The sequence below is a fragment of the Glycomyces sp. NPDC048151 genome (assembly GCF_043202775.1).
Taxonomy (GTDB): Bacteria; Actinomycetota; Actinomycetes; order Mycobacteriales; family Micromonosporaceae; genus Glycomyces.
This window is the reverse complement of the sequence record NZ_JBIDBB010000003.1, coordinates 113003-224838: the sequence shown is the minus strand read 5'-3', so window position 1 is coordinate 224838 and position 111836 is coordinate 113003. Positions and strand designations below refer to the sequence as shown.

104 protein-coding genes, 1 tRNA gene and 1 pseudogene (2 of these 106 running past the window's edge) are annotated in these 111836 nt (G+C 70.5%); 51 read left to right on the top strand and 55 right to left on the bottom strand.

Annotation, left to right across the window (positions count from 1 at the left end; translation table 11 throughout):
* From ACGGCP_RS07680 to leuC, 3 genes are all read right to left on the bottom strand, one after another.
* A protein-coding gene (locus ACGGCP_RS07680) for an HU family DNA-binding protein (protein WP_392962585.1) crosses the window boundary here: on the bottom strand, positions 1 to 42 show its 5' portion. It extends 513 nt beyond the left edge of the window; the window shows 42 of its 555 coding nt (coding positions 1-42); it begins with the start codon at positions 40 to 42; its stop codon lies beyond the left edge, outside the window.
* Positions 43 to 282: 240 nt separating this feature from the next.
* Complete coding sequence (gene leuD, locus ACGGCP_RS07675) at positions 283 to 882, bottom strand: 3-isopropylmalate dehydratase small subunit (RefSeq protein ID WP_392962582.1); 600 nt, start codon at positions 880 to 882, stop codon at positions 283 to 285.
* Between the two features lie 15 nt (positions 883 to 897).
* Positions 898 to 2325, bottom strand: a complete 1428-nt coding sequence (gene leuC / locus ACGGCP_RS07670; RefSeq protein WP_392962580.1) for a 3-isopropylmalate dehydratase large subunit — start codon at positions 2323 to 2325, stop codon at positions 898 to 900.
* Positions 2326 to 2392: 67 nt separating this feature from the next.
* On the opposite strand from leuC, the gene ACGGCP_RS07665 reads away from it, so the two are divergent.
* Positions 2393 to 3079 carry an IclR family transcriptional regulator gene (locus ACGGCP_RS07665; RefSeq protein WP_344469158.1) on the top strand — a complete coding sequence of 229 codons (687 nt, stop codon included), beginning with the start codon at positions 2393 to 2395 and terminating at the stop codon, positions 3077 to 3079.
* A 65-nt stretch (positions 3080 to 3144) separates the two neighbouring features.
* Here the strand turns inward: ACGGCP_RS07665 and ACGGCP_RS07660 are convergent, their stop codons facing one another.
* From ACGGCP_RS07660 to hppD, 9 genes are all read right to left on the bottom strand, one after another.
* Entirely contained in the window at positions 3145 to 3657 is a 513-nt protein-coding gene (locus tag ACGGCP_RS07660) for a DUF6036 family nucleotidyltransferase (RefSeq protein WP_392962578.1), read from the bottom strand.
* Positions 3654 to 4268, bottom strand: a complete 615-nt coding sequence (locus ACGGCP_RS07655; protein ID WP_392962575.1) for a helix-turn-helix domain-containing protein — start codon at positions 4266 to 4268, stop codon at positions 3654 to 3656. The genes ACGGCP_RS07660 and ACGGCP_RS07655 overlap by 4 nt, the downstream gene beginning before the upstream one ends.
* A 103-nt stretch (positions 4269 to 4371) precedes the next feature.
* The gene (locus tag ACGGCP_RS07650) at positions 4372 to 5157 is read right to left on the bottom strand and encodes a CHAD domain-containing protein (RefSeq protein WP_392962573.1); all 786 of its coding nucleotides are present in this window, start codon (positions 5155 to 5157) and stop codon (positions 4372 to 4374) included.
* 66 nt (positions 5158 to 5223) lie between these two features.
* Positions 5224 to 6762 carry a histidine ammonia-lyase gene (gene hutH / locus ACGGCP_RS07645; protein WP_392962570.1) on the bottom strand — a complete coding sequence of 513 codons (1539 nt, stop codon included), beginning with the start codon at positions 6760 to 6762 and terminating at the stop codon, positions 5224 to 5226.
* 9 nt (positions 6763 to 6771) lie between these two features.
* Positions 6772 to 7917: an imidazolonepropionase gene (gene hutI / locus ACGGCP_RS07640; RefSeq protein ID WP_392962567.1), complete on the bottom strand. Its 1146-nt coding sequence runs from the start codon at positions 7915 to 7917 to the stop codon at positions 6772 to 6774.
* A gap of 250 nt (positions 7918 to 8167) precedes the next feature.
* Complete coding sequence (locus ACGGCP_RS07635; protein WP_392962565.1) at positions 8168 to 9463, bottom strand: formimidoylglutamate deiminase; 1296 nt, start codon at positions 9461 to 9463, stop codon at positions 8168 to 8170.
* Complete coding sequence (locus tag ACGGCP_RS07630; protein ID WP_392962562.1) at positions 9457 to 10692, bottom strand: allantoate amidohydrolase; 1236 nt, start codon at positions 10690 to 10692, stop codon at positions 9457 to 9459. The genes ACGGCP_RS07635 and ACGGCP_RS07630 overlap by 7 nt, the downstream gene beginning before the upstream one ends.
* 27 nt (positions 10693 to 10719) lie before the next feature.
* Positions 10720 to 12357 carry a urocanate hydratase gene (gene hutU / locus ACGGCP_RS07625; protein ID WP_392962559.1) on the bottom strand — a complete coding sequence of 546 codons (1638 nt, stop codon included), beginning with the start codon at positions 12355 to 12357 and terminating at the stop codon, positions 10720 to 10722.
* A gap of 14 nt (positions 12358 to 12371) precedes the next feature.
* Positions 12372 to 13535: a 4-hydroxyphenylpyruvate dioxygenase gene (gene hppD / locus ACGGCP_RS07620; RefSeq protein WP_392962557.1), complete on the bottom strand. Its 1164-nt coding sequence runs from the start codon at positions 13533 to 13535 to the stop codon at positions 12372 to 12374.
* A gap of 130 nt (positions 13536 to 13665) precedes the next feature.
* On the opposite strand from hppD, the gene ACGGCP_RS07615 reads away from it, so the two are divergent.
* Positions 13666 to 14151, top strand: a complete 486-nt coding sequence (locus ACGGCP_RS07615) for an Lrp/AsnC family transcriptional regulator (RefSeq protein WP_392962555.1) — start codon at positions 13666 to 13668, stop codon at positions 14149 to 14151.
* On the opposite strand, the gene fahA is transcribed toward ACGGCP_RS07615, so the two are convergent.
* Together fahA and ACGGCP_RS07605 are read right to left on the bottom strand one after the other, a co-directional pair.
* On the bottom strand, positions 14144 to 15367 hold the full coding sequence (gene fahA / locus ACGGCP_RS07610) for a fumarylacetoacetase (protein WP_392962552.1): 1224 nt from the start codon (positions 15365 to 15367) through the stop codon (positions 14144 to 14146). The genes ACGGCP_RS07615 and fahA overlap by 8 nt on opposite strands.
* On the bottom strand, positions 15364 to 16158 hold the full coding sequence (locus ACGGCP_RS07605; protein ID WP_392962550.1) for a hypothetical protein: 795 nt from the start codon (positions 16156 to 16158) through the stop codon (positions 15364 to 15366). Before ACGGCP_RS07605 ends, fahA begins: the two co-directional genes overlap by 4 nt.
* Before the next feature lie 192 nt (positions 16159 to 16350).
* Between ACGGCP_RS07605 and ACGGCP_RS07600 the strand changes: the two genes are divergently transcribed.
* Positions 16351 to 17529 (top strand): homogentisate 1,2-dioxygenase, encoded by a 1179-nt coding sequence (locus tag ACGGCP_RS07600; RefSeq protein WP_392962547.1) that lies wholly within the window; start codon positions 16351 to 16353, stop codon positions 17527 to 17529.
* A gap of 93 nt (positions 17530 to 17622) precedes the next feature.
* Here the strand turns inward: ACGGCP_RS07600 and ACGGCP_RS07595 are convergent.
* From ACGGCP_RS07595 to ACGGCP_RS07585, 3 genes and pseudogenes are all read right to left on the bottom strand, one after another.
* Positions 17623 to 17931, bottom strand: a pseudogene (locus ACGGCP_RS07595) (NUDIX hydrolase); the annotation flags it as partial.
* A 151-nt stretch (positions 17932 to 18082) separates the two neighbouring features.
* The gene (locus ACGGCP_RS07590) at positions 18083 to 19027 is read right to left on the bottom strand and encodes an NADP-dependent oxidoreductase (RefSeq protein ID WP_392962545.1); all 945 of its coding nucleotides are present in this window, start codon (positions 19025 to 19027) and stop codon (positions 18083 to 18085) included.
* Positions 19028 to 19099: 72 nt separating this feature from the next.
* On the bottom strand, positions 19100 to 20305 hold the full coding sequence (locus ACGGCP_RS07585; RefSeq protein WP_392962543.1) for a DUF418 domain-containing protein: 1206 nt from the start codon (positions 20303 to 20305) through the stop codon (positions 19100 to 19102).
* 127 nt (positions 20306 to 20432) lie between these two features.
* Here ACGGCP_RS07585 and ACGGCP_RS07580 point away from each other — a divergent pair, with 127 nt between their 5' ends.
* Complete coding sequence (locus tag ACGGCP_RS07580) at positions 20433 to 21170, top strand: TetR/AcrR family transcriptional regulator (RefSeq protein ID WP_392962540.1); 738 nt, start codon at positions 20433 to 20435, stop codon at positions 21168 to 21170.
* On the opposite strand, the gene ACGGCP_RS07575 is transcribed toward ACGGCP_RS07580, so the two are convergent.
* Entirely contained in the window at positions 21167 to 22039 is an 873-nt protein-coding gene (locus tag ACGGCP_RS07575) for a LysR family transcriptional regulator (protein ID WP_392962538.1), read from the bottom strand. The genes ACGGCP_RS07580 and ACGGCP_RS07575 overlap by 4 nt on opposite strands.
* A gap of 86 nt (positions 22040 to 22125) precedes the next feature.
* On the opposite strand from ACGGCP_RS07575, the gene ACGGCP_RS07570 reads away from it, so the two are divergent.
* The 7 genes from ACGGCP_RS07570 (at position 22126) to ACGGCP_RS07540 (ending at position 29264) form a co-directional block, all read left to right on the top strand.
* Positions 22126 to 22563: a hypothetical protein gene (locus tag ACGGCP_RS07570; protein ID WP_392962535.1), complete on the top strand. Its 438-nt coding sequence runs from the start codon at positions 22126 to 22128 to the stop codon at positions 22561 to 22563.
* A complete protein-coding gene (locus tag ACGGCP_RS07565; RefSeq protein WP_392962532.1) occupies positions 22556 to 24124 on the top strand; it encodes a multicopper oxidase family protein in 1569 nt (522 codons plus the stop codon). Before ACGGCP_RS07570 ends, ACGGCP_RS07565 begins: the two co-directional genes overlap by 8 nt.
* A gap of 88 nt (positions 24125 to 24212) precedes the next feature.
* Positions 24213 to 25199 (top strand): ABC transporter substrate-binding protein, encoded by a 987-nt coding sequence (locus ACGGCP_RS07560; RefSeq protein ID WP_392962529.1) that lies wholly within the window; start codon positions 24213 to 24215, stop codon positions 25197 to 25199.
* On the top strand, positions 25196 to 26230 hold the full coding sequence (locus ACGGCP_RS07555; protein ID WP_392962527.1) for a FecCD family ABC transporter permease: 1035 nt from the start codon (positions 25196 to 25198) through the stop codon (positions 26228 to 26230). Before ACGGCP_RS07560 ends, ACGGCP_RS07555 begins: the two co-directional genes overlap by 4 nt.
* A gap of 1 nt (position 26231) precedes the next feature.
* On the top strand, positions 26232 to 27260 hold the full coding sequence (locus ACGGCP_RS07550; RefSeq protein WP_392962524.1) for a FecCD family ABC transporter permease: 1029 nt from the start codon (positions 26232 to 26234) through the stop codon (positions 27258 to 27260).
* Between the two features lie 96 nt (positions 27261 to 27356).
* On the top strand, positions 27357 to 28208 hold the full coding sequence (locus ACGGCP_RS07545; RefSeq protein ID WP_392962522.1) for an SDR family oxidoreductase: 852 nt from the start codon (positions 27357 to 27359) through the stop codon (positions 28206 to 28208).
* A 102-nt stretch (positions 28209 to 28310) separates the two neighbouring features.
* Positions 28311 to 29264 carry an NAD(P)-dependent alcohol dehydrogenase gene (locus ACGGCP_RS07540; protein ID WP_392962520.1) on the top strand — a complete coding sequence of 318 codons (954 nt, stop codon included), beginning with the start codon at positions 28311 to 28313 and terminating at the stop codon, positions 29262 to 29264.
* Between the two features lie 145 nt (positions 29265 to 29409).
* Here the strand turns inward: ACGGCP_RS07540 and ACGGCP_RS07535 are convergent.
* Positions 29410 to 29484: transfer RNA gene (locus ACGGCP_RS07535), tRNA-Gln, on the bottom strand.
* 127 nt (positions 29485 to 29611) lie between these two features.
* Entirely contained in the window at positions 29612 to 30202 is a 591-nt protein-coding gene (locus ACGGCP_RS07530; protein ID WP_392962518.1) for a hypothetical protein, read from the bottom strand.
* Positions 30203 to 30270: 68 nt separating this feature from the next.
* Here ACGGCP_RS07530 and ACGGCP_RS07525 point away from each other — a divergent pair, with 68 nt between their 5' ends.
* The 4 genes from ACGGCP_RS07525 (at position 30271) to ACGGCP_RS07510 (ending at position 33461) form a co-directional block, all read left to right on the top strand.
* On the top strand, positions 30271 to 30588 hold the full coding sequence (locus ACGGCP_RS07525; protein ID WP_392962515.1) for a PadR family transcriptional regulator: 318 nt from the start codon (positions 30271 to 30273) through the stop codon (positions 30586 to 30588).
* On the top strand, positions 30585 to 31193 hold the full coding sequence (locus ACGGCP_RS07520; RefSeq protein WP_392962512.1) for a permease prefix domain 1-containing protein: 609 nt from the start codon (positions 30585 to 30587) through the stop codon (positions 31191 to 31193). The genes ACGGCP_RS07525 and ACGGCP_RS07520 overlap by 4 nt, the downstream gene beginning before the upstream one ends.
* A 125-nt stretch (positions 31194 to 31318) precedes the next feature.
* Complete coding sequence (locus ACGGCP_RS07515; protein ID WP_392962509.1) at positions 31319 to 31831, top strand: SigE family RNA polymerase sigma factor; 513 nt, start codon at positions 31319 to 31321, stop codon at positions 31829 to 31831.
* Between the two features lie 19 nt (positions 31832 to 31850).
* Positions 31851 to 33461, top strand: a complete 1611-nt coding sequence (locus tag ACGGCP_RS07510) for a hypothetical protein (protein WP_392962507.1) — start codon at positions 31851 to 31853, stop codon at positions 33459 to 33461.
* Positions 33462 to 33561: 100 nt separating this feature from the next.
* Here the strand turns inward: ACGGCP_RS07510 and thpD are convergent, their stop codons facing one another.
* The 6 genes from thpD to ACGGCP_RS07480 all read right to left on the bottom strand — a co-directional run bounded on the left by thpD (position 33562) and on the right by ACGGCP_RS07480 (position 38574).
* Positions 33562 to 34449, bottom strand: coding sequence for an ectoine hydroxylase (thpD, locus tag ACGGCP_RS07505; protein WP_392962504.1), 888 nt, complete (start codon positions 34447 to 34449; stop codon positions 33562 to 33564).
* 45 nt (positions 34450 to 34494) lie between these two features.
* Entirely contained in the window at positions 34495 to 34908 is a 414-nt protein-coding gene (locus ACGGCP_RS07500) for an ectoine synthase (RefSeq protein ID WP_392962502.1), read from the bottom strand.
* Positions 34905 to 36179, bottom strand: a complete 1275-nt coding sequence (gene ectB, locus ACGGCP_RS07495) for a diaminobutyrate--2-oxoglutarate transaminase (protein WP_392962499.1) — start codon at positions 36177 to 36179, stop codon at positions 34905 to 34907. The genes ACGGCP_RS07500 and ectB overlap by 4 nt, the downstream gene beginning before the upstream one ends.
* A gap of 128 nt (positions 36180 to 36307) precedes the next feature.
* A complete protein-coding gene (gene ectA, locus ACGGCP_RS07490; RefSeq protein WP_392962496.1) occupies positions 36308 to 36868 on the bottom strand; it encodes a diaminobutyrate acetyltransferase in 561 nt (186 codons plus the stop codon).
* 90 nt (positions 36869 to 36958) lie between these two features.
* A complete protein-coding gene (locus tag ACGGCP_RS07485) occupies positions 36959 to 37906 on the bottom strand; it encodes a MazG family protein (protein WP_392962493.1) in 948 nt (315 codons plus the stop codon).
* Positions 37903 to 38574 carry a hypothetical protein gene (locus tag ACGGCP_RS07480; RefSeq protein ID WP_392962491.1) on the bottom strand — a complete coding sequence of 224 codons (672 nt, stop codon included), beginning with the start codon at positions 38572 to 38574 and terminating at the stop codon, positions 37903 to 37905. Before ACGGCP_RS07480 ends, ACGGCP_RS07485 begins: the two co-directional genes overlap by 4 nt.
* Before the next feature lie 154 nt (positions 38575 to 38728).
* Between ACGGCP_RS07480 and ACGGCP_RS07475 the strand changes: the two genes are divergently transcribed.
* The 5 genes from ACGGCP_RS07475 (at position 38729) to ACGGCP_RS07455 (ending at position 43854) form a co-directional block, all read left to right on the top strand.
* Positions 38729 to 39403, top strand: coding sequence for a Crp/Fnr family transcriptional regulator (locus tag ACGGCP_RS07475; RefSeq protein ID WP_392962488.1), 675 nt, complete (start codon positions 38729 to 38731; stop codon positions 39401 to 39403).
* Between the two features lie 107 nt (positions 39404 to 39510).
* Entirely contained in the window at positions 39511 to 40536 is a 1026-nt protein-coding gene (locus ACGGCP_RS07470; RefSeq protein ID WP_392962486.1) for a hypothetical protein, read from the top strand.
* Positions 40533 to 42494, top strand: a complete 1962-nt coding sequence (locus ACGGCP_RS07465; protein ID WP_392962483.1) for a hypothetical protein — start codon at positions 40533 to 40535, stop codon at positions 42492 to 42494. Before ACGGCP_RS07470 ends, ACGGCP_RS07465 begins: the two co-directional genes overlap by 4 nt.
* Complete coding sequence (locus ACGGCP_RS07460) at positions 42494 to 43360, top strand: hypothetical protein (protein ID WP_392962481.1); 867 nt, start codon at positions 42494 to 42496, stop codon at positions 43358 to 43360. Before ACGGCP_RS07465 ends, ACGGCP_RS07460 begins: the two co-directional genes overlap by 1 nt.
* Positions 43361 to 43404: 44 nt before the next feature.
* The gene (locus ACGGCP_RS07455; protein WP_392962478.1) at positions 43405 to 43854 is read left to right on the top strand and encodes a MarR family transcriptional regulator; all 450 of its coding nucleotides are present in this window, start codon (positions 43405 to 43407) and stop codon (positions 43852 to 43854) included.
* A gap of 60 nt (positions 43855 to 43914) precedes the next feature.
* On the opposite strand, the gene ACGGCP_RS07450 is transcribed toward ACGGCP_RS07455, so the two are convergent.
* Positions 43915 to 44166 (bottom strand): hypothetical protein, encoded by a 252-nt coding sequence (locus ACGGCP_RS07450; protein WP_392962475.1) that lies wholly within the window; start codon positions 44164 to 44166, stop codon positions 43915 to 43917.
* A 182-nt stretch (positions 44167 to 44348) separates the two neighbouring features.
* Here ACGGCP_RS07450 and ACGGCP_RS07445 point away from each other — a divergent pair, with 182 nt between their 5' ends.
* Both ACGGCP_RS07445 and ACGGCP_RS07440 read left to right on the top strand, forming a co-directional pair.
* Complete coding sequence (locus ACGGCP_RS07445; protein WP_392962473.1) at positions 44349 to 45161, top strand: helix-turn-helix domain-containing protein; 813 nt, start codon at positions 44349 to 44351, stop codon at positions 45159 to 45161.
* Positions 45158 to 45337 (top strand): DUF397 domain-containing protein, encoded by a 180-nt coding sequence (locus ACGGCP_RS07440; protein WP_392962470.1) that lies wholly within the window; start codon positions 45158 to 45160, stop codon positions 45335 to 45337. The genes ACGGCP_RS07445 and ACGGCP_RS07440 overlap by 4 nt, the downstream gene beginning before the upstream one ends.
* Before the next feature lie 53 nt (positions 45338 to 45390).
* On the opposite strand, the gene ACGGCP_RS07435 is transcribed toward ACGGCP_RS07440, so the two are convergent.
* Complete coding sequence (locus tag ACGGCP_RS07435) at positions 45391 to 45843, bottom strand: hypothetical protein (RefSeq protein ID WP_392962467.1); 453 nt, start codon at positions 45841 to 45843, stop codon at positions 45391 to 45393.
* Positions 45844 to 46174: 331 nt separating this feature from the next.
* On the opposite strand from ACGGCP_RS07435, the gene ACGGCP_RS07430 reads away from it, so the two are divergent.
* A complete protein-coding gene (locus ACGGCP_RS07430; RefSeq protein WP_392962465.1) occupies positions 46175 to 48748 on the top strand; it encodes a S8 family serine peptidase in 2574 nt (857 codons plus the stop codon).
* A gap of 46 nt (positions 48749 to 48794) precedes the next feature.
* Here ACGGCP_RS07430 and ACGGCP_RS07425 read toward each other — a convergent pair whose 3' ends face one another.
* The gene (locus ACGGCP_RS07425; RefSeq protein ID WP_392962463.1) at positions 48795 to 49397 is read right to left on the bottom strand and encodes a hypothetical protein; all 603 of its coding nucleotides are present in this window, start codon (positions 49395 to 49397) and stop codon (positions 48795 to 48797) included.
* Positions 49398 to 49486: 89 nt separating this feature from the next.
* Between ACGGCP_RS07425 and ACGGCP_RS07420 the strand changes: the two genes are divergently transcribed.
* From ACGGCP_RS07420 to ACGGCP_RS07405, 4 genes are all read left to right on the top strand, one after another.
* Entirely contained in the window at positions 49487 to 50203 is a 717-nt protein-coding gene (locus ACGGCP_RS07420) for a TioE family transcriptional regulator (RefSeq protein WP_392962461.1), read from the top strand.
* Positions 50204 to 50314: 111 nt separating this feature from the next.
* Entirely contained in the window at positions 50315 to 52540 is a 2226-nt protein-coding gene (locus tag ACGGCP_RS07415; RefSeq protein ID WP_392962460.1) for an endo-1,4-beta-xylanase, read from the top strand.
* Positions 52541 to 52630: 90 nt separating this feature from the next.
* Positions 52631 to 52900 carry a DUF2277 domain-containing protein gene (locus ACGGCP_RS07410; protein WP_392962457.1) on the top strand — a complete coding sequence of 90 codons (270 nt, stop codon included), beginning with the start codon at positions 52631 to 52633 and terminating at the stop codon, positions 52898 to 52900.
* Between the two features lie 69 nt (positions 52901 to 52969).
* The gene (locus ACGGCP_RS07405) at positions 52970 to 53692 is read left to right on the top strand and encodes an SDR family oxidoreductase (RefSeq protein WP_392962456.1); all 723 of its coding nucleotides are present in this window, start codon (positions 52970 to 52972) and stop codon (positions 53690 to 53692) included.
* Here the strand turns inward: ACGGCP_RS07405 and ACGGCP_RS07400 are convergent.
* From ACGGCP_RS07400 to ACGGCP_RS07390, 3 genes are all read right to left on the bottom strand, one after another.
* Complete coding sequence (locus tag ACGGCP_RS07400; RefSeq protein ID WP_392962453.1) at positions 53664 to 54314, bottom strand: hypothetical protein; 651 nt, start codon at positions 54312 to 54314, stop codon at positions 53664 to 53666. The genes ACGGCP_RS07405 and ACGGCP_RS07400 overlap by 29 nt on opposite strands.
* Before the next feature lie 41 nt (positions 54315 to 54355).
* Positions 54356 to 57952 (bottom strand): transcription-repair coupling factor, encoded by a 3597-nt coding sequence (mfd, locus tag ACGGCP_RS07395; RefSeq protein WP_392962451.1) that lies wholly within the window; start codon positions 57950 to 57952, stop codon positions 54356 to 54358.
* A 131-nt stretch (positions 57953 to 58083) separates the two neighbouring features.
* Positions 58084 to 58914, bottom strand: a complete 831-nt coding sequence (locus ACGGCP_RS07390; RefSeq protein ID WP_392962449.1) for a metal-dependent hydrolase — start codon at positions 58912 to 58914, stop codon at positions 58084 to 58086.
* 179 nt (positions 58915 to 59093) lie between these two features.
* Here ACGGCP_RS07390 and ACGGCP_RS07385 point away from each other — a divergent pair, with 179 nt between their 5' ends.
* Complete coding sequence (locus ACGGCP_RS07385) at positions 59094 to 59951, top strand: arylamine N-acetyltransferase (protein WP_392962447.1); 858 nt, start codon at positions 59094 to 59096, stop codon at positions 59949 to 59951.
* Positions 59952 to 60006: 55 nt separating this feature from the next.
* Here ACGGCP_RS07385 and ACGGCP_RS07380 read toward each other — a convergent pair whose 3' ends face one another.
* A complete protein-coding gene (locus ACGGCP_RS07380) occupies positions 60007 to 60627 on the bottom strand; it encodes a hypothetical protein (RefSeq protein ID WP_392962444.1) in 621 nt (206 codons plus the stop codon).
* Positions 60628 to 61718: 1091 nt separating this feature from the next.
* Between ACGGCP_RS07380 and ACGGCP_RS07375 the strand changes: the two genes are divergently transcribed.
* Positions 61719 to 62141 (top strand): SRPBCC family protein, encoded by a 423-nt coding sequence (locus ACGGCP_RS07375; RefSeq protein ID WP_392962441.1) that lies wholly within the window; start codon positions 61719 to 61721, stop codon positions 62139 to 62141.
* Here ACGGCP_RS07375 and ACGGCP_RS07370 read toward each other — a convergent pair whose 3' ends face one another.
* Positions 62142 to 62957 carry a TrmH family RNA methyltransferase gene (locus ACGGCP_RS07370; protein WP_392962439.1) on the bottom strand — a complete coding sequence of 272 codons (816 nt, stop codon included), beginning with the start codon at positions 62955 to 62957 and terminating at the stop codon, positions 62142 to 62144.
* Positions 62958 to 63065: 108 nt separating this feature from the next.
* Here ACGGCP_RS07370 and ACGGCP_RS07365 point away from each other — a divergent pair, with 108 nt between their 5' ends.
* Positions 63066 to 63980 (top strand): LysR family transcriptional regulator, encoded by a 915-nt coding sequence (locus tag ACGGCP_RS07365; RefSeq protein WP_392962437.1) that lies wholly within the window; start codon positions 63066 to 63068, stop codon positions 63978 to 63980.
* Positions 63981 to 64147: 167 nt separating this feature from the next.
* Here ACGGCP_RS07365 and ppc read toward each other — a convergent pair whose 3' ends face one another.
* Positions 64148 to 66901 carry a phosphoenolpyruvate carboxylase gene (gene ppc / locus ACGGCP_RS07360; protein WP_392962435.1) on the bottom strand — a complete coding sequence of 918 codons (2754 nt, stop codon included), beginning with the start codon at positions 66899 to 66901 and terminating at the stop codon, positions 64148 to 64150.
* A 265-nt stretch (positions 66902 to 67166) separates the two neighbouring features.
* On the opposite strand from ppc, the gene cysC reads away from it, so the two are divergent.
* On the top strand, positions 67167 to 68711 hold the full coding sequence (gene cysC / locus ACGGCP_RS07355) for an adenylyl-sulfate kinase (protein ID WP_392962433.1): 1545 nt from the start codon (positions 67167 to 67169) through the stop codon (positions 68709 to 68711).
* Positions 68712 to 68747: 36 nt separating this feature from the next.
* Here the strand turns inward: cysC and ACGGCP_RS07350 are convergent, their stop codons facing one another.
* Both ACGGCP_RS07350 and ACGGCP_RS07345 read right to left on the bottom strand, forming a co-directional pair.
* Positions 68748 to 69407: a vitamin K epoxide reductase family protein gene (locus ACGGCP_RS07350; protein WP_392962431.1), complete on the bottom strand. Its 660-nt coding sequence runs from the start codon at positions 69405 to 69407 to the stop codon at positions 68748 to 68750.
* Between the two features lie 66 nt (positions 69408 to 69473).
* The gene (locus ACGGCP_RS07345; RefSeq protein WP_392962428.1) at positions 69474 to 70373 is read right to left on the bottom strand and encodes an SDR family NAD(P)-dependent oxidoreductase; all 900 of its coding nucleotides are present in this window, start codon (positions 70371 to 70373) and stop codon (positions 69474 to 69476) included.
* A gap of 73 nt (positions 70374 to 70446) precedes the next feature.
* Between ACGGCP_RS07345 and amrA the strand changes: the two genes are divergently transcribed.
* Complete coding sequence (amrA, locus tag ACGGCP_RS07340) at positions 70447 to 71058, top strand: AmmeMemoRadiSam system protein A (RefSeq protein ID WP_392962426.1); 612 nt, start codon at positions 70447 to 70449, stop codon at positions 71056 to 71058.
* Here the strand turns inward: amrA and ACGGCP_RS07335 are convergent.
* The gene (locus ACGGCP_RS07335) at positions 71055 to 71891 is read right to left on the bottom strand and encodes a PhzF family phenazine biosynthesis protein (RefSeq protein WP_392962423.1); all 837 of its coding nucleotides are present in this window, start codon (positions 71889 to 71891) and stop codon (positions 71055 to 71057) included. The two genes, amrA and ACGGCP_RS07335, sit on opposite strands and share 4 nt — an antisense overlap.
* A gap of 100 nt (positions 71892 to 71991) precedes the next feature.
* On the opposite strand from ACGGCP_RS07335, the gene ACGGCP_RS07330 reads away from it, so the two are divergent.
* Complete coding sequence (locus ACGGCP_RS07330; protein WP_392962420.1) at positions 71992 to 73128, top strand: Mrp/NBP35 family ATP-binding protein; 1137 nt, start codon at positions 71992 to 71994, stop codon at positions 73126 to 73128.
* A gap of 67 nt (positions 73129 to 73195) precedes the next feature.
* On the opposite strand, the gene ACGGCP_RS07325 is transcribed toward ACGGCP_RS07330, so the two are convergent.
* Both ACGGCP_RS07325 and ACGGCP_RS07320 read right to left on the bottom strand, forming a co-directional pair.
* Complete coding sequence (locus tag ACGGCP_RS07325) at positions 73196 to 73567, bottom strand: YbjQ family protein (RefSeq protein WP_392962417.1); 372 nt, start codon at positions 73565 to 73567, stop codon at positions 73196 to 73198.
* 138 nt (positions 73568 to 73705) lie between these two features.
* A complete protein-coding gene (locus ACGGCP_RS07320) occupies positions 73706 to 74635 on the bottom strand; it encodes a DapH/DapD/GlmU-related protein (protein WP_392962414.1) in 930 nt (309 codons plus the stop codon).
* Positions 74636 to 74674: 39 nt separating this feature from the next.
* Between ACGGCP_RS07320 and dapE the strand changes: the two genes are divergently transcribed.
* Both dapE and ACGGCP_RS07310 read left to right on the top strand, forming a co-directional pair.
* Complete coding sequence (gene dapE, locus ACGGCP_RS07315; RefSeq protein WP_392962412.1) at positions 74675 to 75745, top strand: succinyl-diaminopimelate desuccinylase; 1071 nt, start codon at positions 74675 to 74677, stop codon at positions 75743 to 75745.
* Positions 75742 to 76425: a TIGR00730 family Rossman fold protein gene (locus tag ACGGCP_RS07310; protein WP_392962410.1), complete on the top strand. Its 684-nt coding sequence runs from the start codon at positions 75742 to 75744 to the stop codon at positions 76423 to 76425. The genes dapE and ACGGCP_RS07310 overlap by 4 nt, the downstream gene beginning before the upstream one ends.
* A 50-nt stretch (positions 76426 to 76475) precedes the next feature.
* On the opposite strand, the gene folP is transcribed toward ACGGCP_RS07310, so the two are convergent.
* Positions 76476 to 77339 carry a dihydropteroate synthase gene (folP, locus tag ACGGCP_RS07305; RefSeq protein WP_392962407.1) on the bottom strand — a complete coding sequence of 288 codons (864 nt, stop codon included), beginning with the start codon at positions 77337 to 77339 and terminating at the stop codon, positions 76476 to 76478.
* Positions 77340 to 77389: 50 nt separating this feature from the next.
* Here folP and ACGGCP_RS07300 point away from each other — a divergent pair, with 50 nt between their 5' ends.
* The 9 genes from ACGGCP_RS07300 (at position 77390) to ACGGCP_RS07260 (ending at position 85831) form a co-directional block, all read left to right on the top strand.
* Complete coding sequence (locus ACGGCP_RS07300) at positions 77390 to 78646, top strand: M18 family aminopeptidase (protein WP_392962405.1); 1257 nt, start codon at positions 77390 to 77392, stop codon at positions 78644 to 78646.
* A gap of 50 nt (positions 78647 to 78696) precedes the next feature.
* On the top strand, positions 78697 to 81249 hold the full coding sequence (locus ACGGCP_RS07295; protein WP_392962403.1) for an FtsK/SpoIIIE domain-containing protein: 2553 nt from the start codon (positions 78697 to 78699) through the stop codon (positions 81247 to 81249).
* Entirely contained in the window at positions 81246 to 81905 is a 660-nt protein-coding gene (locus ACGGCP_RS07290) for a hypothetical protein (protein ID WP_392962400.1), read from the top strand. Before ACGGCP_RS07295 ends, ACGGCP_RS07290 begins: the two co-directional genes overlap by 4 nt.
* A 15-nt stretch (positions 81906 to 81920) precedes the next feature.
* Positions 81921 to 82331: a DivIVA domain-containing protein gene (locus tag ACGGCP_RS07285; RefSeq protein ID WP_392962397.1), complete on the top strand. Its 411-nt coding sequence runs from the start codon at positions 81921 to 81923 to the stop codon at positions 82329 to 82331.
* Between the two features lie 12 nt (positions 82332 to 82343).
* The gene (locus tag ACGGCP_RS07280) at positions 82344 to 82838 is read left to right on the top strand and encodes a hypothetical protein (protein WP_392962394.1); all 495 of its coding nucleotides are present in this window, start codon (positions 82344 to 82346) and stop codon (positions 82836 to 82838) included.
* A gap of 184 nt (positions 82839 to 83022) precedes the next feature.
* Positions 83023 to 83190, top strand: coding sequence for a DUF3117 domain-containing protein (locus tag ACGGCP_RS07275; protein WP_270121184.1), 168 nt, complete (start codon positions 83023 to 83025; stop codon positions 83188 to 83190).
* A gap of 460 nt (positions 83191 to 83650) precedes the next feature.
* Positions 83651 to 84877 (top strand): S1C family serine protease, encoded by a 1227-nt coding sequence (locus ACGGCP_RS07270; RefSeq protein ID WP_392963567.1) that lies wholly within the window; start codon positions 83651 to 83653, stop codon positions 84875 to 84877.
* Positions 84878 to 84944: 67 nt separating this feature from the next.
* The gene (locus tag ACGGCP_RS07265; protein WP_392962391.1) at positions 84945 to 85415 is read left to right on the top strand and encodes a twin-arginine translocase TatA/TatE family subunit; all 471 of its coding nucleotides are present in this window, start codon (positions 84945 to 84947) and stop codon (positions 85413 to 85415) included.
* Between the two features lie 59 nt (positions 85416 to 85474).
* The gene (locus tag ACGGCP_RS07260; protein ID WP_392962388.1) at positions 85475 to 85831 is read left to right on the top strand and encodes a VOC family protein; all 357 of its coding nucleotides are present in this window, start codon (positions 85475 to 85477) and stop codon (positions 85829 to 85831) included.
* A 57-nt stretch (positions 85832 to 85888) separates the two neighbouring features.
* Here the strand turns inward: ACGGCP_RS07260 and ACGGCP_RS07255 are convergent, their stop codons facing one another.
* From ACGGCP_RS07255 to ACGGCP_RS07240, 4 genes are all read right to left on the bottom strand, one after another.
* Positions 85889 to 86419: a DUF4190 domain-containing protein gene (locus tag ACGGCP_RS07255; protein WP_392962386.1), complete on the bottom strand. Its 531-nt coding sequence runs from the start codon at positions 86417 to 86419 to the stop codon at positions 85889 to 85891.
* Between the two features lie 118 nt (positions 86420 to 86537).
* Entirely contained in the window at positions 86538 to 87635 is a 1098-nt protein-coding gene (locus tag ACGGCP_RS07250) for an amidohydrolase family protein (protein ID WP_392962384.1), read from the bottom strand.
* 46 nt (positions 87636 to 87681) lie between these two features.
* Positions 87682 to 89217, bottom strand: a complete 1536-nt coding sequence (ffh, locus tag ACGGCP_RS07245) for a signal recognition particle protein (RefSeq protein WP_392962382.1) — start codon at positions 89215 to 89217, stop codon at positions 87682 to 87684.
* A gap of 193 nt (positions 89218 to 89410) precedes the next feature.
* Positions 89411 to 90748: an ammonium transporter gene (locus ACGGCP_RS07240; RefSeq protein ID WP_392962380.1), complete on the bottom strand. Its 1338-nt coding sequence runs from the start codon at positions 90746 to 90748 to the stop codon at positions 89411 to 89413.
* 492 nt (positions 90749 to 91240) lie between these two features.
* On the opposite strand from ACGGCP_RS07240, the gene ACGGCP_RS07235 reads away from it, so the two are divergent.
* Complete coding sequence (locus ACGGCP_RS07235; protein WP_392962378.1) at positions 91241 to 92287, top strand: LacI family DNA-binding transcriptional regulator; 1047 nt, start codon at positions 91241 to 91243, stop codon at positions 92285 to 92287.
* 16 nt (positions 92288 to 92303) lie between these two features.
* On the top strand, positions 92304 to 94676 hold the full coding sequence (locus ACGGCP_RS07230) for a cellulosome protein (RefSeq protein WP_392962376.1): 2373 nt from the start codon (positions 92304 to 92306) through the stop codon (positions 94674 to 94676).
* Between the two features lie 50 nt (positions 94677 to 94726).
* On the opposite strand, the gene ACGGCP_RS07225 is transcribed toward ACGGCP_RS07230, so the two are convergent.
* Positions 94727 to 95572, bottom strand: coding sequence for an aldo/keto reductase (locus ACGGCP_RS07225; protein ID WP_392962373.1), 846 nt, complete (start codon positions 95570 to 95572; stop codon positions 94727 to 94729).
* Between the two features lie 175 nt (positions 95573 to 95747).
* Between ACGGCP_RS07225 and mscL the strand changes: the two genes are divergently transcribed.
* From mscL to ACGGCP_RS07210, 3 genes are all read left to right on the top strand, one after another.
* Positions 95748 to 96137 carry a large conductance mechanosensitive channel protein MscL gene (mscL, locus tag ACGGCP_RS07220; RefSeq protein WP_392962370.1) on the top strand — a complete coding sequence of 130 codons (390 nt, stop codon included), beginning with the start codon at positions 95748 to 95750 and terminating at the stop codon, positions 96135 to 96137.
* A gap of 232 nt (positions 96138 to 96369) precedes the next feature.
* Complete coding sequence (locus ACGGCP_RS07215; protein ID WP_392962368.1) at positions 96370 to 97191, top strand: VOC family protein; 822 nt, start codon at positions 96370 to 96372, stop codon at positions 97189 to 97191.
* A 76-nt stretch (positions 97192 to 97267) separates the two neighbouring features.
* Positions 97268 to 98071 (top strand): VOC family protein, encoded by an 804-nt coding sequence (locus tag ACGGCP_RS07210; RefSeq protein ID WP_392962365.1) that lies wholly within the window; start codon positions 97268 to 97270, stop codon positions 98069 to 98071.
* A gap of 391 nt (positions 98072 to 98462) precedes the next feature.
* Here the strand turns inward: ACGGCP_RS07210 and ACGGCP_RS07205 are convergent, their stop codons facing one another.
* The gene (locus ACGGCP_RS07205; protein WP_392962363.1) at positions 98463 to 100169 is read right to left on the bottom strand and encodes an ABC transporter permease subunit; all 1707 of its coding nucleotides are present in this window, start codon (positions 100167 to 100169) and stop codon (positions 98463 to 98465) included.
* A gap of 3 nt (positions 100170 to 100172) precedes the next feature.
* Positions 100173 to 101678 (bottom strand): ABC transporter substrate-binding protein, encoded by a 1506-nt coding sequence (locus tag ACGGCP_RS07200; protein WP_392962360.1) that lies wholly within the window; start codon positions 101676 to 101678, stop codon positions 100173 to 100175.
* A 65-nt stretch (positions 101679 to 101743) separates the two neighbouring features.
* Between ACGGCP_RS07200 and ACGGCP_RS07195 the strand changes: the two genes are divergently transcribed.
* The gene (locus ACGGCP_RS07195; RefSeq protein ID WP_392962357.1) at positions 101744 to 102334 is read left to right on the top strand and encodes a GNAT family N-acetyltransferase; all 591 of its coding nucleotides are present in this window, start codon (positions 101744 to 101746) and stop codon (positions 102332 to 102334) included.
* A 249-nt stretch (positions 102335 to 102583) separates the two neighbouring features.
* On the opposite strand, the gene ACGGCP_RS07190 is transcribed toward ACGGCP_RS07195, so the two are convergent.
* The 3 genes from ACGGCP_RS07190 to ACGGCP_RS07180 all read right to left on the bottom strand — a co-directional run bounded on the left by ACGGCP_RS07190 (position 102584) and on the right by ACGGCP_RS07180 (position 104325).
* Positions 102584 to 102934, bottom strand: coding sequence for a bleomycin resistance protein (locus tag ACGGCP_RS07190; protein WP_392962354.1), 351 nt, complete (start codon positions 102932 to 102934; stop codon positions 102584 to 102586).
* A 60-nt stretch (positions 102935 to 102994) separates the two neighbouring features.
* Complete coding sequence (gene rpmF / locus ACGGCP_RS07185) at positions 102995 to 103171, bottom strand: 50S ribosomal protein L32 (RefSeq protein ID WP_392962351.1); 177 nt, start codon at positions 103169 to 103171, stop codon at positions 102995 to 102997.
* Between the two features lie 116 nt (positions 103172 to 103287).
* Positions 103288 to 104325, bottom strand: a complete 1038-nt coding sequence (locus ACGGCP_RS07180) for a glycerophosphodiester phosphodiesterase family protein (protein WP_392962349.1) — start codon at positions 104323 to 104325, stop codon at positions 103288 to 103290.
* Between the two features lie 656 nt (positions 104326 to 104981).
* On the opposite strand from ACGGCP_RS07180, the gene ACGGCP_RS07175 reads away from it, so the two are divergent.
* Positions 104982 to 105719 (top strand): DUF6270 domain-containing protein, encoded by a 738-nt coding sequence (locus ACGGCP_RS07175; protein WP_392962346.1) that lies wholly within the window; start codon positions 104982 to 104984, stop codon positions 105717 to 105719.
* A 257-nt stretch (positions 105720 to 105976) separates the two neighbouring features.
* Here ACGGCP_RS07175 and ACGGCP_RS07170 read toward each other — a convergent pair whose 3' ends face one another.
* The 4 genes from ACGGCP_RS07170 to ACGGCP_RS07155 all read right to left on the bottom strand — a co-directional run.
* On the bottom strand, positions 105977 to 107767 hold the full coding sequence (locus tag ACGGCP_RS07170; RefSeq protein ID WP_392962344.1) for an ABC transporter ATP-binding protein: 1791 nt from the start codon (positions 107765 to 107767) through the stop codon (positions 105977 to 105979).
* A gap of 163 nt (positions 107768 to 107930) precedes the next feature.
* On the bottom strand, positions 107931 to 109799 hold the full coding sequence (locus ACGGCP_RS07165) for a potassium transporter TrkA (RefSeq protein WP_392962342.1): 1869 nt from the start codon (positions 109797 to 109799) through the stop codon (positions 107931 to 107933).
* A 316-nt stretch (positions 109800 to 110115) separates the two neighbouring features.
* A complete protein-coding gene (gene fxlM / locus ACGGCP_RS07160; RefSeq protein ID WP_392962339.1) occupies positions 110116 to 111336 on the bottom strand; it encodes a methyltransferase, FxLD system in 1221 nt (406 codons plus the stop codon).
* A gap of 70 nt (positions 111337 to 111406) precedes the next feature.
* Positions 111407 to 111836 carry the 3' portion of a hypothetical protein gene (locus ACGGCP_RS07155; protein ID WP_392962336.1) on the bottom strand. It continues 428 nt past the right edge of the window, so the window shows 430 of its 858 coding nt (coding positions 429-858); its start codon lies off the right edge, out of view — the gene reads right to left on this strand; it ends in the stop codon at positions 111407 to 111409.

Here is a 111836-nt window from a genome sequence, read left to right as displayed (position 1 = left end):
AGTGCGAGCGGCGATCCGTTCGACGAACTCTGCCTTGTTCACGAGTCCTACCCTCCCGATAGTCCTTGAAGCCATACCAGCTTGTTAAGCGCACGTTATGACGTTTCGAAAGCGAACGCAACTGTTTCCGCGAAAATAGACCCGTTGTGTCGCAGGGAATTTTTATTCAGGTGCCCGAAATCGACGCTCGCAACCCCGTTGGGAGGGACCCGAACACGCCTGGAGCCGGTGGCGACGCCACCGGCTCCGTACGTAAGGGCTAACTGGATCGGGCTCCGGACACTAGACCTGAGCGGGGAGAGTCCTAGGCCGCCAAGCGTCCCGGTTCGACTCGAAGCCCGCGATCTTGTCCTCGTCGCGGAGCGTCAGGGCCACGTCGTCGAGCCCCTCCATCATGCGCCAGCGCAGGAACTCGTCGAACTCGAAGCTCCAGGTCTGGTCGCCCGCACGGACTTCGCACTCGACGAGGTCGACGGTGACCTCCGACTCCGGGTGCGTCTCGGCGCGCAGCCACAGCTCCTCGACGGCCGCCTCGGGCAGCTCCACAGTCAACAGACCGTTCTTGAGGGAGTTGCCGCGGAAGATGTCTCCGAAGCGCGGGGCGATGACCGCCTTGAACCCGTAGTCCTTCAGGGCCCAGACGGCGTGCTCGCGCGAGGAGCCGGTGCCGAACTCGGTGCCGGTGACCAGGATCGTCGAGTTCGTGTACTCCGGCTGGTTGAGGAGGAACTTCTCGTCCTCGCGCCACTCGGCGAACAGGCCGTCCTCGAAGCCGGTCTTGGTGACCCGCTTGAGGTACACGGCCGGGATGATCTGGTCGGTGTCGACGTTGGAGCGCCGCAGGGGCGCGACGTGACCGGTGTGGGTCGTGAACTTGTCCATGATTCCCTGCCCTTCCTACAGATCCGCCGGGCTGGCGAGGTGGCCGGTGACGGCCGTGGCGGCGGCGACGGCCGGGCTCACCAGGTGCGTGCGCCCGCCCTTGCCTTGGCGGCCCTCGAAGTTGCGGTTCGAGGTGGAGGCGGCGCGCTGGCCGGGCGTCAGCTGGTCCGGGTTCATGCCCAGGCACATCGAGCAGCCCGCGAAGCGCCAGTCGGCGCCCGCGTCGATGAAGACCTTGTCGAGGCCTTCGGCGATGGCCTGCTCGCGGACCTTGGCGGAGCCGGGCACGACCATCATGTTGACGCCTTCGGCGACCTTGCGGCCCTTGATGACCTCGGCGGCGGTGCGCAGGTCCTCGATGCGGCCGTTGGTGCACGAGCCGAGGAAGACGACGTCGACGTCGATCTCGCGCATCGGCGTGCCGGCGGTGAGGCCCATGTACTCCAGGGCCCCTGCGGCGGTGGTGCGCGCGATCGGGTCCTCGAAGTCCTCGGGCGCGGGCACGGTGCCGGAGAGCTCGACGCCCTGGCCGGGGTTGGTGCCCCAGGTGACGAACGGGCTCAGCGAGGCCGCGTCGATGACGATCTCCTTGTCGAAGACGGCGCCCTCGTCGGTCTTGAGGGTCTGCCAGTACTCGACGGCGGCGTCCCAGTCCTCGCCCTTGGGCGCGTGCGCGCGGCCCTGGACGTAGGCGAACGTCTTCTCGTCCGGCGCGATCATGCCGGCCTTGGCGCCCCACTCGATCGACATGTTGCACACCGTCATGCGGCCTTCCATCGAGAGCTCCTCGATGGCCTGGCCGCGGTACTCGACGATGTGGCCCTTGCCGCCGCCGGTGCCGGTGATGGAGATGATCTTGAGGATCAGGTCCTTCGCCGAGACGCCTTCGGGCAGCGAGCCGTTCACCGTGACGGCCATGTACTTCGGCTTCGCCTGCGGCAGGGTCTGCGTGGCGAGCACGTGCTCGACCTCGCTGGTGCCGATGCCGAACGCGATCGAGCCGAACGCGCCGTGGGTCGAGGTGTGGGAGTCGCCGCACACGACGGTCATGCCCGGCTGGGTGAGTCCCAGCTGGGGTCCCACGACGTGGACGACGCCCTGGTTCTCGTCACCGAGCGAGTGGATCCGGACGCCGAACTCCTCGCAGTTGGCGCGGAGCGTCTCGATCTGCTTGCGGCTGGTCGGGTCCGCGATGGTGAAGAGGTTGTCGGTGGGCGTGTTGTGGTCCTCGGTCGCGATCGTGAGATCGGTCCGGCGGACCTTGCGCCCGGCCTGCCGCAGGCCGTCGAAGGCCTGGGGGCTGGTCACCTCGTGGAGGAGGTGCAGGTCGATGTAGAGCAGGTCGGGTTGCTGGCCGCCCGTGCGTACCGTGTGGGCGTCCCAGACCTTCTGCGCGAGGGTGCGCGGTGCCGTTCCCTCGGATTCGTGTGGTGTAGGTGACATCTCTGTTCCCAGTCGTTGGACTTCTCGAAATATGGGAGGTAATGTTCAGCTCGTGAGAACGAATACTATCAGCGGAGTCGGCGTCCTTGACAAGGCGGTGCTCATCCTCACGGCTTGCACCAACGGCGCCAGCCTGGCTGAGCTCGTGCACGAGACCGGACTGCCCAGGGCCACGGCCCACCGGCTCGCACAGGCCCTCGAAGCCCACGAGATGCTGCAACGCGACCACGAGGGCCGTTGGCGCCCCGGCCCGAAACTCGGCGAGCTCGCCGGGTCGACGGCCGACGTCCTCCTCAGTGCCGCCGAACCGGTGCTCAACCTCCTCCGCGACCAGACGGGCGAATCGACCCAGCTGTACCGCAGGCGGGCCGACGAACGCGTCTGCGTGGCCGCCGCCGAGCGCGCCTCCGGGCTGCGCGACACGGTGCCCGTCGGCGCGGGACTCCCCATGACGGCCGGCTCCGGCGCGCAGGTGCTGCTCGCCTGGGAGCCGCCGGAAGGGATCCTGCCGCTGCTGCCCAAGTGCCGCTTCTCGTCGAAGACGCTCGCCGAGGTGCGCCGCCGCGGCTTCGCGCAGTCGGTCGCCGAACGCGAACCCGGTGTGGTCAGCGTCTCAGCACCGGTGCGGGACAAGACCGGCCGCGTCGTCGCCGCGATCTCGGTGTCCGGACCGATAGAGCGTCTGGGACGCCGCCCGGGCGACCGCCTCGGCATGGCCGTGATCCGCGCCGGCCAGAAGCTCTCCGGCCTCTGACCCCTTCATTGTCAACCCCTGAACGGCCCGGCGGCCCCAGACCGCCGGGCCGCTGCCATTTGCGATCAGGAAAGCAGTTCCCGGACCAGGAACTCGGTCTTCGGCGTGAGCAGGTGCGGCGGGTAGAACTCGGTGACCGTGTCGAGGGCTTCGTCGATCGAGCTGAAACCCGCGAGGCTGTAGAGCTGCCGAAGGTCGTCGGAGTCACGCCCGACCCTGGCCGCGACGGCTTTCATGGCGAACAAATACCGGGGCGAGGCTACTCGCACTGCGATACCAGGCTGCTCGAAAAGCAAGGTGGCGTTCGGGTCGTCTCCAGGAAGGAAGCCCTTGACCGCATCGTTCAGCCAGTCCTCCGCCAGACCATGACGCTCCGCAACCTTCCGCGCCGCCGAGTAGACGATCTGCTTCGGCTCGAATACCGCATCGAGATCGCGTGTCGCACGTCTGGTGTTGTACGCCAGGGCCATCGCCGCGCCGCCGACCAGGAAGAGATCGGCGCGCTCTCCTGAAGCCTCCAGCTCGGCGCCGAGTTCCGTCAGCAGCTCGATGATCTCCTCGCGTCCGAGCAGGCTCATACGCTCTCCAGGGAGGATCGGTCGAGGAAGACGCCCCGGTTCGCGAGCTCAGGGGGTGAATCGGCGAAGGACATCGCCGCGAGTCCTGGGGCCGGGCGGCCCAGCAGGTCCTCGATGACGAACCAGAAGCGCTTGAGGAACCTGCCGGGCGCGGTCGCCCATCCCGGGACGGGTATCTGCGACCGGCGACTGGCATACTCCGCGATACCCGCGATCAACGCATCCCAGCGCCTGTCCCCGGTGGTATCGGGCTCGATCCGCATCGAGCGGCGGACGGTGACCCCGTCGGCCTTTCGCGCGTCGTCGAGGAACTGGATCACATGCCGCAGCGCCTCATTCGGATCGCCGCTCGACAGCGAATGCCGCACTGCTCCTGCGGTGGCGTCGAGCGAAAGCGCACCGCCCGCCGCCGGTCCGACCGATAGCGAGGCCCCTACCGCACTTGCATAGCGTTCAAGCGTGCTCAAGCGCGGATCTGCGGCGCCTGATTCGAGTCGCGCGATCGCGGACTGCGTAGTCCCCATCCGAACGGCGAGATCCGCCTGGGAGAGCGAGAGACTCACCCGGGTCTCGCGCAGGCGGTCGACCGCCTGCGGCATGCTACGTTCCATAGACCCATTATAGCGCTTCCGCTATATCAAGCTTCTGGCCGTTCTGGTATAGCGGCATCAGGGACTTCGAACGGACCGGGGCGCGGCTGCTGAATCCGTTTTCCTAGCGCTCCGCGAGGACCGCCTCCGCTTTGGCGAGGTGCTTGGCGTGGGCGCGGTGCTCGCGTTCCAGGACGGGCGAATCGGGGGCGTGGGTCTCGAGGTAGCGGATCGCGACCACGTCGTCCTGGCAGCGGCCGAGCACGTTCTGGATCCGCTTGGCGTCGGCGGCGACCGCCGCGGCGGCCTCGCCGAGGACCAAGGCGGCTTCGGCGGTGTAGCGGGTCCGCTTGGCGGTGTTGCGGGCCGCGTGCCGGGCCCCGTCCGGGTCGGGCGAGGATGCGATGGCGGCCAGGGACTCCTCGAGGTCGAGGCGGGCGGCCTCGACGATCGGGGCGAGCACGTCTGCGGCGGGCCGCGATGCAGCCTCGGTGAACATGGGAGCCTCGGCCATGAGGCCCGCGGCGGCCAGCAGGTTCGTCGTCCGCTCGCGGGAGCAGGCCTCGATCAGGGGCTCGTAGGCGAGGCGCTCCTGCTCGGCGAGGGCCGCGAACCAGTCGGGCCGCTCGTCGCCGAGCCGCTTGGCGAAGCGGATGCGCAGCACTTCGAGGTCGCGCACGTGCCCGAGTTCGGTGGCGAGCCAGCGCAGGCGGCGGCGTCTGAGCGGCGGTTCGGCGTACAGCCCCGGGTAGGTCTGCAGGAGCGAGCGCAGCCGCCGGGTGGCGACCCGCATGCGGTGCACCGCGTCCGGTTCGCGGCGCACCACCGGTTCCCGGCTCTCGCGCAGCGTCTCGGCCTGCAGCGTGAAGTAGGCGTGCACTGCGCTTGCGGCGCTTGGTGTCTCGTTCATCGGCCCTCCCCGGTCGAGTGGCCTCACAGTACACAGCACCGCGCCCGGGAACGGAGCGCGGTGGTGCTACTGGAGTGGGCCGACGGCGGCTTCGATCTCGGCTTTGAGCGTGGGGCCCTCGACGAGGTGCTTGACCTGTTCGACGACGGGCGCGAGGAACTGGTCGGGGCCGGGCTTCCCGGCGATCGGGACGACGGCGGCCGTCGCGGCGCGGGCCGCCGGGGACGGGATGAGGGGCAGGCGCAGCTGGAGGCCCTGGGTCGCGGCGAGCATCTCGACGGCCAGGAGCGTGCCGAGGTTGTCGATGATCGTGCGGAGCTTGCAGGCGGCGGCCCAGCCCATCGACACGTGGTCCTCCTGCATGCCGGAGGTCGGGACCGAGTCGACGGACGCGGGCGCCGCGAGGCGGCGGTTCTCGGCGACGATCCCGGCGGCCGTGTACTGGGCGATCATGAGCCCGGAGTTGACGCCCGGGTCGGGGCTGAGGAACGCCGGGAGGCCGCGGTTGCGGGTGACGTCGAGGAGGCGGTCGACGCGGCGTTCGGAGATCGAGCCGACGTCGGCGGCCGCGATGCCGAGGAAGTCGGCGGCGTAGCCCAGCGGCGCGCCGTGGAAGTTCCCGGTGGACTCGACGCGGCCGTCGGGGAGGACGACCGGGTTGTCGACGACCGAGCGGAGCTCCTGGGCGGCCACCGTCTCGGCGTAGGCGAGCACGTCGCGGGCGGCCCCGGCGACCTGCGGGGCGCAGCGCATCGAGTAGGCGTCCTGGACCGCGTGCGCGAGGTCGTTGCGGTGGGAGTCCATGACCTCGGAGTCCTGCAGCAGCCGGTGGATGTTCGCGGCGCTCTTCGCCTGGCCCGGCTGCGGGCGGATCTCGTGCAGTTCGGGCTGGAACGGCCGGTCCGAGCCGAGCATGGCCTCATTGGACAGTGCGGCGCACACGTCGGCCATCGCCAGGAGGTGGCGCAGGTCCGCGACGGCGAGGACGAGCATGCCGAGCATCCCGTCCGTGCCGTTGATGAGCGCCAGGCCTTCCTTGGAGGACAAGGTGATCGGGGTGAGCCCGGCGCGTTCGAGGACGGGCCCGGCTTCGAGGCGGGAGCCGTCGGCGGTGCGGACCCAGCCTTCGCCGAGGAGGACCATCGCGCAGTGCGCGAGCGGCGCGAGGTCGCCCGAGGCGCCGAGCGAGCCGTGGCGCGGGACCCAGGGGGTGATGTCGGCGTTGAGGAGCGCGGCGAGGGCGTCGGCGACCTCGGGCCGGACCCCGGAGCGGCCCATGGCGAGCGAGCGCAGGCGCAGCAGCATCATGGCGCGCACGACCTCGTCGGGCATCGGGTCGCCGACCCCGGCGGCGTGCGAGCGGATGAGCGCGTGCTGGAGCTCGGCGCGGCGCTCGGGCTCGACGAACGTGTTCGCGAGCGCGCCGAAACCGGTCGAGACGCCGTAGACAGGGCGGCCTTCGCGCTCGATCGCGTCCACGATCGCCCGGCTGGCGGCCATGGCCTCGCGAGCCTCGGCGTCGACCACGACCTGGGCGCGGTCGCGGGCCACCGCGATCACCTCCTCAGGGGTGACCGGGACGGGCTTGATGCGGACAGTGGACATCGTTCCTCCTCAACGCACTACGTCGCCGTCGTGTACGACGGCCTTCACTAGGGGCGTCCCGGGCCGGTAGGCCAGGTGGACGTGGCTGGGCGCGTCGAGCACGGCCAGGTCGGCGCGCGCGCCGACGCTGACGCGGCCGATGTCGCTCCGGCGCAGCGCCTTCGCGCCGCCCGCGGTGGCGGCGGCGAGCGCTTCGGCGGGGGTCATGCGCATCTCTCGGACGGCGAGGGCGATGCAGAACGCCATGCTGCTGGTGAACGACGAGCCGGGGTTGCAGTCGGTCGCGAGCGCCACCGCGGCTCCGGCGTCGATGAGGCGGCGGGCGTCCGGGTAGGGCGAGCGCGTGGAGAACTCGGCGCCCGGGAGCAGGGTGGCGACGGTGGCGCTGTTCGCGAGGGCGTCCACGTCGGCGTCGGTGAGGTGGGTGCAGTGGTCGGCGGAGGCCGCGCCGAGTTCGACGGCGAGCCGGACGCCGGGACCGGCGGTGAGCTGGTTGGCGTGGACGCGCAGGGCCAGACCGGCGTCCGCGCTCGCGGTGAGCACGGCGCGGGCCTGGTCGCCGTCGAAGGCGCCGCGTTCGCAGAAGACGTCGGCCCATTTGGCGTGCGGCGCGCAGGCGTCGAGCATCGGGCCGCAGGCCAGGGCCGTGTACTCGTCGGGATCGGCGCCCGCGGGGACGGTGTGCGCGCCGAGGTACGTGGTCTCGGCGGTGAACTCCGCGGCGATGCGCAGCGACCGGGCCTCGTCGGCGACGGTGAGGCCGTAGCCGGACTTGATCTCCCAGGTGGTCGTGCCCTGGGCGAGCATCTCGCCGGTGAGGCGGGCGGCGTTGGCGCGCAGGGCATCGTCGCTCGCGGCGCGGGTCGCGGCGACGGTGGTGCGGATGCCGCCGCCGGTGTACGGCTCGCCGCTCATGCGGGCATCGAATTCAGCGCTGCGGTCGCCGGAGAACACCAGGTGCGCGTGGCTGTCGACGAAGCCGGGAACGACGGCGCGGCCGCCCGCGTCGAGGCGTTCGTCCGCTTGGGGCGCTTGAGAGTTCGGGCCGATCCAGACGATGCGGTCGTCATCTGTGACGACAGCGGCATCGTGGAGGACGCCGAGTTCGGTGTCGGCGGTGAACAGCTCGCCGATGTTCGCGATCAGGAGGCTCATCGCCGGTCCTTTCGGTGGGCGGCGGCCGGCGCTCCGGCACCTCGTCGCGGGCGCTCGACGGCGCTGCGCGCGGCCAACTTGCAGCTCAACAGCCGGAGGCGGGCTGGCGAAGCGCTCGCCGTCGCGCGATCACAGCGAGCGGTGCGGGGCAGGCGTTTCGCGGCCCACGACCGCGCAACCCCGCGGCGGCCGGTCGGCCGGAGGCTCGCCGACCGCGGATTGTCTGCCGTGCGACCGCAATCCCGCCCGATCATGTCCACAGTGCTCCGATCGTCTTCGCCAGTTCCACTCCCGCGTCGATGCGCAGGTGCCTGCCGCCCGCGACGATCCGCCGCCCGTCGGCGATCACGTCGGTGATGTCGGCGGCCGTCGCCGCGTACACGACTCCCGAAGGGTCGATCCCGGCCGTGCGCGGCGTGGTCGTCGCGACCGTGACCAGGTCGGCCCGCGCGCCGACCTCGATGCGGCCCGCGTCCGGCCAACCCAGCGTGTCGTGCCTGGTCATCGCTTCAAGGAGTTCCTCGGCCGTGAACCGGCCGCGCTCCTCGCTGACGAGCCGCTCGTGCATCTCGACCGCCCGCGCCTCCTCGAACATGTCCACAATGGCATTCGAGTCGGTGCCGAGCGAGAGCCGGACGCCCGCTTCGGCGAGCGCCCGCGCCGGGCCGAGGCCGTCCGCGAGGTCGCGTTCGGTCGTGGGGCAGAAGCTCGCGGTCGTGCCCGAGCGGCGCAGCAACTCGATGTCGTGCCCGGCCAGGTGCGTCGCGTGGACGGCCGTCAGGTCGGGGCCGAGGAGACCGCAGCGTTCGAGCAGTTCCGTTGGGCTGCATCCGTGCTCGAGGCGGCACGCCTCGTTCTCGGAGCGCTGCTCGGAGAGGTGCACGTGGACCGGGCGCCCGTCCGTGGAGCACGCGAACGCGGCGATCGCCTCGTCCGGGACCGCGCGCACCGAGTGCACCGCCCCGCCGATCACCGCGTGCTCGGGCGGGTCGAGCTTCTCGACGCGGTCGAGCCACGCCTCCAGACTGCCGTCCCCGAACCGCCGCTGTGCGGGCTCCAGCGGCAGGCCGAAACCGCCCGCCAGATACAGCGTGTCGAGCAGGGTGATCCGGATCCCCGCGTCGGCGGCCGCCTGGATCAGGGCCTCCCCCATGGCGTTCGGGTCGGCGTACGGCCGCCCGCCGGGCGAGTGGTGCAGGTAGTGGAACTCCCCCACCGTCGTGATCCCGGCCAGCGCCATCTCTGCGTAGACGCCGCGCGCGAGCCGGTAGTACGAGTCGGGGTCGAGGCGCTCGGACAGGGCGTACATGCCTTCGCGCCACGTCCAGAAAGTGCCGGTCCCGGCTTGAGTGCGCCCGCGCAGGGCCCGGTGGAACGCGTGCGAGTGGGCGTTCGCGAAGCCCGGGAGCGTCACGCCCGCAAGGACGTCGCCGCGCCGCCTGCTGCCCGGCGTCACCTTCGCGACGCGGCCGTCCGCGACCTCGATCGCGACCGCGTCGGCCGGGCCGCCGGGGAGCAGCGCGTGCTCGGCCCAGAACGTCAGCACGCGAGGTCCCGCAGCACGGCCGCGAGCGCGTCGACGCCTCCGGCGCAGTCCGCGTCGCTCGCCGCCTCGCCGGGCGCGTGCGAGACCCCGGTCGGGTTGCGCACGAACAGCATCGCGGTGGGCACGTGCGCGGAGAGCACGCCCGCGTCGTGGCCCGCCGCCGTTGGGAGGACCGGGGCGCCGCCGAGGATCGCGGCGATGCGGTCTCGCAGGGACGCGTCGAACTCGACGATCGGCGTCTCCGACTCGGCCTCGATCGCGACGCTCGTGCCGTCGCGGCCCGCGCGTTCGGACACTTTGGATTCGAAGCCGGTGAGGATCTCGCCGAGCACCGCGTCGTCGGGCGCGCGGGCGTCGAGCCACGCGGTCACCTGCGAGGCGATCGCGTTGGTGGCGTTGGGTTCGACCTCGACCCGGCCGATGGTGGCGACGCCTCCGGCGAGGCGGGCCTCCTTGCGGGCGGCGAGGACGGCGAACGCGAACGTCAGCATCGGGTCGCGCCGGTCGGGCAGGCGCGTGGTCCCGGCGTGGTCGGCCTCGCCGGTGAACGTGACCCGCCAGCGCCCGTGCGGCCAGATCGCGCTGGCGACGGCCACCGGCGATTCGCTGCCGTCGAGGGTGCGTCCCTGTTCTATGTGGAGTTCGATGAACGCGGCGAGGCGTTCGAGCCGTTCGGGATCGGGCCCGAGGAGGTCGGGCTCGGCCCCGGCGCTGCTCATGGCCTCGGCGAGCGTGACGCCGTCGGGGTCGGTGAGCATGCGGGCGCGGTCGGGGTCGATGACGCCCGCCATGAGGCGCGAGCCGAGGCAGGGGACGCCGAAGCGCCCGCCTTCCTCCTCGGTGAACGCGGCGACGCCGATGGCGCGCTTCGGGATCGCGCCGTCGGCGCGCAGCTGGTCGACGGCGAGGAACCCGGAGACGATGCCGAGCGGGCCGTCGTAGGCGCCGCCGTGCGGGACGGAGTCGAAGTGGCTGCCGGTGAGCACGGCGCCGTGCGGGTGCGGCGCGTCGGGGTCGACGACCTGCTCCTTCTCCGGGTCCCACCAGGCGTAGAGGTTGCCGTTGCGGTCCTCCTCGTAGCGCAGGCCGCGCCGCTTCGACTGGGTGTGGAACCACGTGCGCAGGTCGAGGTCGGGCTCGGTCCAGGAGTACCGCAGGTATCCCCCGGACTCGGCCCGCCCGACCGGCTCGATCTCATTCCACAGTCGACGGAACTCGTCCGCGTCCATGTCAATCCCCGTTCAAGAATGGCCGGTCTAGGACTCCCTGGTCGGCACGCGCACGCCGTGGTCCTCGGCGACCGCTTCGGCCTCCTCGTATCCGGCGTCCACGTGGCGGATGACGCCCATGGCCGGGTCGTTGGAGAGGACCCGCGCGAGCTTCTCGGCCGCGAGCGGGGTCCCGTCGGCGACGGTGACCTGCCCGGCGTGGATGGACCGGCCGATGCCGACGCCGCCGCCGTGGTGGATGGACACCCAGCTCGCGCCCGACGCGGTGTTGACGAGGGCGTTGAGCAGGGGCCAGTCCGCGATGGCGTCCGAGCCGTCCTTCATGCCCTCGGTCTCGCGGTAGGGGCTGGCGACCGAGCCGCAGTCGAGGTGGTCGCGGCCGATCACGATGGGGGCCTTCAGGGTCCCGTCGGCGACCATCTCGTTGAAGCGGACCCCGGCGAGGTCGCGTTCGCCGTGGCCGAGCCAGCAGATCCGGGCCGGGAGGCCCTGGAACGCGACGCGGTCGCGGGCGAGCGAGATCCAGCGGTGGAGGCTGCGGTTCTCGGGGAACAGGTCGAGCACGGCCTGGTCGGTCGCGGCGATGTCGGCCGGGTCGCCTGAGAGCGCCGCCCATCTGAAGGGGCCTTTGCCTTCGCAGAACAGCGGCCGGATGTACGCGGGCACGAAGCCCGGGAACGCGAAGGCGCGCTTGCAGCCGCCGAGGAAGGCCTCGCTGCGGATCGAGTTGCCGTAGTCGAAGACCTCGGCGCCCGCGTCGAGGAACCCGACCATGGCCGCCACGTGGTAGGCCATGGATTCGCGGGCCCGCTCGGTGTAGTCGTCGGCGTTGTCGCGGGCGAGCTCGGCCGCGTCGGCGTAGTCGACTCCAGCGGGCACATAGGACAATGGGTCGTGCGCGGAGGTCTGGTCGGTGACGATGTCGATCTCCACGCCCCGGCGCAGCAGTTCGGGGAAGACCTCGGCGGCGTTGCCGACGACGCCGATCGACTTCGCCTCGCCGTTCCGCTTGGCGGCCATGGCCTGTGCGATCGCATCGTCCAGATCGGACGCGACCGCGTCCAGGTAGCGCGTGCGCACGCGCCGCTCCAGGCGCTCGGGGTCGACCTCGACGATGAGGCACGCGCCGCCGTTCATCGTGACCGCGAGCGGCTGCGCGCCGCCCATGCCGCCGCATCCGGCCGTCAGCGTGAGCGTCCCTTTGAGACTCCCGCCGAAGCGTTTTTCGGCGACGGCGGCGAACGTCTCGTAGGTGCCCTGCAGGATGCCCTGCGTGCCGATGTAGATCCACGAGCCTGCCGTCATCTGCCCGTACATGGTCAGGCCGAGCGACTCGAGCCGCCGGAACTCGGGCCACGAGGCCCAGTCGGGCACGAGGTTCGAGTTCGCGATGAGCACGCGCGGCGCCCACTCGTGGGTGCGCATGACCCCGACCGCGCGGCCGGACTGGACCAGCAGCGTCTCGTCCGCCTCCAGCGTGAGCAGGGTCCGCAGGATCGCCTTCAGGTCGTCACGGCTGCGCGCGGCCTTGCCGGTCCCGCCGTAGACCACCAGGTCCTCGGGGCGCTCGGCCACCTCGGGGTCGAGGTTGTTCTGGAGCATCCGGTAGGCCGCCTCCGCCTGCCAGGTCTTGCAGTGCAGGTCAGGGCCGTGTGGTGCGTGCATGTATCCGCTCCCCGTCACAGATTGCCGCGCTTCGCCTGCTCCTTCTCCAAGGCCTCGAACAGGGCCTTGAAGTTGCCCTTGCCGAAGCTGAGCGAGCCGTGCCTCTCAATGATCTCGTAGAACATTGTCGGCCGGTCCTGTTGCGGCTTGGTGAAGATCTGGAGCATATAGCCGTCCTCGTCGCGGTCCACCAGGACGCGCCGCGCCTGCAGCTCCTCGATCGGCACGCGTACCTCGCCGATGCGTTCCCGCAGCTCAGGGTCCTCGTAGTAGGCGTCCGGGGCCTCCAGGAACTCGACGCCGCGCTCGCGCATCGCGTCGACGGCGGCGAGGATGTCGCTGGTCGCGAGCGCGATGTGCTGGACGCCCGGGCCGCCGTAGAACTCCAGGTACTCGTCGATCTGGGACTTCTTCTTGCCCTCGGCGGGCTCGTTGATCGGGAACTTGATCTTGCGGGAGCCGTTCGCGACGACCTTGCTCATGAGCGCCGAGTACTCGGTGGCGATCGCGTCGTCGACGAACTCGACGATGTTGGTGAAGCCCATGACCCGCTCGTAGTAGCGGACCCATTCGCGCATCTTGCCGAGCTCGACGTTGCCGACTACGTGGTCGATCGCCTGGAAGAACCGCTTCTGCGGCGGCGCCACCATGGGCTCGGCCGCGACGAAGCCGGGCAGGAACGGGCCGTCGTAGCGGGACCGGTCGATGAGGACGTTCCGGGTCTCGCCGTAGGTCCCGATGACCGCGCGGCGGACCGTGCCGTGCTCGTCCGTGAGGTCGTGCGGCTCCTCGATCGCGATGGCGCCCTGCTCGATCGCGTGCTTGTAGTTCGCGTCCACATCGGGCACTTCGAGGGCGACTTCGATGACGCCGTCGCCGTGCGCGGCGTAGTGCCTCGTGCCCTCGGCCTCGGCGGTGACGCCCCCGGCGAGGACGAACACGACGCCGCCGGACTTGAGCGCGAACTCGGCGTGCTCGCGGTAGCCCTGCTCGGGGCCGCGGTAGGCGAACAGGGTCATGCCGAACGCGGTGGAGTAGTAATGGGCGGCCTGGCGGGCGTTGCCGACGTAGTAGCGGACGTGGTCCCAGCCCTTGATCGGGAAGGCGTCCTCGCGGATGTCGTGCTCTACGGCGCCGACAAGATCGGCATCACTGGGGCGGTTGGCAGTGTCGACCATGGCGGCCTCCTCGTCCTTGTGGGGCGGTCGACTTGATCATTGTTCAGATCCTGGGACTGGGCAAGCAGTGAGTTCGAAGCTAAGCAACTTGCGCAAATATGGCAGCGAAGCGTCCGCTAAGCTGTGCAATATGACCAGTGCAGCGGGAATCGACGCGCTCGACGCGAGGCTCATCGAACTCCTCGAGGCCGAACCGAGGATCGGCGTCCTCGAGTGCTCGCGGCGACTCGGCGTCGCACGCGGGACCGTGCAGGCGCGGCTCGACAAGCTCCACGACCGCGCGGTCGTGCGCGACTTCGGGCCGCGGGTCGAGCCCGCGGCCCTCGGGTACCCGGTGACGGCGTTCGTCACGCTCGAACTGCGGCAGGCCGTCGGGCACGTGCACATGGCGCAGCGGCTCGCGAAGATCCCCGAAGTGCTTGAGGCGCATACGGTCACGGGCCAGGGCGACATGCTGTGCCGGATCGTGGCGCGCACGAACGCCGAGCTGCAGGACGTCATCGACCGCGTCCTGGCGAGCGAAGGGGTCCAGCGCGCCACCACTGTGATCGCCCTGGCCGAGCAGATCCCGTACCGGACCCTCCCGCTCGTCAAGCAGGCCGCCGACCTCAGCTGAGCGCGGGCAGGACCGTCCCGCTCACTTCGCCGAGCCCGATCTCGCCGCCGTCCGCGCCGCGCGCGGTCGCGGTGATGACGACCGTGTCGCCGTCCTCCAGGAACGACCGCCGCTCGCCCTCGCCGACCTCCACGGGCTCCTTCCCGCCCCAGGTCAGCTCCAGGAACGAGCCGCGCTGGCCCGGCTCGGGCCCGGAGACCGTGCCGGAGGCGAACAGGTCGCCGGTGCGCAGCGACGCGCCGTTCACGGTCATGTGCGCGAGCATCTGCGCGGGGGTCCAGTACATGCCCTTGAACGGCGGCCGCGAGACCTCGGTCCCGTTCCAGCGCACGGACATCTGGAGGTCGTACCCGAATCGCTCCGCTTCCTGGAGGTACCCGAGCGGGGCCGGGTCCTGCACGGGCGCAGCGGCTTTCGCACCGGCGAGCGCTTCGAGCGGCGTCACCCAGTGGCCGATCGAGGTCGCGAACGACTTGCCAAGGAACGGCCCGAGCGGCACGTACTCCCAGGCCTGGATGTCGCGCGCCGACCAGTCGTTGACGAGGACCGCGCCGAACACGTGCTCGGCGAAGTCGTCGGGGCTCACCGGGGTGCCGAGCTCGGTGCCGACGCCGACCACGAAGCCGACCTCGGTCTCGATGTCGAGGCGCACGCTGGGGCCGAACTCGATCGCGCCGTCCTTCGACTTGCGCTGGCCCTTCGGCCGCACGATCGGCGTCCCCGAGGGGACCACGGTCCCAGCCCGGCCGTGGTAGCCGACCGGGAGGTGCTTCCAGTTGGGCAGCAACGGTTCCGAGTCCGGCCGAAAGAGCCTGCCGAGGTTCGTCGCGTGGTCTTCGGACGCATAGAAGTCCACATAGTCCGCGACCGCGAACGGCAGGTGCATGCGGGCCTTGGCGACCGGGGTGAGCAGGGTCGCGGACTGGTCCTGGTGGCGGCGGTCGCTCAAGAGCTCGACGAGCTGGTGGCGCACGAGCCGCCACGCGGGCGGGCCCATCGCCATGAAGCCGTTCAGGTCGTGCTCGTGGAACGCGGGGCGGATCCAGGGCAGGAAGAACGTGCCGGTCGCGAGCGCGCGCAGGTCGAGGATCTGGTCGCCGATGCGGACGCCGATGCGCGCGGCGGGGTCTTTCGCGGTCGAGAAGACGCCGTACGGGAGGTGTTCGAGGCCGAACGGGCCGGTGTCGGCGCCGTCGATCCAACTGGTGGCGGTCATACGTTGCCCCCTCGGTGCAGGAGTCCGAGCCCGGTGAGGTCGGTGAGCGGTTCGTCGATGCTGCAGGAGCCGAAGCCGGTCCACAGCGCGCGGGGGCGGTCGAGGACGCGGCGGGCGCGGTCGGCGAGGTCCTCGGCGTCGGTGCTGGCGAGGGTCGCGGCGATGTCGTCGGTGATAGCGCCGTCGGAGGCATCCGCGGCCGCTACCAGGACGTTCAGGAACCCGTGGTGGTCGAAACCGGTCACGGGGTCGCGGTGGCGCACGGCGTTGTGGAGCCCGGCGGTGAGCTTGAACTGGAGCCCGCGCAGGCGGCAGCCCGCGATCGCGGCGGCGAGGGTCTCTGGGGCGGGGAAGAACTCGGCGGCGATGCCGCCGGTGCGGAACTTCGGGGTGAAGCCGGTGGCGCGCACGGCGTCGAGGGCGTCGTCGCCGAACGGGAGCTCGGCGTAGACCGGGCGGCCCCAGGCGGGCGCGAACTTCACGAGGTGGTCGAGGGCGTGCCGGGACTCGAAGTGCAGGACATCGACCTGCGGCGGGAGTGCGGCGACATCGGCCGCGACCTGTTCGAGGTCGCCGTCGACGACCACGCCGATGTGCAGTTCACCCCGTCCCGGTTCGAGCTCGGCGAGCCGCGACTGCGGTACCAGCAGCGGGCCGACCATGGCCTCGTACCAGGACTGGCGGTACCCGCGGTGGGCGGGGACGGCCGCTTCTAGGGCTGCGTTTCCTGGTGGGAAGAGCGCCGCGTCATCGATCAGGCCCCGCAGCATCGCGGGAATCGGTCCAACCATGGTGCCGAGCCTAAGCGGTCGCGGCGGCCCGGGTCCAGCGCTCCGCGCAGCTCGTGCGCGAACGGGCCCGAGCCGCGCGCGGGTGTGCGCGGACCCCTCGAAATCGAACGGCCGGAAGGTTATCCTCGGGGCATAACCGCCGCCGAGCGGGCGTCACCCTCGCCCGCCACGCGTCACGACAAAGGAGTCGACGTGCCGTTCTACCGTTCCGTCGGGCAGATCCCCGACAAGCGACACACGCAGTTCCGCCAGGACGACGGGAGCCTGTACTCCGAGGAGCTGATGGGCCAGGAGGGGTTCTCCTCGGACTCTTCGCTGCTCTACCACCGCTTCCGGCCGACCGCGATCTCCTCCAGCACCGAGCACCGGCCCGAGAAGCCAGAGCCGGTCGCGAACCACCCGCTCAAGCCCCGCCACTTCCGCACCCACAAGCTCAACGGCGGACCGGACGACGCGATCTTCGGCCGCAACCACCTTCTGTCCAATGCGGACTGCCGCATCTCGTACGCCGTCGCCACGAAGCCCTCACCGCTGTACCGCAATGCAATCGGAGACGAATGCATTTACGTAGAGTCTGGCTCCGCTACGGTCGAAACCTCATTCGGTGCCATCGACATCGCCCAGGGCGACTACCTGATCATGCCGATGTCGACGATCTACCGGGTGATCCCCAAGGAAGAACTCCGCACGCTGGTAGTCGAATCGACAGGCCACATCACCCCGCCGAAGCGCTACCTGAGCGTGAGGGGCCAATTCCTCGAACATTCCCCGTACTGCGAACGCGACCTGCGAAGCCCGAGCGAACCCCTCCTCGTGGAGGGCGAAGACGTAGACGTCTACGTCCAGCACCGAGGCCGCGGCAGCGCCACCCTCTGGACGAAGTTCACCTACGCCCACCACCCGTTCGACGTGGTCGGCTGGGACGGCTGCCTCTACCCGTGGGTGTTCTCGATCCACGACTTCGAACCGATCACCGGCCGCATCCACCAGCCCCCGCCCGCGCACCAGGTCTTCCAGGGTCCGAACTTCGTCATCTGCAACTTCGTGCCGCGCAAGGTGGACTACCACCCGGACGCGATCCCGGTGCCCTACAACCACCACAACGTCGACTCCGACGAGGTGATGTTCTACTGCGGCGGCAACTACGAGGCCCGCCGCGGATCCGGCATCGAGCAGGGCTCCATCTCCCTGCACCCCTCCGGCTTCACCCACGGCCCCCAGCCAGGGGCCCCCGAGCGCTCCATCGGCGCCGACTACTTCGACGAACTCGCCGTCATGGTCGACACCTTCCGCCCCCTCGAACTCTGCGAACCCGCCCTCGACGTAGAAGACACCAACTACGCCTGGACCTGGAACCGAGACCCCGCCTAACCGGACCGCGAGGCGCTCCGCGACGACCTCGGTGTCGAGGTCGGTTGCGGGGCGCCATTCGGCGGCGTGGACTTCTTCTGCCGCGGGGCGCAGTTCGGCGTCGGCGCAGTGGAAGAGGTAGCGGACGTCGTAGTGCCAGTGGGCGTCTTCGGCTTTGCGCGGGTTGGCCGGGATCGGGTGGACGTCGATGTGGATGGGGACCGGGTCGGCGAGGGTCAGGGCCGCGGGGTCGATGCCGGTCTCCTCGACCGCTTCGCGGAGGGCCGCGAGGGGCAGGGACTCGTCGTCGGGTTCGAGGTGGCCGCCGGGCTGGAACCAGCGGCCGATCGTCTTGTGGTGGATGAGGAGCACCTCGCCCACGGCGTTTATGAGAATCGCCGAGGCCGTGACGTGGCCGGGCATGTCCTTGCGGTCGAAGCCGTCCGGGCCGGTGAGCGCCAGGAGCGGCGCGATCGAGTCGGCGTCGTCGGGCCACCGGTCGAGGTAGGCGGCGAGCTGGTCCTTGAGGTGGGCGATCGTGATGGGCACCGCCGTATTGTGCCAGGCGCCGCCGCTAGTCGACGGTGAGCACGATCTTGCCGGTCGCGCCGCCCGACTCCATCGCCTCGTGGGCCTTCGCGAAGTCTTCGAGCGGGAACGTCTCGGCCACATGGACTTTCAGCTTGCCGTCGTCGACGAGGGCAGCGAGGCCCTGGAGGCCGATGAGGTCGGGTTCGACGAGCATGAAGTCGGTGCGGATGCCGCGCGCGACCGCCTCGGGGAACTCGGCGTCGCGCAGCGAGTAGTAGAGCTGGGCGAGCACGCCGCCGTCGCGGATCACCGAGACCGAGCGTTCGGCGTAGTCGCCGGGGAGGGTGGTGAGCGCGACGTCGACGCCCGAGACGACCTCGGCGAAGTCGACGGCGCGGTAGTCGATCACCTCGTCGGCGCCGAGGCTGCGCACGAAGTCGTGCTTACCTGCGCTGGCGGTGCCGATGACGCGGGCGCCGCGGGCCTTGGCGATCTGGACGGCGAGGTGGCCGATGCCTCCGGCGGCGGCGTGTATGAGGACGGTCTGCCCGGCGGAGAGCCCTGCATTGTCCACAAGGGCCTGCCAGGCGGTGAGGCCGCACAGCGGGAGACCCGCGGCCTCGATGTGCGAGAGGGACGCGGGCTTCGGGGCGAAGTGGCGGCTCGGGGCGGTGACGTACTCGGCGTGCGTGCCGGCCTGGTGCGGGAAGTTCGGCATGCCGAAGACCTCGTCGCCGGGTTTGAAGCGGGTGACGCCGATGCCGACCTTCTCGACGACTCCGGAGACGTCCCAGCCGAGGATGAACGGCGGCTGTCCGATGTAGAGGCCGATCTCGCGCGCGGCCGGGTCGACCGGGTTGACGCCCGCCGCGCGGACGCGGACCTGGATCTCGCCGTAGTACGGCTCGGGCCGCTCGACCTCGCGGAGCGCCAGCACTTCCGGCCCGCCGAGGGTCTGCTGGGTCACGGCGCGCATCGTCTCGGGCACGGCAGGTCCTTGTCTCTGGGAGTAGGGCTCGATTCTAGGCCGGGGCCCGCCGGCGGCGAGCCCCGGCGGCCGTCAGCGCCTACGGCCGTAAGTGAGCCGCCGCAGCAGCGTCTCCGCAGGGCCCCGGTAGCCGCGCCGCTGGGCGAGGTACGCGGCCCACACCGTCAGCGCCCAGACCGCGAGCGCGCACGCCTGCGAGACCAGCAGCGGACTGCCGACCCGCTCGTCCAGACCGAGGAAGAACGGCGTGGCCAGCACCAGCCAGGCGACCGACTGGAACAGGTACCCGCTCAGCGACCGCTGCCCCAGCGCGCTCACCGCCGTCACCCAGCGCCCGGCGGGCCTGCGGGAGAGGACGTGCGCGAGCAGCCCGAACACGGCCGCGTAGCCGACGCCGCCGAAGAACCCGGAGACCTCGTACAGCAGCTTCATCGCGGCGGCCGATCCCTCGTCGACGTGCAGGAACCCGCCGCTGACCAGCGCCATCGGCAGGCCCGCCGCGACGGCGACGGCCAGGCCGCCGAACGCGGTCCAGCGCAGCAGCGGCAGGTGCCGCTCCGGCTCCTCGAGGAAGCGGCGGCGGCCCGCCCACGCGCCGACCCAGACCATGAGGATCATCGCCAGCAGCGTGGCGGTGTGCACCGGCCATTCGGCGAGCCGTTCGCCGACTGAGGCGAGGTAGGTGCCCGCTTCGACAGACGGGAAGGGCGACACGGGGATCGCGGCGTCGCCCGCCTTGAAGCCGACGACGACCACGGCGGCGAGGACGAGCAGGTAGAGGCCGCCGACGGCGAGGTACCAGGGCGCGAAGCGGTGCACCTTGTCCGAGCGCTGCAGCAACAGGAGCGTGAACGCGACGCCGATGAGCCCGTACGCGCCCAGGAAGTCGCCCGAGTAGAGGAGCACGCCGTGCGCGATGCCGAAGACGAACAGCCATCCGTTGCGGCGCAGCAGGACCCGCCGCACTTGGGCCGGGGTCGCGCCCGCCTCTGCCTGGCGGCGGGCGAGCTGGACGAGACCGTAGCCGAACATGATCGCGAACAGCGGGAACGCCCGCGCGTGGATGAACTCGATCATGAAGAAGTTGTAGAAGCGCTCGAATCCGCGCGGGTCGGTCTCGATGCCGGGGGCGCTGGCGAGGAAGTACCCGGCGCTATTGGCGAGCGCGATGAACAGGAGCATCGCGCCGCGCGCGAGGTCGGGCGCGAGGGCCCTTTCGTTGGGGCGCACGGGGCCGCGGCGGATGCGCGGCTCGGCAGATGCGGTCTGGGGGGTCATGTCGGTCCTTCGGGGTTCGCGATCGGATTCACTTACTATCTTGAAGATACTATCCTAGGGATACTAATAGTGTGTGCGATGATGGCCCGCAACCGCGGCAGCGAGGGGACGGAGGTGGCCGCAGCGCATGGATGAGACCCGAGTGCCGGATGAGCTGGCGAGACTGTGGCGGATCACGCCGGAGTCCCGGCTCGGTCGGCCTGCGAGGCTCGACGTCGCCCGCGTCGTCGACGCCGCCGTCGAGCTGGCCGACCGCGAGGGCCTCGCGGCGGCGACGCTCCCGAAGGTCGCCGAGTCGCTCGGGGTCACGAAGATGTCCCTGTACCGGTACGTCGGCTCCAAGGACGAGCTGCTGGCCCTCATGCAGGACGCGGCGATCGGCCCTGTCCCGTCCTCATTGGACGGCACCGGTCCGTGGCGCGCGCGCCTGCGCCTGTGGGCGGTCGAGCAGCGCGACGGCCTCGCCCGCCACCCGTGGCTCGCGACCGCGCCCGTCTCGGGACCGCCCAAGGGCCCCAACATGATCGGATGGCTCGACGCGGGGCTCCGCGCGCTCCGTGAGAGCTCGCTCGACTGGGGCGCGAAGGTCGGCGTCGTGATGCTGGTGAGCGAGTACGTCCGCAGCAGCGCCCAACTGGTGCAGGGGCTCGAATCCGGACGCGAGGCGGGCCAGGACCAGGCGGCGGCCGAGCGGGACTACGGCCGCGCCATGGCGTCCCTCGTCTCGCCGGAGCGGTTCCCGGACGCGGCGGCCCTGTTCTCCTCGGCCCTTTTCGAGGACACCGGCGACGACACCGCGCAGCAGGACTTCGACTTCGGTCTCGACCTCATCCTCGACGGCGTCGCGGCCGCGGTCGAGCGCTAAGCGGCGTCCCAGTTCCAGTCCCTGACCTGGGCGCGCATGAGGCGCGCCGCGGCGGAGAGCCGGTCGTCGCGCGCCGAGTGGAGGCTGAGCGTGCGATTGCAGTGGGGGTGGTCGATCCCGACCCAGGCCGCGCCCGCCGCCGGGAAGCTGCGGCGGGCGATCTGCGGGAAGAGACTCACGCCCAGACCGGTGCCGACCAGCATGTACGTGGCGGCGGGCTCGTCGATCTCGCAGGCGATGCGAGGCTCGAGGTTGCGGTCGGCGAAGAGCCAGTCGAGGAGGCGCCGCTGCCATTGGCCGCGCCTGGTGATGACGAACGGCTCGTGCGCGAGGGCTTCGACCGTCACCTGCGGCTCGCCCGCGAGGCGGTGGCCGGGCGGGACGGCGAGCCAGACCTGTTCGACGTGGACGACTTCGGAGGCGGGCGCGCTCACCGGCTGCGAGGCGAGGCAGAGGTCGATGTCGTCGGAGCGCAGGGCCTGCTCCATCTCGTTCGGGGCCATCTGGAAGAGCCGCACGTCAATGTCCGGGTGCGCGGCCTTGAACGCGGCGATCGGGCCGGTGAGCGGCAGGAACGTCTCCGACGCGAGCCGCACGGTCCCGGCGCCGCCGTCCGCGGCCTCGGCGACGGCGCGGCGTCCCGCTTCCAGTTCGCCGAGCGCGCGTTCGACGTGGTCGCGGAAGATCCTGCCGGTCGCGTTGAGCCGCAGGCGGCCAGCGCGGTCGAACAGGGGCGTGCCGAGTTCGGCTTCGAGGCGGGCGACGGTGCGGCTGAGGGCGGGCTGGGCGACGCGGAGTTCCGCTGCGGCGCGGCTGAGGTGCTCCTCACGCGCGACGATGAGGAACTGCTGCAGGGCGTTCAGATCCATTGACGTCCTCTCATACCTCCGGAGTTATAACACCATAGCGATATTGGTCTTTGCAGTCTTAACCGCGCGGTCATATCGTCGTCGACGTGGAACGAACCCTCGAAGCAACCGCCGCCCCGCCGGGCGCGCGAACCGCCGTCAGCGGCTGGATCCTCCGGTCGGCCGCGAGCCTCTTCCTGGTCGTCGGCTTCGGCCAGCCGGTGTTCGCGGGCGTCTATCTCAGCGGCGAGTTCGACGGCCTGTCCTGGCATGTGATGGGCGCGGACCTGGTGTCGTTCATCAGCCTCGCGCAGCTCGGCGCGGCCGCCGCGGTGTGGATCCGGGTGCGCCGGGCCTGGCCGTTCTGGGCCTCGCTCGCTTTGATGAGCGGAGTGACGGCGCAGTACTTCGCCGGGATGAAAGGGGCCCTGTGGCTGCACCTGCCGCTCGGCGTCGCACTCGTCGCCGGGATCGCGATCGTGTTCGCCGCCTTGTGGATGCGGCCCCTCCCCCGCCGCGCGAAGGCGGTGCGCACCGATGGCTGAGGTCTCACGGCGCCGCCTGCTGGGCATCGGCGCGGGACTGGGCGCCGTCGCGGTCGGCGGCCTGGCGCTCTCGGCGGCGCAGGCCCGGCGCACCCCCGAGACCGGCGACCTCCTGACGAGCGATATCCCACTGCCGCGCGCGTTCTCGGTGCCGCTGCCGATCCCGGCGGTGCTCGAACCCGTCTCGTCCACCGACGAGGGGGACCGGTACGAGATGGTGCAGATGGAGACCGAGGCCGAGATCGTCCCCGGCTACTCGACTCGACTGTGGACGTACAACGGCACGTTCCCCGGCCCCACCGTCGAGTCGCGTCGCGGCCGCCATGTCACTGTGGCGCACCGCAACGAGCTCCCCGTGCCCACCGTCGTCCACCTCCACGGCGGCCGCACGCCCGCCTCCTCCGACGGGTACCCGACCGACCTCGTCCTCCCCGAGGGCTGGACTGGGACGCACCATCAGGGCCACGCCATGACCGACGACCTCGCCGTCGTCACGGACGTCCAGCGCGAGTACGGCTTCCCGCTCGACCAGCGCGCGACGATGCTCTGGTACCACGACCACCGCATGGACTTCACCGCTCCGGCGATCTGGCGCGGCCTCGCCGGGCTCCACTTCGTGCGCGACGACGTGGAAGACGCACTCGACCTGCCCCGCGGCGAGCGCGAGATCCCGCTGATGATCGCCGACCGGGCCTTCGACGCGGACGGCCAGCTGAAGTACCCGTCGCTCGACCCGTCCCTGACCGGCGAGACCGGCGTCGAAGCGCCGTTCACCGCGGGCGTCCTCGGCGACGTGGTCCTCGTGAACGGCGCTCCCTGGCCGGTGCACGAGGTCGACTCCGGGCTCTACCGCCTGCGCGTCCTCAACGGCTCCAACGCGAGGCACTACGAGCTCGAGGCCCTCGACGAGGACGGCCGGACCGTCCCGCTCGTCCAGATCGGCGCCGACCAGGGCCTCCTGGCGGCCCCGGTCCGCCACGACCGCCTCCCGATCGCCCCCGCGGAACGCTACGACCTGCTCATCGACTTCGGCGGCGTCCCGGTCGGCACCACCGTGCGCCTCGCGAACCGCCTCGGGTCGGGCAGCACGAAGGACGTCATGGCGTTCCGCGTCGTCCGCGAAGGCGAGCGCGCCGCGATCCCCGCGACCCTCGCCGACGACCTCCCCGAATGGGACCGCTCAGCGGCCGTCGCCGTCCGCGACATCGCCTTCCGCGCCGGGCGCGTGAACGGCCGCCACGGCTGGGTCGTCGACGGACTCCCTTTCGACCCCAACCGCACCGACGTCACCGTCAACTTCGGGGACGTCGAGGTCTGGCGTCTCATCGCCGACGTCCACCACCCCGTCCACCTTCACCTCGTGGGCTTCCGCATCCTCTCCCGCGGCAGCGGCGGCCCGCTGCCCCACGACGCCGGTCTCAAGGACACCGTCTCGCTGCGCCCCGGCGAGTCCGCCGAGATCATCACCCGCTTCGACGGGTACCGCGGCCGCTACCTCTTCCACTGCCACAACGCCGAACACGAGGACATGGGCATGATGGCCAACCTCGAAGTCACCTGACCCGCGATGCCCGCAGCGCGGCGACAGGCATGTGAAGCGCCTTCATATAAGGTATGCCTAAGCTAACTTCGCCGGAAGGACATCCCCCATGCGCCGCCCCCTGTTCGCAGCCACAGCCGCTGCGGCACTGCTGCTCTCCGGCTGCTCGGCATCCGATTCCGAGGCCGACGGCGACGAGGTCGCCTGGTCGTACACCTCCGGAGACGGCGAGACCTACACCGCCAGCGAGGTCCCCACCCGCATCATCGCCGAGGCCTCCTCGGCGAAAGCCCTGATGGAGTTCGGGATCAAGCCCATCGGCATCTGGGCCAGCAACCCGATCGAAGAGGACGTCTCGCTCCGCGGCGCCGACTTCTCCGGCATCGAGGTCCTCGGCGAGGAGTGGGGCAAAATCGACGTCGCCGCCGCCGCCGAACTGCAGCCCGACCTCATCGTCGGCGACTGGTGGCCCGTCGAGGAGGCCTACAGCGGCCTCGAAGACGGCGTCGAAGAGGAGAGCAAGAAGCTCGCCGAACTCGCCCCCGTCGTCGGCCCCGCCCAGAGCGACTCCGTGGTGACCCTCATCGAGGGGTACGCCGAACTCGCCGAGACCCTCGGCGCCGACCCCGGCCAGATCGCCGAATCGCGCACCGCTTTCGAAGCGGCCGTAGCGGACTTCCAGGCGGCCACCGCCGAGAAGCCCGGCCTCACCGCGCTGGCCGTCAGCCCCTACGACACCAGCTACGCGATCGCCGTGCCCGAGCACGCCCCCGAACTGCTCGACTTCCAGCAATGGGGACTCGACGTCATCGACCCCGACACCCCCGACCCGGACTTCCCGTACTGGGAGACGCTGAGCATGGAGAACGCCGACAAGTACCAGCCCGACCTGCTCCTTTTCGACGACCGCTGGCACCCCGGCAACGAGGACACCCTCGCCGCCGCGCCCATCTCGTCGAGCATCACCGCGTTCGCGGCGGGCCAGACCACGACCTGGCCGGGATACTGGCTCCACACGTACAGCGACTACACGGCCGAGCTGACCCGCCTCGCCGGGGTGATCCGCGCCGCCGACGAGAACCTCGTCCAGGAGTGACCGCCGCCGCGGTGGTCCCGCCCGCGTCGATGGCCAGGTCATCGGTGCGGGCGGGCGTCCTGCTCGCCGCGACCGGCGGGCTCGTCCTGCTCGCCCTCCTGAGCCTCACCCTCGGCTCGCGCGACATAGCGCCGTTCGAGGTCCTCCGGGTGTTCACCGACTCCGCCCCGAGCGCCGACGCCACCGTCATCCGCGAGATGCGGCTGCCCCGCACCCTGATCGGGATCGGCGTCGGCGCGGCCCTCGCGGTCAGCGGCGCGATCCTCCAGAGCCTGGCCCGCAACCCGCTCGCCGACGCGGGCGTCCTCGGCATCAACGCCGGGGCGGCCGTCGCCGTGGTGGCCTCGGCGTTCGTGTTCGGGGCCATGCCGGTGAGCGGATCGGTCTGGTTCGCGTTCCTCGGCGCGGGCGCGACCACCGTCGCCGTGTACGTCATCGCCGCCGTCGGCAGGGAAGGCGCGACACCGGTCAAGCTCGCCCTGGCCGGGGTCTGCATCACCGCGCTGTGCGGCTCGGTCACCTCGGCGCTCGTCCTCGCCGATCCCGATGCGCTGGAAGAGCTGCGCATGTGGCAGGTCGGGGCGCTCGGCGGCCGGTACTTCCCCGTGGTGACGCAGGTCGCGCCGTTCCTCCTCATAGGACTCGCCGCCGCCCTGTGCACCGGCCGGATCCTGAACCTGCTGTCCCTCGGCGAAGACCTCGCCCGCGGCCTCGGCGTCCGCACCGGAGCGGCCCGGGCGGGCCTGTTCGCCCTGGTCGCGGTCCTGTGCGGCGCGGCGACCGCCGCCTGCGGCCCGATCGTGTTCGTGGGCTTGATGGTCCCGCACGCCGCCCGGCTGATCACCGGGCCCGACTACCGGTGGATCCTCGCGTACTCCGCGGTGCTCGGGCCGGTGCTCATGCTCGGCGCCGACATCACCGGCCGCCTCGTCCTCCCCGGCGGCGAGATCCCGGTCGGGGTCGTCATCGGCGTGCTCGGCGCCCCCGCCTTCGTCCTGCTCGTCCGCTACCGCAACCTGGTGGAGCTCTGAGATGACCGCCGTCCTCACCGCGACCGGGCAGCGCGCGCTCGCCCGCCGCCGCGTCCGACTGGTCGCTGCCGGACTCGCCCTCGCCGCGGCCGGCCTGTTCGGGCTCGCCATCGCCATCGGCGGCGAACTGCTCCCGCCCGTGGAGGTCGTCACGGGACTCACCGGCACCGGCGAGCCGTCGACCGTGTTCATCGTCCGCGAACTGCGCCTGCCGCGGGCGGCGGCGGCACTCCTCATCGGACTCGCGCTGGGCGCGGCGGGCACGCTCTTCCAACGGGTGCTGGGCAACCCGCTCGCGTCGCCGGACTTCCTCGGTGTCACCGCGGGCGCCGGGACCGCGACCGTCACCGCGATCGTCTTCGGCGCCTCGGGCGCGCTGCTGCTGCCGGCCGCCGCCCTCGCCGGAGGCGCCCTGACCGCCGCGCTCGTCTACCTGCTCGCCTGGCGGCGCGGCGTCTCCGCCTACCGCTTCATCCTCGTCGGCGTCGGCGTGGCCACCTTCGCGCAGTCGATCACCTCGTACCTGGTCGCCCGCGCCGAGATGCGGGACGCGCGCGAAGCGCTCACCTGGCTCGTCGGCTCGGTCGGCATGGCGTCCCCGGAGGCACTGACCCTGCTCGCGGTCACCATGGCGCTCTTCGCTCCCGCCGCCGTGTACGCCTCCCGGGTGCTGCGGGCACTGGAGCTCGGCGACGCGACCGCCCGAGTCCTCGGCGCCCGCACCCAGCGCGACCGCGTCGCCGTGCTCGGCATCGGGGTCGCCCTCATCGCCGTGGCGACCGCGGCCGCGGGCCCGATCGCGTTCATCGCCATGCTCGCCGGTCCCCTCGCCCGCCTCCTGCTGCGGCGGGCGGGCCAGAGCATCGCGGCCGCCGCGTTCATGGGGGCGGTGCTCCTCCAGACCGCGGACCTGCTCGCACAGCACGCGCTGCCCTGGCCGGTCTCCACCGGCGTGGTCACCGGCGTCTTCGGCGCCCCCTACATCGCCTGGACCCTCATCACCGCCGCCCGCCGCTCCGACCTGCGCTGACCGCCTGCACGGCACCCGCTGCACCGGATACCGCGCGGGCGTCCGCGCTCGGCGGGGATACTGGCGGACGTCTCGCACACAGGGAAAGGCCAGCGCATGGGAATCATCGCCGTCACCGGTGCCACCGGCCAGCTGGGGTCCAGGGTCGCCCGGATGCTCGCCGAACGCGGCGCGCGGCAGCGGCTCGTCGTCCGCGATCCCTCGCGCGCGCCCGAACTCGACGGCGCCGAGGTCGCGGTTGCGTCCTATGAGGACGAAGCCGCGCTGCGCGCCGCGCTGGCGGGCGTCGACACCCTGTTCATGGTCTCCGCGCATGAGAGCCGGGACCGGATGCCCGAGCACCGCAGCGCGGTGCGCGCCGCCGCGGCCGCCGGTGTCGAGCGCGTCGTCTACACCTCGTTCATGGGCGCCTCCCCGGAGGCGACGTTCACGTTCGCGCGCGAGCACGCGCAGACCGAGCGGCTCATCGCCGAGTCCGGACTGCGGATGACGGCCCTGCGGAACTCGCTGTACGCCGACATGCTGCCGCTCTTCGTGCAGGACGGCGTGATCCGCGGTCCGGCCGGGCGGGGCCGGGTCGCCTGGGTCGCCCGCCGCGACGTGGCCCGCCTCGCGGTGGCGACGCTGCTGGACGCCGCCCATGCCGACCGGGTCTACGACGTGTCCGGCCCGGATCCGCTCGATCTGCACGAGTCGGCGCGGATTCTCGGTGCGGTCACCGGCCGCGAGATCGCCTACGTCCCCGAGACCGACGAGGAGGCCCGCCATTCCCGGGCGGGCGCCGAAGACTGGCAGATCGCCGGATGGGCGGGCTCGTACAAGGCCGTCGCGACCGGCGAGACCTCGGTGACCAGCCACACCGTCGAGCATGTCACCGGAACGCGCCCTTGGAGTCTCGAGGAGTTCCTGACCAACGAGCCGGAATCCTGGAGCCACCTGGTCGAGTGAGGCGTCCGATTGCGACGCGACGGCACCCCAGACGACGAGTCTCCGGGTCGAGCCGGTCCTGACTACAGTGGAGAGCTCCGCCGCCGTGAGACAGGAGCCCCCATGAAAGCGGTCATCCAGGATCGATACGGGTCCGCAGAGGTCGTCCGCGTCGGCGACCTCCCCGAGCCGGTTCCCGCGGACGACGAAGTGCTGATCCAGGTCCGGGCCGCGTCCCTCAACGGATCGGACCGGGAGAACCTCGCCGGAAGCCCCTTCTACGCGCGCCTGGGCGGACTCCGCCGTCCGCGCCATCCGGTGCCGGGCTCGGACGTCGCCGGAGTCGTGGCCGCCGCCGGGAGCGCCGTCACTGCGTTCGCCGTGGGCGACGAGGTCTTCGGCGAGCTGGCCGGATACCGCGGCGGCCTCGCCGAGTACGTGGCGACCTCCCCGCGGCTGCTGGCCCGCAAGCCCGCGGGTCTGTCCTTCCTCGACGCGGCGGCGATCCCGCAGGCGGGCTGCATCGCCTTCAAGTCGACCCGCGGGATCGAACCGGGCGAGCGGGTCCTGGTGAACGGCGCGGGAGGCGCGGGCGGGGCGCTCATCGTCCGACTCGCCAAACACCTCGGCGCTGTCGTTACGGCCGTCGACCGCGGGGACAAGGCCGAGTACCTGCTGCGGCTCGGCGCCGACGACACGATCGCGTTCGAGCACGAGGACTGGGCCGACGGGCGCGACCGGTACGACCGCGTCATCGACCTCGTCGGGCACCGCTCGCCCTTCCGGGTCCACCGGGCGTTGCGCCCCGGCGGGGCCTACCTCATGGTCGGCGGGCGCACCCGCGTCCTGCTCGCGGTGTTCGCCACCGGATGGGCGATCCGCAAGCAGGGCAAGCGGGTCAAGGTCCTGGCCGTGCCGCAGTCGCGCGCCGATCTCGAGGCGGTCACGGCCGCGGTGGTCGACGGCGCGGCCGCCGCGGCGGTCGACCGGGTCTACACCCTGGAGGAGGCGCCCGCGGCGTTCGCGAGACTCGCCGCCGGTGCGAACCTGGGAAAGATCCTCATCGAGATCTCCTGACCGGCGACGGAGATCAGGGGCGGTGCAGGCCATCGGCCAGCGCCGGGCTGGTCGCGCAACGCTCTTCCCGGCGAAGCGCAATTTCCGTGAGGCGGAAACCAAGAACACCAGGCCTGTGGGCCTGGTGTTCGGGTAAGAAATTTTATGGCTGGGGTACCTGGACTCGAACCAAGAACAACTGAACCAGAATCAGCCGTGTTGCCAATTACACCATACCCCAATGGTGTGTTAGCGCCTCGAATCGTGCGGCGCCGACGGGATGTAACTGTACCGGACGCGTCCGCGCCCCTACAAACGGGTTCCTGTGATGGGGACAACGCAGTGGCAGGGGCGCGGAGCGCGGCGGTTCAGGCCGCCTGGAGGGCGGGTTCGGGGCGGCGGAGGTCCGTGCGGAGGTAGAGGAGGGCCAGCGCGGCGAAGGCCCCGAGGATGAGGAGGTCGGCGCCGTGCGCGACGGCGGCGGTGCGGGTGATGCGGCTGAGCGGGAAGGCGACGCTGGCCAGGACGAGGAGCCCGCCGAGCCACAGCGGCGCGAGGCGCGACCAGGCGAGGACGATCCCGAGGGCGGCGAGGCTCACCGGGAAGGCCGGGCCGGGCAGCCACAGGACGAAGGTCGAGGCGACCGGGTGCGCGGCCGCGGCCTCGAGCGATTCGGCGCCGGGGATCGCGAAGATGCCCTCGAAGAACCCCTGGAGGCTGAAGGCCATGCCTCCGGCGAAGCCCGCGAGGGCCAGGAGGATGCCGACCGCGCCGACCCACGGCTTCCAGGCGGCGATCCGCTCCCAGACGCCGAGGACGCCGTAGATCCAGGCGACGGTGCTGAGCATGAGGACGACGCTGGCGGTGGTGCCGTAGCGGTCGCTCTCCCAGAGGAAGGTGGCGACGGCGCCGAGCAGGGGCCCGGCGAGGAGCGAGAGGAAGTGCAGGTGTCTGATCATGTAGACAGACTATATGTAGCTCGTCTACTTATCAAGCCCGTCTACCTATGAGGGCGTAAGCTGGGCGCATGGACGCTGACGGCATTCACGGCCAGCTCGACACCCTCATCCTCGCCACCCTCAAACGCGGTGAGGCCCATGGCTACGCGATCATCGCGGCCCTCAAGGAGTCGAGCGGCGAGCAGCTCGACCTGCCCAGCGGCACGGTCTACCCGGCACTGCGCCGCCTCGAACGCGCCGGCTACGCGGCCGGGAAGTGGACGCAGGCCTCCGGGCGGCGGCGGCGCGTCTACGCGATCACCGACGAGGGCCTCGCGGCGCTCGCGAAGGGCCGCGAGGACTGGCTGGCGCTGCGCGAGGTCATGACCGCGGTCCTGGGCCCGTGAACGGGTACGTCGACGAGGTCGCCGCGCCCCTGCGCGGCCCCCGGCGACTGCGCGCCGACATGCTCGCCGAGCTCGGCGGCGGGTTCGAGGAGGCTGTCGCCGAACGGATCGACGCGGGGATGGAGCGCGAACGTGCCCTCGCCGACGCGGCGGCCGAGTTCGGTGCGCCCCAGCTCATCGCGGCCGAGTTCCAGCGCGAGCTCGCGGCCGCGCAGGCGCGCCGCACGGCCTGGACCCTGCTGATCGGCCTGCCCGCGTTGACGATCATGTGGGACCTGTTCGGCGGCGAAGGCGACCCGGGCCTGGCGGTGACACTGCTCGCGCGGGCCATCGACCTCGCCACGGCGGCCGCGTTCACCGTCGCCGCACTCGTCGTCGCCCGCAGGCTCGAGCGGCGGGCCGCCGCGCTGTGCGGGACGGCCGGGCTCACGCAGATCGCCGTCGCCCTCACCGGTTCGGCCGTCATCGCGGTCCTCGGCGCGAGCGAGGCGGACACCGCCGACGCGACCGCCTGGCTGCTCCTCGTCATCGCCTCCGCGCTCGGCTCGGCGTGGATCACCGGCTCGGCGCTCCGGTCGCTCCTGGCCGGGAGAGCCGCGGCATGAAGGCAGATCACACGGCACCGACGGCAACCCGGAGCGCAGCTGCCGCGTAATAGGCGTGTCGGGCCACGCCGAATCCACCACACCGCGGCCGGCCCGGCCCCTACCCGTCACCTGAAAGAGGCCCCGTGAGTTCAGAGGAGCAGCAAGAGGCCGAGTTCCGATCCTTCGCCATCGCCCAACGCGAGAGTCTGCGCAGGTACGCGTACCTGCTGTGCGGGGACTGGTATGAGGCCGACGACATCGTGCAGAAGGCGTTGACCAAGATGTTCGCGGCATGGAGGCGTGTCGAGCCGGGCGGTGCTCCGGCGTACGTCCGCAAGATCGTCACCAACGTGTACATCTCCCATCGACGCCTGGCCTGGGTCCGCCGCGAGCGGACGAGTTCCGAACTGCCCGTTCAGGAACTCGCACGTCCACAAGAGGCAGTGGACGTGCGCATGGAACTACTGGCGGCTCTGGACCAGCTGCCGGTCAGGCAGCGCGCGACGCTCGTGCTCCGTTACTGGGAGCAACTGTCCGTCGACGAGACCGCGACCGCCATGAGCTGTTCGACCGGAACCGTGAAGAGCCAGTCCGCCAAGGGCCTGCGCAAGCTGAAAGAGCTCCTCGACGATTCCCCAGTCCTGGCCCGGGCGTAGCGGAAGGAAGCGATAAGCGATGAACCTGCAAGACGATCCAGAGGCGGTTTTCCGCACCGTCATGCCCGAATCCCCGCCACCGACAAGCGAACTCGACCTCGACCGGATCGTGCGCGACGGCTACCGCGCACGCCGTCGCCACCGCGCGGTGCTCGGGGGCGCCGCGACCACCGGCGTCGCAGCAGTGGCCGGAGTGCTCGCGATAACCGTGGTCGGTCTTCCCGGGGGGACGACCGACCCGACCGAGGACCCGACGGGGGGCGACACCGCACCGCCCGCCGCGGAGGAGACGATCGACGACCCGTCGATGGCCGGGTACCCGTACCGCGAAGACTGGGGCCTGGCCGACGGCGGGGGCGAGTACGCGGAGTACGAGCCGTCCGCAGAGGTCCTGACCGTCCAGGACGCGGCTACCGCGGCGTTCGGCCAGCTCCTCGCCGACAACGGGGTATGGAACGACCCGGAGAACACCCCCGACGAGGAGGAGTGCTCCTACCTGGCCGAAGAGGGCGCCACGCAGGAGGAGATCGACCAGTGCATGGCCGAGGCGAGCGGCATGCACGTCAGCGCGGACCAGGAACCCGGCAACTACAGCCAGACCTACCTGCGCACCATCGTCGGCGGCGAGTCCGAAGAGGATGGTTCGGCGCTGCGGAGCATCTTCGAGCTCAAGGTGCTGCTGCCCGGCGGCTGGACCGCCGAGCCCGGACCGATCACCCAGCAGCTGTTCCCGCAGCACCTCATCAGCGACGGCCCCTACTTCAGCGAGGAGGCGCCCGAGTTCACCAGCGAGGAGCTCGACGACGGCCGCACCCTGATGATCGCCGACCACGGCTGCGCCGCCGACATCGCGGTCGTCTACCCGAACGGCACCGGCCTGCGCACCTCCTGGAACAACTGCTCGGGCACCGACTACCCGCTCGACCTGGAAGGTCTCAAAACCGCCGCGCTGGCCATGCCCGAGTTCGAGTTCGACACGTCCGAGCTGACCCCGGTGGGCGACCTGATCGACGTCCCGACGGGCTGGATCGACGAGTACGACGTCTGGGCGAATTCGCCGGAGGCCGAAGAGCAGGCGCGGCAGAGTTACGACGGCGCGCGCGAGGCGCTCCAGAACCTCTACCCCGAGGCGACCCTCGGAACCGGCGACGCCCGGTCGCTGGGCATCACCGGCAGAGGCCTGGTCATCCAGCGTTCGTACGGCAACAGCGGCACCCTTCCGTTCGAGACGACGGTCGACGAGACCACCGCGGACGTCTACTTCGACCTGCGGTACTACCTGCCGGGCGGATGGATCCCGGGCTACTCGGAGACCGGCCACTGGGACCCGCACCTGCGGGTCTGCGGCGAGGAGTACGCCTGCAGCACCATGACCGACGACGACGGCACCATCTGGACGTTCGAAGAGCTCAACGTCGAGTACCAGCCGCAGGCCGGGGAGGACTGGGAGCCCTACACCGACCACGAGATCTACGCGACGCGGTACTCGCCCGAGGGCTGGGCGGTCGGCATGTGGGTCTCGTGGCAGGACGACGCTCCGATCGACGCCGACATGCTCGGCGACATCCTGCGGGACATGCCCGCCCCCGTCTACGACGAGGACGCGGTGCCGGAGGTCCCCGCCGGGTAGGACCGTAAGCCCCCCTTTGAAGAACGAGGCGCGGGCCCGACATGGTCGGGCCCGCGCCTTCCCCCGTCGCGGCGGCCGTGCGCGGCCGCCTGGTCTCGGGCTAGTTGAGGACCGCCCAGTCGCGGGAGCCGAGGTACTCGGGGCGGTGCTTCTCGGCCGCGAACGGCGCTTCCAGGGCGTTCTCGACGCTGTTGAACACGATGAACAGGTTCGAGCGCGGGAACGGCGTGATGTTCCCGTTCGAGCCGTGCATGCAGTTCGAGTCGAACCAGATCGCCGACCCGGCCGGGCCGGTGAACTGGTGGATGCCGTGCTTGTCGGCGAGCATCCGCAGCGAGTCGTGGTCGGGCGTGCCGACCTCCTGCTTCACCAGGGACGCCTTGTGGTTGTCCTCGGGGGTCGCGCCGACGCACGAGACGAACGTCTGGTGCGAGCCCGGCATGATCATCAGCGAGCCGTTGAAGTGGTAGTTCTCGGTCAGCGCCAGGGAGAGGCTGACCGCACGCATGCGCGGCATGCCGTCCTCGGCGTGCCAGGTCTCGAAGTCCGAGTGCCATTCGAACGGCGCGCCGCCGAAGCCGGGCTTGTAGTTGACGCGGCTCTGGTGCACGTACACGTCCGAGCCGAGGATCTGGCGGGCAACCCCGGCGACCCGGTCGCTGCGGATGAGCGCGTCGAAGAACGGCGAGAGCCGGTGCACGTCGAAGACCGAGCGGACCTCGTCGGTGGCGCGCTCGCGGATGACGCGCTCGTCGCCCGCGAGGGCCGGGTCCTGGAGGATCTGGTTGAGCTCGTACTGCGCGGCGGCGAGTTCGGCCGGCTCGAGCAGCTGCTCGATCGCGGTGAAGCCGTCGAGCTCGTGGCTGCCGAGGACGTCCTCGGTGAGCGGCCCGTCGCTCGGGCGGCCCCACACGGCGGGATCCTCGGTGCGGTAGACCAGGCGCGGTTCCTTGAAGCGGCGGGTCGGGTAGAAGTCGGTGGACTGCATGGTTCGCTCCTCACTGCGCCGCAAGGGAAGCGGCGCTTTGATCGGCTAGTTCTCTTCGGTGAGCAGGGGGTAGGTGCCGTCGGCGTCGTGGACTTCCCGGCCGGTGACCGGCGGGTTGAACACGCACACGCAGCGCAGGTCCGCTTCGATGTCGAGCGTGTGCCGCTCGCCGCCGTTGAGCAGGTACATCGTTCCGGGCGTGAGCGCGTGGACGTCGCCGGTCTCGTGGTCGCGGAGCTTCCCGGACCCTTCGATGACGTACACGGCCTCGACGTGGTTGGCGTACCGCATGGTCGTGGAGGTCCCGGCGTACAGGACGGTGTCGTGCAGCGAGAAGCCGACGCCGTCGCGGGCGAGCAGGAGCCGACGCGAACGCCATGTGCCCCTTGCCTGGTCGCGGTCGTGGCCTTCCACGTCCGCGTCAGTGCCGATGAGGTCTTGGAGCCTGCGGACGATCATGCGGCCTCCTTCGCGGCGGCTTCCTTCGCAACGGTGGCGACGGCTTCGCGGACGATGCCGACGCCCTCCTCGAAGTCGGCGCGGGTGGTGGTGAGCGGCGGGAGGAACTTGACGACCTCGTCCTCGGCGCCGGAGGTCTCCATCAAGAGGCCGTTCGCGAAGGCCTCCTGGCAGACCTGGCCCGCGTGGGCCGGGTCCTCGAAGACCATGCCGCGCGCCAGGCCGCGCCCGCGCGTGGTGATGCCCAGTTCCGGCTGGCTGGCGGCGATGTCGGCGAGCTCGGCGTCGAGCCAGGCGGCGTCCCGGTCGACTCCGGCGGTGAACTTGTCGTCGCGCCAGAACGTCTCCAGCGCGGCGGTGGCGGTGACGAACGCGGGCGCGAACCCGCGGAACGTCCCGTTGTGCTCCCCCGGCTCCCACACGTCCAGGTGCGGTTTCATGAGCGTGAGCGCGAACGGCAGGCCCATGCCGGACAACGACTTCGAGAGCGTGACGATGTCCGGGTAGATCCCGGACCGCTCGAACGAGAAGAACGGACCCGTTCGCCCGCAGCCCATCTGGATGTCGTCGACGATGAACAGCATGTCGTGCTCGCGGCACACGTCCTGGAGGCCGCGCAGCCACGTGTCGGAGGCGACGTTGATGCCGCCCTCGCCCTGCACGGTCTCCACGATGACCGCGGCGGGCTGGTCGAGGCCGGAGCCGGAGTCCTCCAGGAGGCTGCGCAGCCACAGGAAGTCCGGCGTCTGGCCGTCCATGTAGTTGTCGTAGGGCATGGTCGCGGCGTTGTTGAGCGGGACGCCCGCGCCGCCGCGCTTCATCGAGTTGCCGGTGACCGCGAGGGCCCCGAGGGTCATGCCGTGGAAGCCGTTCGTGAAGGACACGACGGTCTCGCGGCCGGTGTACTTGCGGGCGAGCTTGAGCGCGGCCTCGACGGCGTTGTTGCCTGCGGGCCCGGGGAACTGGACCTTGTAGTCGAGGCTCCTGGGCGCGAGTACGACGTCGCGGAAGGTCTCCAGGAAGGTGCGCTTGGCGCCCGAGTAGGCGTCGAGGGTGTGGACGACGTTGTCCTCGGCGAGGTAGCCCAGGAGGGCCTCCTTGAGGACGGGGTGGTTGTGCCCGTAGTTGAGCGAGCCCGCTCCGGCGAAGAAGTCGATGTACGACCGTCCGGCTTCGTCGTCGATGCGGCTGCCCTTCGCGGTGGTGAACACCGTGGGCCAGTTGCGGCAGTAGGAGCGGACTTCTGATTCGACCTGTTCGAAAACCTGCATGATCTCTTCTTGGTCTGCCTGGTTGGCTGTTCTCCGCTTCCCGGCGCTCGCTGCTTGGGGCGCTCGCCGGGCGCATACCCGGGCCGGCTGATGCGGCGCCGCGGCGCCGTTGCCCGGGTAGGGCTGGCTCAGTCCGGCAGCGGGCCGATGCGGTGGAGCACTTCCGGTTCGTGTCCGGAACCGAGCTCCTGCTCAGAGAACAGCACGTCGCGCGTCAGGTTCGTCCCGTTCGCTTCCGCGAACGACTCGAACAGGCGCATCGACGCTTTGTTGTCCGGAGTCACCGTCGTCTCGACGAAACGGACTCCGTCGGAGCGCATGCGGTGGACCACGTGGTCGAGCATGCGTCGTGCCAGTCCCCGGCGGCGGAAGCCGGGTGCGACCGCGACCTGCCAGACGAAGTGCACGTCCGGCGCTTCGGGCCTGCGGTAGCCGGTGATGAAGCCCGCGACGGCTCCGCGCCGATCGCGGGCGACGACGCTCGTGGCCGCGAAATCGCGGCACCACAGCAGGTAGGCGTACCTGCTGTTGACGTCGAGGTTCCCCGCCTCGCGGGCGAGGTTCCACAGTTCGGTCCCGTCGGCGGGGGTCGGCGAGCCGAAGCTCAGGTCCCCGCTGGAATCGCTTGTCTCCCTGACCTGGGTGGCCGGGCCTTTCGGGCCTCTGTCACTTGCGTCACCGGATGGCATGCGATCGACCGTAGCAGAGATGGCGGCCATTGTTAAGGCCGCGAGAACATTATTGTGAAGTTAGGCGTGAATGGTTTAGGCCCTGCTCGTCTAGTGCTCGATCGCCTCCGCGACATGCCCTTGCGGGTCGAGGCGGTCCAGCCCCGCGCGCTCGGTGATCGACTTGCGCAGCGCCAGCTCGGGGTCGACCCCGGCGGCGCGGGCGGCCGCGACGGCGGCGAGCAGGAAGTCGCCCACCTCGTCGGCCTCGAGCTTGACGCCGTCGGGCAGGTCCGGCAGCTCCAGCGCCTCGCCCTGGTCGTGGAAGCGCTCGATGACCTTGGCGGCCAAGGACAGCGACGGCAGCTGGCGCGAGACGCCGTCGGCCGGGTGGTCCCGGTGCGGCTTCTCGGCGGCCTTCGCCTCGTTCCAGTGCTCGTACAGGTCGTCGGGGTCGGCGTCACCCCACACGTGCGGGTGGCGGCGGACGATCTTCTCCACCAGGTCGCCCGCGACGTCGTCGATGTCGAAGTCCTCGGCGAGCGAGGCGTGCAGGAGCGGCTGGAACAACAGGTCGCCGAGCTCTTCGCGCAGCTCCTCGGGGTCGCCGCCGCCGATGGCGTCGAGGACCTCGTAGGCCTCCTCGAGCAGGTACGGGCCGAGCGTCTCGTGGGTCTGCCCGCGGTGCCACGGGCAGCCGTCCTCGGCGTGCAGCCGCGCCACGGCCTCGACGAGGTCGAGCAGGCGCGCGCCGGGCGGATCCCAAGAGCCGTAGACGACTTCGAGCTCGATCTCCCCGCCCGCGACGTACTCGGCGAGCGCCTCGCGCAGCTCCTCGTCGCCTTCCTCGCCGACGATCCAAACGCCGCCGGTCTCGATGAACTCGGCGGCGTCCTCGACCAGTTGCACGTCGATCCCGGCGTCCCGCACGGCCTCGACCGTGGGGCTCTCGAAGAACGCGGCGACGGCCTCGGCGTCCTGCAGGGCGTCCCAGGCCTCGACGGTGAGCAGCCCGGCGGGGATGCGCGGGGAGGTCAGGAGCCAGGTGATCTCGCTCAACGCTGCGGCACCTCGACCTCGAACACGCCCACGAGCGGACTGATGTCGAGCGCGCCGTACCGCGGGTTCACGGCGACGTCGTACTCGTCGATGTAGCCGTTCAGGTCGTCGGCGAACCCGGCCTGCTGCTCGCCCCACATGCGCACGACCTCGTTGAGGATCGAGGGGTCGGCCTGGGCGGCCGTGCTGAACTCCGCGAACTGCTCTTCGGTGAGCTGCTCGGAGGTGGCCCAGCCCTCGACCGCGCGCTGCAGGAGGTTCTGGTCGCCCGCGACGGCGGCGTTCAGCGCCTCCGCCTCGGCGTCGGTCATCGCGCGCGGCTCGGCCGCGGCGGCGATCTCGTCGTAGTACGCGGCGGCTTCGATGTACCGGGCCTCGAATTCGTCCGCGGCGCTGTTCGTGTCGGGCGCTTCGAGGCCGATGGCCTGGCCCAGCTCGGCGAAGAGCACGATGAACGCGGCCTTCTGGCGGCTGTCGGCGTAGCTGATCTCCTCGATCGTCGCGCCCTGGTCGAGGTACATGGCGACCTCGCCGTCGACATAACCGTCGAGTGTGGCCTCGGTGACGCGCTGGTCGCCGACGAACATCGCGGCCCCCTGCTCGCTTCCGCAGGCCCCCAAGGCCAAGAGCCCGACCGACGCCACCGCGACAAGCCTGAGTTTGCGCACAGCACTTCCCTTCCACTCGACTGCCCCTGTGACCTTAGCCTCACCAAAGATTCCTCCACAATCCCCCCACCCCGGACGGTCGACGCGAGCGAATCACACTTTCAGTGTCATTAACCCGACAGAACGTAACGGCCGCAATCGATATGAAGGTCCGATGGCCCCACCCCCGCAAAACCTCCATACCCGAGGATTTCAGGCCCTCATCGGCCCCGAGCGCTGGAACGCCCTCCTCTCCCACGGGAACCGGCGCACCTCCACGACCACGACCAGGCTCCTCGACCAGGGCGCTCCGAGCCGCATCGTCCACGCGATCGAGCGGGGACGGGTCAGAGTCGTCTACACCGACGAGAGCGGCAACGAAGTCCTCGTGGCGGTCCGAGGGTCGGGCGACCTCCTCGGCGAGTACGCGCAATGGGACGACGGCGAGCACAGCGCGTCGGTCTGGCCGCTCGAACCCTGCACCGTCACGACACTGGAGGCCTCCAACTTCGCTGGCTTCATCGAGCGGGAACGGCTCTCGGACACCCTGCAGCGCTACATCCTCAGCAAGGCCCGGCAGGTCGGCGAACGCGTGTGGCGGGCGGCCAACCTGCCGGCCGAGCAACGCCTGGCCCAGCTGTTCCTGGAGGTGGTCAACGCCGATCCGGGCCGACCGAGCCCGACCGTGCCGATGAGCCAGCGGCTCATCGCCGATTCCCTCGGGGCCGGCCTGCGATCGGTGAACCTGCTCGTTTCGCGGTGGAAGGACATCGGGCTCATCGAGACCCGGCCCGCCCTCATCACGATCCTCGATCCCGCTGCGCTGTCGAGACGGGCCCATATTCGCTGAACGTGCTTCACGTCACCATCCGCGGTGCGCAGTACTGCGCACCGCGTTCGCGGCCCGGATCCGACGATCGGAAGACCAGCCCGAAGCGCACGACATTGAGGAACACGATGCAACCCGAACCGATTCCGGCCCAACGCAAGACCGAGACCCGCGAAGTCGCCGTCCTCGCCCTCGACATCAGGAGGTTCAGCGCCTACACCGACACCGAACGCACCCGGATCGCGACCGACTTCCGCAACGACATCGAAGCCGCGTTCCTCGGATCCGACCTGCAGGAGGCCTGGAGCGAGCGCGAGTTCTGCCAGAACACCGGCGACGGCATCGTCGCCGGATTCCCGAAGGCCTACCTCCGCGCCATCGTCGACGGCCTGCCGCAGGCACTGCAGCTCCTGCTCCGCGAACGCCACCACCGGGGCGAGGGCCGCATCAGGATGCGTCTCGGTATCGCCGTCGGCACGGTCCAGGGGATCGCAGACGAGCGGGTCGACGTCGCGCCGAACCAGGTGATCATCGACGCCTGCCGGATCGCGGACTCCAAGGCCTGCAAGATGCTTCTGGAGAACTCCGACGAGAACGCGACCTTCCTCGCGGTCGCCGTGACCCCGGCCGTCATCAGCGGCACGATCGGCCCCGACCCCGCCTGGCTGCGCGCGACCGAGTTCGTCAACGTGTCGGTCGACATGCAGGACAAGGACTACCACGCCGAGGCGTTCCTCCACGTGCCCTCGCCCTCCGGGTACCTCCTCCGGTACGGCCTGTCGAACCTCCCGCTCTCCGCCGCTTCCGAGGACGCCTCGATCGAACCGCTCGAAGACGCCGTCGGACGCGGCGAGACCGAACTGCGGCTGCGCACGAGCGGGCAGGCATCGACCGTCGGCTCGGCCGGCCACGACCTCCACGACGAGTCCACGCGGGCCGGCGACATCGGGCGAGACGCCATCGGCGTCGGCTCCGGCAACCGCGTCCAGGTCGACAGGTCCACCCACGACGACCACAGCCGAAAGGTCCATCGCGGCAACGTCTTCCACGGCGAAGTCAGTGCGGGCGAGGGCGGCACCGTCAATGCCTTCGGCGGCGACCAGCACAACTACGAGGAGCGGCCTGCTCCGCGCCAGCGGAAGGAACGCGAATGAGCGACACCGAGGCGCCGGAGGCCTTGACCGGCAACCTCTTCCAAGGCAGCGTCAGCGCGACTGAAGGAGGCGTCGTCAACGCCTTCGGCGGCGACCAGCACAACCTCTACCTGAGCGTCAGCGCCCTGCGACGGCGCATCCGGTACGCCTCCGACCCCGACCTGCAGCACCGGGAACTGCGCATGGTCGTCCCGCCCCCGGACCTCGAACGCGACCTGACGGTCCTGGACCGGACCCGACTGCTCGTGCTCGCGGGAGGCGCCCGTACAGGACTGACGACCGCCGCCTGCCAGCGCTGGCAGGCGTTCGCCGCGACAAACCCCGGTCGACGCGTCGAAGAACTGTTCTCCGCCGACCACAGCGAACTCGTCGACGAACTCGACGACCTGAAGCAGCCGAGCGTGCTGCTGCTCGACATCTCCCACGACCACGACCTCGCGACCCGATTCGTCGAGCGTCTCGCACAGGTCCAGACCGCTCTGCGCGAAAGCGACTCCCACCTGGTCGTCGCCATCGGCGACACGAGCCGGCCCGTCGCCGAACGGGCGCTCCCCGAGTCGGTGCACCGGGTCGGCCGACCGGATCCGGCAGCGGTGATGGCCAAGCGGATGCGACATCCCGAACTGCTCCACCGGCTGCAGCGCGACCCGCGCTTCCTGGAGCTGACGGCTGATCAGTGGCCGCCTCGGGCCGTGCAGATCGCGGAGGTGATCGACAGCGCGCCCCCCGGTTCGGGAATGGACGAGCTGATCGAAACGGTGAGATCCTGTCTGGACTCGTACGCCGCGGACCTCCGCATCCTCTTCGAGGACCGGCTCCTGAGCGGCCCCTCGCGGGCCCTGGCCCTCGCGGCCTCCGCGCTCCCCGGCTCCGACCGGGCGTCGATCGCCTTCGCCGCCAACGCACTGGCCGCGATAGCGGGAGAGGAGGCCGACCCGTCGGTGCTTCGGGGACCGAGTCTGGACCAGCGCTTCGCGTCGCTCGAGACCGTGCTCGTCGAGAAGAGCGGTGCGTTCGCCAACCCGCGGCTGGGAGCGGCGGTGCTGCCGTTCGCGTGGGCGCAGTTCCCCACGTGGAGGGCTCCGATCCAAGCCTGGCTCGATCAGCTCGTGCGACCGCAGCGGCTCGGCGACGACATGCTCGCGGTCCTGCTGCCGCGACTGCTCAACTTCGCCTCGGCGACAGGGGCGGCCGAGCTGATCACCGTTCGCGCGGCGTCGATCGCGGGCCCGGGTTCGGGCACGAGACTTCGCCGGGAGCTGGCCGCCGGGCTGCTCCTCGCCGGGGCGATCGACCCGGCGATCGGCCAGCAGGTCCGCCGTCAGCTCTGGCAGTGGTCCTACCACCGCTCCGGTGTGCCGATCAGCTTGCAGCGCACCGTTGCCCAGGTGTGCGGCGACCCCGACTACGCGATCCGCTTCCCCCGCAACGCGCTCACCCGGCTGAAGCACCTGCTGAAGTCCGATTCGCCCTCGGTCGTGGACGACTCGCTCCTCTCGTTCGCCTCGGCAGCGAGGTCCCTCCCGCCGCAGACCGTCGTCGAACCGCTCGCCGAATGGACGGCGCAGGACGCCGAGTTCCAGCCGATCGCGCCTGCCGTGCTCATCGCACTGCTCGAAGATGACGGTGTTCGGAGCCGGTGGGCGGGTGACTGGCTCGCCCGCGACCCGTCCGGGTCGGTCACGTCCATGTGGCGGGCCTTGCTCGCCTCGGCGAGCCCGAGCGCCGTGCGCGACAGCGTCGCCGCTTGGCTCGCCTTCGCCGCCTCGGCCCTGCCCGAGCACCGCACGCCGCTTGTCGAGCGCGTCGCCGCCGCCGCCGGAGACTTCTGGACGCTGGGCCAGCTCTCCCAGGCCGTGAGCGGGCGGTCCTGGTCGGGCCGTGCCGCTGATCCTGACGTCCTGGTCCTGTGCGACCAGCTCGCCGACTTCCTCACTCAAGCAAAGGTCTCGATGTAATGGCCAGTTGGATCATCCCGATCGTCCTCGTCCTCGCCGTCTTGGCGTTCTTCGGCTGGAAGTTCTACCAAGGCTGGGCGGGCGGGGCCGAAGTCGTCGCTTCGGTCGAGCCGCTCCCGATGCACCAGTACCAGACCGTGCTCGAACTCCCGAGTTCCCTGCCCGCGCTCAAGTTCAAGTGCCCGGTGACGGTCGAGTACATCGTCAAGGGCGACATCCGCATCGGCGAAGACGTGCGGCGCGTCCTGGAGTGGGAGCTGCACCGCACCGCGCAGGCCGTGACGGCGCAGCACGCGCTCACTGTCAGCGAGTACCTGCACCTGCCGCTGAACGACAAGTTCAACGCGTGGCGTTGGGCGCGGGACGGCGCGATCGGCTTCAAGGCCGAGTTCGGCCCGGCCCTCGTCGAGCCCGAGGACCTGGCGCTGGCCCGTGAACTGGAGCGCGCGGAGTTCACCCTCGACATGGAGACCCGTCTGCACGACAAGCGGATGAGCAACGCCGACCGTCTTGGGCGGCTCCTCAGCGAGCCGCGCACCGCCGCACTTTGGTGGTTCGCGCAGCACCCGGAGCGCGTCGAGGAACTGCCGCGCATCACGGAGATGATGTTCGCACTCGACGCCCAGCTCAACCACCGCGGCGCCGTCCTCTCCCCCGGGATCGTGGCAGTCGGCGACTTCGCCCCGACCAGCGGCGCTGACCTCGACTCGTTCCTCACCGGTACCGGCGAAGACAATCGGACGCTCCTTCTCAACACGCTTGCCGCCGCGTACGACCGGCTCGGCAGCCCAGAGATGGCCGAACGGGCCCGCGACCTCGCTGAACCGGCCGGGCCGAACGACGAAGCCGCAAATTCAATACGGTAAGTAAATCATTCACAAAGTGAATCATTATTGCTATCGTGGAGGTCATGTCCAAGCAACGGCCTGCCGGGCTGACCTCCACCCTGGCATTTCAACTCGGCATCCTCGGTACGACCGTCACCGAGCTGTACGCAGCGAAGATCGCGGCGCTCGGTTTGAAGCCCAAGCACGCGGGCCTGCTCGCGCTGCTCGCAGACGGCGCCGCGAGTTCGCAGGCGGAGGCGGCCGAGACCATGGGCGTCGCGCCGAGCTTCATGGTCGGCCTCGCCGACCGGCTCCAGGAAATCGGAGCGGTCACCCGCCAGCGCGACCCACGGGACCGCCGCAGGCAGGTGCTCGCACCGACCGAGGAGGGCATCGCACTCCTCAAGGCCTGCAATGCGATCGCCGAGGCGATCGACGCCGATCTCACGGCAGATCTCAAGCCGGGGGACGCGGAGGCATTGCGGCGGTCGCTAGCCACGATGACCGGGTTTCCGCGCTCCGCAGACCGATAGACGGAACGGGCCGACCGATCCCCCACCAGGATCGGTCGGCCCTTGCGGAGCGCTCCGCTTTCAGCGTGGCTTCTTGGCGACCTTGCGCGTCTCGGCGACGATCCAGGGGCACCACTTGTCGTGGTTCCACGCGCCGTGCCAATAGGGCGAGTCGTCGATGCCCTCTTCGAAGGTGGCAGTGGGATTCGGGCCGCCGCCGTTGTCCTTGCAGTCGACTCGGATCACCGCTGGGTCCTTCGCTGTCTGGAAGACCGTGAAGACCGCCGGGCCCCGTTTGAACTCGCCGAGATAGACGTCCTTGGTATCAGCCATGAGTCGAGAGTAGGAAGAAGCGGGCACCGCCTCAAGGCGAAACCGCAGGTCGGACTGTTGGCAATCCGACAGTTCAGAAAGCTTGGGGCGCAACAATATGGCAGTACGGCCTGTCAGACTGCCATACGGAACGCCGCGTCGCATGAGGTTGCACTATGCGTGGTTATTGCGATACTGAGTGGATGTCGACGGTTTCTGAACTTCGCAGGCAGGTCGGACGAGAACTCAAGGCGCAGCGGGAGTTGGCGGGCAAGAAGGTCACCGATCCGGAGGCCGCCGCGATCGCGGGGTCGACGCGGACGCTCACGCGGATCGAACAAGGCATGCCCACGAGGTCGACCTTCGCGGTCGTCGGACGGCTCGCCGAGTACTACGGCGCCCCGAACAAGATCCGCTTCGAACTGGAGCGCATCTGGCGTTTCGTGAACGACAAGATCTGGGCCCAGCCCAGTCACGCGGCCGAGAACTCCGGGTGGGATGCATATCTGGAGTTCGAGCGCATGGCGGTCGGGCTCGACAAGTTCGAAGCCATGTTCGTGCCAGGCCCGCTCCAGACCGAGGCTTACATCCGGAAGGTATTCGAGCGGAGTGGCGTCGAGTCGAAGGACATCGCTCGCCGAATCGAGGATCGACTCGACCGACAAACGACGCTCATGGGGAAGCTCGAACTCGGCACGGTGAGGCTGAGATTCCTGCTATTCGAAGCAGTGCTGCACAGCAGCTGCAGTGATGAACAGCTTGCCCGGATGCTCGATCTCGATGGGCATCCGAGGGTGAATATCCAGTACCTGCCGTTCGAAGCGGGCCCATATCCGATGTTGGTGGTGCCCTTCTCCGTACTATCCTTCAGGAACACCGAGGATCCCAGCGTCGTCTATCTGGAGAGCCCGTACGAGCGCCGATTCTACGAAAACAGCGACGCCGTGGGCAAGTACCACCAGATCTTCGAGGCGGGGCTTCGACAGGCCAAGTCTCTGAAGGAGTTCAAGCGATGAGCCAGGATGGGTGGCGCAAGTCGAGCCGCAGCCAGGGCCCGAACACCGACTGCGTTGAGGCTCGCCCCGCAGTCTCCGGCTTCCAGGTTCGCGACAGCAAGCTTGGCGATGACTCCCCGATCTTCGACTTGAAGACCGTCGACTTCACCGCCTTGCTCCAGCAGGCCGACCGGTAGCCCTACCGAGGACCAGCAGCGGCCCCGCCGATTCGGCGGGGCCGTCGCTCTGCCTAGAGCATGTTGTCCGTGACGACGATGGACTTGTAGGGATCGATGTCGGCCTCGTCGATCCTCCACTCCGAGATCCGATGTCCCTCTTCGGTCTCGGTCTCTCGCTCCTCGGCGAAGCCGCTCAAGTCGTCGAGGGTCCAGCCGTCCGGGAGCTCCTCGACGAAGATCAGTCCGTCTTGGAAGTAGAGGAACCCGTCGCCGGGGTTGTAGACCGTCCAGCCCCGGAAGAAGTTCGCGGACCTCGGGTCCTGAACGTTCGTGAGGAGAACGGCGACCGGCTCGCCGCTCGCGATCTTGGCGAGCTGGGACCGCCAGCTCTCGGTGTACTGCTGGATCGTCCAGTGGTCCAGGGAAGCCTGGAAGTACTCGACATCGCCGTTCGGAAAATGCAGACCCCCCGCGAAGTACCGGTTCGCGTCAGCGGCGTGCGTCGAGGCGGTGACAGTGAACATCGGATGCCTGGCTCCCTACTTCCAGCTCGGAATCGTACGCATCGGCGCTGGCCTGTCTGCGGCGGGTGTGAGTTGCGGCACTGGTGAGGTGGTTTCCTTGGGGTTGGCTCTGGTTTTGGCTGTATGTCTATTTTGATGCTCAGCGATGGCCTGTCATGTTGGGACGCAACGGAATTGCGAGCGGTGCCGACCCCCCGGCGCCGCCATCGAGCAAGGAGCCGTCTTGTCACGTACACAACGATGGCGGCGAGTACTCGCCGCCAGTCTCGTGGGAGCGCTATCACCGGCTTTCGTCGTCGCAGCGCCCGCACTGGGGCAGACCGAGTCCGACGTGGACGCACTGATCGAGCAGAAGGTGGATCCGGCCCTGCTGGCCGAGATCGAGGCGGAAGGTGAGGCCGAGAGCTGGGTGCAGTTCGAGGGCAGCCCCGACTATTCGGCCGCTTACCGCGCCGAGACCAAGGAGGAGAAGGGCGCTGCGGCTTACGCGGCGGCGACGGCGTTTGCGGAGACCTCTCAGGCCGCGCTGACCGAGGCCCTCGATGAGGCGGGCGTCGAGTACGAGACCTATTGGGCCTCATCGTCGGTCAAGGTGACCGGCGGGACCGAGCTGCTGGAGACCGTCACCGCCTTCGACGAGGTGGCGAGGGTGGTCGACGCCCCCGAGGTGGTCGACGTGGAGCCCGTCCCGGCCGAGTCCGGGTTCGCGGCCGCCTCCGCCGGGTGGGGCGCGACCGACATCAACGCGCCCGCCGTCTGGGACCAGCTGGGCGTCACCGGTGAGGGCGTCGTCGTCGCCAGCATCGACTCCGGCGTCCAGTACGACCACCCCGCGCTCGTGAACCAGTACCGGGGCAACAACGGCGACGGCACCTTCACCCACGACTACAACTTCTACGACGTCGAGGGCTCCTGCGGTGCCGCGCCGTGCGATCTCAGCAACCACGGCACGCACACCGTGGGCACCATGGTCGGCGACGACGGCGCGGGCAACCAGATCGGCGTCGCGCCCGGCGCGGAGTGGATCGCCGCGAACTACTACGGCTCCAGCATGGAATCGGTGCTGAAGGCCGGGCAGTGGATGGTCGCGCCGACCGACTCGCAGGGGCATAACCCGGACCCGTCCAAGGCGCCCGACATCATCAACAACTCTTGGGGCCGTGAGGCATCCGATCACGACCCGTACTACGAGGACATCGTGGAGCTGTGGCACGCGGCCGGGATCATCCCGGTCTTCGCGGCGGGCAACAGCGGGCCGACCTGTCTCACCACCAACTCCCCCGGCGGGTACGCGGACGTGATCGCCGTGGGCGCCTACGAGGTCGGCGGCGGCATCGCCGAGTTCTCCTCGCGCGGTCCGACCAGCGACGGCCGCGTGAAGCCGGACGTGTCCGCGCCCGGCAGCGGCATCCTCTCCTCGGTGCCCGGCAGCGGCTACGGCTCGCAGAGCGGCACCTCGATGGCCGCGCCGCACGTCGCGGGCACGATCGCGCTCATGATGGAGGCCGAGCCCGCGCTCCGCGGCGACTACGGCCTGGTCTACGAGATGCTCACCGGTTCGGCGCGGTACACCGCGGACGACCAGTGCGGCGGGACCGCCGACGCCAACAACGTCCACGGCTACGGCCGCATCGACGCGTTCGCCGCGGTCCAGGCGCTCCCCGACGGCGACTCCGGCACGATCACGGGCACCGTCACCGCCGCCGACGGGACGCCGCTCGCAGACGCGGAGCTGGTCTTCGACGGCGCGTTCGACCGCCGCGCCACGACCGGGGCCGACGGGAAGTACGACGTGTCGTTCGCCCTCACCGGGCAGCACGCGGTCACCGTGACCAAGTTCGGCTACGCGCCCCAGACCGGGACCGTGACCGTCTCGGCGGGCCAGACGGCCGTATTCAACGCGTCGCTGACCCCGCTCGCCACCACCGTCGTCACGGGTACCGTCGTCGACGGCTCCGGCCACGGCTGGCCGCTCGCGGCCACGGTCAGTTCCGCGGGCGGCGAGGTGTCGACCATGACCGATCCGTTCACCGGGCGGTTCGAGCTGACGCTGCCGACGGGCGGGGTCGAGCTGGTCGTCGAGAGCGAGTACAGCGGCTACCAGACCGTCCGCGTCGATGCGAACGCGGCGGATCTGCGAGTCGAAGTGCCCGTCGAGACCGGATGCACCGCACCGGGTTACGCCTTCGACCCGCTCGGCACCGGCTTCACCACAGCGCCGGTGGGCTGGACCGTGGTCAACCGCGGCCCGCAGCCGTGGCTCTTCGCCTCGGACGGCGCTGGCAACCGCACCCCCGGATCGGGCGGGTTCGCCTACGCCCAGCCGCCCGGCGGCGGCGTGATGGACACCGATCTCATCTCGCCGGTGTTCGACCTGTCGAGCGCCCCGCAGCCGGTCCTGTCCTTCGCCACCGACTTCTCCATGTACGCCCCGTACTCCCGCGCCGACATCGCGATCAGCACGGACGGCGGCCAGACGTGGCAGGAGGTCTGGGCGGCCGACCAGCCGGTGTCCGACACGACGGTGACCGTGGACCTGACCGCTTGGGCCGCAGCGGAAGCGGCGCAGCTCAAGTTCCACTACTACCACGCCTACCGCTCGGGCTACTGGTGGCAGATCGACGACGTCCTCGTCGGCGGCACCGCCGAGTGCGCGCCGGTCGCGGGCGGTCTGGTCCGGGGTACGGTCACCGACCAGAGTGGAGCGCCCGTCGCGGGCGCGGTGGTCACCCACACCGCGTCAGGGCACCGCGGCGTCACGGACGCGCAGGGCCGCTTCTGGACCTTCGCGCCCGGTTCGGGCACCGCGCAGTTCGAGGCGGTGAGCCCGTCCGGCACGGACGCCGCCGATGTCAGCGTCGTCCTGAACGGCGTGACCGGCGCGGACTTCGTACTCGCGCCATGATGTGAAACGACGGGCCCGGTGACCTGGTCACCGGGCCCGTTCGCGTTCAGTCGGCGTCGGCCTGGTTGGGGTCGTGGGGGATCCGGTAGCGGCGGCGGCGCGGGGGCCGGCGGCGGCGGGCGTTGACCTTCTGGAGCTGGTCGATCTCGTAGCGGATGTACCAGGGCTCCCAGCCGCCCTGGCGGAACCACTGCCGGGCGGTGCGGGAGGCGAGCCCGCCGAGGACGCACAGGGCCACGAAGATCCACAGTGGCGAGACGATGAGAGCCCAGACCTCGCCGTAGGTGCGCACGACCGCGCCGAGTCCGAAGTAGGTGTTGACCGGGACGACCACGGCCGCCGCGGCACGGGCCCACTTGCGCCCCAGTCCGAGGGCCAGGACCACCCAGACGTACGGCGCGGTGAAGACCACCAGGACCGGCAGGACCACAGCGATCGGGTAGCTCGAGCCGATGTCGATGGCCGCCTCGACGTCCGCCAGGAGCGGCACGCCCTCGGTCTCGCCCTTGAACCAGTTGAAGAGCCGGGGGCCGATCCCGACGCTCACGCTGACCACCATGAAGTACTGGAAGACCATCATCACCTGGGCGAGGTCGACCGAGTGCGGCTTGTCGTACAGGGCGTTCGGGTCTGACGGGATGCTGTTCACAGGCGCTCCAGGGGACTCCGAGGGTCTCCTCAAGCGTACGGCCGCAACGGGCTTCAGGGGAACCTCGAATCCGCTAGGGTCTTTGACCTGTGGACACCTTCCGGCCTTCCGACCTCGCCCGCGAGCACGGCCTCTCGACCCAGGCGGTCCGCAACTACGAGCGCGACGGGTTCCTCCCGGAGGCGGCGCGCACGAGGAGCGGGTACCGGGTCTACACCGAGGCGCATGCGGCGGCGCTGCGCGCGTTCCTGGCGCTCGTCCCGGCGTACGGGTACGCGGCGGCGGGTCGGGTCATGCTGGCGCTCAACGGGAATGACACGGAGCGCGCCCTCGCCGAGATCGACCGCGGGCACGTGCAGCTCGTGCGCGACCGCGAGACCCTGGACGCGGTGCGCGCGGCGATCGGGCACCTGACGGCCGGCCCGCCGCCGGCGCGGTTCACCGGGCCGCCGCTCACCGTGGGCGAGCTCGCGAGGCGGCTCGGCGTCACGGCGGCCACGGTGCGGCACTGGGAGGACGCGGGGATCCTCGCTCCGGAGCGCGAGCCGGTCACCGGGTACCGGCTGTACCGGCACGAGGACGTGCGGGACGCGGAGCTCGCGCACCTCCTGCGGCGCGGGGACTATCCGCTGGAGCGGATCGCGGCGGTGGTGCGGCAGGTGCGCACTGCGGGCGGCACGGAAGAGCTGGCGGCGGCGCTCGACGGGTGGGGCCGCAGGCTCACCGAGCGGGGCCTGGCGATGCTGGAGGCGGCGGCGCGGGTGAGCGCGTTCCTGCACGTCGGCGACCGACCGGGCATCTCCTGATTGACAACTGTTGATATCCCACTTACCATGGCGAAGCTTGGAAGTTTCATGGAAAGTTCCGAAACTTTCAGAAAGTCTCCCTTCCCTCCTCCGCAATGGAGCCGCACAGCCATGGAACACCACCCCCCATCGCGGCGAAAGCGCCTGCGCGCCATCGCCGCCGGAACCGGAGCGCTGGTCCTCCCCGCCGCGCTCGCCTTCGGCGGCCCCGCCGTCGCCCAGGAACCCGCGGTCGTCTACGCCGCCGACTTCGCCGACGGCACGGTCGGCGACTGGGCCCCGCGCGGTCCCGTCACCCTCAGCGTCGCGGACGGCGCGCTGCTCACCACGGGCCGCACCGCCGACTGGAACGGCCCGTCCCTCGACCTCACCGGGCTCATCGTTCCCGGTGGCGTGTACGAGATCTCGCTCGACGTCCGCTTCGACGCGGCCAGCGCCGGGGAGGTCGTCTCGACCACCGTGCAGCGCGAGGCCGCCGGGACCACGTCGTACGACAGCGTCGTGTACCAGGCCGCCGTCGGGACCGAGTGGACCGAGCTGACCGGCGAGTACTCGATCGGTTCGGCCGCGGACGCGCTGACGCTGTACGTCGAGTCGCCGACGCCGGACGCGTCGTACTCGATCGACAACGTCGCGATCACCGAGGTCACACCGCCGGGCGTCGACCCGTCGATCCCCTCGCTCAAGGACGTGCTCGCCGCGGACTTCCGCTTCGGCGCGGCGGTCGACCCGCGCGACCTCGCGGCCCCCACGGGCGATCTGCTGAACAAGCACTTCAACCAGATCACGGCCGAGAACCACATGAAGCCGGACGCGATCCAGCCGGTCGAGGGCCAGTTCAACTTCACGGCGGCCGACCAGCTGGTCGAGCACGCCGAGGCGAACGGCCAGGAGATCTACGGGCACACGTTCCTGTGGCACAGCCAGGTCCCCGACTGGTGGTTCACCTACCCGGCCGGGCACGCGAACGCCGGTCAGCCCCTTGGCAGTTCGGCTGAGGACCAGCAGATCATGCTCGACCGGCTCGAGGCGCACATCGGGGCGATCGCCGCGCACTACGGCGACCGCATCCAGGCGTGGGACGTGGTCAACGAGGTCATCAGCGACAACGCGGCCGAGGTCTACCGCAACAGCCGCTGGTTCCAGATCTTCGAGGGCCCCGAGTACATCTCGCACGCGTTCCGGATCGCCCGCGAGCAGCTCGACGCGGTCGGCGCGACCGAGGTCAAGCTGTTCATCAACGACTACGGCACCGACAATCCGGCTAAGCGCGACAACCTCTACAACCTCGTCTCCGCCATGCTCGCGGACGGCGTCCCGGTGGACGGCGTGGGCCACCAGACCCACATCAGCCTGAACACGTCGCTGAGCAACATCGAGGCGAGCATCGACAAGTTCGCCGGTCTCGGTGTCCTGCAGGCGGTCACGGAGCTCGACATCGCGATCGGCGCGCCCGCAGCGGGCGTGGAGTTCCCGGAGCTGGAGGCGCGGCTCATTCAGCAGGGCCACTTCTTCCGCGACCTGTTCGCGATGCTGCGCACGAAGGACCTGGAGTCGGTGACGGTGTGGGGCCTGCACGACGGCCGCAGCTGGATCCGCACGGAGGAGCGTCCGCTTGAAGCGCCGCTGGTGTTCACCGACCAGCTGCAGGCCAAGTGGGCGTACTGGGGCATCGCCGACCCGGCGAAGCTCCCGGAGATCCCCGAGGAGCCGGACCCGGAGTACGCGCGCGTGCAGGTGCCGCTGGCCAAGGACGCGCCCGTGATCGACGGCCGCAAGGACAAGGCCTGGAAGAAGGCGTCGACCGTGGCGACGGAGGTCCGGGTCGAGGGCAGTGCCGAGGGCGCGAAGGCCGACGTCTCGCTCATGTGGGACGACGCGGCGATCTACGCCCTGTTCGAGGTGACCGACGCCCAGCTGGACGCGACCAGCGCGAACGCGTGGGAGCAGGACTCCGTCGAAGTGTTCCTCAACCCGGGCAACACCAAGTCGGGCGGTTACGGCGACGCGGACGGCCAGTACCGCGTCAACTTCGCGAACGTCGTCTCCTTGGGCGGCAACGGGCCCGAGTCGGGTGCGATCACGAGCGCCGTCAAGGTGACGAGCACCGGTTACACGGTCGAGATCGCGATCGCCCTGGGCGAGGGCGACGGCGTGGTCGGCGCGGAGCACGGTCTGGAACTGCAGGTCAACGACGCCGCTGAGGGGGCTCGAACGGCCGTGCACACCTGGTACGACCCGACGGGCCAGTCGTGGAGCACCAACAAGTACTGGGGCATCGCCGAGCTGGTCCGGAAGGTCCGGCACTGCGATGCGAACCTGCCGCAGCCGGTGTAGTCGCAGGTAGTGCTAAGGGGCGGGGCCATGCGGCCCCGCCCCTTTCTCCCGTCGTTCGCGGGTGTCGCAGGCTTGTGCGACGCTGGAGGCATGTGTCGCAGTGTGAAGACCCTGTTCAACCTCGATCCGCCCGCCACCGACGAGGAGGTCGCGGCTGCCGCGCTGCAGTACGTGCGCAAGCTCAGCGGCTCGACGCATCCGTCGCAGGCGAACCAGGAGGCGTTCGACGTGGCCGTCGCGGCGGTCGCTGCCGCCACCCGGGAGCTGCTGGACAGCCTGGTCACGGCCGCGCCGCCGAAGGACCGGGAGGTCGAGGCGGAGAAGGCGCGGGCGAGGTCCGCGAAGCGGTTCGGGTCCTAGGACGGTCTGGGCGTTCCCCGGCGCGGGTCTCGGTGAGAAGCTGGGGTTTTCGAGCGTGGGGAGGCCGGTATGCGGTTCCAGGGGTATCGGGTGGTCGTGACCGGGGCCGGGCGCGGTTTCGGGCGGAGTCTGGCGCTCTCGCTGGGGAGGGACGGCGCAGAGCTGTTCCTGTCGGCCCGCGACTTCCAGGCGGCCGAGTCGGTCGCCGAGGAGGTGCGGCACGTCGGCGGGCGGGCGCACGCGTTCGAGTGCGACCTGGCCGATCCTGTGTCGGTGCGGGAGTTCGGGGAGGCCGTGGGCGGTATCGCCGACCGGGTCGACGTGCTCGTGAACAACGGCGCGCCGTATCTGGACGCGGGCGGGTTCCTGGAGGCGGACGACGCGCAGGTGGCGGCGACGATCAGCGCGGGCGCGACCGGGACCGTGCTCGCGACGAAGGCGTTCCTGCCGCTGCTGTTGCGCAGCGACAGCCCGGACATCGTGACGCTGGTGTCGGGCTGCGGCGAGTACGGCAACCACCGGTCCGAGGCGCACGAGGCGTTCTACGCGGCGAAGTCCGCGCAGGCCGGGTTCACCGAGGTGCTGTCGAAGCGTCTGCGGCCCAAGGGGGTCCGGGTGATCTCGCTCTATCCGCCGGACTTCGACAACCTGGACCCGCTCGGCCCCGAGTGGGAGGCCGAGCGCGGCAGCGGGGACGCGCTGTCGGCGCGGTCGGTCGCCGAGTGCGTCCGGTTCGCGATCGGGCAGCCGCGCGACTGCTTCATCAAATCGTTCTACTTCGAGCAGGCTTAGGGACCGTCGCGGCGCGGCCGGGTTCGCGCTCGTCGGTGACCCGCACGTGCGGGGCGAAGCGGGCGACGGCCTCGGCGACCTGCGGGGCGCGGCGGAAGTCGAGTGCCGCGCTGTGCTTCTGGATGCCGCCGGGAAGCCAGTCGGGCACGCCGTTCGGGCGGATGTCGGCGGCCGTCCAGGTCCTGGTCGCGGCGGCGCGGGCGAAGTTCTCGCCGCGCTCGGAGCGGCGGACGATGCCGACGTGAGTGCGTCTGCGGCGGCCGATACGGCGGTCCCAGAACACGACGCGGTCGACGTCGGCCCAGTCGGCGCGGGGGCTTCCCTTGGCGCGCAGGCGGATCCCTCTCGCGTCGGTGCGCACGACCGCTTCGCGCATGAAGATGATGCGCAAGGCGGCGTAGCCGAGGATCGCGGCCGCGATGTACAGCGGCGGCGCCCACGCGTAGGTCTCGGTCTCCGGGCCCCAGGACCGGAGGTTGCGGACGGTGATCTCCTCGTTTCCGGCGGCGGCCACGACGAACGGGACCGCCGCGAGGGTCGCGAGGCCGATCGCGGCCCAGACCCAGTTCACGGGCGCGACGGTCTCGCGGACCACGGCGTGCTCGGGAGGCGTTCTCGCCATGAGGTGACCTCGCTTCCAGAGGGGCGCCGCCGAGACTACCGTCAGGCGGCCTCGGGGACGACGTCCCGGATGAGGTCGGCGCACCACTGCAGGAGCGCGAGTCCCTCGATGGGCTTGCCGCCGATCTTCGAGGTCGTCGGGCGCGGGACGCTGATGAGGCCTGCCGGGGCCTTGTAGTGCGCGTCCGGGTAGTGGCGGCCCAGGCGCAGCTGCTTCGAGTCCGGCAGCTCCACAGTAGAGAACCGGAGGTTCTTGCCCTGCAACGCGATGTCGGTGAGGCCGTGGTTGCGGGCGAGGAGCCGGAAGCGCGCCAGGTGGAACAGCGTCTGCACCTGGTCGGGCGCGGGACCGTACCGGTCCTCCATCTCCTCGCGCACGCCGTCGAGCTCGGCTTCGCTGTGGACCTCGGAGATCTTGCGGTACATCTCCAGGCGCAGCCGCTCGACCTCGACGTAGTCGAACGGGATGTTCGCGTCCAGCGGCAGCTCGACCTTGACCGGCGCGGGCGGCTCCTCGGCCCCGCCCTTGAACGACGCCACCGCCTCGCCGACCATCCTGAGGTACAGGTCGAAGCCGACGTCGGCGATGTGCCCGGACTGCTCGGCCCCCAGCAGGTTGCCCGCGCCGCGGATCTCGAGGTCCTTCATCGCCACGTACATGCCCGCGCCCAGCTCGGAGTGCTGCGCGATCGTCGCCAGCCGCTCGTGCGCGGTCTCCGACAAAGGCTGCTCCGGCGGGTACAGGAAGTACGCGTACGCGCGCTCGCGGCTGCGGCCGACGCGGCCGCGGATCTGGTGCAGCTGCGAGAGGCCGAGCAGGTCGGCGCGTTCGACGATGAGGGTGTTCGCGTTCGGGATGTCGATCCCGGACTCGATGATCGTGGTCGAGACGAGCACGTCGTACTCGCCCTCCCAGAAGCCCTGCATGATCTTCTCGAGCTCGGTCTCGCTCATCTTCCCGTGCGCCACGACGACTCTCGCCTCGGGGACGAGTTCGCGCAGGCGCGCGGCCGCCCGGTCGATCGACTCGACCCGGTTGTGCAGGTAGAACGCCTGCCCGTCGCGCAGCAGCTCGCGGCGCAGCGCCGCCGCGACCTGCTTGCCCTCCCAGGCGCCCACATAGGTCAGGACCGGGTGGCGCTCCTCGGGCGGGGTCTGGATCTGCGACATCTCGCGGATGCCCGTCACCGCCATCTCCAGGGTGCGCGGGATCGGCGTCGCCGACATGGTGAGCACGTCGACGGCGGTGCGCAGGGCCTTCAGCTTCTCCTTGTGCTCCACGCCGAACCGCTGCTCTTCGTCCACGATGATGAGACCGAGGTCCTTGAAGCGCGTCTCGGCCTGGAGGAGCCGGTGCGTGCCGACGAGGATGTCGATCTCCCCCGCCGCGATGCCCTTCTGGATGTCGGCGGCCTCGCGCGCGGACTGGAACCGCGACAGCTGCTTGACCTTCACGGGGAACTGGCCCATGCGCTCGACGAACGTGCTGTAGTGCTGGCTCGCCAGCAGTGTCGTCGGCACGAGGACCGCGACCTGCTTGCCGTCCTGCACGGCTTTGAACGCGGCCCGCACCGCGACCTCGGTCTTGCCGTAGCCGACGTCGCCCATGACGAGGCGGTCCATCGGGACGCGCGCCTCCATGTCCGCCTTGGTGTCCATGATCGCCGACATCTGGTCGGGGGTCTCGATGTACGGGAACGCGTCCTCCAGCTCACGCTGCCACGGCGTGTCCGGGCTGAACGCGTATCCTTGCGCCGCTTGGCGGGCCGCATAGAGCTGGATCAGCTCGGCCGCGATCTCGCGCACCGCCTTGCGGGCGCGCTTCTTCGTCTTCTGCCAGTCCGCGCCGCCGAGCTTGTGCACCGTCGGCTGCTCGCCGCCCACATAGCGGGTGAGCTGGTCGAGCGAGTCGGTCGGCACGAACAGTCGGTCGCCCGGCTGGCCCTTCTTCGACGCCGCGTACTCGATCACCAGGTACTCGCGCTCGGCCCCGCCGATCGCGCGGCGCACCAGCTCCACGTACTTGCCGACGCCGTGCGCGTCGTGCACCACGAAGTCCCCTGGGGACAGTTCGAGGGGGTTGACGACGCCGCGCCGCTTGGCGGCCTTGCCCTTCCGCGGCTTCTGGGCCGCGAGCGCCTTGCCGCCCGCGATGTCGGCGGCCGTGACGACCACCAGACCCGAAGCGGCGTCGACGAACCCGAGCGCGAGCGTCCCGGTGCACGCCACGACCTCGCCCGCCCGGAACACCTCCGGCGCGGCCTCCAGGTGCGCGCCGATCCCTTCGGCCTTCAGCTGCTCGGCGGCCCGCTCGGCCCCGCCGAGGGCCGGGTAGACGACGGCCACGGCGCGGCCCTCGCGGGTCCAGGCCTGCATGTCGGCCACGAGCTGCGGCGTGTTGCCGTGGTAGCGCGGGGTCTCGGTGATGCCGAGGTCCACCGTGACGGCGTCGTCGGGCGAGACCTCTCCATAGTGGAGCGGTTCGCCGGTGATCGCCGCCAGCTCGGCGGCCATCGCGTCCTCTTCCGGGGCGACGGCGAACGGCGAGATCGTCCACCAGCGCTGCCCCTTCGCCAGCGCGGCCGTGCGCGCCTCGGCGAGGTCGTGGAACGTGCCCGCGCCGAGGTCGACGGGCGCTTCGGCCCCGGCCGCCGCTGCCGCCCAGGACGCCTCGAGGAACTCGTTCGAGGTCGCCACGAGGTCGAGCGCGCGCGTGCGGATCCGCTCGGGCTCGATCGCGACGACGAGCGCGTCCCGGGGCAGGACTTCCTGGAACAGTTGCAGCTCTTCGGGTCCGGCGAGCGCGGGCAGCAGGGACTCCATGCCTTCGACCGGGATGCCCTGGGCGAGTTTGGCGCACATCTCGGCGAGCCCGGGGTAGGCGTCGCCGAGGGCGGCGGCCTTCTCGCGCACGTCGTCGGTGAGGAGCAGTTCGCGGCAGGCGACGGCGCGCAGTTCGGGGGCCTCGTCGAGGGAGCGCTGGTCGGCGACGGAGAACTCGCGGATGGAGTCGACCTCGTCGCCGAAGAACTCCAGGCGCAGCGGGTGCTGGGCGGTGGGCGGGAACACGTCGAGGATGCCGCCGCGCAAGGCGAACTCGCCGCGCTTCTCGACGAGGTCGACGCGTTCGTACGCGAGGTCGACGAGGTGCGCGGCGAGGTCGAACAGGTCGGTCTCGTCGCCGCGCCGCAGCTGCACGGGCTCGCGTTCGCCCAGGCCCTTGAGCTGGGGTTGGAGGGCGCCGCGGACGGGGGTGACGATGACGCGCGGCACGTCCCCGGCGTGGATGCGGTGGAGGAGTTCGAGGCGGGCGCCGACGGTGTCGGAGCGCGGGGAGAGGCGCTCGTGGGGCAGCGTCTCCCACGCGGGGTAGAGCGCGATGTCCTCTTCGCTGATGTAGGAGGCGAGGGATTCGGCCAGCTCCTCGGCCTCGCGGGAGGTCGCGGTGATCGCGAGCACGGGGCCGCTCGCGTTCGCGGCGGCCTGGGCGAGCGCGAGGGGGCGCGCGCCGGGCACGGCGACGACGTCGACCGGGCGGTCGGAGGAGGACGCGAGCTCGGCGATGCGGGCGAGCTTCGGCGCTTTGGATGCGGCCGTGAGCAGGCTCGCGAGTTTCGGAGCGGATCGTTCTGCGGCCATGCGGACTCCTGCGAGGTTCCGGGTTTCACTGTGCTCGGGGCACGACGATTGGCCGGAATCCAGGCCCCGCTGGGGCCTGATTCCGGCAACCGGTCGAGTCTACCTCGCGCGGGCCCGCGGGCCGCCCGAGATTATTCGTTCGCGCCCTGGCCGGTGCTCTGGTCGAAGATCAGCTGCTGCACCTCGGGCACGTTGTAGAACATGCCGATGACGACGAGCACGGTGAGGACGGGCAGGAGGATGCGGTTCTCCTCCTTGCCGCCCGCGCGGAGGGCGACGCTGTTCGGCAGGCCGATGTCGCGCCAGCGGCGGCCCTGGATCGGGATCGGGAAGAACAGGGGCGAGCCCATCTTGGTGATCATGTCGCCGAGGATGTGGATGAAGCAGCCGATGCCCATCGCGAGGCCGAGCACCCAGTAGTCGCGGCCCTCGGGCAGGAACCGGTACATGCCGTAGGAGGCGACGAGGGCGACGCCGGTGGTGACGAGCCAGCCCTTCTTCTCCACGGTCTCGGCGAGCAGGCCGCGCACGGCGAGACCGGTGAGCACGAACAGGATCGCGATCACCGCCGGTTTCCCGAACTGGTAGGCGAGGAACCCGGTGCCGGTGCCCACGAGGGCGGCGTGGACGGCGGTGTGGGTGAAGGTGCGGTGGCCGTTCTTCCGCTTCTTGTCCTTCTTCGATTTGGTGAGGAGGTAGAACCAGTAGCAGAGGCGTTCGACGATCTCGGCGACGAACAGCGACGCGACGCCGAACGAACGGGCCACAGTGGAGCCGCCCTTGTTCTCGGTCACCTTGCCGGCGCAGTCGATGTCGGGGTAGAGGGCGGCGCCGGAGGCGACGATCGTGCCGACGACGAGTTCGGCGGAGGACTGGTCGATGCCGAACGCGAGGTCGGCGACCGCCGAGCCCGCGAGCCACAGGGCGGCGCCGGACATGGCGTGGGTCGGGCCCATGACCATAGTGGGGACTCCTTCAAGGGCAGTTTTGGGAGCAGGGACTGCAAGCTGAGGAGACTATCCCACACGCGCACGACAACCACGGTTCCAGGCGTCACAAACCTCCAGCCCCGCAACATCATTCCCGTATCGGTACGATCACGACGCCTACCTGCGGCGGCGTCTCGCGCTATGGTCGAGGGGTGTTCGACTCCTCGCAGCTCGCGGCCTATCTCAAGCGCGTCGGCATCAGGGCCCCGCGCCGCCCGACGCTCCACGCGCTGCGCCGGATCCACCGCGCCCACATCGACGCGATGCCGTACGAGAACCTCGACATCCAACTGGGCAGGCCGATCCGCCTCGACAGGGACGCCCTGTTCGCGAAGCTCGTCGAAGGCGGGCGCGGCGGCTACTGCTACGAGCACAACGGGATCCTCGCGCACGCCTTGGAGGCCATGGGCTTCGACGTCCGCCGCGTCCTCGGCGGCGTCGCCCGCGAGACCGAGGGCGACGGCAACTGGTGGAACCACATGCCGCTGGTGGTGCGCTTCCCGAACGGCGACAAGTACCTCGCCGACGCCGGGATCGGCACCGGATTCCGCGACCCGCTGCCGATCCGCAGCGGCAGCTACCGGGTGGGGCCGTTCAACTTCGGCATCTGGAGCATCGGCGACGGCGAATGGCGCTGCTCGATCGACCCGAGGGTCACGAACCTGACCTTCGACTTCACCCTGGACCGGCGCGAGGTCGCCGAGTTCGACGCGAAGTGCACCGAGCTCTCGACCTCCCCCGAGTCGCCCTTCGTGAAGACCCTGACGGTACAGAACCCCGGCGAGACCGACATCTGGGTCCTGCGGGCCCGCACGCTCACCGTGTACGACCCGAAGCTCCCCGACGGCAAGTCGGTGAGCACGGTCGAGGACTCCGCCGCATTCGCCGCCCTGCTGCGAGGCCGCTTCAACCTCACCCTCGAAGACCCCGAGATCCAGACACTGTGGACCAAGGCCCTCGAGCAGCACGAACGCAAGCTCGCCGAGGACGCGAAGGCCAAGGCCGCCTAGCGTTCAGCGCCGGGCGCTCAAGCAAAGCCTCGCTGCGAAGACCGCCGCAGCCGCCTCAGTGACTGCGACAGAGGCCGAGGCCGATCAGCAGCCAGGCCACCCCGGCCTGCCCCTCGGTCGCCGCCCAGGTGACATACCCGGACGCCGATTCGTTCAAGGTCAAACCGGCAGCGACACCAAGTACCAGGACCGGCAGGCTCGCAAGCAAGAGGGCCGCTGTGGGACGCGGGCCGCTCCGCCTCCGCAGGCACGCCGCTCCGAGGACCGTCGCGCCTACATAGACCAGGTGGGAGAGGATCCAGGCGGGCACGCCCGCCAGCGCCACGCCCCCTTCGGCCCCGGCCGGAACCAGCGCCCCGACCGCATTGGCCAGAAACCCGACCGCAGTCGCCGAGAGCCCGAACAACACCAGCCCGACCCCCCAGGCCCCGGCCCGCCCCAGATCCGCCCGACGGCGAACCCTGAACGCCCAGAACCCGGCGAGCACCAGCACCACCGCCGCCAGCCCCGCCCAGTTGGCCAACCAGGGCACTGCCTCGCTGACCCCGGGGAAACCCGTGGCAGCGAAGACGACCGCGCCACCGCACATCGCAGCACCGACCACCGGTGCCCGGCGATGCGTCGAACCAGTCGCCGACAAGCCATTGCCGGTCGCAGGATCGATGAGCGCAGTCATAAGTCCTCCCAAGTAGCATTTGGCGTGCCCGCCGATCAGCGGTACCCATCCATGTTGGCCGCCAACGGAACTCAGCGGCTCCCCTGCAAAGGTGAGCGTGATCCCCCGTCAGAGTGAGGCCTGCTCGACGGGCGTCGACTCCGAAGCCCGGCCGAGGTTGCGGCCGCTCCTTCGCGGCCGGACCTACCTCCTCTCCTTCCCCTCCTCCCGTTTCGCTTGCCCGGGACTCGGTTTCCTATCCCGCTCGGTGAAGACCGGGCGGGTATCGCCTCCCTCGCACGCCACAGCATGAGGTGTGCGGGATTGGTTGGCGCCCTCCTGCGCGCACCGATCTGCGGTGCGGCGAGGGCTGGAGTTCCCGACGGGCCGGGCACCGTTGTCCTCAGCTGGTCGGTATGGCGTGGTGCCGTGCATGGCGGCAGTGGGTTGACCGGGTCCTGAATGCCCGGCCGGCACTGCCCTGGGGCTGCTGCGGCCTTGCTTTTGTCGCGTGTGCCTCCGAGTGAGGCAACGCCTACTGGCGGGGTGATCCCTTCCAGGAAACCGTCCACCCAATCACGGCCCATCGGGGGCCGGACAGCTGCGGTCCGATAGCACAGAGGTGAGATCTGGAACCCCGAAGCGGGGCTGAGTGTCTCGGAACAAGTCGGTTTGTCGGATCGGCCAGAGGCTTGGCTTAGTCTGCTTACACCTACCCCGTCACCTGTACAAATTCCCTGTCCCTGTACGTACCTCAATTATCCCCGATACAGCCCCCGACTGTCATCACCCACACGCGTAATAAGCACTCACGTTTCCACCCACTCCGCATGCGCTGCAACGAAAACCGAAGCCTCCGCCTCACGCGGTCGGGAGTGTCGCGCCCCGCCCCGAAACCGACCGGCAAGCCGCCGGAGAGCCCCACCGCCAACCCGCCTCTTCGTCGCCGCCCGCCTGAACCGCGAGCGGATACCGGCCGCAGCGAAAACCGAACACGCTCCAGGTGCGATGCCCGCGTTCACAGGGCGCGCGGCCGCCACTGCCCGCATAATCCCCAGGGGCGGCCAGCGCCTCAGCAGGACCGCCCAGCTTCGGCAACAGACGGAGGAACCATGTCGGTCAGCATCGAAGTCTCCGAGGTCATCGAACGGCCGGTCAGCGCGGTCTTCACGTTCTACGCGGACAACCACGTCCTGAACCATCCGCGTTGGGATCCGGACATCGAGCTGTGGTCGGACGCAAGCGAACCGCTCGGCGTCGGGAGCGTCATCCAGCGGCGCAACAGCCGGTCCGGCACTCCGGTCGAAGGGACCATGGAAGTCGTCGAGTTCGAGCGTGACCGGCGGTTCGGCGTCTTGATCAGCGACGGAGCGATGCGGATCCCCGGCCGCGCCGTCTTCGAGGCTCTGGATCAGGACACCACCAGGCTCACGGTCAGCGCGGACTTCCCGGTCGACGCCTCGATGGAGGAGCAGCTCTCGACCGCGATGCAGCGCAGCCTCACCAACATCAAGCGCATGGTGGAGGAGAGCTGACTAAGCGCGCTGGCGAGCGGCCTCGTAGAGAGCGACAGAGCCTGCGTTCGCGGCGTTCAGCGATGAGGCGGCCTTGGGGGACATGGGGATCCGGGCCGTCGCGTCGGCGAGTTCGAACCAGGACTTCGACATGCCCGTCGTCTCGTTGCCGATGACCAGCAGCGTGGGCCCGCGCAGGTCGTGCTCGGAGAGCATCTGCTCTCCGCGCTCGTCGGTCCCGACGATCACGGGTGCGTGCGGCTGCTTCCGGGCCCACTCCACGACCTCGTGCGCCGAGGCGGCGCTCACCACCGGCATCGCGAACAGGCTGCCCGTCGAGGCCCGGACCGCCTTGGGGTCGTAGGGGTCTGCCGCGTTCCGGCCGGTGATGACCACGGCGTCGGCGCCGAACGCGTCGGCGGACCGGATCAGCGAACCGACGTTCCCCGGGCTGGTCGGCCGGTCGATCACGATGCCGAGCCAGTCGTCGCGCATCGAGAGGTCGGCGAGTCTGCGCTGCGGGATCCTGACCTGGGCGATGAGCTCGGGCGCCTGCTCGTCCTTCTCCCCCAGTTCCGCCATGAGCTCGCTCGAGACGGCCGCCTGCTCGATGTGTGGGCGTTCGAGAAGGCCACGGGCCCAGTCGGAGAGCTGCCTGCGATCCGCGTCGTAGAGCAGGGCCTCGACCGACCAGCCGTGCTCGACCGCGAGCGAGATCGGGCGTACGCCCTGCACGAGGAACGACCCGGCCCGGTGGCGCTTGGTGCGGTTGCGCAGCAACGTCTCCCACTGCTGGAACTTGGCGTTGCGCACGCTCACCCGCAGGGTTCTCGACATGGCCGTGCTCCTCATCCGACGTGGCGACAAGCGCAGAACCTACCACGCCCCCGATTACTGAACAGGGCTCAATTATTCTTCAGTGACACTGAAGAACGGAGGCCCGCGTTGGAGCGACAGGAGATCGAAGTCTTCTTGACGCTGTGCGAGGAGCTGCACTTCGGGCGCACGGCCGTGAAACTGCGGCTGTCCCCCGCCCGCGTCACGCAGGTCGTGCAGAAGATCGAACGGCAGATCGGCGCGCCCCTGTTCGACCGGACCACGCGCGGCGCCCACCTCACCGAACTGGGCCGGCGCTTCCGCGACAACCTCGCCCCCGCGCACGAGGCCGTCGAGGCCGCGATCCGCGGAGCGGTCGCCGAGGGCCGCGGGATCGGCGGTGAGCTGCGGCTCGGGTTCTTCGGGCCCTTCACGGGCAGGCAGATGACGGCGCTGGCGGACGCGTTCGCGGCGCAGCACCCCGGCGCGACCGCTCAGGTCGTCCTGGAGGTGGAGGTCGGCAAACCGCTCCGGCCGCTGCTGGAGGGACGCGTGGACGTGCTCGCGACGCTCCTGCCGGTCGACCAGCCGGGCCTGGTCGTCGGCCCGACCGTGGTGCGCGACCCGATCGTGATGGGCATGCCCGCCGACCATCCGCTGGCCGAGAAGGCCACGTCGTCCATGGAGGACCTCGGCGACTACCCGGTCGTGAACGCCCCGCGGGGCGAGGCGTGGTCCGACCTGTTCGCCCCTGAGAAGACGCCTTCGGGACGCCCGATCAACCTCGCCTATCCGATCGAGACGGTCCAGGCGGGCATGTCGCTCGGCTCCGCGGGCAAGGGGATCGGCGCGCTCATCTCGCAGCTCGCGAAGTACCACCAGTACCCGGAGGTGACCTACCGGCCGCTGGAGAACGCCCCGGTCTGCGAGATCGGGCTGGTCTGGCAGGCCGCGAAGGAGACTGAGCTGGTTCGGGCGTTCGCGCGGTTCGCGGCCGAGCGCGGGCCGGTGGACGTGCCCTGGAGGCCCGAGGACCTGCGCTGACGGCCGCGCATACGGGCGGCCCCGGGTACCCACCCGTTCCCACCTTCACCACTACCAGTGAAAAGGACACCCTCCCACACGGGTCCGACAAAAGCCTGTGAGCTGCGGAAACGAGACAGCGCGAAGGGCCGCGGCGGTTTCGCTGCGGCCCTTCTCACGTTGCTCGGTCAGCCGGTGTTGCGCAGGCCCGCCGCGATGCCGTTCACGGTGATCAGCAGGGCGCGCTTGAGCTGCGGGTCGACGTCGCCGTCCGCGCCGCCTTCGGAGCGGTAGCGCTTGAGCAGCGAGATCTGCAGGTGGTGCAGCGGCGCGAGGTAGCGGTCGCGGACCTCGAGGGTCCGGGCCAGCTGCGGGTTCGCGTCGAGCAGTTTCTCACCGCCGGTGAGGGCCAGGACCTCGGCGACGGTGCGTTCGTGCTCGACCTTGATCGTCTCGAAGATCGGCTGCAGCGCAGCGGGAACGAGCGTGGAGACGTACTGGCCCGCGATCGACAGGTCGGTCTTCGCGAGGGTCATCTCCACATTGGAGACGAAGTTGCGGAAGAAGTGCCACTTCTCGTACATCTCGGCGATGTCGTCGCCCAGGCCTGCCTCGCGGGCGGCCGCGAGGCCCGAGCCCACGCCGTACCAGCCCGGGACGATCTGGCGCGACTGCGTCCAGCCGAACACCCACGGGATGGCGCGGAGGCCCCCAAGCCCCGCGTCGGTGTTCGGGCGCTTGGACGGGCGCGAGCCGATGTTCAACGCGCCCAACAGCTCCGTGGGGCTCACGGCCCAGAAGTACTCGGCGAGGCCCTGGCTGCCGGTCAGCTCCCGGTACGTGGCCTTGGAGGCCTCCGAGGTCTGGTCCATGACGCCGAACCAGCGGCCGAGCACGTCGGGCTGGTGGCGCGGCTCGGTGTGCAGCAGGGTCGCCTTCAGCGACGCGGCCACGGTGAGCTCGAGGTTCTCGCGGGCCAGCGCGGGCAGCGTGTACTTGTCCGAGAGGACCTCGCCCTGCTCGGTGATCTTGATGGCGCCGTCGAGCGTGCCGGAGGGCTGGGCGAGGATCGCCTCGTGGGTGGGGCCGCCGCCGCGGCCGATGGTGCCGCCGCGGCCGTGGAAGAGGCGCAGGCGGACGCCGTGCTTGTGGGCGACGTCGCGCAGCTGCCGCTGTGCGGACTGGATGTTCCACTGGCTGGCGGTGATGCCGGCGTCCTTGTTGGAGTCGGAGTAGCCGAGCATGACCTCCTGGACGTCGCCGCGGGCGGCGACGATCGCGCGGTAGGCGGGGAGGCTGAGGAGGCGGTCGAGGAGGGTGTCGGCCCCGGCGAGGTCCTCGACCTCTTCCATGAGGGGGACGAAGCCGATGTCGGCGCGGCCGCGGGCGACGTCGATGAGGCCGGCGTCGCGGGCGAGGATGGCGGGGGCGAGGACGTCGGCGGGGTCGTGGGTCATCGAGATGATGTACGACTCCACGATCGATTGTCCGAACTGGACCTGGGCGTCGCGGATGGCGTGGAAGACGTCGAAGGTCTTGCGGTTGCGTTCGGCGAGTTCGACGTTGGCGGGCGCGAGGGGCCGCTGGCCGGAGAGCTCCTTCTCCAGGAGCGCGTCGCGCGCTTCGGAGGTGAGGTCGGCGTAGGGCCGGTCGAGTTCGCCGGTGGCGTCGTACAGCTCGGCGAGGACGGCGTGGTGGGCCTCGGAGTGCTCGCGCACGTCCATGGTGGCGAGCTGGAGGCCGAACGCGGCGACGGTGCGGATGACGCGGTCGAGGACGCCCTTGGCGGGCAGCTGGCCGCGCTGGCGGGCGAGGGAGTCGCGCATGACCTGGAGGTCGGCGAGGAGTTCGCGGCCGTCGGCGTAGTCGAACCCGGCGCGATGCGGGAGGCCTTCGGCGTGGCGGGTGCGGGTGTTGGCGAGCTTCGCCTCGATGGCGCGGGCCTTGAGCCGGTAGGGCTCTTCGGCGTAGATCCGCTTGTACCGCTCGGGGATGTCGAGGACCTTGAAGTCGGCGGCGACGGAGTCGAGGAGCTCCTGCGCGGCGGGGCGCACGGTCTGGGAGACCGAGAGCTCGTTGATGAGGGCGGCGACGGCGCCTTCGGCGGCGGCGATGCCGTGCTCGTGCTGCATGAGCAGCACCTGCTTGGTGACTTCGGGGGTGACGAACGGGTTGCCGTCGCGGTCGCCGCCGATCCAGGTGCCGAACTTCAGGGGCGCGGAGCCGGGGCGGGGGGAGCCGCCGAGGTCGGTGAGGGTGGCGTTGAGGTCGGTGAGGACCCGCGCGGCCGCGTCCCGGTAGAGGTCGGTGAGGTAGTAGATGGCGTTGCGGGCCTCGTCGGTCGGCTCGGGCTTCTCGACGCGAAGCTCGTCGGTCTGCCAGAGCAGGTCGATGATCTCGGCGAGGCGGGAGTTGACGGCGTCGACGTCGGCGGAGCCGAGGACGGCACGTTCGGCGGTCTCGGCGTCGAGGAGGTCGGCGATGCCGCGGAGCTTGACGAGGATGGAGCGGCGCGCGGCCTCGGTGGGGTGGGCGGTGAAGACGGGGCGCACTTCGAGGCGTTCGGCGGCGGCCGCGATCTGCGCGGCGGGGACGTCCTCGGCGGTGATCTCGGCGCGGGCCTGGGCGAGCCAGCCGCCGTGCTCGGCGCGGGAGCGGCGCATGTCGCGGGCGCGGTGGACCTGCTCGGTGATGTTCGCGAGGTGGAAGTAGGTGGCGAACGCGCGGGCGAGGTCGACCTCTTCGTTCACGTCGAGCTTCGCGAGGCGGGAGGCGACGGCCTCGGGCTGGTGGCGCACCAGGCCGCGGACCTCTTCGACGAGTTCGAGCAGCTGGGGGCCCTCCTGGCGGACGAGCGCCTGGCCGAGGAGGTTGCCGAGCCGGCGGATGTCGCGGCGGAGCTGCTTGTCGTCGGTTCCGCTGGAGGAGTCGAAGTAGTCCATGGAGGTCTCCACTGGTGGTCTGGGCAAACCCATGATGAGGGGCCGCTCGCGCCGACGTCCTTGTCCGCGGTGAACTGCTGTGAGAGCGATGTCAGCGTAACTTACCGGTAATGGCCGCGCCACTTTCTCAGTCCGCCATGCGGGACGATCCGGTTCATAAGCGCCTGGCGCGGGTGAGGTGAGTGACGGACCCGTGGCTTACGCTGGTGCGACCGAATCCGATGCCGCCCCTGCCCGAAGCACTGCGAAGGGATCCCGACCGCCGATGTCTGACTGGGTACTGCCCGACGAGATCCTCGCCGAGGCGCCGAGCCACACCCCCCTGCCGCACGAACTCGCCGACCTTGAACTGCTGCTGTACGGCGCGTACGCGCCGCTGCGCGGGTTCATGGGCGAGGCGGAGGCGCGGGCGGTGACGCGGACCGGGGTGCTGCCGGACGGCACGGCGTGGCCGGTCCCGGTGACGCTCGACGTGCCGATCGCGACCGCGAGGCTGCTCGACAACCCCGACCCGAAGCGGCGTGTGCTTCGTATCACGGACCCTGAGGGGGCGCCGGTCGCGGCCGTCGAGTGCCACAGCCTGGACGCGCTCGGGCCCGACATGGTCCGCGTCGGCGGGCCGGTGCGGCGCATCGCCGACGCCGCGCACGGCGTGTTCACGGGCCTGCGCGCGACCCCGGAGCAGGCGAAGACGACGTACACGAAGCCGCGGGTCCTGGCGCTCGTCGCCGACCGGCCGCTGCACCGCCCGCAGTTGGCGCAGCTCGCGCGGGCGGCGCACAACCTGGCCGCGCACGTCCTCGTCATGATCCCCACCGGGGACGAGACGAACGGCGACCGCGAGCTGCGGCTGCCGACGGCGGCGCTGGTGCGCTCGGTGCTGGCCGCGAAGGACCGGCTGCCGACCGCGACGGTGCTCACGGTGCCTTTGTCGAAGCGCGGCGACAAGCTCCGCGACGGGCTGCTGACCGCGAAGGTCGCGGCGGCGTACGGCGCGACCCACATCATGACCGGCCGCGACGGGCTCGGCGGCGGCGACGGCGTCCGCTCGATGGTCCCCCGCGAGCTGGCCTACGACACGCGCGACGGCCAGTGGCGGCCCATCGAGGACATCGAGCCGCCGTTCCGGCGCATCGCGTTGAGCGACGCCGAGATCGCCGACATGCTCGACCGCGGCTTCGGGCTCCCCGAATGGCACACGCCGCCGAGCGTGGCCTCCGAGCTGCGCAAGGCCCGGCCGCCGCGGCGCCAGCGCGGCCTCGTCCTGTTCTTCACGGGTCTGTCGGGCTCGGGCAAGTCCACGATCTCGCGCGGCGTCTACGAGGCGCTGCTGGAGGACGGGACCCGCACGGTGTCGCTGTTCGACGGCGACGTGGTGCGCAGGCTCCTGTCGAGCGGGCTCGGGTTCTCGCGCGCCGACCGGTCGGTGAACATCCGCCGGATCGGGTTCGTCGCCGCGGAGGTCGCGCGGCACGGCGGCATCGGCATGGCCGCCCCGATCGCGCCGTACGAGGCGGACCGGGCCGAGGCCCGGCGCATGGCCGAGGCGGCGGGCGCCGACTTCGTGCTCGTCCACGTCGCCACCCCGCTCGAAGTGTGCGAGGCGCGGGACCGCAAGGGGCTGTACGCGAAAGCGCGCGCAGGCGTCATCCCCGAGTTCACCGGGATCTCCGACCCGTACGAGGAGCCGCCCGCGCCGGAGCTGGCCATCGACACGAGCGAGATCACCGTCGGCGAAGGCGTCGAGCAGGTCCTCGAGTACCTCTCCGAAGGCGGCTGGCTGGAGCCCACCGGGCTCCGGCTGGGATAGCGAGGAGGCCCCGGGCACCAGCCCGGGGCCTTATTTCTAGAAGAGCGTGGACCAGTAGTCCCAGAAGCCGGTGCCGACGATCATGAGCACCGCCGCGTACAGCAGCGTCAGGCCGATCCAGTGGTACCGGAGCAGGTCGTCGACCGCGTCGCGCCAGTCCTCGCCCACCGGGATCGCGCCGGTCTTCAGGTTGCGGACCGTGGTGAACCAGAAGATGGGGAGCACGACGGCCCACACCGCCATGCACCACGGGCAGAGCACGCCGATCTTGTACACCGACTGGTAGATCAGCCACGACACGAACGCGAGCCCACCGAGCGTCCCCAGGTTGAAGGCCAGCGCGACCCAGCGCGGCAGCGACACCTTCGACAGCCACAGGACGCCCGTGAAGACCACGAGCGGGAACGCGACGAGGCCGATCATCGGGTTCGGGAACCCGAACACCGAGGCCTGCCACGTGTTCATGACGGTGCCGCACGACAGCACCGGGTTGAAGTCGCAGGAGATGACGTGCTCGGGGTCCATGAGCGACGCGATGCGCTCATAGGTGAGGTCGAACGCGGCGGCCAGCCCGACCAGGCCGCCGAGGAGCAGCACGAGACCGGTGACGGTGCGCCCCCGCGCTTCCCGCCCGCTCTCGCCGAAGGCCTCGTCCATACGCGTCTCCAGGGTCTCGCCGGTGTCCGTCGCTGTCATGGTCATGCCAAGGTAACGACCGGGCTGATGCGGAAGTTGCGGACCTTTGTCCGGACTTGCCCGGCGTCACGCCCGCAGGGACTTGCCGCCGTCGACGACGAGAGTCTGCCCGGTGATGTACGAAGCCGAAGGCGCGCAGAAGAACACGGCGGCGGCCGCGACCTCTTCGGGGCTGCCCGGGCGGCCCATCGGGCCGTCCAGGCCCTTCTGGAGTTCGGGCACCGTGGACGAGCCGGTGCGGATGAGGCCCGGCGCGATCGCGTTCACCGTGACGCCGTCGGCGACCACTTCGGTCGCGAGCGCCTTCGTGAGCCCGGTGACCCCGGCTTTCGCTGCGGCGTAAGCGGCCTCGGCGGGGACGGCGTTCACGACGCCGGTGGTCGCGGCGATGTTCACGATGCGGCCCCAGCCGCGCTCGGCCATGGACTGCACGAACGCCCGCGAGGCCAGGAACGCCGTGTCGAGGTTGCGGGTCAGCTCCGTCTGCCAGTCCTGATAGGACAGCTGGGCGACGGGCTTGACGACGGCCGGGTCGGTCTTCGACGTCAGACCCGCGTTGTTGACGAGGATGTCCACCTCCCCGAGCGCCTCGCCGACCGCGTCGGCGAGCCCGCCCACCTCGGCCTCGTCGGCCAGGTCGGCGACGAACCCGATCGCGCCGATCTCCTCGGCGCGCTCGTGGATCCGCTTGGTGGTCGAGACGATCGCGACCGCCGCGCCCGCCAGGCGCAGCCGGGTGGCGATCGCGAACCCGATCCCGTCGGGCGCGCCCGCGCCGGTGACCAGCGCGATCTTCCCTGCGAGCGAGTCGAGTTCCTGCAACCGCCCGCGAGAGGACTGCGTCACCTGCGACCCGCCGCCCTGCGGCAGGTCGATGACTTCAGCGAGACCCTGGTCGACAGTGGCGTAGACGTCGGCGTCGAAATTCGAGTCGAAGGCGTCGGCGCTCGTGCGCGGTTCACTCATCCCCGCAGTCTCTCACGCGACCGTTATCAAACAGATGACCGGCATGCGGCCTGACACGTGGCACCATCGGAGGATGGACACGCACCACGGGTCCGGCCTCGGACCGGTGCTGACCGCGCTGGCGCGCAGCGCGGTCGCGACCTCGTTCGCGCCCCGGCCGCCCGGCGCGGCCGCACTCGTCAGCGCACTTCCAGAAGCGGCCGGGCACGCCGCCGCCCTCGGCGCACGCGAGGCGACCTTCGTGACCCTCACCCGCGACGGGGCCCTGCGCGGCTGCATCGGCACGCTGACCGCGTTGCGGCCCTTGGGGGTCGACGTCGTCCGCAACGCCCGCCTCGCCGCCCGCGACCCGCGCCTGCCCCCGGTCGAGGCGACCGAGGTCGACGCACTGCGGATCACCGTCACCGTCCTCACCGCACCGGAACCGATCAGGGTGCGGGCCTTCACATCCCTCATCGACCGCTTGCGCCCCGGCCAGGACGGCCTGACGCTCAAGGACACCGGCCGCCGCGCCACGTTCCTGCCCTCGGTGTGGGCGAGCCTGCCCGAACCCGAACGGTTCGTGGCCGCGCTGCTGCGCAAGGGCCGCTGGCCGAGGCATCTGTGGACGACCGAGCTGCGCGCGGCCGCATGGCCCGAAGGCCTTGCGGCCGAACGCTACGCGGCCCGCGAGTTCTCCGGTTAGGGCAGTGTGACGAGGGTGCCTTCGGCGACCTTCACCGCCGCGCCGGCGACCGAGACCGACACGGCCCGGCCGCCTTCGACCACGACCTCGCCGTGCAGCGCCGAAGGGCGGTCGATCTCGGCGCCCTGCGCGATCGCGTACGAGTGGACGCCGTCGCCGCTGATGAGGCCCTGGTCGACCAGGTGCACGCCGAGCGCGACCGCCGCCGAGCCGGTCGCCGGGTCCTCGCCGACCCCGCGGTGGAACAGGCGGGCGTGGACCGCGTGCGTGTCCTCGTCGAAGCTGAACAGGTAGACCTTCTCCAGGTGGCCCGGGACGTCGCGCGCGGCGGCCACGTTCGCGTCGGCGAGGCGCACGAAGTTGTGGTCCAGGCCCGCGCTGGCGTTCTTCGGCGTCCCGATGATCTGCGCGGGGTCGAGGCCGATCGCGGCGGCCGCGGTCGCCCGGTCGAGCTCGGGTCCGACGCTGATCGCGGTGGACGTGAGCTTCGCGGTGCCTTCGGCGACGGCGACGCGCATGAGACCCGCGCCGCATTCCTGCACGACCTCGGGCCCGCTCGGCGCGACGCGGCCGGACTCGACGGCGGCGATCGCCGCGCCGACCGTCGGGTGCCCGGCGAACGGCAGTTCCTCCGCAGGGGTGAAGATCCGCGCGAGATAGTCCGCGCCCGGCGCGGCGGCGGGGAGCACGAACACCGTCTCGGAGAAGTTGAACTCCAACGCGATCGCCTGCATCTGCGCGGTCGTCAGGTCCTGGCCGTCGAAGACGACGGCGAGCTGGTTGCCCGCGTAAGCGCGGTCGGAGAACACGTCGTAGATCGCAAAGGGAAGCATGGGCCAGTTATAGCGCGGCCCGCCCGATGCGGCCGTGACCGCGAGTGCGGTAAGGCTACGCTCACATTCGCGTGGCGGAATGCGTGGTTACGATTGGGTCATGTCTGACAACGCTGCCGTCGTCGAGGCCGTGCACGAAGCGCTCTCGCACGTCAACGACCCCGAGATCCGCCGCCCGATCACCGAGCTGGGCATGGTCGACACCGTCGAGGTCGACGGCGGTCGCCTGTCCCTGAAGATCCTCCTCACCGTCGCGGGCTGCCCGATGCGCGACACGCTGCAACGCGACATCGCCGGCGCCGTCGACGGTATCGACGGCGTCTCCGAGCTGGCGCTCGAGTTCGGCGTCATGAGCGAGCAGCAGCGCGCCGACCTGCAGGTGAAGCTGCGCGGCGGCCGCGCGGGCGCCGAGCCGGTGATCCCGTTCAACCTGCCCGAGTCCCGCACGCGCGTGTTCGCGATCGCGTCCGGCAAGGGCGGCGTCGGCAAGTCGTCGATGACGGTGAACCTCGCCGCGGCGCTGGCGCAGAAGGGCCTGTCGGTCGGCGTCGCCGACGCGGACATCTACGGGCACTCGATCCCGCGGATGCTCGGCGTCGAGGGCGCGCCCACGCAGGTCGAGGACATGATCATGCCGCCGCAGGCGCACGGCATGAAGGTCATCTCGATCGGGATGTTCACGCCCGGGAACACCGCCGTCGTGTGGCGCGGGCCGATGCTGCACCGCGCGCTCCAGCAGTTCCTCGCCGACGTGTACTGGGGCGAGCTCGACGTGCTCCTGCTCGACCTGCCGCCCGGGACCGGCGACATCGCGATCTCGGTCGCGCAGCTCCTGCCGACCGCGGAGCTCGTGGTCGTCACGACCCCGCAGCAGGCGGCGGCCGAGGTGGCCGAGCGGGCCGGGGCGATCGTCACGCAGACGCACCAGAAGCTCGCGGGTGTGGTCGAGAACATGTCGTGGATGGCGCTCCCGGACGGGTCGCACATCGAGCCGTTCGGCTCCGGCGGCGGCAAGACCGTCGCGGCGGCGCTGACGCGGGACATCGGCACCGACGTGCCGCTGCTCGGCCAGATCCCGCTCGACCCGAAGCTGCGCGAGGGCGGCGACGCAGGGCTCCCGCTGGTGATCTCCGACCCCGACTGCGAGGCGTCGCGGGCGATCCGCGCGATCGCCGACCAGCTGGCGGTGCGGAAGGTGTCGCTGGCGGGCAAGCAGCTGGGTCTGAGCCCGGTCTAGCGGCGAGAGTTTTTGAGCGGCGGCCCCGGGTGTTTGGGGCCGCCGCTCGTTTTCCCCAGTTTCCTGATCAAAGCTTCTTGCGGACGGTGACGGCCGTGCCGTAGGCGCAGACCTCGGTGCCCATGTCGCGGGCGTCCGAGACGTCGAAGCGCATCATGACGACCCCGTTGGCGCCCAGGGTCTTCGCCTGCTCGACCATGCGGGTGAGCGCTTCCTCGCGGGAGGCGGCGAGGGCCTTGGTGAGGCCCTTCAGCTCGCCGCCGAGGAGCGACTTGAAGCCCGCGCCGACGTCGGAGAAGAAGTTCCGGGACCGGACGGTGAGGCCGAAGACCTCGCCGTGGGTGTCGAGGACCTCGTAGCCGGGAACGTTCTCGGTCGTGACGACCACGAACCCCGAAGCGGTGGGATTCGCTGCGCCGAACTCGCCAACTCTGTCCATGCGCACAAGGCTAGGCAGGAAACGGGGCCGCCACCTCGATCTTCGGGATGAACCCGGAAGACGCGAGTAGCACCCGGGTACTACTCCCTGCGCAGGCGAAAGGCCCCGGCGTCAGCCGGGGCCTTTCCGTGTACGCGGCTACTGGGCGCTGTGCAGGGCGGCGTTCAGCTCGCCCCAGGTGCCGGTGCGCGGGCGCACCTCGAGCTTGCCGGTCTGGGTGTTCGTCCAGAACTGCAGGTTGTCCTTGCCCGAGAGGGCCGCGGCCTTGACGACCTCGCCGTCGGGGGTGGTGACCTTGGAGCCGGCGGTCACGTAGCAGCCGGCCGCGACGACGCAGTTGTCGCCCAGCGAGATCCCGATGCCGGCGTTCGCGCCGAGGAGGCAGCGCTCGCCGATCGAGATGACCTCCTTGCCGCCGCCCGAGAGCGTCCCCATGATCGAGGAGCCGCCGCCGATGTCGGAGCCGTCGCCGACGAGCACGCCCGCGGAGATGCGGCCCTCGACCATCGAGTTGCCGAGCGTCCCGGCGTTGAAGTTCACGAAGCCCTCGTGCATGACGGTGGTGCCGGAGGCCAGGTGCGCGCCCAGGCGCACGCGCGAGGCGTCGGCGATGCGCACGCCGGACGGGGTCACGTAGTCGGCCATCGGCGGGAACTTGTCGAGGGACTTGACCTCGAGGATCTGGCCTTCGCCGCGGAGCTTGAGGCGCGCGTCGTTGACCGCGTCGGCCGGGACGGGCCCGAAGTTCGTCCACGCGTTGTTCGGCAGCAGGCCGAAGATGCCTTCGAGGCTGATCGAGTGCGGGATGACGAAGCGGTGCGAGAGCAGGTGCAGCCGCAGGTACACGTCGGCGGTGTCCTCGGGGGCCTCCGCGAGGGACTTGACCGTGATCGACACGCCCTTGGAGGTCGTGCCCGTCGGGTTCTCCCGTTCGAGGTCGGGCGCGGCCGCGTCGGCCGGGGCCTCGCCGAGTCCCAGGCGCGTGAACCACACGTCGAGGACCGTGCCGTCGGCGGCGAGCGTGGCGACGCCGACGCCCCATGCTCCGTCAGTCAGGAAATCACTCATGCGAAAAGCCTATCGACGCGGCGAGTAAGGTCTGCGGATGTGACAGTTTTGAGTGAGGCAGTCCTCGCCGACCCGGTCGCGCTGACCAGGGCCCTGTGCGACATCCCGTCCGTGTCCTGGAACGAGGCCGAGATCTGCGACGAGGTCGAGGCGGCCCTCAAGCGGCTGGGGCACTTGACGACCGAGCGCGTCGGGAACACGCTCATCGCCCGCACCGAGCTGGGCCGGGGGCGGCGCGTCATGCTCGCCGGGCACCTCGACACGGTCCCCGTGAACGACAACTTCCCCACCCGCCTCGACGGCGACGTCCTGTGGGGCCTGGGCACCTCCGACATGAAGTCCGGGACGGCGCTCGCGCTGTGGATCGCGGCGACGGTGCCGAACCCGAAGTTCGACCTGAGCTTCGCGTTCTACGACTGCGAGGAGATCGAGGCCGAGCACAACGGGCTGAACAAGCTCTCCAAGTCCCGGCCCGAACTGCTCGCCGCCGACTTCGCGATCCTCCTGGAGCCGACGTACGGGCTCGTCGAGGCCGGCTGCCAGGGCACCATGCGGGTCCGCGTGACCACCAGCGGGAAGCGGGCGCACTCGGCGCGGTCCTGGAAGGGCGAGAACGCCGTCCACAAGATCGCGCCCGTGCTGGAGCGGCTCAACGCGTACGAGGCGCGCGAGGTCGAGGTCGACGGGTGCACGTACCGGGAGGGCCTGAACGCGGTCTTCATCGGCGGCGGCGTCGCCGGGAACGTCATCCCCGACGAGGCCTGGGTCGACGTGAACTACCGGTTCGCGCCCGACCGCGACGAGGCCGCGGCCCAAGCGCACGTCCGGGAGGTCTTCGACGGGTTCGACGTGCACGTCTCCGACACCGCGCCGTCGTGCCGGCCCGGACTCGACCGGCCCGAGGCGGCCGAGTTCGTCGCCGCCGCCGGAGGCGAGTTCCGCGCCAAACTGGGGTGGACGGATGTGGCGCGCTTCGCGACCCTGGGTATCCCGGCGGTGAACTTCGGCCCGGGCGACCCGAACCTCGCCCACAAGCAGGACGAGCGCGTCGAGATCCCGCGCATCCGCGCCTGCGCGGACGCGCTGCGAGCCTATGTGGAGGAATCATGACCGACCGCAGAGTGACCGCCGACGAGAAGGTCCTGGACGCCAGACACCGCGAGGAATGGAAGCAGCGGGCCGCCTGGCGAGTCATGAAGTTCCAGGCCGAGTTCGTCGAGGGCTTCGACGCGATGGAGGCCGCCGGCCTCGGCGACGCCATCTGCGTCTACGGCTCGGCGCGCACCCCGGTCGACTCTCCGGAGTACAAGCTCGGCGTGGACTTGGGGCGCAAGCTCGGGGAGGCCGGCTTCTCCGTCATCACCGGCGGCGGCCCCGGCGCGATGGAGGCCGCCAACCGCGGCGCCGTCGAAGCGGGCGTCAAATCGGTCGGGCTCGGCATCGAGCTGCCGTTCGAGCAGGGCATCAACGAGTTCGTGCACATCGAGCTCGACTTCAAGTACTTCTTCGTCCGCAAGGTCATGTTCCTGAAGTACTCGTGCGGGTTCTGCGCGCTCCCGGGCGGCTTCGGCACCATGGACGAGCTGTTCGAGGCGTTGACGCTGGTGCAGACCGGAAAGGTCGGCAAGTTCCCGATCGCGCTCATCGGCTCCCACTACTGGGGCGGGCTCTACGACTGGCTCCGGGACTCGATGCTCCGCGAGGGCAAGATCAGCCCGCCTGACGTCGACCTGCTCACGATGACCGACGACCTCGACGAGGCCGTGGCGCACATGAAGCAGGCCCGGTAGCGAACGCGACGCAAAGGCCGCCGTGATCCTTCACGGCGGCCTTCGGCGTCTCAGAGGCTCCGGTGCGGGGCCTTCGGCGGCTTGTCGCCCTTGATCGCCGCGACCATGTCGAGCACCTCGCGGGTCGCCGCCACATCGTGCGCGCGGAAGACCCGGGCGCCGTTCCACGCCGAGATCGCCGTCGCGGCGAGCGTGCCGTTCAGGCGCCGGTCCACCGGGAGGTCCAGGGTCTCGCCCACGAAGTCCTTGCGGGACAAGGCGACCAGCACCGGCCAGCCGGTCCCGGACAGCTCCGCGAGGTGGCGCGTGAGGTCGAGCGAGTGGTAGGTGGTCTTGCCGAAGTCGTGCGTCGGGTCGATGAGGATCCCGTCGGCGCGCACGCCCGCCGCGACCGCCGCCTCGGCGCGCTCCACTAGCTCGGCGCGGACCTCAGCGACCACGTCGCCGTAGACCGCCTTCGCGGCCACCGTCCGCGGCTCCAGGCCCCCGGTGTGCGAGACGACGAAGCCCGCGCCCGTGTCGGCCGCGACCTCGATCACCGTGGGGTCCCAGCCCGCCCACGTGTCGTTGATGAGCTCCGCCCCGGCCGCGACCGCCTCGCGGGCGACCTCGCCGCGCCACGTGTCCACCGAGATGACCAGGTCCGGGTGCAAGCCATGGACCGCGGCGATGAACGGCACCACGCGGTCGATCTCCTCCGCGACGGTGACCTCCGGGCCGTCCCCGGCCTTCACGCCGCCGATGTCGACGATGTCCGCGCCGTGCGCCACCGCGTTGTCCACGGCGGCCACCGCCGCCTCGAACGCGAAGGTCGCCCCCGAATCGTAGAAGGAGTCCGGCGTGCGGTTGACGATCGCCATCACCGCGTAGTCGCCCTCATCGAACACCCGTCGGCCCAGTTTCAACGCTCGCATCCGTCTATGCTGACAGCCGCCACGGCCACCCGCCACCAGAAGGAGCTCCGATGCCCCGCTTCGACCGGTCGCACACCGACGACCTCGCCGCGTACATCAAAGCCAGCCCGACCCCCTACCACGCGTGCGCCGAGGCGGGCAGCAGGCTCGAAGCCGCCGGATTCCGGCGGCTCGCCGAGACCGAGGAGTGGCCGCTCGGCGAGACCGGCGGGTACTACGCCGTGCGCGACGGCTCGATCATCGCCTGGCGCGCGAACACCGAGGCCGAGGCCTTCCGGATCTTCGGCGCCCACACCGACACCCCCACCTTCAAGGTCAAACCGCACCCCGACACCGGCTCGGCCGGGTGGAAGCAGGTCGCCTGCGAGGTCTACGGCGGCGTCCCCCACCAGACCTGGCTCGACCGCGACCTCTCCGTCGCCGGACGGCTCGTCATGCGCGACGGCTCCGAGGTGCTCGTGCACGTCGACCGGCCGCTCCTGCGCGTCCCGCGCCTGGCGATCCACCTCGACCGGGGCGTCAACGAGGGCCAGAAGCTCAACGCCCAGTCGCAGCTCACCCCGATCTGGGGCCTCGGCCAGCCGTACGAAGGCGAGTTCCTCGAGTTCATCGCCGCAGAGGCGGGCGTCGACGCCGCAGACGTCTTCGGCCACGACCTCTTCACCGTCGCCCTCGACGAGCCCGCGTACCTCGGCAAGGACGAGGAGCTGTTCGCCGCCTGGCGGCTCGACAACCTCACCAGCACCCACGCCGGGATCGCCGCGCTCATCGCCGCCGAGGACACCGGCGTGAACGTTCCCGTCCTCGCCTCGTTCAACTACGAGGAGATCGGCTCGATGACCTACTCGGGCGCGCAGAGCCCGTTCCTGGAGACCGTGCTGCGCCGCCTCGTCGGCGACGACGAACGGTACGCGCGCACCATCGCCGCCAGCGCCATGATGTCCTCCGACACCGGCAACGCCGTCCACCCCAACTTCCCCGAGAAGCACGAGCCCGGCCACCGGCCCGTCCCCGGCCGCGGCCCGATGATCAAGGTGAGCGCGAACCAGCGGTACGCGAGCGGCGCGGAGGAGCAGGCGCTGTTCCGCCGCTCCGCCGACGCGGCCGGGATTCCGTGGCAGACGTACGTGAACCGCAACGACATCCCCGGCGGGACGACGATCGGCCCGATCTCGGGCACGCAGCTGGGCATCCTCACTGTGGATGTGGGCCTGCCGATCCTGTCGATGCACTCGGCGCGGGAGCTGTGCGGGGCCGAGGACCCGGGGCTCCTCGCGGACCTGGCGCTGGGGCTGTTCACCCACTAGAACACGCCTCCCCGGTATGGTGATTCCGTTGTCACACCTCGGGAGGCGCGTTGACTTGGCGGACCGAACTGGAGCGGGCGGCGGCGCGCGTGCGCGAGGCCGCCGGAGCCGCCGATCAGGCCGAAGCGCTGTTGCGGGACGACGCTTCGCGTTTGGCCGCAACGGGAGTCGAGCAGCGGCGCGCTGAGCTGGCCGAGCGGCTGCGGGGCGCGGCGGCTGCCGCTGCGACCGGGTGGCTCGGCGAGGACCTGGCCGCGATCGCGCCGAACACGCCTGTGTGGACGGATGTACCGTCGACTGAGGCGGTGCGGATCGGCACCGCGGAGATCGACGACGCGCCCGCGTTCCCGGCGCTGGCGGGACTGCTCGGCAAGGGCCACTTGGTGTGCGACGGCGACGCCGCCGACCCGCGCGTGGCCGGGATGCTCCAGTCGCTGCTGCTGCGGATCACCGCCGCGCACCAGAATCTCGAACTGAGCCTGGTGGACGGTGTGACCCTCGGGCAGGTGTTCGCGCCCGCGACGGCGCTCGTGGACGCCGGGATCAGTGGTCCGGTGGCCACGGACCACCTCGCGCTCGGGCGGGTCCTCACGGCCGCGGAGAAGCGGCTCACGGAGCTGCGGGACATCGCGGCGCGGGGCCAGTCGATCGGCGACCGGCCGTTCCACCTCATCGTGATCGCGGGGCTGCCGCCGGAGGTCGGGAAGTCGGTGCGGGAGCGGCTGGCGGCGCTGGCGCACGCGGGGCCGTCGGCGCGGTGCCATCTGGTGCTGTGCGGGTGGAGGCAGCAGCCGCACCGTGAGGCGCTGCCCGCGATCGAGCACGCGATGTACTTGCACTGCAATGAGAGCGACGTGCGGCTGGGGAGCCTGCCGCTGCCGGTGCGCTTGGACGGGGCTCCCGCGCCGGCCTTGGCGCGGGCGGTGTACGGCGCGAGGGCGCAGCAGCGCAAGGAGGCCGGGGAGCTGGGCGTCGGGGACCTGGTGCCGGAGGTGCTGTGGTCGGCTTCGAGCCGTGACGGCCTGTCGACGGTGATCGGCCGGGACTCCGCGGGACGTTCCCAGGGCGGGGACGTGGAGGTCGCGTTCGACGACGCGACGCCGCACTGGCTCATCGGCGGGCGCACGGGCGGCGGCAAGACGGTGTTCCTGCTCGACGTGCTGTACGGGCTCGCGACGCGGTACTCCCCCGCCGAGCTGGAGCTGTACCTGCTGGACTTCAAGGAGGGCGTCTCGTTCACCGAGTTCACGCCCTCGCCGCTGGACCCGTCGTGGATTCCGCACGTGAAGGCCGTCGGGGTGGAGTCGGACCGCGAGTACGGGGTGGCGGTGCTGGGGGCGCTGCGGGCGGAGCTGTCGCGGCGCGCGGGGCTCATGAAGCGGGCCGGGGCGACGCGGCTGGCGCGGCTGCGGGAGCTGCGGCCGGAGACGCCGCTGCCGAGGATCGTGGCGGTGGTGGACGAGTTCCACGTGCTGTTCGCGGGGAACGACCGCCTTGCGGGCGAAGCGGTCGCGCATCTGGAGGAGCTGGCGCGCAAGGGCCGCTCGTACGGGGTGCATCTGGTGCTGGCGAGCCAGACGATCTCGGGCATCGAGGCGCTGTACTCGAAGAAGGATTCGATTTTCGGGCAGTTCCCGCTGCGGGTGGCGCTGCCGGGCGCGAAGCACCTGCTCGACGAGGGCAACGACGCGGCGGACGGCATCAGCGTCGGCCAGGCGGTGATCAACGACGCCGGGGGCATCAAGGGCCGCAACCGGACGTGCCGGTTCCCGGACGCGTCGAGCGCGGAGGAGCTCTTGACGGGTCTGCGGCGGCGGCTGTGGGAGCGGCGCGACTCCGATGTGGAGCCGGTGGTGTTCCGCGGTTTCGACGAGCAGCATCTGGAGGACGATCCGCGGTTCGCGGACCTCGCGCCGACGCACGCGCCGGTGGCGCTGCTGGGCCGGGCGGTGGACGTGCACATGTCGTCGGTGGGGTACCAGTTCGACCGGAGCCCGGGGCGGCATCTGGCGGTGCTGGGGACGTCGGCGGTGGCGGCGGACGTGCTCGCGGCGGCGGCTGTCTCCCTTGGGCGCCAGCATGAGCCGGGGAGTGTCGCGTTCGAGGTGGCGGCGACGGCCGTGGGCGTGGAGGACACGGCGCGGCAGGTGCTGCGGGAGCTGGAGGCGGGCGGGCACGAGTGCCGTCAGCTCGCTCCGGGGTCGATCCTCGGCGGGCGGCGCGAGAAGCCGACGTACCTGGTGTGGTTCGGCGCGGACGGGGCCGACGGGCGGGCGGCGGCGATGCGGGACCTGCTGCTGCACGGCCCGGCCGACGGGGTGCACCTGCTCGGCTGGTGGCGCGGTGCGCGGCGGTTCCTCGACGACATCGGCGGCACGGCCGGGCGCGAGCACTGCGCGGGGGTCGTGGCGCTCAACATCGCCGGGAACGACCTCGCCGCGATCACCGGCGGGTACGAGCGGGCCTGGGAGGCCCGCACGAACCGGTGTCTCGTGATCGACCGGCACGCGGGCACCGAGACGCTGACGGTGCCGTACGTGCGGCCCGGCCGCCTCGACGGGCTGCCGGTCCAGGACGTCCCCGGGAAGGTGGAGTCGCGATGAGCCTGAGCGCGTACGAGGACCTGGTGCACGAGCTGACGCGGCTCGACGCGGACGCGAACGCGAGCACCGCGCAGGCGACCCGGGCGCTGGAGCGGCGCCGGGAGGCGCTGCGCGAGGTGCGGTCCGAACTGGACGACCAGATGATGGCGGTCGCGGAGCTGTGCGCGCGGTTGCGGCACACTGCGCCCGACTTGACGCCGTCGCAAGTCGACGACAGTGCGGGCGGGTCGCCTGTGCGGCAGGACGATCCCGATGCGGTGCTGGAGCGGGCGAAGACCGCGCTGCGGGAGGCGGAGCTCGCCAGGGTCGCGACGACGCGGGCCGCGCAGCGGCCGACGCTGCTGCCGAAGGCGCACCACGTGCTGCGGGAGCTGCTCGTCTACGGGTCGTGCATGGTCGCGTGCCTGATCGTGCAGTTCGTCTACTTCGCGGTGACGGGCGGCGAGAGCGATTCGAAGTGGTGGGTCACGTTCCTGCTGCCGGTGATGGCCACGATCGTGGGATACGTGCTGGTGGGGATGGCCAACCGGCCGCGCCTGCCGCTGCTGGACCGGAGCGGGAAGCCCATCAAGGCGGTCGTCCCCCACAACCCGCGTCTGGGAGTGACCCTCGCGGTCGGCACAATTGCCGTGGTCATGGTTTTCGCCTGGTTCTAGTCGGAGGAGACTCCTGTGGATTTCGTGCTGCCGCTCATCGTCGCCGTCATCGGCGTGTGGATCGCCTTCTCGATCGTCGTGTGGGCCACCGGCCGCGACACGCTGCTCGACGTCGCCTCGGCGGGCGCGCCGCTGGGGCTGGGCGAGGGCGAAGCGGTCGACGAGACGGCCGTCGCCTCCGTCAAGTTCGACACGGGCCTGCGCGGGTACCGCACCGACCAGGTCGACGCGGCCCTGAACCGGCTCGCGTGGGAGATCGGCCGCCGCGACGAGCTGCTCGCCCAGATGCGGGCGCGGCTCGACGGCACCGCCGACACCGAGGAGATCGCGGCCGAGCCGGACGACGACCGTGCCGAGGGCGACGCCCCCGAGAGTGAGGCAGGGCGCGAGGAGGCCGGTGAGACGGCGCCGCGCGACGAGGCGTGATGGGATATGCCCATGCGTTATTGGCTGCTGGCGTTGAACGAAGACGAGTACACCGAGCAACAGGCCTACGAGGTCGAAGCGGTCGAGTCCGCCGGGCGCCCCGAGGGCGTCGCGGACGGCGACGAGGTCGCGTTGGCCGGACCGGAGGGCGTGTTCGCGCTCGGTGTCGCCAGCGGTGCGGGGATCGCCTACCGCCGCCGTCTCGAGGAGCCCGCCAAGACCGTCGAAAGCGCCGATGTCGAAGAGGGCTGGACGGAGCTGAACCCGGAGGCGTGGGAGGACCTGGTCCGGACCCTGCCGACCCCGGAGCGCCGCAGCGACTGGCTCGTGACCCTCTCGATGCCGATCGAGGCGGTGGACAAGGCCGAGGCCGTGCGCCAGTTCTGGTCGTACATCCGCTCGCTGGGGCCGAAGGAGCTGCCGACGTTCGTCGCGCCGTACGGAAGAGAACTTGAGGGCACTTCGTTCCTTTTGGGCGTCGAGCACGAGCAGGACCCCGAGGAGTGAGTGACGGGCCTCACAGTCCGTTAAGAATAATCACTCATGTCACAAACGCCGCTTTCTAGGCGATTTCTACGCAACCTTGTCACATAGACGGAGGGGCGAGTTGGCCTCTGCCCTGTTCATCAGGGAAACTTGATCTAGCAATGTCGAGTCGCAACCTGCGACCTTGGATCGAGGGGAGACCAAAATGGCGGCCATGAAACCGCGGACGGGTGACGGACCACTCGAGGTGGCGCAGGAGGGTCGCGGCATCATCATGCGTGTTCCACTCGAAGGTGGCGGTCGGCTGGTCGTGGAGATGAGCCCGGAAGAAGCTGCGACCTTGAAGAAGGAGCTCGAAGGCGCCTTGGAGTAAGTCCCGCCTCTTCCACCACCCCCACGGCGGTCACCCCACCGCCGAATCGACCTGTGAGTCCGCCCTGGGCAGCGCCCGGGGCGGACTCTCTCTGTCTGCCATGGGCGCGGACCATCCGGCACGGCGCGGAATCGCGGGGCAGGTGAACGAGCGGCAATTCCGGCATAGACTTTCAGTCATGACTTCCGGCACCCAGCCGCCCCAGGCAGATCCGGGCAATCCGCAACACCCCGAACCGGGCCCGCACGCGCCGCTGACGGACGGACCGTCCCACGGACGCCCGCAGAACGAGGCCGCGCCGCAGCCGCCCGGCCCCGCGGCGAACCCGGCCGGACCCTACGAGACCGGCATGCCGCCGCAGGCCGGACCGCAATACGCGGAACCCGCGGCCGTCCCGCCGTCCGCCGTGCCGCCCCCGTACCCGCCGCAGGACCCCGACGCTCCCCCAGGCGCACCCGCGATGACCGGACCGGCCCAGCAGCCCTACGCGCCCCCGCAGGCCGACCAGTCCGCCTGGTGGCACCCCGCCGCCGCCTCCGACCCGTGGCGCGACCCCGCCAGCCGCGCCGTCATCGAGACCAGGCCCGTCCCCCACGCGCCCCCGCCCGAACCGCTCCCGGCCCGCACACCGCGCACCAGGCCCGCCCTCGGCATCGTCATCGCCGTCTCCGCCGTCACCGCGCTCATCGCCGGGACCCTCGGCGCGGCCGTCGGCATCTGGGCCACCCGCTCCGGCACCGGCGACAACGGCTTCATCGGCGCCGAACCCCAGACCGAACGCGACGTCACCTCCGTCGCAGGCGTCGTCGAGCAGATCATGCCGTCGGTCGTCACCGTCCTCACCGCCGACGGCGGCAACGGCTCCGGCTTCATCGTCTCCGACGACGGCTACGTCCTCACCAACCACCACGTGGTCGTCGGCGGCGGCACCGAACCCGCCGACAACCTCCAAGTGCTCTTCAGCGACGGCAACGTCACCACCGCCGAAGTCATCGGCTCCGACCCCGACTCCGACGTCGCCGTCCTCCGCATCGACGGCGACGAGCACCCCGCGATGGTCCTCGCCGACTCCGACCAGGTCGCCGTCGGCGACCCCGTCCTCGCCGTCGGCGCACCCCTCGGACTCTCCTCCACCGTCACAGAAGGCATCGTCTCCGCGATCGACCGGCCCGTGCTCACCGAGAACAACAACGGCGAGGTCGAATCGGTCATGGCCGCGATCCAGACCGACGCCGCCATCAACCCCGGCAACTCCGGCGGCCCCCTCACCGACATCGCCGGGCAGGTCATCGGCATCAACACCGCCATCGCCTCCACCGCCGCCGAAGGCGAGGCCGGGAACATCGGCATCGGCTTCGCCATCCCCATCAACCAGGCCAAACGCATCGCCGACGAGATCATCGCGACCGGATCGGCCAGCCACACCGTGCTCGGCGCCGAGCTCGGAGAATCCGAATTGGGGATCGGGGTCACCCTCGCCCACGTCGTCGACGGCTCCCCCGCCGCCGACGCCGGACTCCAAGACGGCGACGTCCTGACCAGCTTCAACGGCAACATGGTCGCCGAGAACACCGAACTGATCGCCCTCATCCGCAAGCTCGCCCCGGGCACCGTCGTCACCGTCGTCTACGAGCGCGACGGCCAGGAGCACAGCGCCCAGGTCACGCTGGAAGCGGCAACCGACTAAGGCGGAGTACGCTAGGCGGAGGTTTTTCAGGTAACAGCTGGCACAGGCAGGCATTAGGAGGATCAGCGTGTTCGGAGGCTTGGGCGGAACCGAGTTCCTCGTCATCATCCTCATCGCCATCTTCCTGTGGGGGCCCGACAAGCTGCCCAAGGCGCTGGCCAGCCTCCGCCGGTTCATCTCGAAGGCCCGCACCATGGCGTCCAACGCCGCCGCGGACCTCAGCCGCGAGATCGGCACCGACATCCGGCCCGAGGACCTCAACCCCAAGACGTTCGTCCGCAAGCACATCCTGACCGAAGAGGACCAGGAGATGCTGACGAGCCCGCTGAAGTCCACCATGCGCGACCTCCAGGACAGCACCAAGCCGATGCAGGAGAGCCTGACGGAGACCACGCGCGAGGTCGAGAGCACCCGCCGCAGCGTCAACCGCGGCTCCCTCACCCGCAAGGCCAACGGCTCCAACGACACGGGCGAGGCCGCGGCCGAACCGGCCGCCGAGCGCCGCGAGCGCGCCGCCAGCTTCGACGACGTCACCTGATCCGCGCTTCCTGAGCCGAGCCGGCAGCGGCTGTCGGTCCCGTCTGCGACCCTGGACCGATGATCGGCAAATGGCACGGCCTCATCATCAACTGCCCTGACGCCTCCGCGCTGGCGGCGTTCTACCAGGAGCTGCTCGGCATGGTTCGGGTGCAGGACGACGGCGACTGGATCGTCATCGGCGACGCCCCCGACCGGCCCGGCGTGGCGTTCGAGCAGATCGACGACTACAAGGCGCCCACGTGGCCCGACCCCGCGGTCCCGCAGCAGATGCACTTCGACGTCAAGGTCGACGACCTCGACGAGGGCGAACGGCAGGTGCTCCGGATCGGGGCGCGCAGGCTCAAGGGCGGCGGCGAGACCTTCCGGGTCTACGCCGACCCCGTCGGGCACCCGTTCTGCCTGGTCACGATGTAACACCGGGGACGCGAAAGCGGCGCGGGCCGGAGCCCGCGCCGCTGCAAGCCGTGCGGTCTAGTACGACGTGGTCGAGGCGGTGCCGAACGTGGCGAGCAGCGAGCCGACCGCGACGAGGATGATCACCGCGAGCGCGCAGACGATGATGCCGAGCACGAGGCCCGTGATCGCCTGGCCCTTGCCGGCCGCCTGGCCCGCGTTGATCTTCTTGAGCGCGACGCCGCCGAGGATCGCGGCGATGATGCCGCAGACGATGGAGGCGAAGCTGCCGATGTAGGGGATGCACAGGCCGCCGACGGCGATGATGCCGAGCACCATCGACGCGATCGCCTGTCCTTTGGGCAGCTGCGGGCCGTAGCCGGGCGCGCCGTACGCCGGGGGGTAGCCGGGGGCCTGCGGCGGGAGCTGCGGGGCCGGGCCGGGTCCGTAGCCGGGCTGCTGCGGCGGGTAGCCCGGCTGCTGGGGCTGGTAACCGGGCTGCTGCGGCTGCGACGGGTTCTGGGGCTGGGAACCGGGCTGGCTGCCGTACGGGTCGTACTGGAAGCCGCCCTGACCGGACTGGTCCGGAGGAGGCGGAGGATACGTCATCGCAATAACTCTCTGCTCGGGCGGAAACGGCGCGGGGACGTTTCACGATAGCCGACCTCCGCCACCTGCGGGGACCTGGCCGTATCAGGAAAGCCGCAAAACGCGCAGGTCAGGCGTTTCACTTGGGGGCCTTGAGGAGGCGGCCGCGCAGGACGATCACGGCGGGCTCGCGGACGGCCGCGAGGTCGGCGCGCGGGTCGCGCTCGTAGACGACGAGGTCGCCCAGATCCGCTGGGATGCCGAGCCATTCGCGGGCGCGCCAGGACGCGGCGGCGAGGACGTCGGCTGCGGGGATGCCCGCCCGCTCGTGGAGCAGGTGCATCTCCTCGGCGGCGAGGCCGTGGTCGATGCCGCCGCCCGCGTCGGTGCCGAGGTAGACGGGCACGCCCGCTTCCCATGCGGCGCGCACGACTTCGGGGAAGCCGCGCTTGAGGCGGCGCATGTGGTCGGCGTAGCGGGGGAACTTGACGTCGGCCCCGGCGGCGATGTCGTCGAACGTCTCGATGTTGATCATGGTGGGCACCAGGGCGGTCCCGCGCGCGGCCATGCGGTCGAGGAGGTCCGGGGCGAGGCCGGTGCCGTGCTCGACCGAGTCGGCGCCCGCTTCGACGACGCAGGCGACGGCCTCCTCGGAGAACGTGTGGACGGCGACTTTCGCGCCTTCGGCTTGGGCTGCATGGATGGCGGCGGTGAGGATCTCGGGTTCGAAGGACGGGGCGAGGTCGCCCCGGTCGCGGTCGATCCAGTCGCCGACGAGCTTCACCCAGCCGTCGCCGAGCCTGGCCTGGCGGGCGAGGGCGGCGACGGCCTCGTGGGGCTCGCATTCGAGGCCGATGCCGCGCAGGTAGCGGCGGGAGGCGGCGATGTGGTGCCCGGCGCGGATGAGGCGCGGGATGCCGTCCTCGCCGACGAGTTCGGGGTACGGGTAGGGCGATCCGGCGTCGCGGATCGCGAGGACCCCGGCGTCGCGGTCGGTGTAGGCCAGCGCGCGGGCCTCGTCGAGGCTTTCGATCGCCTTGGGGCCGCGGCGGATGCCGATGTGGCAGTGGGCGTCGACGAGCCCGGGGAGGGCGAACCCGGCGGTGGCGACGGTGCGCGCGCCGGGGACGGGCGTGAAGGTGAGGCGGTCGCCGTCGACGTACACGTCGCGGACGGTGTCGTCGGGGAGCCAGACGACCCGCAGGTGCAGGGGCTCAAACGGTGCGAGTGCGTTCATCGCACGCAGTATCGCCCCTGCGCCTGTGGAGGTGTGAGCGGACCCGCTACTTCTTCTTCTGGTCCTTGAGGAACTGCTCGAAGTCGATGTCGGGCAGGTTGTTCGGGTCGAGCTGCGAGAAGTCGGGCATGCCGGCGGGGAGCTGCATGTCGGCGGGCAGCTGCGGCATCGCGTTCTGCGCGGCGCGGCCGCCTCGCGTCACGGGCTTCTTCTTGGTCTTCTTGCCCTTGCGCTTGTTGTAGGGCGACTTGGTGGCCTTGGTGCCGCCGCCCAGGCCCATCGCGCCGGTCATGCCGCGCATCATCTTCTGCGCGTCCTTGAACCGCGACAGGAGCTGGTTGACCTCGGAGACGGTGACGCCGGAGCCGTTGGCGATGCGCAGGCGGCGCGAGCCGTTGATGAGCGAGGAGTCGCGGCGCTCGGCGGGGGTCATGGAGCGGATGATCGCGGAGGTGCGGTCGATCTGCTTGTCGTCGATGGAGTCGATCTGCTGGCGCATCTGGCCCATGCCCGGCATCATCTTGAGCACGTTGCCGATCGGGCCCATCTTGCGGATGGCCTGCATCTGCTCCAGGAAGTCCTCGAGGGTGAAGTCCTCGCCCTTGAGGAGCTTCTGTGTCATCTCCTCTTTCTTCTCCTCCTCGAACACGGCCTCGGCCTGCTCGATGAGGGTCAGCATGTCGCCCATGCCGAGGATGCGTGAGGCCATCCGGTCGGGATGGAAGACGTCGAAGTCCTCGAGCTTCTCGCCGGTGGAGGCGAACATGATCGGCTGGCCGGTCACGTGCCGCACGGAGAGCGCGGCGCCGCCTCGGGCGTCGCCGTCGAGCTTGGAGAGGACGACCCCGGTGATGCCGACGCCGTCGCGGAAGGCCTCGGCGGTGTTGACGGCGTCCTGGCCGATCATGGCGTCGATGACGAAGAGGACTTCGTCGGGGTTCACGGCGGCGCGGATGTCGCGGGCCTGCTGCATCATCTCCTCGTCGATGCCGAGGCGTCCGGCGGTGTCGACGATGACGACGTCGTGGCCCTTGCGGCGGGCCTCTTCGATGGAGTCCGTGGCGACCTTGACGGGGTCGCCGACGCCGGAGCCGGGCTCGGGGGCGTAGACGGCCACTCCGGCGCGCTCGGCGAGGACCTGGAGCTGCCCGACGGCGTTGGGGCGCTGGAGGTCGGCGGCGACGAGGAGCGGCGAGTGGTCGTCGCCCTTGAGCCACTTGGCGAGCTTCCCTGCGAGGGTGGTCTTGCCGGCGCCCTGGAGGCCCGCGAGCATGATGACGGTGGGGGCCTGCTTGGCGTAGTTGAGGCGCCGCGTCTCGCCGCCGAGGATCGCGATGAGCTCCTCGTTGACGACCTTGACGATCTGCTGGGCGGGGTTGAGGGCCTTGGAGACCTCGGCGCCCTTGCAGCGTTCCTTGACCTGGTTGATGAAGGTCTTGACCACCGGGAGGGCGACGTCGGCCTCGAGCAGGGCGAGGCGGATCTCGCGGGCGGTGGCGTCGATGTCGGCATCGGTCAGGCGGCCTTTGCCGCGGATCGACTCGAAGATCCCGGACAGTCGATCTGACAGAGCGTCGAACACGGGCGAACCTCTCGGTGGAACAAATGCTGTGGACTCATACGAGCTTAACGGGGTTGGCGTCGCGGCCGCCGCCCGGTGAGGCCCGGGCCGGGCGTGACACGCGAAACGGCCGCCCCGGGGGAGAGGCGGCCGTGCTCAACTGATTTATGGCTCGCACGCATCGCCAAGAGGGCGGTGACGTGAAGTCAGGTGGCTACGCGTTGACCTTGTCGGCGGCCTCGGCGTTGGTCTCGGGCAGACCGGTACCGGTGTTGCCGTTGAGCGGCAGGTCGTAGCCCGCTTCGCCGTGCTGCGCGGCGTCGATGCCCGCCAGCTCCTCTTCCTCGCTGATGCGCACCCCGACGGTGAACTTGAGGATGAAGGCGATGATGAGCGAGGCGATGAAGGAGAACGCGACCACGGCGAGGACCGCGGCGGCCTGCTTGCCGAGGAACGCGGCGTCGCCGCCGTAGAAGAGGCCGTCGACGCCCTCGTCGTAGACCCCGGCGATCACGGTGACCTCGGAGACGGCGAACAGGCCCACGGAGATCGAGCCCCAGATGCCGGCGACCATGTGCAGGCCGACCACGTCGAGCGCGTCGTCGTAGCCGAGCTTGTGCTTGAGGCCGATGGCGAAGGGGCAGATGACGCCGGCGACGAGGCCGATGGCGATCGCGCCGATCGGGGCGACGTAGCCCGCGGCCGGGGTGATGGCCACGAGGCCCGCGATGACGCCGGAGCAGGCGCCGAGCACGGAGGGCTTGATGCCGCGGATGCGGTCGACGATGAGCCAGGCGAGGATCGCGGCGGCGGTGGCGACCTGCGTGTTCAGCAGGGCGAGACCGGCGGTGCCGTTGGAGGCGAAGGCGGAGCCGGCGTTGAAGCCGAACCAGCCGAACCACAGGAGCCCGGTGCCGATGACGACGAGCGGCAGGTTGTGCGGCGCGAAGTTGCCGTCCTTCCAGCCGATGCGGCGGCCGACGACCAGCGCGAGGGCGAGGCCCGCGGCGCCGGCGTTGGCGTGGACCGCGGAACCGCCGGCGAAGTCGAGCACGCCCCAGTCCTCGATCCAGCCGCCGCCCCAGACCCAGAAGGCGACGGGGGCGTAGACCACGACCACCCAGACGGTGGCGAAGATGACCCAGGAGAAGAACTTCATGCGGTCGGCGACGGCGCCGGCGATGAGGGCGACGGTGATGATCGCGAACATCATGCCGAACGCGGCGAGCGCGCCGTTGGAGACGCCGCCGGTGACGCCGGCGAGGTCGGTGATGTAGTCAAGGCCGAACGAGGAGCTCAGGTCGCCGAAGAACTTGTTGCTGTCGGCGCTCAGGGCCTCGGGGTCGGTGCTGCCGATCGCGATGGACTCGCCGACGAGGACCCAGGCGACGGAGACGACGCCGATGGCGACCAGGCACTTCATCATCATGTTGAGGACGCTCGAGGCCCGGGTGAGACCGCCGTAGAACAGGGCCAGACCGGGGGTCATGAGCAGAACAAGGGCGGCGGAGGTCAAGATCCAGGCATTGCTGCCGGTGTCGAGCTCGGGCATGGCCGCCTCCTCTCAGGAGGTACGTGGAGTACTGCGGGCTGTAAGGCTGTTCCGGCGTGAGGGGAGCGACGGTGCTCGGGATAGGCGTTGTCACGCGCCGACCGAAGCGAGTCGGCCGGCGCGTGATGCTCCTACCTACCGGAGTGCTGCCAGCTTCACCAAGACGTGTTACGCGACCCGGGCCTGCGTGTTAAGAAGTTGTCGCCAAAGATTTCGAGTGTGTGAACTCGACCTCACAAGCGTGCCGGAGGGCGCTACCGGAGGAACTGGAGGGCCGGTTGTGCCGTTTGGGGTGTTTGCGGGGGCCTTCGAAACCGTGACCTCGACATGACCGCTCCGTTACGGAACTGTGTTGTACTGTTCTTGACCCATAATAGAAGTGATCGTTAACATCACTCGGCGTATCGTCGTATGGGACTGCGGCCACACTGGTACCGGGACGGCCCGGTCCCTGGGACGGCCTGCGACGGACAAGAAGAGAGACCAATAGCGATGGCGCAACCGAAGAAGGCAGCGAGTATCTGGGATGTGGCGAGGCTGGCCGGGGTCTCCCACCAGACCGTCTCCCGCGTCGTCAACGGCTCGCCGCGGGTCGCCGCGGCCACCCGCGACAAAGTCCTGGACGCCATCGCCGAGCTGGGCTACCGGCCCAACCGGCTGGCCCGGAGCCTCGCGGGCGGCGCGGTCGAATCGGTCACCGTGCTCACCGCCGACACCTCTCTCTACGGGCCCGAAGCGGCCCTCCGCGGCATCGAGAAGGCCGCCAGGTCGCTCGACTGGAGCGTCCAGATCTCCGTGCTCGACCCCGCCGACACCCACTCGGACGCCGACATCGTCGCGCGCCTGCCCCGCGCGGGCGAGCCGACGATCATCATGGCCCACGACGAACCGGGCATGCGCGCCAAGCAGGTCCTGCTCGACACCCAGCCGCAGGCGATGGTCGCCATCGGCCCCTACACCGCCGAAGAACTCGCCGCCTCGCCGTGGCTGGTCGGCATGGACGACGGCAAAGCCGCCGCCGAGGCCACCAGGTACCTCCTCGACCTGGGCCACGCCACGGTGCACCACCTGGCCATCCCGACCTCGACCGGCACGTTCGGCGGCGGCAAAGCCCACCGCGCCGACGGCTGGGCCCGCGTCCTGCGCGACGCCGGCCGCGAAGTCCCGGACCCGGTGCCCTCAGGCTGGACCATCGCCGAGGCGTTCAAAGCCGTGCAGCCGCTCGTCGCCGACCCGACCGTGACCGCCATCCTCTGCGGCAACGACAACCTCGCGCTCGCCACCATGCGCGCCGCGCACCTCGCCGGACGCTCGGTCCCCGGGGACCTCTCCATCGTCGGCTTCGACAACACGCCGTTCTCCGCGTACACCACCCCGGCGCTGACCACGGTGAACCAGGACTTCGAGAGCGTGGGCCGCGGCGCGTTCGAACTGCTGCGCCACCGCGTCGACGGCTCCAACCCGCGTCCGAAGCCGAGCTGGCCCGAACCCGAGCTCATCGTCCGCGAGACCTCGGGCCCGCCCCGCCCCCGTTCCTGACGCGAAAGGCCCGGCCATGGCCCTCACCCCCCTCCCTCAGGGGGCGGCCCGCCTCACCGCGGACTTCGCCGCCCCGACCGGCCCGGTGCTCCACGGCGCGGCCGGGTCGCTGTACGGCGTCTCCGAGGACGGCGTGCCCGGCGACGAACTGCTCGACGCACTCGACATCACCACGCTCGCGGTGAAGCCCGACGGCGGCGCGCAGCACCCCGGCGGCGACGCGACCTCCGTGGTGAAAGCCCTGCGCCGCAACGACGACACGCACGGCAAGCACGGCCTCGCGTTCGTGTACCTGCAGGACCTGTTCGCCAAGTGGCCCTACGAGGACGTCGGCATCGACGTCTACCACGAGAAGCTCTACGAGTTCGTGCCGCCGATGCTCACCGAGGCCAACGCCGGGCGGCTCGTGTGGGTGCCGTTCAACGAGCCCGACTGGATCTGGTACTCGCTCAAGGAGAACTCCCCCGGCAAGTACGACCGGTTCATCGCCGACTGGATCACCACCGTCCAGCTCCTGCGCGGCCTCGCGCCCGGCGTGCCCATCGCCGGACCCAACGAGGCCTACTACCACCCCGAGTTCCTGCCCCACTTCCTCAGGCGCGCACGCGACACCGGGACCCTCCCGGAATGGATGACCTGGCACGAGCTGTCCCCCCGCTCGCTCGCCGAGTTCCGCGGCCACTACGCCGCCTACCGGGGCCTCGAACGCTCGCTCGGCATCGCGCCCCGGCGCGTCAACATCGACGAGTACGGGAACAACCGCGACCTCTCCGTGCCCGGCCAGCTCGTGCAGTGGGCCGCGATGTTCGAAGAGGCGAAAGTCCACGCCGACATGGCGTTCTGGACCGCCGCCGGAGGCTACTCCGGCGCGGCACCCCAGCCCGACCTCCCCAACGGCGCATGGTGGTTCCTCAAGGCGTACTCGGGCATGACGGGCCAGACCGTGCGCGTCGACCCGCCTCATCCGAACACTGTGGACACCCTGCAGGGGCTCGCGAGCATCGACGCCGAACGGCGCACCGCGCAGATCCTCGCGGGCGGCACCGTCGAGGACTTCACCGTCGCCGCCCAAGGCCTCGACCCCGAACTCTGGGGCGACAAGGTCACCGCCACCGTCCACCGCATCGACTGGACCGGCTACGAAGGCGCCGCCGGCCCCCCGCAGCCCATCGCCCAAGTCGTCAGCGACCCCGCGCACCTCGAGATCCCCGTCTACTGCCCCGACCGCATGGCCGCGTACTGGATCACCATCACCTCCGGCGAAGCCCCGATGATCGCCCCGCCGCCATGGAAAGGCCAGTGGGACGCCGAAGCCGCCGACATCACCTCCGGCGAGATCACCCGCCACGGCCACGCCGACGACGGCAACGCCTTCGCCGCCTCCGGCGAACACGACGTCTGCGGCCTCGGCCTCACCGACTCCGCCGTCGTCTTCCAAGTCCAGGTCCCCGAAGCCGGCGAATACGACCTCGGCGTCTTCTACTCCCACATGTACGGACGCGGCGCCGAAGCCACCGAACCCCAACCCGCGCAGCAGGTCCTCACCGTCAACGGCGCCGAACGCTTCCTCGACTACCCCAGCACCATGAACTGGGGCCACCGCTCCATCGCACGCGTCCCGCTCACCCTGCGAGCCGGAGCCAACACCGTCGAACTCTCCAAATCCGGCGCCATCGGCACCGCCCGCGGCGAAGTCGCCCTCGACAAACTCGAACTCACCCAACGCCGCGACGGCCCCGCCTGCTACGACGCCGCGTTCGCCCGCCTCAGCCCCGGCGGCCTCGTCTTCGACCTCTACGCCGCCGAAGCGGGCTACCACCGCATCGAAGGCGCCGACACCGCGGTCCTCGCCGGACCCCAGAACCAGGACGTCCTCGTCGACCTCACCCGACCCGTGTTCCTCCACGCCGGCATCAACCGCCTCCGCACCGAACCGATCGACGGACCCGTCCTCCTCACCCCCGCACGCGGACCCGAACCGGTCGAAGTCGACGCCGCCGAAGTCACCCGCACCGGCGGGTCCTGCCTCGTCGTCAACGACTTCGCCAACCGCGGCCACGTCATCGGCTGGAACGGACGCGGCGCCACCGCCGCCATCGAAGTCGACGCCGCCGAAGGCCCCCACGTCCTCCTCGTCAGCTACGCCAACGACGAACGCGCCCAAGGCCACGAGTACAACATCGACATCGTCACCCGCCACTGCGCCATCACCGTCAACGGCAAAGACGCCGGCACCTACCCCATGCGCGGCACCTGGACCTGGAACGACTTCTGGGCCTACCCCGTCATCCTCGACCTCGACGACGGCCCCAACACCATCGTCTTCGCCAACCCCGACGGCCCCACCGCCGAATTCGAACGCTTCCGCATCGCACCCCTCAACCCCTGAGGGACACGAAAGGGCCCGTGCCGGAGCACGGGCCCTCAAGTCAGTCGCGCCTAAGCCGAAGCGAGCGCACTCAACGCCGCGAACTGCTCGTCCGTGAGCCGCACGTCCCGCGCACCGACGTTCTCCTCCAGGTGCGCGACCGAGCTCGTGCCCGGAATCGGCACGACGTTCCCCGAACGGCGCAGCAGCCACGCCAGCGCCGTCTGCGCCGGAGTCGCGCCGATCTCGGCCGCGATCTTGCCGACCGGCCCGTCCGGGCCCGCGTGCTCGCCCGCGGCGATCGGGAACCACGGGATGAACGCGATGCCCTGCTCGGCGGTGTAGTCGAGCACTGCCTCGCTCTGGCGGTTGATCAGGTTGTAGAGGTTCTGGACGCTCGCGATCGGCGCGACCGCCTGCGCCTCCTTCAGCTGCTCCACCGTGACCTCGGAGAGGCCGATGTGGCGGATCTTGCCCTGACGCTGCAGCTCGGCAAGCGTCTCGATCTGGTCGGCGATCGGCAGGGCCAAGTCCAGGCGGTGGATCTGGTAGAGGTCGATCGCCTCGACTCCCAGGCGGCGCAGGCTCAGCTCGACCTGCTGGCGGATGTAACCGGGGTTCCCGACCGCGACCCACTCCTGCGGGGAGGGGCGGGTGTTGCCGCCCTTGGTGGCGATGACGACGCCGTCGGCGTACGGGTGCAGGGCCTCGCGGATCAGGGACTCGTTGTCGCCCAACGCGTAGGCGTCGGCGGTGTCGATGAAGTTCACGCCGAGCTCGACGGCGCGGCGCAGCACGGCGACGGCGCTGGCGCGGTCCTTCGGGGGCGTGAAGATGCCCGGGTCGCCGGACAGGCGCATGGCGCCGTACCCGAGCCGGTTCACCTGGAGGTCGCCGCCGATGACGATGTCGCTCATGGTCTTGCCTTTCGCAGTCTCAGGGTGGTGCGGGGCCGAAGGGTGGCTCGGCCGCTTCCGGGTGCAACCGCTTGACCGCCCGAGTTGTTCCCTTCCGGGTGATGTCTCGTGCGCCACTGCGACACGGGGGTTTCGCGACGCCTGTTACAAAGCCCTCGGATGCGAGACTCTTCGCATGATCAAAGGCTTCAAAGATTTCCTGATGCGCGGCAACGTGGTCGAGCTGGCCGTCGCGGTCGTCATGGGTGCTGCCATGACGGCGCTCGTGGGCTCGTTCGGCGACGCGTTCCTCAACCCCCTCATCACGTTGGTCACCGGCGGCGCCGAGGTCGGCGGCGAGTTCACGGTCAACGGCGTGGTCTTCCCATACGGGGTGTTCCTGAACGGCCTGCTGGTGTTCTTCCTGACGGCGGTGGCGGTGTACTTCGTGATCGTCATGCCGATGAACAAGCTGCGCGAGCGATTCGCGCCGCCGGCCGAGGAGGTCGACGAGGTGCACGCGCAGGCGGAGATCGAAGTGCTGCAGGAGATCCGGGACCTGCTGCGGGAGCAGAGCCGGAGCTAGCCCGTCCCTTTCCTTCGGCCCGCTGGCGTTTCGGCGCCGGCGGGCCGCGGCGTTTCCCGGTGCTCCGGCACTGACGGGGCGCAGCCTTTCCTGATACTCCGGCACCGACAGGGAGCGGCGTTTCCTGGCGTTCGCGCGCGGGTAACCGGCGGGTCTGTTCACGCGCGGGGTCTTGCCCGCGTCGTACCCCCGTGGGACGGTGTGTACAGCCGACCCGATCCGTGGAGGACCTATGCCGACGAAGATCCCGCTCGGGGCCCCGATCTGGGCCGATGCGAACACCCCTGACCTGGCCCGGGACCTGGATTTCTATACGCGCCTGTTCAAGTGGTCGAGTTTCGGCACGGGCGAGGAGTTCGGGCACTACACGGAGCTGTGCCTGGGCTCGACGGTGTCGGTGGCGCGCGCGGTGGGCGGGCTGGCGCCGAATCCGCCGGGCGACGCGGACGCATTGTCGGCGTGGGGGGTCGCGTTCCATGTGGCGGACTGCTTCCGGGCGGCAGCCGACGCGGAGAAGCTGGGCGCGCAGATCGTGAGCCATCCGGTGCGGGTGGGCGACGACCTGGTGTACGCGGCGTTGAAGGACCCTGACGGCGGGGCGTTCGGCCTGTTCGAGCCGATGAGCGAGCACGTGGGTTTCACGGCGTACGGCGAGCCGGGCGCGGCGGTGTGGTTCGAGTACGTCTACGACGGGGCGCCGGTGGAGGCGATGCAGTTCTACGCGGAGCTGCTGAACTGGTCCGTGAAGGTTCCCGGCTCGGAGGAGCCGTCGCACGACGCGCCGTATGTGGGGCTGTGGACGCACGGGCACCTGCCGGGCGCGGAAGTGGAGTTCGGCGGGGCGCGGATGGCGCTCGGGCCCGAGCTGCGGATGAAGCCGCACTGGCTGGTGTGCTTCGGCACCGCTTCGGTGGACCTGACGGCGGCGAAGGCGGTCGACCTGGGCGGCCGGGTCGCGGTCGCGCCGGTGGACGACCCGGGCGGGCGGATGGCGGTGCTCGTGTCGCCCACGGGGGCGCACTTCACGATCATGTCGAGCAAGAAGCTGGACTGAGAAACCCCTGCGGAGCGTCGTGGGGCCGTGCGAATGTGAGGGGACTGAACGACCTCACTCGCGAAGGAGCAGTGCGATGACCTCGATCTCGCTGGGAGCGCCGATCTGGTCGGATTCCCTCACCGCCGACCTGGCCGCCGACACCGCGTTCTACAAGGCGCTGTTCGGGTGGAAGGCCACGGACGCCGGGGAGGATTTCGGGCACTACACGACGTTCGGCGTCCCGGACGGGTCCGAGGGCGGCCGCCCGGTCATGGGGATCATGCCCTGCCCGCCCGGGATGGAGCCGAGCCGCGTGTGGTCGGTGCAGTTCAGCGTCGCCGACTGCGACGCTGCCACGGCGAAGGCCCGCGAGCTGGGCGCGCAGGTGACGATCGAGCCCGAGGACATGGGCGGGATGCTGCGGTTCTCGATGCTCAAGGATCCTCAGGGCGCGGAGTTCGGGCTGGTGCAGATGCACGAGCCGGGGGCCGGGTTCGGGGTGTGGGGCGAGCCCAACAGCGTCGGCTGGGTCGAGTACCGCCTCGACGGCGTCCCGGCGGACGCCATGAAGTTCTACGCGGACCTCCTGGGCTGGAACGTCGCCACTCCCCCGTGGGAGGAAGCGGCGAACGAGAAGCCGTACGCGGCGGTGAGCGCCGCCGGTTCCGAACGCGAGTTCGGCGGCTGCCACGCCTCGGAGGGCTTCGAGCTGAGCCTCCCGGCGCAGTGGTCCGTGATGCTGGGCGTCGAGGACGCCGACGAGGTCTGCGAGAAGGCCGTCGAGCTTGGCGGCACGGTCGCGGCCGAGCCGATGGACGTCCCGGGCCTGCGCATCGCCGGGATCGCCGCCCCGAGCGGCACCATCGCGGGCGTCATGTCCCCGCGCCCTTGGGAGTAGGCAGGGGCCGAACGCTTGGAACTTTCAGCGCCCGGGGGATTCGCCTCGGGCGTTCTTTGCTGTTGTTGTAGCGGGGGCGGTCGGCCTGGCTAGGGCCGACCGCCGCCTCGCTGCCGCGGCCGTCTGGTGCAGGTGCCGGCGACGCGGGTGCCAACCCGCGCCTCCAGTCTTGCGGCGGTCCGATCGGCTCCCACTTACCGCCGACCTACACCAAAACTGAAGCCAGCCTCCCACAGAAAGTCAAGACACTCAAGGAATCTTTTTTGCCTGTGGATAACTATGTGAGCTGCACTTTTGTTGCCTGATCAACGGTCTGTGGATAACTCGGCCGACGGGATGCATGGTCGGAGTCGGGAGGTGGTTGTCCTTGGAGCAGGGGCGGCGGGCCGTGTCAACGGGCTCGCCGTTTCGGGAGCGAGACGGCCGCCATCACGGCCAGCGTCAGGGCGATCATCGCGGCGGCCGGGGCCAGGGCCGCGAGGGGCGCGCGTTCGAGGTACGGGAGCGATCGGGCGAGGCTGGCGCCCCATTCGGGCGAGTCGGGGGCCGCGCCGAGTCCCAGGAAGCCGAGGGAGGCGATCCCGAGAGCCATGCCCGGCAGGCGCAGACCCGCATGGGCCGCAAGGGGCCCGGTGACGACCGGGAGCGTGTGCCTGCGGAGGATCCACCAGTGTCCCGCGCCGAGGGCGAGGCGCGCTTCGAGGTGTCCGGCGGTGCGGGCCCGGGCGACGAGTTCGGCGGCGTGCGCGGCGAGCGGCGGCCAGGAGACTGCGACGACCGCGAGCACCGCGCCCCACTGGCCGCGGCCGAGGACCACGACGACGATCATCCCGGCGATCGCGACGGGGAACGAGTTGAACGCCTCGGCGAGCGGGTGCGCCAGGCGCGGGACGAAGCCGAGGGCCAGCGCGAGCAGGTAGGCGAGGCCGCACGCGAGGAGCGCGGCTCCGGCGGTCCAGAGTGCGCCTTGGCCGAGGCGGGCGAGGACGTCGCGTCCGAGTTCGTCGGTGCCGAGCCAGGCGGCGGCGGAGGGGGCGGCGAGGCGGGAGCCGGTGGCGATGTCGCCGGATCGGATGAGGCCGTAGGCGACTGCGATGAGGAGCGGCGTGGCGGTGGCGGCGATCCAGGCGTAGTGGCGGCGGAGTCCGCCCGATATCGGCGGTGACGCGGGCACGGCGGCGGCGTCGCCGTTGAGGGCTTTCGCGGCGAGGCGGGTGAGGAGTCCGGCGGTGAAGCCGAAGGCGATGAGGATTGCCATGCAGGCCTGGAGGACCGGGAGGTCTTGGGCGTCGGCGGCGGTGAGGGCGGCGCGGCCGAGGCCGGGGACGGCGAAGACGGTCTCGACGGCGACGGCCGCGCCGGTGATGGAGACGGCGATGATGGCGGACTGGGGCAGGAGGGGTGGGAGGGCGCGGCGCAGGAGGCCTTGTGCGATGCGGTTGCGGGGGTATCCGGCGGTGCGCCATTGGCGGACCCAGTCTTCGGCGGCGACGCTGCCGATGGCGTCGCGGCCGAGGCGGGCGAGGACGCCGCCGCCGGGGAGGCCCATGGCGAGGGCGGGGAGGACGAGGTTGGCGGGGCCGTTGAAGCCGTATGCGGGGAGGAGGCCGGTCCAGGTGGCGAAGAGGGCGACGCCGAGGGTGGCGATGAGGAAGTCGGGGAGGGCCGCGAAGGAGGCGACGGCGATGCCGCTGGCGGGGACGGGTCGGCCTTCGGCGGCGCGGCGGAGTGCGGGGAGGCATGCGGCGGCGGTGACGGTGAGGGTGACGGTGAGGGCGGCGGCCATGACGGTGAGGGAGACGCCGAGGGCCGGGAGGACGGTGTCGGCGACGGGTTCGCCGCTGGTCCAGGAGGTTCCGAGGTCGCCGCGGGCGAGGCCGGTGATCCAGTCGCGGAGGATTGCGAGGGGTCCGGCGTCGAGGCCGAGTTCGCTGCGGATCGCGTCGAGTGCGTTGTGGGTGGCTTCGCGTCCGGGGTAGCGGGCGCGGAGGACGGTGAGGGCGGGGTCGCGGTCGGCGAGCCAGGGCAGGAGGCCGATGGCGGCGAGGACGGCGAGGAGGACCGCGGCCCGGGTGAGGGTGCCGCGCAGGAGCGCCATCGGTTACTCCATGTGGGTTGCGGCGGTGATGATCTCGCGTTCGCGCGGGTCGCTGGTGACGTTCGCGGCGCCGTTCGCGACGCCGGTGACGAGGCGTTCGTGGGCGATGGGGATGACGGCGGCGGTGGCGAGTACGGCGGCTTCGGCGTCGAGGACGGCGTTCTGGCGGGCTGCGGCGGCGGTGTCGGGGTCCATGTCGGGGGTGGCGGCGGTCGCGACGGCGGCGATCGCTTCGTCCACTGTGGTGTCTTTGAGGAGGGAGGCGTTGAAGCCGCCGTCGCTGGTGAAGTCGGAGTGGAGGTAGGTGTAGGCGTCGCCTGAGTCTTGGACGACCGAGCGGGACATGAGGAACGCGTCGAAGTCTCCGGCGAGCATGTCGGGTTCGATGTCGTTGTATTCGCGCACTTCGGTCTCGACGGCGAATCCGGCGGCTTCGAGCTGGGCGGCGAGGACGGTGAGCGCTTCGGGGAGTTCGGCGCGGTTGGAGTAGGTGGCGATGAGGAGGGGTTCGCCTTCGGGGGTCCCGGGTTCGGGGAGCGTGTAGTCGCGATGCGCTGCGGCCCAGGCGAGTGCGGGGCCGAAGAGGCCTTCGGGGGCGTCGGCGCGGCCCTCGTAGATGTCGTCGACGATCGGCGCGGTGTCGATCGCGGCGGCGACGGCGGAGCGGAGCGCGATGTCGGCGAGGGGGCCGGTCGCGGTGTTGAGGTAGAGGCTGACGGTGCGGCCGGTGGGGGCGTCCTGGAGCTGGGCGGCGTCGAGGTTGGCGATCTGGGCGTAGGGGACGGCTTCGATGACGTGGGCTTCGCCTGAGCGCAGGGCGGCGACGCGGGTGGCGGCGTCGGGCACGTAGTCGGAGCGGTAGCCGGTCATGGCGGCCGGCTCGCCCCAGTAGTCGTCGTTGCGTTCGAGGGTGACGCCGGTGGGGGTGGATTCGGCGATGGTGTACGGCCCGGTCGCGTGTCCGACGGGGTCGACGGTCTCCCCCGTGTAGGCGTCGGGGGCGAGGATCGCGAGGTAGGGGCTGGAGAGTCGTTGCGGGAGTACGGGGTCGGGGGCGGCGGTGGTGACGCGGAGGGTGTGGTCGCCGGTGGCTGCCGCGGCGAGGCCGACGCCGTCGATGACGCGCGGCACGGATGCGGCGCCGGCGGCGGCGTTGAGGGCGGCCGCTGCGGCGGCGGCGTCGAAGGCGGTGCCGTCCTGGAAGAGGACGTCTTCGCGGAGGGTGAGGTCCCAGGCGGCGTCTTCGGCCTGGGTCCAGTCGAGGGCGAGTTTCGGGACGGGCAGGCCGTTGTCGTCGAGGCCGAGGAGGGTTTCGGCGACGGCCCAGCGGGCGAGGAGGAACGCGTCCTCGGAGTGGGGTGAGAGGCCGGCGGCGGAGGTGAGCGCGGTGGCGAAGACGAGGCCGCCGGTTTCGCCGCTGTCGGAGGAGAAGCAGCCGGTGGTGGCGAGGAGGCCGCCGAGGCCGAGCGGGGCGGCGGTGGAGATGAGCGTGCGCCGGGAGAGCGGCATGGAGTGAGCCTCGTCTCTTATCGCGAAGGGTTTCCTATTGCAAAACGGATGCAATAATGGCACACATGTCAGATATCGCTGTCGCGCCGGGAACCAGGGGTGTAGAGGGTTACGTTCTGCGCCAGGCCGAGCCCGGCGACCTGCCCGGGGCCCGCTCCGTGATGCTCGACACCGTCTACCGGGATTTCGGGCACGGGTACCTGCCGCAGTGGCACTCCGACATCATCGATCTCGACTCGTACTACCTTGGGCCCGAGGACAACACGCTGTTCGTCGCGGTCAAGGACGGCGCCGTCGCGGCCACGGCGGGCGTGCGCGGCCAGACCCCGGTCTCGCCGCCGCACCCGCTCGAGGTGACGAACCGCTTCGAGGAGGGCCACACCGCGACGCTCTACCGCGTCTACGTGCGCCCCGAGCACCGCCGCCAGGGCCTCGCGGGCGCGCTCGTCGACGCCTGCATGGCGTTCATCGCCGGGCGCGAGCGCTACACCGGCGTCTACCTCCACACCGACGCCCGCACGCCCGGCGCGGTCGAGTTCTGGGCGAAGCGCGGCACCGTACTCTTCGACGAGCGCACCGCCGTCAACGACATGCGCGCCGAATCCCCCGACGAACCGTTCCAGACGGTCCACTTCGAACTCCCCATCCCCCGCTGACGAGCCAGCCACCCCACGAGGTTCCGACCCCGACACCCCACGGGGTTCCGACCCCGCCACCGCACCGAGTTCCGACCCCGCGACCTGCCGGAACACCGGAATGTCAGACCCGTGTGGGGGAGTCGTCTCATTTCTTCGGTTGGTAGGAGGCGGATGCGGGTGGGAAGGGGCACGCCCTACACCCGGCCCGCGCCAGCGGCGGCGGCCGCACCAGCGCCCGTGCCAGCGGCGGCCGCGCCGCCTGATCACTCAGGCCGCCGGGGTGCCGATCCTCAGGCGGTTGCCGTCCGGGTCGCGCAGCTCGATCTCCCTTGCGCCCCATTCGGCCTCCTCGACGGCGGCGCCGAACTCCGCCGCGATCGCGTCGACATCCCTGACGCGCAGGTAGATCACGCCGTCCGGGCGCGCGTCGCCCTCGTGCTCGGACAGGAAGAGCCGCACCGGCCCCCGCGCGACTTCAACGAACAGCGGGAACCCCGGCTCGAACCGGTGCTCCCACTGCTTCGCGAACCCCAGCCGCGCGTACCAGGACAGCGCCGCCTCCGCGTCCTTCACCCGGAGGATCGGGATCGCCTGCTCGACCGTCTCGTTCTCAGCCATGCGCCCGATCCTCCCATCCGCCACCGACATCCCCGCCCGTTCGGCGGCAAACGCGGCCCGCTACGGCTCGAGGACCTGTCGGCCCCGGTACTGGCCGCAGTGCGTGCAGACGTGATGCGGTCGGACCATCTCCTGGCGCGGGCACGGGCACACCTGGACGGCCGGGGCCTTCGCCTTCCACTGGGAGCGGCGCTTACGGGTGTTCGAGCGCGAAAGGCGCCGTTTCGGAACTGCCATGCCCTCATCGTAATGACAATGATTTTCAATAAAATCTCGGGGTGGCACGACGAAGGGCCGCCCCGACGGCAGGGCGGCCCTTCGTCTCTCGGTGTGAATCCTCGGTCGGTCCGGGTCTAGCAGTCGCGCGCGGCGATCGCCAGGTCCGGGAAGTCGCTGAAGACCGCGTCGACGCCGAGGTCGTAGAACAGCTCGAACTCGGCCTCGTAGTCGCCCCACGCGGCCGGGTCGGCTCCCTCGCGCAGGTTCGCCGGCAGGAAGCTGTTCTCGGCGCGGAAGGTCCAGACGTGCACGTCCAGGCCCCGCTCGTGCGCGCGCTCGACGATGTCGGTCGGCTCGGAGATCGAACCGTCGGCCGCACGCGGGAAGATCCGGTTCTTGTTGAGGCTCACCGTGTCCAGCGTCTCGGCGTACTCGTCGAGCTGCGCGTCCGGGATGGCACCCTGGCCGTCGATGTTCAGGCCGATCCGGTTGTCGACGCGCTCATCGATGTTGAGCAGGCTCTCGTACTCGAACGACTGGATCCACACCGGCGAGCGCTTCCGGTCGAGCTTGCGCTCCTCCAGCAGGTCGGCCAGCGCGTCCTCGATGCTCATGCCCTTGTCCTCGTAGTAGGACGGGTGCTTCATCTCCGGGTAGGTGATCACCTTGCGGTCGAGTGTGGCCACGTAGTCGAGGACCTCGTCGTAGGTGACCAGCTCGAACTCGCCGTCGTGCTCGGCGCTGCCGGGGCGCAGGGCGGGCAGGCGCTCTTCGGCGCGGAGGGTCTTGAGCTCGGCGAGGGTGAAGTCGTCGGCGAAGAAGCCGGTGACGGGCTTGCCGTCGATGAGCTTGGTGGTCTTGCGGTTCGCGAATTCGGGGTGCGCGGCGACGTCGGTGGTCTCGTCGAGGACGGGCTCGTGGCGGGCGAGGAGTTCGCCGTCCTTGGTGAGCACGAGGTCGGGTTCGATGACGTCGGCGCCCATCTCGACGGCGAGCGCGTAGGCCTCGAGCGTGTGCTCGGGGAGGTAGCCGCTGGCGCCGCGGTGGGCGATCACGAGGGGTTCGTCGTGGTGGTGGGGCTTGGCGGCGGCCGGGGCGGCGGCGAGGCCGGCGAGGGCTCCGGCTGCGGTGAGCACGGCCGCGCCGCGCAGGAGCACGCTCTTGAGGGACATGAAGGTCCTTTCGTGGGGAACGGCCTTGCGGCACTGGACTCCGTCGGGGGTGGGCCTTCAGTCAAGCGGCCGCGGTCGTCACGCGTTCGGCGCGAACGTGAACGAGGCCTGAACGATGTCAGAAATCCGGCATTCGGCGGGGCTCGACACGCCGCTGGGCGGGCCGCTGAGGCGGTCGCGCGGCAGCGCGGGGGTCCGCACGGGAGGCCGTCGCCCGGCGGTGGTGGCCACCCCGGCATTCACCACCAAGACCATCGGTACGGTCACCGAGGCGATGGCCTCCCGGCTGGTCCGCCCGGCCCGATCCGTTCGCGGCAGGGGGTGTCACGAGCCGGTACCCGGGGTCGCGAGCCCGCAGGTATCGGTTTCTAGATCGGGATTCCAGTTGGAAGGCAGGGGAGGCTGGACCTCCCCCAAACGATCCATATATTGATAGGAACCGTTTTCTAAGCTATCTTGGCGCACTCGCGCCCGAACGTCAAGCATCGAAGCCTTCGAATGTCTTTTGGTTGCGTCCGGGCGGGCGGGAGGTTGCGCGCGGATTGACTGCGGCGGAACAACAGGAACGGGCGCGCCTGTCCCTTCCGTTCGCCGCGAAGGTCCTGCATACTGGCCATTTTCGTGCCATCGCCGCCACCGGATCGGAGCGTCCGCCCATGGGCCCTGTTCACCCGACCTATTCGCTGATCGGCTGCTGCGTCACCCGCGACGCCACCGATCTGGGAAGCGACCCGCTGCCCCCGCCCGTCCACTTCGTCTCGCGCACCCGCGTCCAGAGCCTCGTGTCCACGCCGAGCCCGATCGACCCCGACGCGATCAAGCTCGACTCGGCCTTCCAGCGCCGCACCATCGTCGAAGACCACCGCAAGACGGCCCTCGACCCGCTCGCCCGGATCGACCACCCGATCGTCATCGACCTCATCGACGAGCGCTGGCCGCTCCTGGACACCGGCTCGGGCCTGGTGACCTCGACGATGTACTTCCGCCAGGCCGGACTGGCCGAGCGCCCCGGGTCGACGCCGTCGCCCAACGACGACGAGCTCGCAGCTGATGGGCCGTTCGCAACGGCCGCAACAGCACTCGCGGCGCGGCTCCCGCAGGTGCCGGTGCTCGTCCACCGCGCGTACTGGGCCGCCCTCGACACGACGGGCGAACCCGTGAGCGACTTGCGCCGGACCCGTCGCAACAACCTCTGGCTCGAACGCGCCTACGGCATCCTCGAAGCGGCCCTCGGCGACCGCGCCCTCCCGCCGGTCGAGGTGAACGCCGAACTCCGCGTCGCCGACCCCGAGCACCGCTGGGGACTGGGCCCGTACCACTACGTCGACGAGTACTACACCGAGCTGTGCAACGGCATCCGCAAAGCACTCGCCAACGCCCCCAGCAGGTCCTGACCGCAGGGGTGAACCGCCGCCGACGGCCGGCCCCAGACGAAACGCCCAGACCGGCGATCGTCGTCCGAGTTGGACGGGACCCCGCACGCACTGACCCACCGCGGCGGGCAGGCACCGCTGCTGCGCCACTGTTGCGGCGACGAGTCCCTGTCGCTGATCGGCCGTGCCCGCCGGCTACCTGGTCCGGGTGCTTTCGGTTCGGATGCCCCCGGTGCGGCGGCGGCTCTCGTGCCGCCGCCGCACCGGTGCGCCTCTTGCTATGCGGCCGTGAGCAGCTGCGAGGCCGCCAGGTCGCGGTACAGGTCGTCCTTCTCCACGAGCTCGGCGTGGGTGCCGACCGCGCGCACGAGACCGGCGTCGAACACCACGATCTGGTCGGCACTCGTCACCGTCGAGAGGCGGTGGGCGACGACCAGGACGTTCGTGCGTTCGGCCGCATCCAGCATCACCTGCTTGAGCGCGGCCTCGTTCGTGGCGTCGAGCTGGGACGTGGCCTCGTCGAGCAGCAGCAGGCGCGGCTTGCGCAGCAGCGCCCGTGCGATGGCGACGCGCTGGCGCTCGCCGCCCGAGAGGGTCGTGCCCCGGTAGCCGATGCGCGAGTCGAGCCCGTCGGGCAGCTTCTCGACCAGTTCGGTCAGCCGCGCGACCTGCACGACCTCGTCGAGGTCGGCGTCGGTCGCGTTCGGCGCGGCCATCACCAGGTTCTCGCGGAGGGTGCCGTCCAGGACAGGAGCGTCCTGCTCGACGTAGCCGATGAGGCCGCGCAGCTCCGCCAGCGGCCAGTCCGCGACGTCGACGCCGTCGACTCGCACTGAGCCGGTGGTGGCCGGGTAGAACCGCTCGATGAGCGAGAACACCGTGGTCTTGCCCGCGCCCGAGGGGCCGACGAGCGCGGTCAGGCCGCGCCCGCTCGACGCGAACGAGACCCCGTGGTGGACATAGGGAAGGTCCTCGGCGTACCGGAAGGTGACGTCCTCGAACACGACCTGCGCGGGACCGGACCCGGCCGGGGCGCGCGCCGCATCGGGGAGCGCGCTCTCGGAGGAGGAGTCCTCCGCCTCGAGGTTCGCGACCTCCTCGACGCGGTGGATCGCGGCCAGGCCGGTCTGGAGCTGCGAGAGCGACGCGACGAGGCCGCTGATCGGGCCCATCATGTAGAACAGCAGCAGCAGGAACCCGATGAGGGTGCCGACCGGCATGGCCCCGTCGGCGACGCGCGCGCCGCCCACGCCGAGGACCATGAGGAACGCGATGTTCACCGGCAGGAACGCGAGCACGCCCGCCAGGCCCTCCCAGAACGAGGCCTTGACGCCCGTGTCGCGGGCGGTGGTGGCCGCGGCGTTGAGGCGGTCGATCTCGTGGGCCTCGGCGCTGGAGGCCTTGACGGTGCGGAAGGCGCTGAAGACGCGCTCCAGCAGCGAACCCATGTCGCCCAGGGCCTTCTGCGAGGCGACCGTGGCGTTCTGGATGCGCGGCATGATGAACAGCATCGTGACCGTGACGAACGCGACCATGGCCATGGTGGTGCCGAACAGGACGAGGTCGAGCCAGGCCATGAGGGCGATGCCGCCGAGGATCATGAAGGCGTCGGTGACGCCGCCGATGACGGTGGTGCTGGCGACGGTGCGCAGGAGGTTCGTGTCCGAGCTGAGCCGCGAGACGAGGTCGCCGGGTTTCAGGCGGTCGACCTCGGCGACTTCGAGGCGCACAAGCCGGTCGATGAGCTGCTTGCGCACGGTGAGGACGACGTCCTGCCCGGCGATCTGCATCAGGTACGGGCCGAGGGCGCCGAGCGCGCCGCCGACGATGACGACCGCGCCGAGGTAGAGCAGCGGCCGGGTGAGGGATTCGTTCGCCGAGAGGGTGTCGATGACGTCCATGGCGATGAGCGGCTGGACGAGGCCGACGATGCCTCCGGCGAAGGAGAGCGCGCCGCCGATGATCAGGAGGCGCAGGTGCTGGCGGGCGTAGGCCCACAATCGGGTGATCGGTGCCCTCGCGGGCGGCGCCTCGGCCGCCTCGGGGGTGGGTGTGGTGGTGTCGGTCATGTTCGGTTTCCTCCGCTGGGTGCTGCGGTCTCCATCGAAGTTACCCGGGCGGTACGACGCCGACCTCTGCCGAAAGTCTGAGAAGTCCTATGACCAAAGTCGTAAGCCTGCCGGGTGACGGCGACCGTGCGTGACGGCCGCCGCCACCGGCAGGCGTACGGGTTCAGTCCTCGGCGAGGACGATGATCTTGTCGCCCGGCTGCAGCATGAACTGCATGCCCTTGTCCGGGTTCAGGTGCACGCCGTAGCTCGGCTCCTGCTTCGCCTGGGCGGCGACGCGGTACCCGATGGCGGTCTCGCCGCGGCGGCGCGCCGACTCGGCGACGGTGTAGAAGTTGACCGGCACGCCCGTGCGCACGTAGTGCTCGGCGGGCTTGAGGTAGATCTCCGAACCGTCGGGGCTGAACAGCTGCCCGAAGACCTGCGACAGGTGCGGGTTCTCGGCGGTCTGCGTGAGCAGGAGGCTGATGAGCTTGTCGCTGACGATGAAGTCGTCGGCCTGCGTGACCTGCGCGAGCGTGCGGTTGCGGTCGTCGGCCATCTCGGAGACGACCTTGAAGCGGGAGTTGCTGCGCTGGGCCATGTCGCGCAGGTGCAGCAGCGTCACGAGCGTCTTCGAGTCGGCGAGCTGCGGGGCCACGTCGTCCGAGCACAGGGCGATGATGTGGTTGTACGAGCCCGGGTTGAGCGATTCGAGGAGGAGCCGGTCGGTCGTGTCGTCCTCCTTGAAGTTGAGGCCCTGGACGCGCATGGTCGGGCCGATCTTGCGGATCGCCTCGGGCGCGTCGGGGTGGTCGGAGACGACGTCGGTGACCGAGCCGGGCGCGACGTACTGGTCGAGCTGCTCGAGGATGGTGCGCGACATGGCGTTCCAGCCGAGGATGAGGGTGCGCTCGGCCCGGTTCGCGGCCTCCGCGCGGGCGACGATGACGCTCTCGTCGATCACCGGGCGCGAGCCGTCGAGCTGGATCGCGGAGTCGTCGGCCGCGACGAGGATGAGCTTGTCGCCCGGCTGCAGCGCAGCCGAGGACGGCGGGTTGATGATGCAGCGGCCCTCCTTGGTGAGCACGCCGATGAACGACGACGTGCGGTAGGAGTGCAGGGCCTGGCTGAGCGGGCGGCCGAACAGGCCGGGCTCCTCGACCATGTAGATCTCGTCGCCGCCGAAGTCGAGCAGGTCGGTGTAGACCACGGACAGGCCCGACTGGCGGCAGGTCTGCACCATGAGGCGGGCCATGAGGTCGTTGGCGTCGACGATGTGCGCCGCGCGGCCCCCGGCGAGGCGCGCGGCCGGGAGGTTGCGGCCTTCGGCCACCGCGCCCACGACGTGGCACTTGATGCCGTTGCCGCCCTGGGTGACGGCGAGCAGCGAGCGCACGAGCTGCGCGTCGGGGTCCTCCTCGGCGGAGGTCAGGATGATGACGCTCTTGGCCTGGCCGGGGTTGACGAGGCCGATGCTGTCGGGGTCGGCGGGGTCGCCGGTGCGGCAGACGACGTGCGTGGACTTGAGGTCCGCGATCTTCGTGCGGATCTCGTCCTCCATCTCCACTTTGTCGCGGTCGGCGAGGATCGCGATGACGGCGCGTTTCTCGCTTTCGTTGGCCTCCACCAATTCCGAGATGACGATGAAGACCTGATCGGACCACCCCAGAATGACGGTGTGATCTTTCTCAACGACGAGCGAACGGCCTTTGCGGAGGTCCTCGAGTTTCGCGTCGAGACCGGTCGTCAGCACACCGACGAGTGACGACAGGATCACCAGACCGCCGATGGTAGTGATGAACATGACGACCATGCCGGGGCCGCTCGCATCGTCGCCGGTGATGGTCCCGGCGTCGAGGATGTGGATGAACGACTTCCACAATGTACCGCCGAAGCCATCGCCCTCCTTGACGATGACGAGGAACAGCGCACCTATCGCGGTGAGCACCAACGTGATTACGGTCAGCCAACCAATGAGCGCTTTCGTGCCCTTCGACATGGTGTTGTCGAACCAATAGCGTGCCCGCTGTTTGAACGTCGGCTCGGACATCGGGGGCGTCCTTTCTGGGAACGGCTTTCGACCGGCCGACTCGGGGCGGAGGCGAGTGGGGCCGGGAGTTTTCCGGGGCGTCAGCCACTATTACTGCATTGCGTCCACTGCGACCATTCGCAGCGAATGCGCTACACGGGGTCACCCGGACTCGAGGGGACGCCAGGGGGCGGGCGCACGGTCGCCGGGCGACGACCCTCCCACCCTAGTTCGAATCGTTAAGGGCGGGAAGGCGAGGGTGACGGGACGCCCCGGACCGCCTGGAGGGAGGCGGGACACTTGCGGTGAGCAGGTGCCCGGCGGCCGCGACGCGGAGTCAGGCGACACCGTTCGCGGCGGCGACTTCGATGGCGAGGCGGGTGTGGCGCTTGGGGACGGTGAAACGCGGTTCGGCGTCGGGTCCGGTTCCCCTGCGGTAGGCGGTGATCTGGAGGCTCACGCCGTCGCGGCACTCGCGGTCCCAGACGCGGACCTGGTCGGCGACGCGCACGGCGAGCGCCGCGCCGCCCGGCCCATGGCCGCGCACGCCGATCTCGTTGCCGCCGCCCGTCCTGCGGCACACCAGGTAGGCGAAGTCCTCGCCTTCGACGACAGCCGGGTTCGCCCAGCGCAGGAGGAGGCGCTGGAGGCCGTGGTCGCCGAAGGGCGCGCTCATCCGCCCGTACCCGGCGAACGCGCAGGCCAGCCACAGGGACAGCTGCGTCGCGTCGTCGTTCACCTTGAGCTGCACCGGAGTCCACACCGTGGTGCCGCGCCCGTCGAGGACGCCGCGCACGCCGTCGGCCTCGACCTGCCGTTCGACGTGGAAGGTCATGATGCGGCCCTCGGAGAGCTCGACGGTCTGGTCCTCCTGGCTGCCGAGGCCGCGCATCGGCATGAACCCGCAGCCGACGACGGAGCGGCTGCGCATCACGCCGTCCGCGTAGTCGAAGGCGACCGAGTGCTCGCAGCCGCGGATGCTCAGGGGCGCGACGAGCCTGCCGCCTTCGGCGAGCTGGTCCCACCAGGCCGGAGGCAGGTCCCAGGTGCCGACCGTGGCGATGATGCGGTCGTACGGGGCGCCGTCGATGAACCCGAGCTCGCCGTCGCCCTGCACGACCCGCACGCGGTCGGACCCGACGTCGTCGAGGGCCTTGCGGGCGCGCCCGGCCGTGTCGGCGTCGATGTCGACTGTGGTCACCGCGCCTTCGGGGCCGACGAGCACGTCCAGGAGCGCGGCGTTGTAGCCGGTGCCTGCGCCGATCTCGAGCACGCGGTGGCCGGGCTGGACGTCGAGCTGCTCCAGCATCTCGGCGACGATCGCGGGCTGCGAGGCGGAGCTGACGGGCTCGCCGTCGCTGTTGCGCTTGGTGACGTACACGTCGTCGGCGTAGGCGATGCGCAGCGGCGCTTCGGGCACGAAGCGGTGCCTCGGCACGGCGAGCATCGCCGTCTCGACGGCCCCGGTCCGGATCACGCCGCGCGACCGCAGGCTCCCCACGAGGCGGGTGCGCAACTGGTGCGCCTCGTTACCGGAAGTATCGGTGTGATCACCCACGTCTTCCAGCGTACGTCCGATGTGCCACGTCCGCCTCCCCCAGTTCCAGCGATTGGAACGGTTCAGGCGCTCACTCCTGCCCCGCGCAGCGGGCGTCGAGCATCGCCCACAGGGCCTCACGCTGGGCCTCCGGCACCTCGAGCGGCGAGGCGACCGGTTCGGACCCGTCGATGACGATCCACGCGGTGAACCCGAACGGGTGCTTCGCGTCCCCCACGACGTGGCCGTCACAGCGGTGGGCGTCGAACACGAGCGGTACAGACACGCCGCCGCCTTCGGGTTCGGACGCGCCGGGGTGGATCTCGAAGAGGACGCTCCCGCGCACGTCGGTCACGTCGAGCACCGCGTCTCCCAGCGGCGTGACGTTCAGCCTCCCTTCCAGGGTGCCGTCCGCGGCTGCGGTCAGCTCCCCCAGTTCGATGCGGGCGGACGCGGCCACCGCCTGCGCCGCGCACGCTTCCCGGACCAATCGGTCAAGTGTGCCGTTCGGGTACGACAAT

What these genes read in the sequence shown, in the direction of transcription:
- leuD (WP_392962582.1), bottom strand. Translation starts at nt 882, where the DNA reads ATGGACAAGTTCACGACCCACACCGGTCACGTCGCGCCCCTGCGGCGC.
- leuC (WP_392962580.1), bottom strand. Translation starts at nt 2,325, where the DNA reads ATGTCACCTACACCACACGAATCCGAGGGAACGGCACCGCGCACCCTC.
- ACGGCP_RS07660 (WP_392962578.1), bottom strand. Translation starts at nt 3,657, where the DNA reads ATGAGCCTGCTCGGACGCGAGGAGATCATCGAGCTGCTGACGGAACTC.
- ACGGCP_RS07655 (WP_392962575.1), bottom strand. Translation starts at nt 4,268, where the DNA reads ATGGAACGTAGCATGCCGCAGGCGGTCGACCGCCTGCGCGAGACCCGG.
- ACGGCP_RS07650 (WP_392962573.1), bottom strand. Translation starts at nt 5,157, where the DNA reads ATGAACGAGACACCAAGCGCCGCAAGCGCAGTGCACGCCTACTTCACG.
- hutH (WP_392962570.1), bottom strand. Translation starts at nt 6,762, where the DNA reads ATGTCCACTGTCCGCATCAAGCCCGTCCCGGTCACCCCTGAGGAGGTG.
- hutI (WP_392962567.1), bottom strand. Translation starts at nt 7,917, where the DNA reads ATGAGCCTCCTGATCGCGAACATCGGCGAGCTGTTCACCGCCGACACC.
- ACGGCP_RS07630 (WP_392962562.1), bottom strand. Translation starts at nt 10,692, where the DNA reads ATGGACGCGGACGAGTTCCGTCGACTGTGGAATGAGATCGAGCCGGTC.
- hutU (WP_392962559.1), bottom strand. Translation starts at nt 12,357, where the DNA reads ATGCACGCACCACACGGCCCTGACCTGCACTGCAAGACCTGGCAGGCG.
- hppD (WP_392962557.1), bottom strand. Translation starts at nt 13,535, where the DNA reads ATGGTCGACACTGCCAACCGCCCCAGTGATGCCGATCTTGTCGGCGCC.
- ACGGCP_RS07615 (WP_392962555.1), top strand. Translation starts at nt 13,666, where the DNA reads ATGACCAGTGCAGCGGGAATCGACGCGCTCGACGCGAGGCTCATCGAA.
- fahA (WP_392962552.1), bottom strand. Translation starts at nt 15,367, where the DNA reads ATGACCGCCACCAGTTGGATCGACGGCGCCGACACCGGCCCGTTCGGC.
- ACGGCP_RS07605 (WP_392962550.1), bottom strand. Translation starts at nt 16,158, where the DNA reads ATGGTTGGACCGATTCCCGCGATGCTGCGGGGCCTGATCGATGACGCG.
- ACGGCP_RS07585 (WP_392962543.1), bottom strand. Translation starts at nt 20,305, where the DNA reads ATGACCCCCCAGACCGCATCTGCCGAGCCGCGCATCCGCCGCGGCCCC.
- ACGGCP_RS07580 (WP_392962540.1), top strand. Translation starts at nt 20,433, where the DNA reads ATGGATGAGACCCGAGTGCCGGATGAGCTGGCGAGACTGTGGCGGATC.
- ACGGCP_RS07575 (WP_392962538.1), bottom strand. Translation starts at nt 22,039, where the DNA reads ATGGATCTGAACGCCCTGCAGCAGTTCCTCATCGTCGCGCGTGAGGAG.
- ACGGCP_RS07565 (WP_392962532.1), top strand. Translation starts at nt 22,556, where the DNA reads ATGGCTGAGGTCTCACGGCGCCGCCTGCTGGGCATCGGCGCGGGACTG.
- ACGGCP_RS07560 (WP_392962529.1), top strand. Translation starts at nt 24,213, where the DNA reads ATGCGCCGCCCCCTGTTCGCAGCCACAGCCGCTGCGGCACTGCTGCTC.
- ACGGCP_RS07550 (WP_392962524.1), top strand. Translation starts at nt 26,232, where the DNA reads ATGACCGCCGTCCTCACCGCGACCGGGCAGCGCGCGCTCGCCCGCCGC.
- ACGGCP_RS07545 (WP_392962522.1), top strand. Translation starts at nt 27,357, where the DNA reads ATGGGAATCATCGCCGTCACCGGTGCCACCGGCCAGCTGGGGTCCAGG.
- ACGGCP_RS07540 (WP_392962520.1), top strand. Translation starts at nt 28,311, where the DNA reads ATGAAAGCGGTCATCCAGGATCGATACGGGTCCGCAGAGGTCGTCCGC.
- ACGGCP_RS07530 (WP_392962518.1), bottom strand. Translation starts at nt 30,202, where the DNA reads ATGATCAGACACCTGCACTTCCTCTCGCTCCTCGCCGGGCCCCTGCTC.
- ACGGCP_RS07525 (WP_392962515.1), top strand. Translation starts at nt 30,271, where the DNA reads ATGGACGCTGACGGCATTCACGGCCAGCTCGACACCCTCATCCTCGCC.
- ACGGCP_RS07510 (WP_392962507.1), top strand. Translation starts at nt 31,851, where the DNA reads ATGAACCTGCAAGACGATCCAGAGGCGGTTTTCCGCACCGTCATGCCC.
- thpD (WP_392962504.1), bottom strand. Translation starts at nt 34,449, where the DNA reads ATGCAGTCCACCGACTTCTACCCGACCCGCCGCTTCAAGGAACCGCGC.
- ACGGCP_RS07500 (WP_392962502.1), bottom strand. Translation starts at nt 34,908, where the DNA reads ATGATCGTCCGCAGGCTCCAAGACCTCATCGGCACTGACGCGGACGTG.
- ectB (WP_392962499.1), bottom strand. Translation starts at nt 36,179, where the DNA reads ATGCAGGTTTTCGAACAGGTCGAATCAGAAGTCCGCTCCTACTGCCGC.
- ectA (WP_392962496.1), bottom strand. Translation starts at nt 36,868, where the DNA reads ATGCCATCCGGTGACGCAAGTGACAGAGGCCCGAAAGGCCCGGCCACC.
- ACGGCP_RS07475 (WP_392962488.1), top strand. Translation starts at nt 38,729, where the DNA reads ATGGCCCCACCCCCGCAAAACCTCCATACCCGAGGATTTCAGGCCCTC.
- ACGGCP_RS07470 (WP_392962486.1), top strand. Translation starts at nt 39,511, where the DNA reads ATGCAACCCGAACCGATTCCGGCCCAACGCAAGACCGAGACCCGCGAA.
- ACGGCP_RS07465 (WP_392962483.1), top strand. Translation starts at nt 40,533, where the DNA reads ATGAGCGACACCGAGGCGCCGGAGGCCTTGACCGGCAACCTCTTCCAA.
- ACGGCP_RS07460 (WP_392962481.1), top strand. Translation starts at nt 42,494, where the DNA reads ATGGCCAGTTGGATCATCCCGATCGTCCTCGTCCTCGCCGTCTTGGCG.
- ACGGCP_RS07455 (WP_392962478.1), top strand. Translation starts at nt 43,405, where the DNA reads ATGTCCAAGCAACGGCCTGCCGGGCTGACCTCCACCCTGGCATTTCAA.
- ACGGCP_RS07450 (WP_392962475.1), bottom strand. Translation starts at nt 44,166, where the DNA reads ATGGCTGATACCAAGGACGTCTATCTCGGCGAGTTCAAACGGGGCCCG.
- ACGGCP_RS07445 (WP_392962473.1), top strand. Translation starts at nt 44,349, where the DNA reads ATGTCGACGGTTTCTGAACTTCGCAGGCAGGTCGGACGAGAACTCAAG.
- ACGGCP_RS07440 (WP_392962470.1), top strand. Translation starts at nt 45,158, where the DNA reads ATGAGCCAGGATGGGTGGCGCAAGTCGAGCCGCAGCCAGGGCCCGAAC.
- ACGGCP_RS07435 (WP_392962467.1), bottom strand. Translation starts at nt 45,843, where the DNA reads ATGTTCACTGTCACCGCCTCGACGCACGCCGCTGACGCGAACCGGTAC.
- ACGGCP_RS07415 (WP_392962460.1), top strand. Translation starts at nt 50,315, where the DNA reads ATGGAACACCACCCCCCATCGCGGCGAAAGCGCCTGCGCGCCATCGCC.
- ACGGCP_RS07410 (WP_392962457.1), top strand. Translation starts at nt 52,631, where the DNA reads ATGTGTCGCAGTGTGAAGACCCTGTTCAACCTCGATCCGCCCGCCACC.
- ACGGCP_RS07405 (WP_392962456.1), top strand. Translation starts at nt 52,970, where the DNA reads ATGCGGTTCCAGGGGTATCGGGTGGTCGTGACCGGGGCCGGGCGCGGT.
- ACGGCP_RS07400 (WP_392962453.1), bottom strand. Translation starts at nt 54,314, where the DNA reads ATGGCGAGAACGCCTCCCGAGCACGCCGTGGTCCGCGAGACCGTCGCG.
- mfd (WP_392962451.1), bottom strand. Translation starts at nt 57,952, where the DNA reads ATGGCCGCAGAACGATCCGCTCCGAAACTCGCGAGCCTGCTCACGGCC.
- ACGGCP_RS07390 (WP_392962449.1), bottom strand. Translation starts at nt 58,914, where the DNA reads ATGGTCATGGGCCCGACCCACGCCATGTCCGGCGCCGCCCTGTGGCTC.
- ACGGCP_RS07380 (WP_392962444.1), bottom strand. Translation starts at nt 60,627, where the DNA reads ATGACTGCGCTCATCGATCCTGCGACCGGCAATGGCTTGTCGGCGACT.
- ACGGCP_RS07375 (WP_392962441.1), top strand. Translation starts at nt 61,719, where the DNA reads ATGTCGGTCAGCATCGAAGTCTCCGAGGTCATCGAACGGCCGGTCAGC.
- ACGGCP_RS07370 (WP_392962439.1), bottom strand. Translation starts at nt 62,957, where the DNA reads ATGTCGAGAACCCTGCGGGTGAGCGTGCGCAACGCCAAGTTCCAGCAG.
- ppc (WP_392962435.1), bottom strand. Translation starts at nt 66,901, where the DNA reads ATGGACTACTTCGACTCCTCCAGCGGAACCGACGACAAGCAGCTCCGC.
- cysC (WP_392962433.1), top strand. Translation starts at nt 67,167, where the DNA reads ATGTCTGACTGGGTACTGCCCGACGAGATCCTCGCCGAGGCGCCGAGC.
- ACGGCP_RS07350 (WP_392962431.1), bottom strand. Translation starts at nt 69,407, where the DNA reads ATGACAGCGACGGACACCGGCGAGACCCTGGAGACGCGTATGGACGAG.
- ACGGCP_RS07345 (WP_392962428.1), bottom strand. Translation starts at nt 70,373, where the DNA reads ATGAGTGAACCGCGCACGAGCGCCGACGCCTTCGACTCGAATTTCGAC.
- amrA (WP_392962426.1), top strand. Translation starts at nt 70,447, where the DNA reads ATGGACACGCACCACGGGTCCGGCCTCGGACCGGTGCTGACCGCGCTG.
- ACGGCP_RS07335 (WP_392962423.1), bottom strand. Translation starts at nt 71,891, where the DNA reads ATGCTTCCCTTTGCGATCTACGACGTGTTCTCCGACCGCGCTTACGCG.
- ACGGCP_RS07330 (WP_392962420.1), top strand. Translation starts at nt 71,992, where the DNA reads ATGTCTGACAACGCTGCCGTCGTCGAGGCCGTGCACGAAGCGCTCTCG.
- ACGGCP_RS07325 (WP_392962417.1), bottom strand. Translation starts at nt 73,567, where the DNA reads ATGGACAGAGTTGGCGAGTTCGGCGCAGCGAATCCCACCGCTTCGGGG.
- ACGGCP_RS07320 (WP_392962414.1), bottom strand. Translation starts at nt 74,635, where the DNA reads ATGAGTGATTTCCTGACTGACGGAGCATGGGGCGTCGGCGTCGCCACG.
- ACGGCP_RS07310 (WP_392962410.1), top strand. Translation starts at nt 75,742, where the DNA reads ATGACCGACCGCAGAGTGACCGCCGACGAGAAGGTCCTGGACGCCAGA.
- folP (WP_392962407.1), bottom strand. Translation starts at nt 77,339, where the DNA reads ATGCGAGCGTTGAAACTGGGCCGACGGGTGTTCGATGAGGGCGACTAC.
- ACGGCP_RS07300 (WP_392962405.1), top strand. Translation starts at nt 77,390, where the DNA reads ATGCCCCGCTTCGACCGGTCGCACACCGACGACCTCGCCGCGTACATC.
- ACGGCP_RS07290 (WP_392962400.1), top strand. Translation starts at nt 81,246, where the DNA reads ATGAGCCTGAGCGCGTACGAGGACCTGGTGCACGAGCTGACGCGGCTC.
- ACGGCP_RS07280 (WP_392962394.1), top strand. Translation starts at nt 82,344, where the DNA reads ATGCGTTATTGGCTGCTGGCGTTGAACGAAGACGAGTACACCGAGCAA.
- ACGGCP_RS07275 (WP_270121184.1), top strand. Translation starts at nt 83,023, where the DNA reads ATGGCGGCCATGAAACCGCGGACGGGTGACGGACCACTCGAGGTGGCG.
- ACGGCP_RS07270 (WP_392963567.1), top strand. Translation starts at nt 83,651, where the DNA reads ATGACCGGACCGGCCCAGCAGCCCTACGCGCCCCCGCAGGCCGACCAG.
- ACGGCP_RS07260 (WP_392962388.1), top strand. Translation starts at nt 85,475, where the DNA reads ATGATCGGCAAATGGCACGGCCTCATCATCAACTGCCCTGACGCCTCC.
- ACGGCP_RS07255 (WP_392962386.1), bottom strand. Translation starts at nt 86,419, where the DNA reads ATGACGTATCCTCCGCCTCCTCCGGACCAGTCCGGTCAGGGCGGCTTC.
- ACGGCP_RS07250 (WP_392962384.1), bottom strand. Translation starts at nt 87,635, where the DNA reads ATGAACGCACTCGCACCGTTTGAGCCCCTGCACCTGCGGGTCGTCTGG.
- ACGGCP_RS07240 (WP_392962380.1), bottom strand. Translation starts at nt 90,748, where the DNA reads ATGCCCGAGCTCGACACCGGCAGCAATGCCTGGATCTTGACCTCCGCC.
- ACGGCP_RS07235 (WP_392962378.1), top strand. Translation starts at nt 91,241, where the DNA reads ATGGCGCAACCGAAGAAGGCAGCGAGTATCTGGGATGTGGCGAGGCTG.
- ACGGCP_RS07230 (WP_392962376.1), top strand. Translation starts at nt 92,304, where the DNA reads ATGGCCCTCACCCCCCTCCCTCAGGGGGCGGCCCGCCTCACCGCGGAC.
- ACGGCP_RS07225 (WP_392962373.1), bottom strand. Translation starts at nt 95,572, where the DNA reads ATGAGCGACATCGTCATCGGCGGCGACCTCCAGGTGAACCGGCTCGGG.
- mscL (WP_392962370.1), top strand. Translation starts at nt 95,748, where the DNA reads ATGATCAAAGGCTTCAAAGATTTCCTGATGCGCGGCAACGTGGTCGAG.
- ACGGCP_RS07215 (WP_392962368.1), top strand. Translation starts at nt 96,370, where the DNA reads ATGCCGACGAAGATCCCGCTCGGGGCCCCGATCTGGGCCGATGCGAAC.
- ACGGCP_RS07210 (WP_392962365.1), top strand. Translation starts at nt 97,268, where the DNA reads ATGACCTCGATCTCGCTGGGAGCGCCGATCTGGTCGGATTCCCTCACC.
- ACGGCP_RS07205 (WP_392962363.1), bottom strand. Translation starts at nt 100,169, where the DNA reads ATGGCGCTCCTGCGCGGCACCCTCACCCGGGCCGCGGTCCTCCTCGCC.
- ACGGCP_RS07200 (WP_392962360.1), bottom strand. Translation starts at nt 101,678, where the DNA reads ATGCCGCTCTCCCGGCGCACGCTCATCTCCACCGCCGCCCCGCTCGGC.
- ACGGCP_RS07195 (WP_392962357.1), top strand. Translation starts at nt 101,744, where the DNA reads ATGTCAGATATCGCTGTCGCGCCGGGAACCAGGGGTGTAGAGGGTTAC.
- ACGGCP_RS07190 (WP_392962354.1), bottom strand. Translation starts at nt 102,934, where the DNA reads ATGGCTGAGAACGAGACGGTCGAGCAGGCGATCCCGATCCTCCGGGTG.
- rpmF (WP_392962351.1), bottom strand. Translation starts at nt 103,171, where the DNA reads ATGGCAGTTCCGAAACGGCGCCTTTCGCGCTCGAACACCCGTAAGCGC.
- ACGGCP_RS07180 (WP_392962349.1), bottom strand. Translation starts at nt 104,325, where the DNA reads ATGTCCCTCAAGAGCGTGCTCCTGCGCGGCGCGGCCGTGCTCACCGCA.
- ACGGCP_RS07175 (WP_392962346.1), top strand. Translation starts at nt 104,982, where the DNA reads ATGGGCCCTGTTCACCCGACCTATTCGCTGATCGGCTGCTGCGTCACC.
- ACGGCP_RS07170 (WP_392962344.1), bottom strand. Translation starts at nt 107,767, where the DNA reads ATGACCGACACCACCACACCCACCCCCGAGGCGGCCGAGGCGCCGCCC.
- ACGGCP_RS07165 (WP_392962342.1), bottom strand. Translation starts at nt 109,799, where the DNA reads ATGTCCGAGCCGACGTTCAAACAGCGGGCACGCTATTGGTTCGACAAC.